At 42.9% G+C, this 115,343-nt stretch carries 108 protein-coding genes (2 of these 108 cut by a window edge); 45 read left to right on the top strand and 63 right to left on the bottom strand.

The annotated features are described in order from the left end of the window. The 12 genes from arcA to ACHUFZ_RS12585 all read left to right on the top strand — a co-directional run. Nucleotides 1-100: the final stretch of an arginine deiminase gene (gene arcA / locus ACHUFZ_RS12640; RefSeq protein WP_004410565.1), read on the top strand. Its footprint begins 1,124 nt before the window's first position; only the last 100 of its 1,224 coding nucleotides appear in the window; its start codon lies off the left edge, out of view; the stop codon is at nucleotides 98-100. Nucleotides 101-160: 60 nt separating this feature from the next. Beyond that, entirely contained in the window at nucleotides 161-1,072 is a 912-nt protein-coding gene (arcC, locus tag ACHUFZ_RS12635; RefSeq protein WP_134834262.1) for a carbamate kinase, read from the top strand. A gap of 104 nt (nucleotides 1,073-1,176) precedes the next feature. Then, nucleotides 1,177-2,187: an ornithine carbamoyltransferase gene (locus ACHUFZ_RS12630; protein WP_005470961.1), complete on the top strand. Its 1,011-nt coding sequence runs from the start codon at nucleotides 1,177-1,179 to the stop codon at nucleotides 2,185-2,187. Nucleotides 2,188-2,734: 547 nt separating this feature from the next. Continuing rightward, the gene (gene pyrB, locus ACHUFZ_RS12625; RefSeq protein ID WP_394127458.1) at nucleotides 2,735-3,664 is read left to right on the top strand and encodes an aspartate carbamoyltransferase; all 930 of its coding nucleotides are present in this window, start codon (nucleotides 2,735-2,737) and stop codon (nucleotides 3,662-3,664) included. 16 nt (nucleotides 3,665-3,680) lie between these two features. Continuing rightward, on the top strand, nucleotides 3,681-4,145 hold the full coding sequence (gene pyrI, locus ACHUFZ_RS12620; RefSeq protein ID WP_053438801.1) for an aspartate carbamoyltransferase regulatory subunit: 465 nt from the start codon (nucleotides 3,681-3,683) through the stop codon (nucleotides 4,143-4,145). Between the two features lie 292 nt (nucleotides 4,146-4,437). Further along, nucleotides 4,438-4,926 (top strand): arginine repressor, encoded by a 489-nt coding sequence (locus ACHUFZ_RS12615; protein ID WP_134834260.1) that lies wholly within the window; start codon nucleotides 4,438-4,440, stop codon nucleotides 4,924-4,926. A 147-nt stretch (nucleotides 4,927-5,073) separates the two neighbouring features. After that, the gene (locus ACHUFZ_RS12610) at nucleotides 5,074-6,867 is read left to right on the top strand and encodes a protein-disulfide reductase DsbD (RefSeq protein ID WP_394127457.1); all 1,794 of its coding nucleotides are present in this window, start codon (nucleotides 5,074-5,076) and stop codon (nucleotides 6,865-6,867) included. 238 nt (nucleotides 6,868-7,105) lie between these two features. Then, the gene (locus ACHUFZ_RS12605; RefSeq protein WP_394127456.1) at nucleotides 7,106-7,741 is read left to right on the top strand and encodes a response regulator transcription factor; all 636 of its coding nucleotides are present in this window, start codon (nucleotides 7,106-7,108) and stop codon (nucleotides 7,739-7,741) included. A 103-nt stretch (nucleotides 7,742-7,844) separates the two neighbouring features. Next, entirely contained in the window at nucleotides 7,845-8,471 is a 627-nt protein-coding gene (locus ACHUFZ_RS12600; RefSeq protein WP_394127455.1) for a MarC family protein, read from the top strand. Nucleotides 8,472-8,693: 222 nt separating this feature from the next. Beyond that, nucleotides 8,694-8,957 carry a DUF4212 domain-containing protein gene (locus ACHUFZ_RS12595; protein WP_004410602.1) on the top strand — a complete coding sequence of 88 codons (264 nt, stop codon included), beginning with the start codon at nucleotides 8,694-8,696 and terminating at the stop codon, nucleotides 8,955-8,957. A 12-nt stretch (nucleotides 8,958-8,969) separates the two neighbouring features. After that, nucleotides 8,970-10,697: a sodium:solute symporter family protein gene (locus ACHUFZ_RS12590; RefSeq protein WP_394127454.1), complete on the top strand. Its 1,728-nt coding sequence runs from the start codon at nucleotides 8,970-8,972 to the stop codon at nucleotides 10,695-10,697. 260 nt (nucleotides 10,698-10,957) lie between these two features. Beyond that, nucleotides 10,958-11,440 (top strand): hypothetical protein, encoded by a 483-nt coding sequence (locus tag ACHUFZ_RS12585; RefSeq protein ID WP_134834256.1) that lies wholly within the window; start codon nucleotides 10,958-10,960, stop codon nucleotides 11,438-11,440. A gap of 192 nt (nucleotides 11,441-11,632) precedes the next feature. Here the strand turns inward: ACHUFZ_RS12585 and ACHUFZ_RS12580 are convergent, their stop codons facing one another. Both ACHUFZ_RS12580 and ACHUFZ_RS12575 read right to left on the bottom strand, forming a co-directional pair. Then, nucleotides 11,633-15,061 (bottom strand): PAS domain-containing hybrid sensor histidine kinase/response regulator, encoded by a 3,429-nt coding sequence (locus tag ACHUFZ_RS12580; RefSeq protein WP_394127453.1) that lies wholly within the window; start codon nucleotides 15,059-15,061, stop codon nucleotides 11,633-11,635. Between the two features lie 106 nt (nucleotides 15,062-15,167). Beyond that, entirely contained in the window at nucleotides 15,168-16,352 is a 1,185-nt protein-coding gene (locus ACHUFZ_RS12575) for a 3-phenylpropionate MFS transporter (RefSeq protein ID WP_394127506.1), read from the bottom strand. A 232-nt stretch (nucleotides 16,353-16,584) separates the two neighbouring features. Between ACHUFZ_RS12575 and ACHUFZ_RS12570 the strand changes: the two genes are divergently transcribed. From ACHUFZ_RS12570 to ACHUFZ_RS12490, 17 genes are all read left to right on the top strand, one after another. Next, entirely contained in the window at nucleotides 16,585-18,411 is a 1,827-nt protein-coding gene (locus ACHUFZ_RS12570) for a DUF294 nucleotidyltransferase-like domain-containing protein (protein ID WP_394127452.1), read from the top strand. A gap of 10 nt (nucleotides 18,412-18,421) precedes the next feature. Next, nucleotides 18,422-19,054: a 3'-5' exonuclease gene (locus ACHUFZ_RS12565; RefSeq protein WP_394127451.1), complete on the top strand. Its 633-nt coding sequence runs from the start codon at nucleotides 18,422-18,424 to the stop codon at nucleotides 19,052-19,054. 211 nt (nucleotides 19,055-19,265) lie between these two features. Further along, nucleotides 19,266-21,215 carry an acetate--CoA ligase gene (gene acs, locus ACHUFZ_RS12560; RefSeq protein WP_134834252.1) on the top strand — a complete coding sequence of 650 codons (1,950 nt, stop codon included), beginning with the start codon at nucleotides 19,266-19,268 and terminating at the stop codon, nucleotides 21,213-21,215. A gap of 305 nt (nucleotides 21,216-21,520) precedes the next feature. Then, nucleotides 21,521-21,970 carry a type II 3-dehydroquinate dehydratase gene (gene aroQ / locus ACHUFZ_RS12555; RefSeq protein ID WP_053438789.1) on the top strand — a complete coding sequence of 150 codons (450 nt, stop codon included), beginning with the start codon at nucleotides 21,521-21,523 and terminating at the stop codon, nucleotides 21,968-21,970. Between the two features lie 79 nt (nucleotides 21,971-22,049). Then, on the top strand, nucleotides 22,050-22,502 hold the full coding sequence (accB, locus tag ACHUFZ_RS12550; RefSeq protein ID WP_134834251.1) for an acetyl-CoA carboxylase biotin carboxyl carrier protein: 453 nt from the start codon (nucleotides 22,050-22,052) through the stop codon (nucleotides 22,500-22,502). Nucleotides 22,503-22,517: 15 nt separating this feature from the next. Next, nucleotides 22,518-23,861, top strand: coding sequence for an acetyl-CoA carboxylase biotin carboxylase subunit (accC, locus tag ACHUFZ_RS12545; protein ID WP_134834250.1), 1,344 nt, complete (start codon nucleotides 22,518-22,520; stop codon nucleotides 23,859-23,861). Between the two features lie 187 nt (nucleotides 23,862-24,048). Then, nucleotides 24,049-24,936 carry a 50S ribosomal protein L11 methyltransferase gene (gene prmA, locus ACHUFZ_RS12540; RefSeq protein ID WP_394127450.1) on the top strand — a complete coding sequence of 296 codons (888 nt, stop codon included), beginning with the start codon at nucleotides 24,049-24,051 and terminating at the stop codon, nucleotides 24,934-24,936. 139 nt (nucleotides 24,937-25,075) lie between these two features. After that, nucleotides 25,076-26,038, top strand: a complete 963-nt coding sequence (gene dusB / locus ACHUFZ_RS12535) for a tRNA dihydrouridine synthase DusB (RefSeq protein ID WP_394127449.1) — start codon at nucleotides 25,076-25,078, stop codon at nucleotides 26,036-26,038. Between the two features lie 72 nt (nucleotides 26,039-26,110). Then, on the top strand, nucleotides 26,111-26,407 hold the full coding sequence (gene fis / locus ACHUFZ_RS12530) for a DNA-binding transcriptional regulator Fis (protein WP_000462885.1): 297 nt from the start codon (nucleotides 26,111-26,113) through the stop codon (nucleotides 26,405-26,407). Nucleotides 26,408-26,516: 109 nt separating this feature from the next. Continuing rightward, nucleotides 26,517-27,317, top strand: a complete 801-nt coding sequence (locus ACHUFZ_RS12525; protein WP_394127448.1) for a DUF6387 family protein — start codon at nucleotides 26,517-26,519, stop codon at nucleotides 27,315-27,317. Between the two features lie 104 nt (nucleotides 27,318-27,421). Beyond that, entirely contained in the window at nucleotides 27,422-27,622 is a 201-nt protein-coding gene (locus ACHUFZ_RS12520) for an AlpA family phage regulatory protein (protein ID WP_021457416.1), read from the top strand. After that, nucleotides 27,623-27,826, top strand: coding sequence for a helix-turn-helix transcriptional regulator (locus tag ACHUFZ_RS12515; protein WP_021457415.1), 204 nt, complete (start codon nucleotides 27,623-27,625; stop codon nucleotides 27,824-27,826). Nucleotides 27,827-27,874: 48 nt separating this feature from the next. After that, complete coding sequence (locus tag ACHUFZ_RS12510) at nucleotides 27,875-28,579, top strand: YagK/YfjJ domain-containing protein (protein WP_394127447.1); 705 nt, start codon at nucleotides 27,875-27,877, stop codon at nucleotides 28,577-28,579. Between the two features lie 291 nt (nucleotides 28,580-28,870). Then, the gene (locus ACHUFZ_RS12505) at nucleotides 28,871-30,442 is read left to right on the top strand and encodes a type I restriction-modification system subunit M (RefSeq protein ID WP_394127446.1); all 1,572 of its coding nucleotides are present in this window, start codon (nucleotides 28,871-28,873) and stop codon (nucleotides 30,440-30,442) included. Beyond that, nucleotides 30,439-31,623, top strand: a complete 1,185-nt coding sequence (locus ACHUFZ_RS12500; RefSeq protein ID WP_394127445.1) for a restriction endonuclease subunit S — start codon at nucleotides 30,439-30,441, stop codon at nucleotides 31,621-31,623. Before ACHUFZ_RS12505 ends, ACHUFZ_RS12500 begins: the two co-directional genes overlap by 4 nt. A gap of 65 nt (nucleotides 31,624-31,688) precedes the next feature. After that, a complete protein-coding gene (locus ACHUFZ_RS12495; protein ID WP_394127444.1) occupies nucleotides 31,689-34,577 on the top strand; it encodes a type I restriction endonuclease subunit R in 2,889 nt (962 codons plus the stop codon). Nucleotides 34,578-34,690: 113 nt separating this feature from the next. Then, the gene (locus ACHUFZ_RS12490; protein WP_394127443.1) at nucleotides 34,691-36,181 is read left to right on the top strand and encodes an anti-phage dCTP deaminase; all 1,491 of its coding nucleotides are present in this window, start codon (nucleotides 34,691-34,693) and stop codon (nucleotides 36,179-36,181) included. Between the two features lie 303 nt (nucleotides 36,182-36,484). Here the strand turns inward: ACHUFZ_RS12490 and ACHUFZ_RS12485 are convergent, their stop codons facing one another. Next, a complete protein-coding gene (locus ACHUFZ_RS12485; protein WP_394127442.1) occupies nucleotides 36,485-37,702 on the bottom strand; it encodes a tyrosine-type recombinase/integrase in 1,218 nt (405 codons plus the stop codon). 385 nt (nucleotides 37,703-38,087) lie between these two features. Here ACHUFZ_RS12485 and ACHUFZ_RS12480 point away from each other — a divergent pair, with 385 nt between their 5' ends. Beyond that, nucleotides 38,088-39,065: a GGDEF domain-containing protein gene (locus ACHUFZ_RS12480; RefSeq protein ID WP_394127441.1), complete on the top strand. Its 978-nt coding sequence runs from the start codon at nucleotides 38,088-38,090 to the stop codon at nucleotides 39,063-39,065. Nucleotides 39,066-39,204: 139 nt separating this feature from the next. On the opposite strand, the gene ACHUFZ_RS12475 is transcribed toward ACHUFZ_RS12480, so the two are convergent. The 4 genes from ACHUFZ_RS12475 to zntR all read right to left on the bottom strand — a co-directional run bounded on the left by ACHUFZ_RS12475 (nucleotide 39,205) and on the right by zntR (nucleotide 45,503). Beyond that, complete coding sequence (locus ACHUFZ_RS12475) at nucleotides 39,205-41,340, bottom strand: lysine decarboxylase CadA (protein WP_394127440.1); 2,136 nt, start codon at nucleotides 41,338-41,340, stop codon at nucleotides 39,205-39,207. A gap of 112 nt (nucleotides 41,341-41,452) precedes the next feature. Next, nucleotides 41,453-42,796, bottom strand: coding sequence for a cadaverine/lysine antiporter (cadB, locus tag ACHUFZ_RS12470; protein ID WP_394127439.1), 1,344 nt, complete (start codon nucleotides 42,794-42,796; stop codon nucleotides 41,453-41,455). Nucleotides 42,797-43,289: 493 nt separating this feature from the next. Further along, nucleotides 43,290-44,837 (bottom strand): lysine decarboxylation/transport transcriptional activator CadC, encoded by a 1,548-nt coding sequence (cadC, locus tag ACHUFZ_RS12465; RefSeq protein ID WP_394127438.1) that lies wholly within the window; start codon nucleotides 44,835-44,837, stop codon nucleotides 43,290-43,292. Between the two features lie 237 nt (nucleotides 44,838-45,074). Then, entirely contained in the window at nucleotides 45,075-45,503 is a 429-nt protein-coding gene (gene zntR / locus ACHUFZ_RS12460) for a Zn(2+)-responsive transcriptional regulator (protein WP_394127437.1), read from the bottom strand. Between the two features lie 284 nt (nucleotides 45,504-45,787). Between zntR and purH the strand changes: the two genes are divergently transcribed. Together purH and purD are read left to right on the top strand one after the other, a co-directional pair. Next, a complete protein-coding gene (gene purH, locus ACHUFZ_RS12455; protein WP_394127436.1) occupies nucleotides 45,788-47,380 on the top strand; it encodes a bifunctional phosphoribosylaminoimidazolecarboxamide formyltransferase/IMP cyclohydrolase in 1,593 nt (530 codons plus the stop codon). A gap of 93 nt (nucleotides 47,381-47,473) precedes the next feature. Next, complete coding sequence (gene purD / locus ACHUFZ_RS12450; RefSeq protein ID WP_394127435.1) at nucleotides 47,474-48,763, top strand: phosphoribosylamine--glycine ligase; 1,290 nt, start codon at nucleotides 47,474-47,476, stop codon at nucleotides 48,761-48,763. An 82-nt stretch (nucleotides 48,764-48,845) separates the two neighbouring features. Here the strand turns inward: purD and ACHUFZ_RS12445 are convergent, their stop codons facing one another. Next, a complete protein-coding gene (locus ACHUFZ_RS12445; protein WP_394127434.1) occupies nucleotides 48,846-49,538 on the bottom strand; it encodes a DUF1481 domain-containing protein in 693 nt (230 codons plus the stop codon). Nucleotides 49,539-49,629: 91 nt separating this feature from the next. After that, complete coding sequence (gene hupA / locus ACHUFZ_RS12440) at nucleotides 49,630-49,902, bottom strand: nucleoid-associated protein HU-alpha (RefSeq protein ID WP_004410720.1); 273 nt, start codon at nucleotides 49,900-49,902, stop codon at nucleotides 49,630-49,632. A 330-nt stretch (nucleotides 49,903-50,232) separates the two neighbouring features. Here hupA and ACHUFZ_RS12435 point away from each other — a divergent pair, with 330 nt between their 5' ends. Continuing rightward, on the top strand, nucleotides 50,233-51,327 hold the full coding sequence (locus ACHUFZ_RS12435) for a CNNM domain-containing protein (protein ID WP_394127433.1): 1,095 nt from the start codon (nucleotides 50,233-50,235) through the stop codon (nucleotides 51,325-51,327). Nucleotides 51,328-51,471: 144 nt separating this feature from the next. On the opposite strand, the gene ACHUFZ_RS12430 is transcribed toward ACHUFZ_RS12435, so the two are convergent. Then, a complete protein-coding gene (locus ACHUFZ_RS12430; protein ID WP_394127505.1) occupies nucleotides 51,472-52,059 on the bottom strand; it encodes a YjaG family protein in 588 nt (195 codons plus the stop codon). 84 nt (nucleotides 52,060-52,143) lie between these two features. On the opposite strand from ACHUFZ_RS12430, the gene ACHUFZ_RS12425 reads away from it, so the two are divergent. Both ACHUFZ_RS12425 and ACHUFZ_RS12420 read left to right on the top strand, forming a co-directional pair. Beyond that, nucleotides 52,144-53,070 carry a D-2-hydroxyacid dehydrogenase gene (locus tag ACHUFZ_RS12425; protein ID WP_394127432.1) on the top strand — a complete coding sequence of 309 codons (927 nt, stop codon included), beginning with the start codon at nucleotides 52,144-52,146 and terminating at the stop codon, nucleotides 53,068-53,070. A gap of 15 nt (nucleotides 53,071-53,085) precedes the next feature. Continuing rightward, nucleotides 53,086-53,661, top strand: coding sequence for a uracil-DNA glycosylase family protein (locus ACHUFZ_RS12420; protein ID WP_394127431.1), 576 nt, complete (start codon nucleotides 53,086-53,088; stop codon nucleotides 53,659-53,661). Between the two features lie 68 nt (nucleotides 53,662-53,729). Here the strand turns inward: ACHUFZ_RS12420 and groL are convergent, their stop codons facing one another. The 5 genes from groL to ACHUFZ_RS12395 all read right to left on the bottom strand — a co-directional run bounded on the left by groL (nucleotide 53,730) and on the right by ACHUFZ_RS12395 (nucleotide 57,686). Beyond that, a complete protein-coding gene (gene groL / locus ACHUFZ_RS12415) occupies nucleotides 53,730-55,376 on the bottom strand; it encodes a chaperonin GroEL (protein ID WP_394127430.1) in 1,647 nt (548 codons plus the stop codon). Between the two features lie 239 nt (nucleotides 55,377-55,615). Further along, on the bottom strand, nucleotides 55,616-55,906 hold the full coding sequence (locus tag ACHUFZ_RS12410) for a co-chaperone GroES (RefSeq protein ID WP_004410737.1): 291 nt from the start codon (nucleotides 55,904-55,906) through the stop codon (nucleotides 55,616-55,618). Nucleotides 55,907-56,111: 205 nt separating this feature from the next. Beyond that, the gene (locus tag ACHUFZ_RS12405; RefSeq protein ID WP_394127429.1) at nucleotides 56,112-56,447 is read right to left on the bottom strand and encodes a DUF3135 domain-containing protein; all 336 of its coding nucleotides are present in this window, start codon (nucleotides 56,445-56,447) and stop codon (nucleotides 56,112-56,114) included. Nucleotides 56,448-56,573: 126 nt separating this feature from the next. Then, complete coding sequence (locus tag ACHUFZ_RS12400) at nucleotides 56,574-57,194, bottom strand: helix-turn-helix transcriptional regulator (protein WP_394127428.1); 621 nt, start codon at nucleotides 57,192-57,194, stop codon at nucleotides 56,574-56,576. A gap of 57 nt (nucleotides 57,195-57,251) precedes the next feature. Then, nucleotides 57,252-57,686, bottom strand: coding sequence for a GNAT family N-acetyltransferase (locus ACHUFZ_RS12395; RefSeq protein ID WP_394127427.1), 435 nt, complete (start codon nucleotides 57,684-57,686; stop codon nucleotides 57,252-57,254). A 67-nt stretch (nucleotides 57,687-57,753) separates the two neighbouring features. Here ACHUFZ_RS12395 and murB point away from each other — a divergent pair, with 67 nt between their 5' ends. The 4 genes from murB (at nucleotide 57,754) to ACHUFZ_RS12375 (ending at nucleotide 62,521) form a co-directional block, all read left to right on the top strand. Beyond that, nucleotides 57,754-58,800, top strand: coding sequence for a UDP-N-acetylmuramate dehydrogenase (murB, locus tag ACHUFZ_RS12390; RefSeq protein WP_394127426.1), 1,047 nt, complete (start codon nucleotides 57,754-57,756; stop codon nucleotides 58,798-58,800). Then, on the top strand, nucleotides 58,797-59,768 hold the full coding sequence (gene birA / locus ACHUFZ_RS12385) for a bifunctional biotin--[acetyl-CoA-carboxylase] ligase/biotin operon repressor BirA (protein WP_394127425.1): 972 nt from the start codon (nucleotides 58,797-58,799) through the stop codon (nucleotides 59,766-59,768). Before murB ends, birA begins: the two co-directional genes overlap by 4 nt. A 69-nt stretch (nucleotides 59,769-59,837) precedes the next feature. Continuing rightward, the gene (gene pssA / locus ACHUFZ_RS12380) at nucleotides 59,838-61,178 is read left to right on the top strand and encodes a CDP-diacylglycerol--serine O-phosphatidyltransferase (RefSeq protein ID WP_394127424.1); all 1,341 of its coding nucleotides are present in this window, start codon (nucleotides 59,838-59,840) and stop codon (nucleotides 61,176-61,178) included. A 116-nt stretch (nucleotides 61,179-61,294) separates the two neighbouring features. Further along, nucleotides 61,295-62,521 (top strand): sugar transferase, encoded by a 1,227-nt coding sequence (locus ACHUFZ_RS12375; protein WP_394127423.1) that lies wholly within the window; start codon nucleotides 61,295-61,297, stop codon nucleotides 62,519-62,521. Between the two features lies 1 nt (nucleotide 62,522). Here ACHUFZ_RS12375 and ACHUFZ_RS12370 read toward each other — a convergent pair whose 3' ends face one another. Genes ACHUFZ_RS12370 through galU form a run of 7 tightly spaced genes read right to left on the bottom strand, consistent with a single transcriptional unit; the run spans nucleotide 62,523 to nucleotide 69,528 of the window. Beyond that, nucleotides 62,523-63,551, bottom strand: a complete 1,029-nt coding sequence (locus ACHUFZ_RS12370) for a glycosyltransferase (RefSeq protein WP_394127422.1) — start codon at nucleotides 63,549-63,551, stop codon at nucleotides 62,523-62,525. Beyond that, nucleotides 63,517-64,641, bottom strand: a complete 1,125-nt coding sequence (locus tag ACHUFZ_RS12365; RefSeq protein WP_394127421.1) for a glycosyltransferase — start codon at nucleotides 64,639-64,641, stop codon at nucleotides 63,517-63,519. The genes ACHUFZ_RS12370 and ACHUFZ_RS12365 overlap by 35 nt, the downstream gene beginning before the upstream one ends. After that, on the bottom strand, nucleotides 64,638-65,798 hold the full coding sequence (locus ACHUFZ_RS12360) for a CDP-glycerol glycerophosphotransferase family protein (protein ID WP_394127420.1): 1,161 nt from the start codon (nucleotides 65,796-65,798) through the stop codon (nucleotides 64,638-64,640). The genes ACHUFZ_RS12365 and ACHUFZ_RS12360 overlap by 4 nt, the downstream gene beginning before the upstream one ends. Next, nucleotides 65,791-67,017, bottom strand: coding sequence for an oligosaccharide flippase family protein (locus ACHUFZ_RS12355; protein ID WP_394127419.1), 1,227 nt, complete (start codon nucleotides 67,015-67,017; stop codon nucleotides 65,791-65,793). Before ACHUFZ_RS12355 ends, ACHUFZ_RS12360 begins: the two co-directional genes overlap by 8 nt. Before the next feature lie 52 nt (nucleotides 67,018-67,069). Continuing rightward, nucleotides 67,070-67,618, bottom strand: coding sequence for a sugar transferase (locus ACHUFZ_RS12350; RefSeq protein ID WP_394127504.1), 549 nt, complete (start codon nucleotides 67,616-67,618; stop codon nucleotides 67,070-67,072). Nucleotides 67,619-67,661: 43 nt separating this feature from the next. Continuing rightward, nucleotides 67,662-68,606 carry a UDP-glucose 4-epimerase family protein gene (locus tag ACHUFZ_RS12345; protein ID WP_394127418.1) on the bottom strand — a complete coding sequence of 315 codons (945 nt, stop codon included), beginning with the start codon at nucleotides 68,604-68,606 and terminating at the stop codon, nucleotides 67,662-67,664. A gap of 55 nt (nucleotides 68,607-68,661) precedes the next feature. Continuing rightward, nucleotides 68,662-69,528 (bottom strand): UTP--glucose-1-phosphate uridylyltransferase GalU, encoded by an 867-nt coding sequence (gene galU, locus ACHUFZ_RS12340; protein ID WP_394127417.1) that lies wholly within the window; start codon nucleotides 69,526-69,528, stop codon nucleotides 68,662-68,664. Between the two features lie 178 nt (nucleotides 69,529-69,706). Between galU and ACHUFZ_RS12335 the strand changes: the two genes are divergently transcribed. Then, the gene (locus tag ACHUFZ_RS12335) at nucleotides 69,707-71,572 is read left to right on the top strand and encodes a polysaccharide biosynthesis protein (protein ID WP_394127416.1); all 1,866 of its coding nucleotides are present in this window, start codon (nucleotides 69,707-69,709) and stop codon (nucleotides 71,570-71,572) included. Here the strand turns inward: ACHUFZ_RS12335 and ACHUFZ_RS12330 are convergent. The 20 genes from ACHUFZ_RS12330 to cysD all read right to left on the bottom strand — a co-directional run bounded on the left by ACHUFZ_RS12330 (nucleotide 71,547) and on the right by cysD (nucleotide 92,926). Then, nucleotides 71,547-72,314, bottom strand: a complete 768-nt coding sequence (locus ACHUFZ_RS12330; protein ID WP_394127503.1) for a glycosyltransferase family 2 protein — start codon at nucleotides 72,312-72,314, stop codon at nucleotides 71,547-71,549. The two genes, ACHUFZ_RS12335 and ACHUFZ_RS12330, sit on opposite strands and share 26 nt — an antisense overlap. A gap of 5 nt (nucleotides 72,315-72,319) precedes the next feature. Continuing rightward, complete coding sequence (manA, locus tag ACHUFZ_RS12325; protein ID WP_394127415.1) at nucleotides 72,320-73,510, bottom strand: mannose-6-phosphate isomerase, class I; 1,191 nt, start codon at nucleotides 73,508-73,510, stop codon at nucleotides 72,320-72,322. Nucleotides 73,511-73,595: 85 nt separating this feature from the next. Further along, entirely contained in the window at nucleotides 73,596-75,023 is a 1,428-nt protein-coding gene (locus tag ACHUFZ_RS12320) for a phosphomannomutase (RefSeq protein WP_394127414.1), read from the bottom strand. A 22-nt stretch (nucleotides 75,024-75,045) separates the two neighbouring features. Next, nucleotides 75,046-76,488 (bottom strand): mannose-1-phosphate guanylyltransferase/mannose-6-phosphate isomerase, encoded by a 1,443-nt coding sequence (locus tag ACHUFZ_RS12315; RefSeq protein ID WP_394127413.1) that lies wholly within the window; start codon nucleotides 76,486-76,488, stop codon nucleotides 75,046-75,048. A 37-nt stretch (nucleotides 76,489-76,525) separates the two neighbouring features. Beyond that, a complete protein-coding gene (locus ACHUFZ_RS12310; protein WP_394127412.1) occupies nucleotides 76,526-76,981 on the bottom strand; it encodes a GDP-mannose mannosyl hydrolase in 456 nt (151 codons plus the stop codon). Nucleotides 76,982-77,023: 42 nt separating this feature from the next. Then, nucleotides 77,024-77,983, bottom strand: coding sequence for a GDP-L-fucose synthase (fcl, locus tag ACHUFZ_RS12305; RefSeq protein WP_394127411.1), 960 nt, complete (start codon nucleotides 77,981-77,983; stop codon nucleotides 77,024-77,026). Between the two features lie 83 nt (nucleotides 77,984-78,066). Beyond that, on the bottom strand, nucleotides 78,067-79,176 hold the full coding sequence (gmd, locus tag ACHUFZ_RS12300; protein WP_394127410.1) for a GDP-mannose 4,6-dehydratase: 1,110 nt from the start codon (nucleotides 79,174-79,176) through the stop codon (nucleotides 78,067-78,069). Continuing rightward, nucleotides 79,173-80,210 (bottom strand): glycosyltransferase family 4 protein, encoded by a 1,038-nt coding sequence (locus ACHUFZ_RS12295; protein WP_394127409.1) that lies wholly within the window; start codon nucleotides 80,208-80,210, stop codon nucleotides 79,173-79,175. Before ACHUFZ_RS12295 ends, gmd begins: the two co-directional genes overlap by 4 nt. A 4-nt stretch (nucleotides 80,211-80,214) precedes the next feature. Next, nucleotides 80,215-81,432, bottom strand: a complete 1,218-nt coding sequence (locus ACHUFZ_RS12290) for a hypothetical protein (protein WP_394127408.1) — start codon at nucleotides 81,430-81,432, stop codon at nucleotides 80,215-80,217. Next, nucleotides 81,419-82,663 (bottom strand): glycosyltransferase, encoded by a 1,245-nt coding sequence (locus ACHUFZ_RS12285; RefSeq protein ID WP_394127407.1) that lies wholly within the window; start codon nucleotides 82,661-82,663, stop codon nucleotides 81,419-81,421. Before ACHUFZ_RS12285 ends, ACHUFZ_RS12290 begins: the two co-directional genes overlap by 14 nt. Beyond that, entirely contained in the window at nucleotides 82,660-83,472 is an 813-nt protein-coding gene (locus ACHUFZ_RS12280; protein WP_394127406.1) for a glycosyltransferase family 2 protein, read from the bottom strand. The genes ACHUFZ_RS12285 and ACHUFZ_RS12280 overlap by 4 nt, the downstream gene beginning before the upstream one ends. Next, the gene (locus ACHUFZ_RS12275; protein ID WP_394127405.1) at nucleotides 83,472-84,575 is read right to left on the bottom strand and encodes a polysaccharide pyruvyl transferase family protein; all 1,104 of its coding nucleotides are present in this window, start codon (nucleotides 84,573-84,575) and stop codon (nucleotides 83,472-83,474) included. Before ACHUFZ_RS12275 ends, ACHUFZ_RS12280 begins: the two co-directional genes overlap by 1 nt. Nucleotides 84,576-84,603: 28 nt before the next feature. Next, nucleotides 84,604-85,764, bottom strand: coding sequence for a polysaccharide pyruvyl transferase family protein (locus ACHUFZ_RS12270; protein ID WP_394127404.1), 1,161 nt, complete (start codon nucleotides 85,762-85,764; stop codon nucleotides 84,604-84,606). Nucleotides 85,765-85,807: 43 nt separating this feature from the next. Further along, entirely contained in the window at nucleotides 85,808-86,434 is a 627-nt protein-coding gene (locus ACHUFZ_RS12265; RefSeq protein ID WP_394127403.1) for an ABC transporter ATP-binding protein, read from the bottom strand. Then, nucleotides 86,431-87,153 (bottom strand): ABC transporter permease, encoded by a 723-nt coding sequence (locus ACHUFZ_RS12260; protein WP_394127402.1) that lies wholly within the window; start codon nucleotides 87,151-87,153, stop codon nucleotides 86,431-86,433. Before ACHUFZ_RS12260 ends, ACHUFZ_RS12265 begins: the two co-directional genes overlap by 4 nt. Nucleotides 87,154-87,244: 91 nt before the next feature. Beyond that, on the bottom strand, nucleotides 87,245-88,657 hold the full coding sequence (gene cysN / locus ACHUFZ_RS12255; RefSeq protein WP_394127401.1) for a sulfate adenylyltransferase subunit CysN: 1,413 nt from the start codon (nucleotides 88,655-88,657) through the stop codon (nucleotides 87,245-87,247). A 9-nt stretch (nucleotides 88,658-88,666) separates the two neighbouring features. Continuing rightward, nucleotides 88,667-89,632 carry a DHH family phosphoesterase gene (locus ACHUFZ_RS12250; RefSeq protein ID WP_394127400.1) on the bottom strand — a complete coding sequence of 322 codons (966 nt, stop codon included), beginning with the start codon at nucleotides 89,630-89,632 and terminating at the stop codon, nucleotides 88,667-88,669. 1 nt (nucleotide 89,633) lies between these two features. Beyond that, nucleotides 89,634-90,263, bottom strand: coding sequence for an adenylyl-sulfate kinase (cysC, locus tag ACHUFZ_RS12245; RefSeq protein WP_394127502.1), 630 nt, complete (start codon nucleotides 90,261-90,263; stop codon nucleotides 89,634-89,636). Nucleotides 90,264-90,266: 3 nt separating this feature from the next. Next, on the bottom strand, nucleotides 90,267-91,976 hold the full coding sequence (locus ACHUFZ_RS12240) for an SLC13 family permease (RefSeq protein ID WP_394127399.1): 1,710 nt from the start codon (nucleotides 91,974-91,976) through the stop codon (nucleotides 90,267-90,269). A 35-nt stretch (nucleotides 91,977-92,011) separates the two neighbouring features. Beyond that, nucleotides 92,012-92,926, bottom strand: coding sequence for a sulfate adenylyltransferase subunit CysD (cysD, locus tag ACHUFZ_RS12235; RefSeq protein WP_394127398.1), 915 nt, complete (start codon nucleotides 92,924-92,926; stop codon nucleotides 92,012-92,014). A 238-nt stretch (nucleotides 92,927-93,164) separates the two neighbouring features. Between cysD and rfaD the strand changes: the two genes are divergently transcribed. Then, nucleotides 93,165-94,106, top strand: coding sequence for an ADP-glyceromanno-heptose 6-epimerase (gene rfaD / locus ACHUFZ_RS12230; RefSeq protein ID WP_394127397.1), 942 nt, complete (start codon nucleotides 93,165-93,167; stop codon nucleotides 94,104-94,106). A gap of 86 nt (nucleotides 94,107-94,192) precedes the next feature. Continuing rightward, nucleotides 94,193-95,149 (top strand): lauroyl-Kdo(2)-lipid IV(A) myristoyltransferase, encoded by a 957-nt coding sequence (gene lpxM / locus ACHUFZ_RS12225; RefSeq protein ID WP_394127396.1) that lies wholly within the window; start codon nucleotides 94,193-94,195, stop codon nucleotides 95,147-95,149. A 94-nt stretch (nucleotides 95,150-95,243) separates the two neighbouring features. On the opposite strand, the gene ACHUFZ_RS12220 is transcribed toward lpxM, so the two are convergent. Genes ACHUFZ_RS12220 through ACHUFZ_RS12200 form a run of 5 tightly spaced genes read right to left on the bottom strand, consistent with a single transcriptional unit; the run spans nucleotide 95,244 to nucleotide 99,750 of the window. Then, nucleotides 95,244-96,119, bottom strand: a complete 876-nt coding sequence (locus ACHUFZ_RS12220; RefSeq protein ID WP_394127395.1) for a WaaS/CpsH family glycosyltransferase — start codon at nucleotides 96,117-96,119, stop codon at nucleotides 95,244-95,246. After that, nucleotides 96,109-97,077 carry a glycosyltransferase gene (locus ACHUFZ_RS12215; protein ID WP_394127394.1) on the bottom strand — a complete coding sequence of 323 codons (969 nt, stop codon included), beginning with the start codon at nucleotides 97,075-97,077 and terminating at the stop codon, nucleotides 96,109-96,111. The genes ACHUFZ_RS12220 and ACHUFZ_RS12215 overlap by 11 nt, the downstream gene beginning before the upstream one ends. A gap of 13 nt (nucleotides 97,078-97,090) precedes the next feature. After that, the gene (gene coaD, locus ACHUFZ_RS12210) at nucleotides 97,091-97,573 is read right to left on the bottom strand and encodes a pantetheine-phosphate adenylyltransferase (protein ID WP_053438737.1); all 483 of its coding nucleotides are present in this window, start codon (nucleotides 97,571-97,573) and stop codon (nucleotides 97,091-97,093) included. Nucleotides 97,574-97,596: 23 nt separating this feature from the next. After that, nucleotides 97,597-98,652 carry a glycosyltransferase family 9 protein gene (locus ACHUFZ_RS12205; RefSeq protein WP_394127393.1) on the bottom strand — a complete coding sequence of 352 codons (1,056 nt, stop codon included), beginning with the start codon at nucleotides 98,650-98,652 and terminating at the stop codon, nucleotides 97,597-97,599. Beyond that, on the bottom strand, nucleotides 98,653-99,750 hold the full coding sequence (locus ACHUFZ_RS12200; RefSeq protein WP_394127392.1) for a glycosyltransferase family 9 protein: 1,098 nt from the start codon (nucleotides 99,748-99,750) through the stop codon (nucleotides 98,653-98,655). A gap of 69 nt (nucleotides 99,751-99,819) precedes the next feature. On the opposite strand from ACHUFZ_RS12200, the gene ACHUFZ_RS12195 reads away from it, so the two are divergent. After that, on the top strand, nucleotides 99,820-100,548 hold the full coding sequence (locus tag ACHUFZ_RS12195) for a 3-deoxy-D-manno-octulosonic acid kinase (RefSeq protein WP_394127391.1): 729 nt from the start codon (nucleotides 99,820-99,822) through the stop codon (nucleotides 100,546-100,548). 15 nt (nucleotides 100,549-100,563) lie between these two features. On the opposite strand, the gene ACHUFZ_RS12190 is transcribed toward ACHUFZ_RS12195, so the two are convergent. The 16 genes from ACHUFZ_RS12190 to radC all read right to left on the bottom strand — a co-directional run bounded on the left by ACHUFZ_RS12190 (nucleotide 100,564) and on the right by radC (nucleotide 113,758). Beyond that, entirely contained in the window at nucleotides 100,564-101,055 is a 492-nt protein-coding gene (locus ACHUFZ_RS12190; protein WP_394127390.1) for a GNAT family N-acetyltransferase, read from the bottom strand. After that, nucleotides 101,055-102,179, bottom strand: coding sequence for a DegT/DnrJ/EryC1/StrS family aminotransferase (locus ACHUFZ_RS12185; protein WP_394127389.1), 1,125 nt, complete (start codon nucleotides 102,177-102,179; stop codon nucleotides 101,055-101,057). Before ACHUFZ_RS12185 ends, ACHUFZ_RS12190 begins: the two co-directional genes overlap by 1 nt. 14 nt (nucleotides 102,180-102,193) lie before the next feature. Next, the gene (gene rfbC / locus ACHUFZ_RS12180; RefSeq protein WP_394127501.1) at nucleotides 102,194-102,742 is read right to left on the bottom strand and encodes a dTDP-4-dehydrorhamnose 3,5-epimerase; all 549 of its coding nucleotides are present in this window, start codon (nucleotides 102,740-102,742) and stop codon (nucleotides 102,194-102,196) included. After that, entirely contained in the window at nucleotides 102,729-103,604 is an 876-nt protein-coding gene (gene rfbA, locus ACHUFZ_RS12175) for a glucose-1-phosphate thymidylyltransferase RfbA (protein ID WP_394127388.1), read from the bottom strand. Before rfbA ends, rfbC begins: the two co-directional genes overlap by 14 nt. Beyond that, a complete protein-coding gene (rfbB, locus tag ACHUFZ_RS12170) occupies nucleotides 103,604-104,701 on the bottom strand; it encodes a dTDP-glucose 4,6-dehydratase (protein ID WP_394127387.1) in 1,098 nt (365 codons plus the stop codon). The genes rfbA and rfbB overlap by 1 nt, the downstream gene beginning before the upstream one ends. A gap of 119 nt (nucleotides 104,702-104,820) precedes the next feature. Then, nucleotides 104,821-105,690, bottom strand: a complete 870-nt coding sequence (locus ACHUFZ_RS12165) for a glycosyltransferase family protein (RefSeq protein ID WP_394127386.1) — start codon at nucleotides 105,688-105,690, stop codon at nucleotides 104,821-104,823. Then, nucleotides 105,687-106,430: a glycosyltransferase family 25 protein gene (locus tag ACHUFZ_RS12160; RefSeq protein ID WP_394127385.1), complete on the bottom strand. Its 744-nt coding sequence runs from the start codon at nucleotides 106,428-106,430 to the stop codon at nucleotides 105,687-105,689. The genes ACHUFZ_RS12165 and ACHUFZ_RS12160 overlap by 4 nt, the downstream gene beginning before the upstream one ends. After that, nucleotides 106,427-107,725 (bottom strand): lipid IV(A) 3-deoxy-D-manno-octulosonic acid transferase, encoded by a 1,299-nt coding sequence (gene waaA / locus ACHUFZ_RS12155; RefSeq protein WP_394127384.1) that lies wholly within the window; start codon nucleotides 107,723-107,725, stop codon nucleotides 106,427-106,429. Before waaA ends, ACHUFZ_RS12160 begins: the two co-directional genes overlap by 4 nt. Beyond that, nucleotides 107,725-108,777, bottom strand: a complete 1,053-nt coding sequence (waaF, locus tag ACHUFZ_RS12150) for a lipopolysaccharide heptosyltransferase II (protein WP_394127383.1) — start codon at nucleotides 108,775-108,777, stop codon at nucleotides 107,725-107,727. The genes waaA and waaF overlap by 1 nt, the downstream gene beginning before the upstream one ends. Nucleotides 108,778-108,780: 3 nt before the next feature. Continuing rightward, nucleotides 108,781-109,707 carry a glycosyl transferase family 90 gene (locus ACHUFZ_RS12145; protein WP_394127382.1) on the bottom strand — a complete coding sequence of 309 codons (927 nt, stop codon included), beginning with the start codon at nucleotides 109,705-109,707 and terminating at the stop codon, nucleotides 108,781-108,783. Nucleotides 109,708-109,712: 5 nt separating this feature from the next. Beyond that, nucleotides 109,713-110,957: an O-antigen ligase family protein gene (locus tag ACHUFZ_RS12140; protein WP_394127381.1), complete on the bottom strand. Its 1,245-nt coding sequence runs from the start codon at nucleotides 110,955-110,957 to the stop codon at nucleotides 109,713-109,715. Next, nucleotides 110,938-111,744 (bottom strand): bifunctional DNA-formamidopyrimidine glycosylase/DNA-(apurinic or apyrimidinic site) lyase, encoded by an 807-nt coding sequence (mutM, locus tag ACHUFZ_RS12135; RefSeq protein ID WP_394127380.1) that lies wholly within the window; start codon nucleotides 111,742-111,744, stop codon nucleotides 110,938-110,940. Before mutM ends, ACHUFZ_RS12140 begins: the two co-directional genes overlap by 20 nt. Before the next feature lie 20 nt (nucleotides 111,745-111,764). Beyond that, a complete protein-coding gene (locus ACHUFZ_RS12130) occupies nucleotides 111,765-112,247 on the bottom strand; it encodes a hypothetical protein (protein WP_394127379.1) in 483 nt (160 codons plus the stop codon). Nucleotides 112,248-112,392: 145 nt separating this feature from the next. Then, nucleotides 112,393-112,563 (bottom strand): 50S ribosomal protein L33, encoded by a 171-nt coding sequence (rpmG, locus tag ACHUFZ_RS12125; protein ID WP_004410866.1) that lies wholly within the window; start codon nucleotides 112,561-112,563, stop codon nucleotides 112,393-112,395. Between the two features lie 13 nt (nucleotides 112,564-112,576). Next, nucleotides 112,577-112,813, bottom strand: a complete 237-nt coding sequence (gene rpmB, locus ACHUFZ_RS12120; RefSeq protein ID WP_004410867.1) for a 50S ribosomal protein L28 — start codon at nucleotides 112,811-112,813, stop codon at nucleotides 112,577-112,579. A gap of 276 nt (nucleotides 112,814-113,089) precedes the next feature. Continuing rightward, nucleotides 113,090-113,758, bottom strand: a complete 669-nt coding sequence (gene radC, locus ACHUFZ_RS12115) for a RadC family protein (protein WP_394127378.1) — start codon at nucleotides 113,756-113,758, stop codon at nucleotides 113,090-113,092. Between the two features lie 234 nt (nucleotides 113,759-113,992). Here radC and coaBC point away from each other — a divergent pair, with 234 nt between their 5' ends. Next, nucleotides 113,993-115,198 (top strand): bifunctional phosphopantothenoylcysteine decarboxylase/phosphopantothenate--cysteine ligase CoaBC, encoded by a 1,206-nt coding sequence (gene coaBC, locus ACHUFZ_RS12110; protein ID WP_394127377.1) that lies wholly within the window; start codon nucleotides 113,993-113,995, stop codon nucleotides 115,196-115,198. A gap of 115 nt (nucleotides 115,199-115,313) precedes the next feature. Next, nucleotides 115,314-115,343, top strand: the 5' end (the start) of a protein-coding gene (gene slmA / locus ACHUFZ_RS12105) for a nucleoid occlusion factor SlmA (protein ID WP_004410873.1). The gene runs 561 nt beyond the window's last position; 30 of the gene's 591 nt are visible here — the first part of the coding sequence; its start codon is at nucleotides 115,314-115,316; its stop codon lies beyond the right edge, outside the window.

The raw sequence follows: 115,343 nt of genomic DNA, 5'->3' as shown, positions 1-115,343 counted from the left end.
AGCAGGCATCACAGTGCTACCTATCCCAGGTGATGAGCTAGGTCGTGGTCGCGGCGGCGCTCGCTGCATGAGCTGCCCAATCGAACGTGACGGCATTTAAGTAACCAGTTGATTTGGCAGGAGGGAACTTTCTCCTGCCCCCTGCAAAGAGATAACAGCAATGACTAAACAAACTGTAGTTGTAGCACTAGGTGGTAACGCTCTTCTTCGCCGCGGTGAACCGTTAGAAGCAGATGTGCAGCGCCACAATATTGAAATCGCGGTAAAAACCATTTCTGAGATCGCTCAAGAGTACAACGTAGTACTTGTGCACGGTAACGGCCCACAAGTTGGCTTACTAGCCCTGCAAGGCTTGGAATACAAAAAAGTCGCGCCTTACCCACTAGACGTATTGGGCAGTGAAACTCAAGGCATGATCGGCTACATGCTGATGCAAGAATTCAAAAACCAAATGCCTAACATTAACGCTACTTGCATGTTGACCCAAATGACAGTCGATCCAAAAGATCCTGCATTCGCTGACCCAACTAAGCCAATTGGCCCAATTTACGAAGAAGCTGAAGCGCGTGAACTGGCTGAGAAGTACCACTGGACAATCAAGCCAGACGGCCAACACTTCCGCCGCGTGGTACCAAGCCCACAACCAACGGGCATTATCGAGCATGAAGCGATCACTGCACTTATCGAACAAGGTCACTTAGTGATTTGTACTGGCGGTGGCGGTATTCCAGTGAAACGTGAAAACGGCAAGTTAGTCGGTGTTGAAGCGGTTATCGACAAAGATATGTCAGCAGCATTCCTAGCGAAACAGTTAGACGCCGATGCACTGCTTATCCTGACCGATGCCGACGCAGTTTTCCTAGATTGGGGCAAACCAACTCAACATGCACTGCGTAGCACTACCCCAAGCGAACTGGCGAAATACCAATTTGATGCCGGTTCTATGGGGCCAAAAATCGAAGCATCGTGCGAGTTCATTAAGCAAGGCGGCAAAGTGGTGGGTATCGGCTCACTGCAAGATGGCCTGCAAATTCTTCAAGGCACAGCCGGCACTAACATCACTAAAGGCTAGGCCCTAAATAAACATTAGTTATTTAAAACCAATTACCTTGTGCGCTTTCTTACCTCTTTCCCTGCAACCAAGAGAGCGCATACAAAACAAAGAAGGAAAACATCATGGCTTTTAACCTACGTAACCGTAACTTCCTAAAACTATTAGACTTTACTCCACGTGAAATCCAACACTTCTTGGATCTTTCTGCGGAACTGAAAAAAGCAAAATACAACGGCTATGAGCAACCTCGTCTAAAAGGTAAAAACATTGCGCTAATATTCGAGAAAACATCGACTCGTACGCGTTGCGCATTTGAAGTTGCAGCATTTGACCAAGGCGCTCAAGTTTCTTACTTAGGCCCATCTGGTTCTCAAATCGGTCACAAAGAGTCAATGAAAGATACAGCTCGCGTGCTTGGTCGCATGTACGACGGCATCGAGTACCGTGGTTTCGGTCAAGAGATCGTTGAAGAGCTAGGCGCATACGCTGGCGTACCAGTATGGAACGGCCTAACAGACGAATTCCACCCAACTCAAATCCTAGCTGACTTCCTAACCATGATGGAACACGGCCGCGGCAAGCAGCTACACGAAATGAAGTTTGCTTACCTAGGTGATGCACGCAACAACATGGGCAACTCGCTAATGGTTGGCGCAGCGAAAATGGGCATGGACATCCGTCTAGTGGCACCTAAAGCGTTCTGGCCAGAAGAAGAGCTAGTAGCAACATGTCGCGAAATCGCTGAAGAAACAGGTGCGAAAATCACGCTTACTGAAGACGTGCAAGAAGGCGTTCAAGGTTGTGATTACCTATACACTGACGTTTGGGTATCTATGGGTGAAGCGAAAGAAGCTTGGGCTGAGCGCATCAACCTAATGATGCCTTACCAAGTGAACATGGACATGCTAAAAGCAACGGGCAACCCACATGTGAAATTCATGCACTGCCTGCCAGCGTTCCACGGCGAAGATACTACCGTTGGTAAACAACTAGCAGCAGAATACCCTCAACTAAAAGATGGCGTGGAAGTAACCGATGAAGTGGTTGAGTCTAAACACTCTATCGTATTCGATGAAGCTGAAAACCGCATGCACACAATCAAAGCGGTAATGGTTGCGACACTAGGTGATTAATCACCACTAGTCGCAGCTAATACTCAAAATAGTTGGAGCTGTAGCAAGGCAACAAATGAATGAGTCTTCCTGAGTTTAGTCCGCTAAATGATTGGAGCGAATGAATACAGTTAACGCCGCTACAGTTTCAAATATGAAGAGTATTTCTGCAGGGAAATGCGGGTGGCAGGATAAGGGATACATTTCTCTTTGAATAAAGCCCGCATTTTTTTTCATCGATGATTTGGTGATTTAAACACAAAAACGCCCTCAAGCAAGATCCACCAAAGGTTGATTAAAAGTTTCGAAAAGATGCGAAATTCGCATAAAAATCCAATTTTTGGATACTTTTCGCAAACGCTTGCGCGGCGTTTTTTTGTGCGTATAATCCTCCGCAATTTGTCTTTGGAGTGAAAAATGAAACTGCTGACCGCTACTTATCGTTGTACGAGAAAGCGCCCTGAATCAGGGACAGTTGCTGTTTTATTTTTCTCATTCAATCCAATTTAAGCCTCCTATTTTTAGGGGGCTTTTTTTTGTCTGTAAATCACGACTAGGAAACATTGCTATGGCGCATTCGTTATTTAATAAGCACATTATCTCCATCCCTGAGCTCAGCCGTGAAGAGCTAGAGCTTATCGTCGATACGGCAGCAAGATTAAAAGCTGAACCCAATCCGGAACTATTGAAGCACAAAGTAGTGGCAAGCTGCTTCTTTGAGCCATCAACTCGAACTCGCCTTTCATTTGAAACGGCTGTCGAACGTTTGGGTGGCAGCGTGATTGGTTTTGATAACGGTGGTAACACCTCACTGGCGAAAAAAGGCGAAACATTGGCTGACTCAGTACAAGTTATTGCTTCGTATGTGGATGCGTTTGTTATGCGTCACCCACAAGAAGGCGCAGCACGTCTGGCTTCTGAATTCTCTAACGGTGTGCCTATCATCAACGGTGGTGACGGCGCGAACCAACACCCAACACAAACACTACTCGACCTATTCTCGATCTACGAAACTCAAGGCACGTTAGACAACCTTAACGTCGCGTTCGTCGGCGACTTAAAATACGGCCGTACCGTTCATTCACTAACCCAAGCTCTGGCGAAGTTTAACAATGTCCGTTTCTTCTTCATCGCACCAGACGCACTGGCGATGCCGGACTACATCTGTGAAGAGCTTGAAGAGTCTGGCATTACATTCAGCATGCACAGCAATATTGAAGAAGTGGTGCCTGAGCTGGATGTGCTGTACATGACGCGCGTACAGAAAGAGCGTTTTGATGAGTCTGAATATGCTCATATGAAGTCAGCATTCATCTTAACAGCAGCAACGCTAGAGGGCGCACGCGATAATCTAAAAGTGCTTCACCCACTGCCACGTGTTGACGAAATCACAGTAGATGTCGACAAAACCAAACACGCTTACTACTTCGAGCAAGCAGAAAACGGCGTTTACGCTCGTGAAGCGCTACTGGCTCTCGTTCTAAACCAAACCATTTAATTGCAGGAGAGATATCATGGTGAAAGAAACTCAACTTCAGGTAGAAGCGATTCGCAATGGCTCTGTGATCGACCATATCCCTGCCAATATTGGTATTAAGGTGCTTAAGCTGTTCAAAATGCATAAGTCGAATCAGCGCATTACGATTGGTCTTAACCTGCCATCTTCAGCGCTAGGGGCGAAAGATCTGATCAAGATTGAGAATATCTATCTAACTAAAGAGCAAGCTAACCAGTTAGCTCTTTACGCACCGAAAGCAACGGTAAACCAGATTGAAGAGTACAAGGTGGTCAATAAACTCAACTTGGCGCTTCCTGACAGTATTGAAAGTGTTTTTGAATGCCCGAACAGCAACTGTATTTCACATGGTGAACCAGTAGAAAGTCGCTTTAAGGTGCAAGAAAAACATGACAATGTGCAGCTAAAATGTCACTACTGTGAAAAAGTATTCTCTCGTGAAATCATGACAGAAGCTCGCTAACACCACCCCATCTAGGTTGCGATTCCTCGCGATAAAATCATGCGGATATTTATGCCACCCTCGGAATAAATATCCGCAAACAGACAGAATTCACTCCTAATTACAGTTACTTGAATAGTTTTTTATTTGGCGATCCCATTCACAAAGCCGCATATACTTTGGTGGTAGACTAATAATAAAAATTAAGTCACCAAAGAGTGACCGCTCACAGATGGATTGCACTTACATGGATCTGAGTGCCCAAATAGCCACATGGACGATTGATTATTACGTCATGTTTTAAGGAGTTCTCATGAGTGAAACTCTAAACCCTAGTGTCATTGATTACAGCGAAGATAAAACGCTGACAGCTGCCTGCAAACGTTTATTACAGCAACAGAGTTTCACAACCCAAAATGAGTTGCGAGAAGCGTTGGTCAATATTGGTTTCCAAGGTATTAGCCAATCTACAGTATCCAGACTCCTGTCTCAGCTTGGGGTCGTAAAAGTACAAAATGCCTGCGGTAAAAAGGTGTACTGTATTACGGTAGAAACCGCGCCTGTGCGTGTTGAATCCTCTATTTCTTCTCAAATTGAGTTTATTACTCATAACCAAGCTATGGTGGTGGTTAAGACTCACCCTGGTAGTGCCCAGCTTGTTGCCCGCTTAGTGGATATTGACCCTCACACCGAGATCCTAGGCACCGTTGGTGGTAACGATACTGTGCTGGTTATTCCTAAAGATACCGACCATATCGACGCCTGTGAGCGTGTCGTTCGAGCAAGGTTAGGTGTCGCTTAATCTTTTAAGGCGGCAGCCACTCTAGCGCAGTCGCCTTTAGAGCAACCTCTCGAACTACAGAATAATTTTCTTAAGGTGAAACTTATTCCCCCTACCCTCTGTCTTATTGAGTTAAAATGATGAAAATTTAACTCAAGTGACTCTTTTATGCGCTTCGTCTTCTCTCTAATTTTGCTGTCTCTTTCTGTCATTTCCGCACCGGCAATGGCGCTGTTTGGCAATTCAAATTCAGCACCGAGCTTTGGTAATAGCAACAATACCTTTGTCCCTGTAGATGAAGCTTTTCAATTTAACGCTTTTCAGCAAGGCAATCATGTCCTGATTGATTGGCAAGTAAAAGACGATTACTACCTTTACCAACATCGTATTTCGGTCAGCGGCGAGAATGTCACGTTAGGCGATGTTGAGATGCGCGATGGTGAACCCTACAAAGATGAGTTCTTTGGTGAGGTCAACATCTACACCACGCCGCTGTTTGTTGAAGTACCACTGAGCAATTATCAAGAAGGTGCTCGCCTGATTGTTCAATATCAAGGCTGTGCGAAAGCTGGCTTCTGTTACCCACCAGAAACACGAGTTGTCGAGCTAACCAGCTTTGACTACCAGGAGCCAAGTGCTGTAATTCCGAGTCAAAAAGCAGCAGAGCCTCAAGTAACGCCCACTCAAGAAAGCACATCAACGCCTGTATCAAGTGAATCCAATCTAGCTTCAAAGCTTGGTGACAATTGGTGGACCCCACTGCTGTTTTTAGCTTTAGGTGTTGGTCTAGCATTTACACCATGTGTACTGCCGATGTACCCAATCTTAACCAGTATCGTATTGGGCAGCGGTAAACTCAGCCATACTCGCGCATTGGGTCTAGCCTTTATTTATGTCCAAGGCATGGCGCTCACATACACCTTGCTCGGACTGGTGGTGGCATCGGCTGGCATGCAATTCCAAGCAGCCATGCAGCACCCTTATGTTTTGATTGGTCTTAGTGTTCTGTTTGTCGCGTTGGCGCTTTCAATGTTTGGTTTGTATACCATTCAATTGCCAAGCAGTGCACAGACTTGGTTAAACAATCTAAGTAATAAACAGAAAGGCGGCAGCTCACTTGGTGTGTTTGCCATGGGTGCGATTTCTGGTCTGGTTTGCTCACCATGTACCACCGCGCCACTTTCGGGAGCACTGCTTTATGTCGCTCAAAGCGGCGATCTGTTTACTGGTGGTATTGCTTTGTATGCCTTAGCGATGGGAATGGGCATCCCGCTGATGTTAGTGGCCGTATTTGGCAACAAACTGCTGCCAAAAGCTGGTAACTGGATGGATCGTGTGAAGACTTTGTTTGGCTTTATCCTACTTGCAGCGCCTATCTTCCTCCTAGAGCGAATCATGCCTGAGCTATGGGCAACTGTGCTTTGGTCAGGGTTAGGTATCGCTGCCTTTGGCTGGTTATACCATGTTAAAAACTCACTGCCGTTTGGTGGTTGGAAGCAAAGCGTAGTCGGCATCATTGCTGTGCTTGGTCTATTTGCTTCAGCTCAACCAGCGCTGAATTACTACTTTGGTAACAGTGTGGTAGAGCAGAAAAGTCAGATTGAGTTTATCCAAATCAGCAATATTGAAGAGTTAAATCAGCAGTTAGTAAGCGCCAAGCTTGCTGGGAAACCCGTGATGCTCGATTTCTACGCCGATTGGTGTGTGGCTTGTAAAGAGTTTGAGAAGTACACCTTCCACCAGCCAGCGGTGGAAGCTCAGCTGAAAAACTTCGTTTTACTGCAAGCGGATGTCACGCGTAACCAACCGCAAGACATTGAACTACTGAAAGAAATGCGCGTGCTTGGCCTACCGACAATTGAGTTTTGGAATGCCAATGGCGAGCCAATTTCAAACGCTCGCATTACTGGCTTTATGAATGAAGAGACCTTCCTCAAGCATTTGGATAGCCATAACTTTTAAGCAATTCAAACAACGCCAGCGTCTATGCTGGCGTTATTGTATGTGGCAACAAACGAACCTTCGCGATCAAGTACCAACCAAAGTGAGCAAGTACTTATTTATTTTTTAAGGTTGGTATCTATATGCAATTTTGCTAATAAAACCCGATACAGTTCAGACTTTTAGCGGATAAATATTGTCCACAATCGTAAAGATGACAATAATTCCATTAACCAAACACTCATAAGTAGTTAACGTCATGGATTCGACTTACACCATTATCATTGCAGATGATCACCCGCTATTTCGTAATGCACTCTTCCAATCAGTGCACATGGCAGTGAGTGGTGCCAACCTGCTCGAAGCTGACTCTTTAGAGGCACTGCTTTCACTACTTAAAAAAGAAGATGAACCTGATTTATTATTGCTTGATCTGAAAATGCCAGGTGCCAACGGTATGTCAGGCCTAATCCAACTGCGTGCTGAGTACCCCGATTTACCGATTGTTGTCGTTTCTGCCAGTGAAGAACCCGCGGTCGTCACTCAGGTGAAAAGTCATGGTGCGTTTGGCTTTATTCCTAAATCAAGCGATATGCGTGAACTGGTCAGTGCACTCAACCAAGTCCTCAATGGCGACCCCTTCTTCCCAGAAGGCTTAATCACCAACAATGCAGCCTGTAATGATTTAGCTGAAAAAATAGCGACTTTAACACCTCAACAATACAAAGTTCTTGGAATGCTATCTGATGGACTACTCAATAAGCAAATTGCTTATGAGTTAAATGTATCTGAAGCGACTATCAAAGCCCATATGACAGCTATTTTCAGAAAGTTAGGCGTAAAAAATCGAACTCAAGCAGTAATATTGTTGCAACAGCTAGAATCTGAAATTTAAGTTACCAAAAATTACATTATTACTCTCAGAATTCTGTTAATATGAGGGCATCAGGCGACAATCTGATTTACCCCTCTGTTCGTCAACTCTGGGAGTACTTCTCTTGTTAAGCATCTTAATTACACAATTCGTTGTTCTTTGGGCGGTGATCGACCCAATTGGCTCCGTTCCCGTTTACCTATCCCAAACTCAGCATTTGTCCGCTAAACAGCGTCGACTGGTCGCATTAAAAGCGGTCGCTATCGCTACGGGGGTTTTGCTGTTTTTCCTACTCATAGGACAGTTGCTCCTCGAAGCAATGCAAATTCCATTGCCAGCCTTTCAGGCTGCAGGGGGGTTAGTGCTGCTGCTGTTCGCCCTTACGATGATTTTTGGTGAGTCTAAACCAGAACAGGAAACCAAACTGTCGAAAGAAGTTAGCCACTCAGATTTAGCGGACTTGGCAGTCTACCCATTAGCGATTCCATCGATTGCTTCTCCTGGCGCGATGATGGCGATTGTTATGCTGACCGATAACCACCGTTTTTCACTGATCGATCAAAGCATCACTGCCGGCGTCATGGTAGCGGTATTGCTAATTACGCTACTATTACTCCTCGGCGCAACCCATATTCAGAAATGGATTGGTAATGTCGGTGCAGCGATTATCAGTCGCGTCATGGGACTGATTTTGGCAGCGGTTGCAGTAAATAATCTGCTGATGGGGATCAAAGATTTCTACTTAGCCTAATAAAAATTGAGCGATTTAAAGATGAAACGTTAGACTTTAGGCTAATTTAACACAACGTTAACATCACAAAAATCAATACGCCTTTTACTAAGCGCCCGTTATATGGGCGCTTTTTGTTTTTCTCGCCGCGACTAAAGTTGAAAAGAGTTCTTGCCACCCCCTTGCTAATGTAGATGGTGAAACATTTTTTTAACAACCCATATCAATCGTAAGGAGGCGGCAATGGCATTTGAAAGTCAGGATAAAGCCAAAGCCTATTGGGATAAGAACGTAAAACTAATGATCACGTTAATGGTTATCTGGTTTGTCGTTTCTTTCGGCTGCGGCATCTTATTTGTCGATCAACTCAATCAATTTCAACTAGGTGGTTACAAGCTAGGATTCTGGTTTGCTCAACAAGGCTCAATCTATGCCTTCCTAGGTATTATTTTCTACTACGCGTGGAAAATGCGCCAAATCGACCGTGAATTCGGCGTAGATGAGTAAGGAGACACTCAGATGGATTTGAAAACTATCACTTACCTCGTTGTTGGTGCGACCTTTATCCTTTACATCGGTATTGCGATTTGGGCTCGTGCTGGATCAACTAAAGAGTTCTATGTTGCGGGCGGTGGTGTAAACCCAATCGCGAACGGCATGGCAACAGCAGCAGACTGGATGTCAGCAGCATCATTTATCTCTATGGCTGGTCTTATCGCCTTTATGGGTTACGGCGGCTCCGTATTCCTCATGGGTTGGACTGGCGGTTACGTACTTCTAGCACTACTACTTGCACCTTACCTACGTAAGTTCGGCAAGTTCACTGTACCAGAGTTCGTAGGTGAACGTTTCTACTCAAACGCAGCACGTATCGTAGCGGTTGTGTGTCTAATCATCGCATCAGTAACTTACGTTATCGGTCAGATGAAAGGTGTTGGTGTCGCGTTCGGTCGTTTCCTAGAAGTAGACTACTCTACTGGCCTACTGATCGGTATGTGTATCGTATTTATGTACGCGGTTATGGGCGGCATGAAAGGCATCACGTACACGCAGATTGCTCAATATTGCGTACTCATTTTAGCTTACACTATTCCTGCAATCTTTATCTCTCTGCAACTCACTGGTCACCCTCTACCTCAAATTGGTCTAGGGAGTACCATTCAAGGCACCGATGTCTATCTGCTCGATAGGCTCGATCAAGTGGTCACCGAGCTCGGCTTTAGTGAATACACCACCCAAGTCCGTGGCGATACGTTAAACATGTTTGTTTACACAATGTCACTAATGATTGGTACTGCAGGTCTACCACACGTAATCATCCGTTTCTTCACTGTACCGAAAGTACGTGACGCACGTACATCAGCAGGTTGGGCACTACTGTTCATCGCGATCCTATACACAACTGCTCCAGCGGTATCTGCAATGGCTCGCTTAAACCTAATGGATACAGTTAACCCTGCTCCTGGCCAACACCTTGCTTATGATGAGCGTCCTGACTGGTTTAAGAACTGGGAGAAAACAGGTCTACTAGGCTTTGATGATAAGAACGGCGACGGCGTAATCCAATACACATCTAGCGCAGCAACCAACGAGCTTAAAGTTGACCGTGACATCATGGTACTGGCTAACCCTGAAATTGCGAAACTACCTAACTGGGTAATCGCACTTGTGGCAGCGGGCGGTCTAGCAGCGGCACTATCAACGGCGGCAGGTCTATTGTTGGCTATCTCGTCGGCGATATCCCATGACTTAATCAAAGGCGTCATTAATCCAAATATCTCTGAGAAGAAAGAGCTGCTCGCCAGTCGAATCTCCATGGCAGTGGCGATTGCGGTGGCAGGTTATCTCGGCCTCAACCCGCCAGGCTTTGCAGCAGGTACGGTAGCACTGGCCTTCGGTCTCGCCGCATCCTCAATCTTCCCTGCGTTGATGATGGGTATCTTCAGCAAAGGTATTAACAAAGAAGGTGCAATCGCAGGTATGATTGCGGGTATCAGTATCACGCTATTCTACGTATTCCAACACAAAGGCATCCTATTTGTTGCTGACTGGAAATACCTAGAAAGCTGGGGTAGCAACTGGTTCCTAGGCATTGAGCCAAACGCATTTGGTGCAATTGGTGCGGTATTTAACTTCGTGGTAGCGTTCGCTGTATCGAAAGTAACAGCTGAAACTCCGCAAGAAGTTAAAGACTTGGTTGAACACGTACGTGTACCAGCAGGTGCTGGCGGTGCAGTAGACCACTAAAACTATACCTAAACCACAAAAGCCCCTATTGGGGCTTTTTTATTCGCTTAACTTATTCTAATAATTAGAGATTCCCTGAACCGTAGCAAGGAAGCATACGAATGCCATTGATTATATGTTCAGGGATTACGCAGACAAAATCGCTTAGAACAAGGCAAAGATTGCAGCAAGCTAGTTGCTCTACCTTCAAAATCTTTAACGAAGTTTTCAGCGATTTTAGCCAGTAAAAATGAACAGATAATTGATGGAATTAGTATTTTATGTTCAAAAACAAGCACTTTCTGATCGCATTATTGATCGCCCCGATTCTTTCTCTTATTGCCTATTTTGGTACTGACATGGCGCTGAGCGAAAAACCTCATGCCGCTAAAGAAGGGGAAACCTATAAGTTGGCTGCTAAATCAAACTGCCGCTATACCAGTGGTTTGTGCGATATGACTAATGGTGACTTTAAAGTGCAGTTCCGCTCAGAAAAGCTAACCGCGCAAGGGCTAGACTTATCACTAAAAGCGGCCTTCCCTCTTGAAGGCGTCAAACTATCACTGGTAGACAGCCAAGATCAGAGCGCGCAACCTATCGATATGGCATCGACAGATAGCACTGGACAACACTGGGCTGTATCTTTACCAAAACCGACTTCCGCAGAGAGCTGGCTACGCGTGGCCATCCAATCCGAAGGAACGCTTTACTATGGTGAGACGCAAACCGCTTTCGTTAAATACGAAACGCTGTTTACGGAATAGCGAGAAGCGAGAAGCGAGAAAAATATTTAGGGTTGGCGTTTTGCGTCAACCCTTTGTTTTTTTTTAATTAACTGTCATCCCCGAGAACGAGGAACGAGTGAGTTGGGGATCTCTTGAAACAAACAGGAAGCTTTATGAGATTCCCTACTCCTTCCTTCGTCAGTCTATGGAATGACGATAATAGAGCTCCCCCTAAACCCGATTCAACACCGCTCTCAATTTCAGCGGCTTAACAGGCTTAGGAATAAAACTAAAGCCATTCGACTTAATACCATCGAGCATATCATCGGTTCGATCCGCACTGATGATCACCCCTTCAAAGCTATCACCTAGACGCAAACGACATTGCTGCAACACTTCTAAACCCGTGCGGCCATTATCCAGTCGGTAATCAGACAGAATCACATCTGGCACCCAAGTTTCTTCGATGGCCTGGAGTGAATTCACCAAGTCTACCGCAGTGCGAACATCACACCCCCAGCGGCCAAGCAGATTCTCCATCCCAATCAAGATATCGGTTTCATTATCGACACACAGCACTTTAAGATGACTGAGATCTGAGACTGCACTCGCTGGCTCTGCTTTCACAGGGGCAATGACCTGTTCACTACGTGCCAAAGTAATCGAAAAGACACTACCTTCCCCCGGCCAAGAACGCATTGTGATTTGATGCCCCAGCACATGGGCGATCCCTTTGGAAATCGCCAAGCCTAATCCTAGTCCTTGATCTGAACGAACTTGCGTTCCGCGCTTAAACTCTTCAAAGATTTCTTGCTGCTTATCCTCGTCAATGCCCATACCGTTGTCCCACACATCGATACGAGCTTGGCTGCCGACGCGCCTAACACCAAGCACCACTTTCCCTTTCGGGCTGTAACGGAACGCATTGGTTAAGAAGTTTTGCACCACTCGTCGGAGTAATTTGGGGTCTGATGATACCAGCAACTGGCTTGGTATCATCGAAAACTCAATACCTTGCTGTTTAGCAAGGGCACTAAACTCAGCATTGAGGTTAGCAAGTACATCGTTAACCGCAAAACCATGCACATTAATGTCTAATTTTCCTGACTCCAAGCGAGAGATATCCAGTAGGTCACCGATAAGGTCTTCGGCTGCTCCTAAGGCACTTTCGATATGGTGCGAAAGCTGTTTGGTTTCCGCATCTTTGGCGACTTCCGACAATGAAGAAGCAAACAGACGCGCAGCATTGAGTGGCTGCATTAAGTCATGACTAACAGCGGCCAAAAAGCGCGATTTCGATTGAGATTCATGTTCCGAACGCTGGGTTGCACTAACCAACTTCTTATTCAGTTGTTCTAGCTCTTGAGTTCGCTCTTGAACGCGTTCTTCCAACGATTCATTGGCATCTTTCAAGGCTTGTTCCGCATCCCTAAACACCGTGATATCGGTAAAGCTCATTACAAAACCACCACCCGGCATTGGATTGCCCTGCACTTCAATCACTCGACCATCAGGACGAACGCGAGACGAAGTATGACGGGTGCCTTGTTCTAGATGGAACACTCTGCGACGCACATGCTGTTCTGGGTCACCTGGGCCGCATAAACCTTGCTCCGCATTGTGACGAATCACATCCGCAATCGGCCGGCCAACTTGAATCAACCCGGCCGGAAAGGTGAACAACTCCAAATAGCGTTGGTTCCACGCCACCAATCTGAGCTGCTTATCAACTACCGCAATCCCTTGGCCAATATGCTCAATTGCCCCTTGCAGTAATCCGCGGCTAAAGTCGTACAGCTCCGAGGCTTCATCAACGATGGTGGCGACTTCTTCAAGCTGCATATTTCGCCCTTGCAACGCCGAAGTAAGGACTAACTTAGCCGAAGAGGCGCCAAACACACCAGCCAGCACGCGCTCGGTATGACGAATCAAGGTGGAAGGCGCTTGCTGATTGGGCAATAAGGTTTCACGTTGTTGCTGCCAATATTGCCGAAACGCACTGCGAACACGCTGACGACCGACAAAGCGAGAGGCGAGCATTTCTAGCTCGCCGACGGTAACTCGACTCTGATAGAGGCTCATATTTTCGCTTTCTGGCAATGGCGTACCAACAAACGATGCCGACTGTAAGCGCTCACTTAGGCTTGCGCGGGTAAAGAGTGAAATCACCACATAACAAAGGGTATTCAGCGTAACGCTGAGTACGATACCCCAATCTGAATTTTTCACATCCCAGTTTTGCAGCAGCTCTGGCGGAGTAATCAGCCAGAGTAAGAAGTTATTCTCAGCCGACCCCGCCAGCATATCGGTTTGGCTCATCAAGGTAATCAGCCACAAGGTAAAGCCAACGGCTAATCCAACGTAGACCCCTTTTCGATTACCCTGACGCCAGTACATGCCACCAATCAATGCCGGAGCAAACTGAGTAATCGCAGCAAAGGAGAGGAAACCGATCGCAGACAAGGAATGAATACTGCCAAACGCTTGATAGAAGCCCCATGCCCCCAATAGCAAGAGTAAGATTAGTCCGCGACGAATGACCAACAGTAACCCAGAAAAATGACGATGAGTACGCTGTGATAACCGCATTCGGCGCAGCAACAGCGGCATAACCAAGTCATTAGAGACCATGATCGCCAAGGCAATGGTCGAGACGATTACCATACCACTTGCTGCTGACGTACCACCTAAAAACGCCAGTAACGCGACATCTTGAGCACCAACTGCCATCGGTAGGCTAATCACATAGGTATCAGGGCTAGCATCAGTCAACAAACCTTGCCCTACCCAAGCGATCGGCAAGACAAAGATCCCCATCAAAATAAGGTAGACAGGAAACAGCCAACGCGCAGTATGTAGGTCTTGAGCACGCTCATTTTCCACCACCATGGTATGGAACTGACGTGGTAAACAGACAATCGCCAACATAGTTAACACGGTATGAATCAGTAGGGTTGGTACATTAGGCGACTGGTAGGTTTGGCTGGCAATCTCAGCCAATTCAACATCACTGCGACTAAGGGCAAGGAAAAGAATAAAACAACCGACTGCAAGGAAGGCCACCAGCTTAACAATCGACTCAAACGCGATTGCCATCATCATGCCGCGGTGGTGCTCTGTATTATCAATATGACGAGTACCAAACAGCATGGTAAAAATCGCCAGCGCAGCAACTACAAACCAAGAAACATCAAAACTTGACCCTTCTAGATGCACTGGAAGCTCTGGAGCAATAATCTCTAACCCCATGGTGATGCCACGTAGCTGCAGAGCGATATAAGGTAATATGCCAGCGACAGCAATCAAGGTGACCACCACTGCCAGCCCTTGCGACTTGCCGTATCTCGCCGCAATAAAGTCGGCGATTGAGGTAATGTGCTCTCGTTTGGCGGTTATGATCAACCGAGCTAAGATTCGCCAACCAAAGGTAAACACTAAAATTGGCGCGATATAAATAGGTAAGAATGACCAAGGATTATTACTCGCTTGGCCGACCGTGCCGTAGAAAGTCCACGAGGTACAGTAGACGGCAATCGACAAGCTGTAAACCCAAGGACGCCACTTCGCGAGCCAAGTTTGACGTTTGTCGCCGTACCAAGCGATGAGAAACAGCAACCCGAGATAGAGCAGTGAAACCGTAATCACTAACCAACCTTGCATCCGATATCCTTATCTTGTGCGTATTTGTAACCACAAACAAAAAACCTCTCCAACTTGGAGAGGTTTCATTTAACTAAGGATAGCTAGTTAACTCAATCAGATAGGCTTAATTCTGTGCTTTAGACTCGGCTTTGATTGATTGCGTTGCATTGGCTTGTTGTGGGTCGAGCTTAATAAACAGCGCTAATACGCCCATGGCTGCCATCACCCAGAATACATTTGCGCCCCAATGCTCATAACCCCACCCACTTAGCGTCGTCATCAGCGCAATAAAGGCACCGAGTGGAATCGCGTTATACAGCGCCTGAAGCGCGACCATCTTACGCTGCTCACAGTGTTGGATATATTGAATCGCCGCAATATGGGCCATCGCAAATGTCACGCCATGCAATAGCTGGATCAGTACTAACGCCAACAAAGCGGTCGTCGATGCGGTCAATCCCCAGCGAGCAATTACGCCCAATGCGGCAACAACAAACAGTGCTCTTAAACTCCAACCTGCGAACAAACGCTTACTCAGTGCAAACACCGCCACTTCGGCCACGACACCTAGGCTCCACAAGTAGCCAATAATGTCTTCAGAGTAGCCTGCCCCTTTCCAATAAATCGAGCTAAAACTGTAATAGGCGGCGTGACTGCCCTGAATTAAGGCTGCCAAAGCGAGAAACTTAATCACTGGCAGTTCACGTAGTAACTCTGACAATTTTGGACGTTCAGAATCGACTTCTTCAGTCGTGACTGGCATCGGATTAGTGTTACGCATACTCAGGACTAACGCGCCCAACATACCTGCCAACGCGGTATACAGGATCATGTCAGTGCCAAACTTCGCCACTAAGAAGCCAACCACAGTCGAGCCAGCAATAAAGGCAACCGAACCCCACAGGCGAGTACGGCCATAATCGAGCATCTTAAGGCGTGAATAGTAGTTCGCCATCGCATCGGACAGCGGCACGATAGGACCACAGCAGAGGTTAAATAGTACCGTCGCCAGTGCCATCAGCCAAAAGCTTCCGCCAGCAAAGAAGTGGAAACCAACAAACAGCAATGCCGCAAAGCTTAACCAACGCAGTGCTGGCATAAGATGCTCAACCTTATGCAAACGAGGCGTCAAAACCATATTCGCTACACATCGCGTCGCAAAACCGATACCGACTAATACACCGATGTCGGTCGCTGACACGCCTTGCTCTTCAAACCACAGCGCCCAAAACGGCAAGTAAACACCGTAAGCAAAGAAAAAACCGACAAAATACTGGGAGATCCAGCCATATGGAGATGGGGTGAGCATCGCGACCTCTGAATGCTGAGTGAATAGGAACAGAACGGCGCCATTATCCTTACCTTTACTGTGAATAAAAAGGGAATAATCGTCACAAGTGAGTTTCCCTATTCTCACCATTTGCATCATTGGTAATAAATCAAATGAGCTTGTTTGAGCGATAGATTCGACCAAAGTCGTCTGGAAGAAAAATATAAATCACGCACACTTAGCAGATAGAAGATTGCGTGAGTAGGTCAGTATGCCAGACAAATTTAATATGCATTCCCCGCCTTTCGATCGACTTGATGCCCAGCAGCAAAACCGTCTGCGTAGCTCACTCGACGTGGCTTACTTTCGCGCCAAAGAAACCTTATTGCAGGCCGGTGACACTTGCCAACATCTGCATATTATTATCAAAGGCGCGGTTGAAGAGCGCTCTCAGGATGACAGTGAAATCTTCGCCCACTACGCCAACGAAGACTTGTTTGATGTGCGAGCGTTATTTGAAACCTCGGTCAAACATAAGTACATCGCACTCGAAGATACCCTTGCCTACCTGCTGCCTAAATCGATTTTCATTGAGCTGTACAACGAGAATGGCCAGTTCGCAGCTTACTTTGATAATAACCTTGCTCGCCGACAAGAGTTGATTGAAGCCGCTCAACAGCAGCAAAACTTGGCTGAGTTTATTTTGACTAAAGTCGATAGTGAGATTTATCACCCACCGATGGTGCTTGCTCCTGATCAGCCTCTTAATGAAGTGACCCAGACGCTTAAAGATAATGGCATCGATTCAGCATTAGTGCGTCTTCATGATACAGATGTACGACTGATTGACGATTCACACTCACTGCCCTACGGCATTATCACAAGAACCAATATGCTCCATGCGGTGATGCTCGACAATCACCCCCTAGATACCCCCGTTGGCAAAATCGCAACCTTTCCTGTGATTCACGTTGAGGACGGTGAGTTCCTTTTCAACGCCATGATCAAAATGACGCGCCACCGCGTTAAACGTGTCATGGTGGCAGATGGCAAAGACGCGGTCGGCATGCTCGACATGACCCAGATCCTCAGCGCCTTCTCGACCCATTCGCACGTATTAACCCTGAGTATTGCCCGCTCATCGAGTATTGAAGAGCTCGCCTTGGCCTCCAACCGCCAGCGCCAACTAGTTGAAAGCTTACTCAGCAATGGCATTCGCACGCGCTTTATCATGGAGCTGATTTCAGCGGTCAATGAGCAGATTATCGAAAAAGCCTTTGAACTGATTGTTCCCCCCGCCCTTCACGATCACTGCTGTTTGGTCGTTTTAGGCTCAGAAGGGCGTGGTGAACAAATCCTTAAAACCGACCAAGATAATGCGCTGATCATCAAAGATGGACTGCAATGGCACCAGTGCGAGTCCGTCATGGAAACCCTCACCCATACCTTGCAACAACTCGGTTACCCACTCTGCCCTGGCAACGTGATGATCAACAACCCGAAATGGGTCAAAACGCAAAGTGAGTGGAAGAGCACGATTAGCCAATGGTCGAGACCAAACTCCGCTGAGCAGGTGATGGATTTGGCGATCTTTACTGACGCTCACGCTGTTGCGGGAAATAGCAGCTTATTAGAACCGATTGCCGAACATCTTAAGCAAATCATGGAAGGCAACATGCTTGCACTGCAAGATTTCTCTCGCCCAGCGCTACAGTTCTCACTGCCGCTCACTCTGTTTGGCAATGTCAAAAAAGATAAGCAAGGTGTGGATGTCAAAAGCGGCGGCATTTTCCCGATCGTGCATGGCATTCGCACTCTATCGCTCGAATACGGCATCGAAGAAAAGAACACCTTTGAGCGCATAGAAGCCCTGCGCAATAAACGTATCTTGGAGCCAGAGACAGCCGATAACCTCAGTGAAGCGCTAAAATTACTGTTCAAACTGCGCCTCAACCAACAGCTGAGCAATCAGCACAGCCACAATCGTATCGACCTCAAGCAAATTGATCGAACCGAGCGTGATTTACTCAGACACAGCTTGCACGTAGTGAAAAAGTTTAAGCAATTCTTAGGCTATCACTATCAAATCAGAGACTAGAGGCAGCGGTATGAACTGGTTTCGACGACGCTATTGGTATTACAAACTGAAAGGCTCATCCTATCAGCCACTCTTCGCTTGCGTCGCTAAAGGGGAATATGTCTCGCTCGACTGTGAAACCACCAGCTTGGACCCTAATCGAGCCGAGCTAGTCACCATCGCCGCAACCAAAATCATTGATAACCGGATTATTACCAGTAAGCCATTTGAAGTGCGCTTACGTGCCCCGCAGTCGCTCGACTCAGGCTCAGTCAAAATTCATCACATCCGCCATCAAGATCTCGTCGATGGTATTGATGAGAAGCAAGCGCTTATCCAGCTATTAGACTTCATCGGCAATCGACCATTGGTGGGCTACCACATCCGCTATGACAAGAAAATTCTCGACCTCGCTTGTCGCAAGCAACTTGGCTTTCCATTGCCAAATCCACTGATTGAAGTGAGTCAGATCTACCATGACAAGCTGGAAAAGCATTTGCCGAATGCCTATTTCGACCTCAGTTTAGATGCGATCTGTAAACACTTAGATCTGCCATTACAGAACAAACATGACGCTCTGCAAGATGCCATTGCTGCCGCACTTATCTTCGTTCGGCTAACAAAAGGTGATCTGCCTAGCCTAAATCTGCCCTACACGCGCTAGTGTAAGCTTAGATCTAACTCTCAATTTCAAACATAGTTCGTTCATTTTTAAGCAGATTCCTCTCTCTCATCCTAAAGTCTAATTGTCGAATCTTCGCGTGTGATTGAAAGTTAAAGGCACAGGGATTTTACGACGTCAGGGTCAGGTGACCTTATCGTTTTAAACGGACACTTGCTCGATTCGAGTTGGATAGAGCACAAGGAGATAAGCAATGAGTGAAGCCCACATTTATCCGGTAAAAGAGAACATCAAAAAAAATACACACGCGGATAACGATACTTACCAAGCCATGTACCAACAATCTGTGACGGATCCTGTTGGCTTCTGGAGTGAACACGGCAAGATTGTCGATTGGATTAAGCCTTTCACTCAAGTTAAGAACACTTCTTTCGATACTGGCCACGTGGATATTCGTTGGTTTGAAGATGGTACGCTCAACGTATCTGCAAACTGTATCGACCGTCACCTAGCAGAGCGCGGTGATGACGTTGCGATCATTTGGGAAGGTGACGATCCAAATGATGATAAGACACTAACATTTAAAGAGCTGCACAAAGAAGTGTGTGAGTTCTCTAACGCACTGAAAGAGCAAGGCGTTCGCAAAGGCGACGTAGTTTGTTTGTACATGCCGATGGTGACAGAAGCGGCGGTTGCGATGCTGGCTTGTACTCGTATCGGTGCGGTTCACACTGTGGTATTCGGTGGTTTCTCTCCTGAAGCCCTATCTGGTCGTATTATCGATTCAGACGCGAAAGTCGTCATTACCGCTGACGAAGGTGTTCGTGGCGGTCGCGCGGTTCCACTGAAGAAAAACGTCGATGAAGCACTGACCAACCCAGAAGTGAAAACTATCGAGAAAGTGATTGTCATGAAGCGCACTGGTGGTGACGTAGATTGGCATGAGCACCGTGACGTTTGGTGGCATGAAGCAACAGCAAATGTGTCTTCAGATTGTCCACCAGAAGAGATGAAAGCAGAAGACCCGCTATTTATCCTTTACACGTCAGGCTCAACAGGTAAACCAAAAGGCGTACTACACACCACAGGCGGCTACCTAGTTTATGCGGCAATGACGTTTAAATATGTCTTTGATTACCAGCCAGGCGAAACCTTCTGGTGTACGGCTGATGTGGGTTGGATTACTGGCCACACTTACCTAATTTACGGACCACTGGCAAATGGCGCTAAGACAATTCTATTCGAAGGTGTGCCTAACTACCCAAGCACCAACCGTATGAGCCAAGTGGTCGATAAACACCAAGTCAACATCCTTTACACAGCACCAACTGCTATTCGTGCACTAATGGCGAAAGGCAATGAAGCGGTTGAAGGCACGTCGCGTAGCAGCCTACGTATTATGGGCTCAGTGGGTGAACCAATTAACCCAGAAGCTTGGGAGTGGTACTACAAAACTATCGGTAACGAAAACTCACCAATCGTTGATACATGGTGGCAAACTGAAACTGGCGGTATCTTGATTGCGCCACTTCCAGGTGCGACCGACCTTAAACCAGGTTCAGCAACACGTCCATTCTTCGGTGTTCAGCCTGCTCTTGTTGATAACATGGGTAACATCATTGAAGGCGCGACTGACGGTAACCTTGTCATCCTAGATTCATGGCCAGGTCAGATGCGTACCGTTTACGGTGACCATGAGCGTTTCGAACAGACTTACTTCTCTACCTTTAAAGGCATGTACTTCACCAGTGATGGTGCTCGCCGTGATGAAGATGGTTACTACTGGATCACTGGTCGTGTGGATGACGTGCTAAACGTATCTGGCCACCGTATGGGTACAGCAGAGATCGAATCAGCACTGGTTGCTCACGATAAGATTGCAGAAGCTGCGATTGTTGGTATTCCACACGATATTAAAGGTCAGGCAATCTACGCTTACATCACACTAAATGATGGTGAGTTCCCAAGTGCTGAACTACACGCAGAAGTGAAGAACTGGGTACGTAAAGAGATTGGCCCAATCGCAACTCCAGACGTACTGCACTGGACTGACTCTCTGCCGAAAACTCGTTCAGGTAAGATCATGCGTCGTATCCTACGTAAGATTGCAACCGGTGATACCAGCAACTTAGGTGATACATCAACGCTAGCGGATCCAAGTGTGGTTGATAAGTTGATTGCGGAAAAAGCTGAACTGGCTTAACTCACCGTTTAAAACAGCCTAATTGCAGCAAAGCCGTCACTCTTGTGGCGGCTTTTTTGATTGTTAGAGCACAAAACCGCCCCTTCAAATGGCTCGAAAGTGACCAGTTTTGTTACCTTGGTAGCAAAATCGCTCCCCTCTCCTGGGTGATTAGACCAGTAAATTGCTGCTAAATGCGCTGAATTAGCTATAATCTGGGTCTATTTCAAAGATCCAGACCAATTTCTTACAAAGAAATCATGCTGAATCCGCGATAATATGGGAATATCTAAGTTCGTCTCATGTATTAGGAAGATAGCGACACAATGGCAGCAAAATCACGCATTCTTGTCTTAAACGGTCCAAATCTGAACTTGTTGGGGCTACGTGAACCGGCACATTACGGTTCTCAAACGCTTGCACAAATCATCGATTCACTGACCAAACAAGCAGAACTTGCAGATGTAGAACTGGAACATCTACAGTCAAATCGCGAGTACGAACTGATTGAACGAATCCACGCAGCTTATGGCAACGTGGATTTTATCATTATCAACCCAGCAGCTTTCACACATACCAGTGTGGCACTGCGAGACGCCCTACTTGGCGTTGCGATCCCATTTATCGAAGTGCACTTATCTAATGTGCATGCCCGAGAGTCTTTCCGTCATCACTCTTACCTGTCTGATAAAGCAGAAGGTGTGATTTGTGGTTTAGGCGCTCAAGGCTACGAATTCGCTCTGTCTGCAGCAATTAAACAATTGCAGGCAAAGTAACTTAATTACTTTACAAGTAAACAAACACTCTGCAGCTCTACGGAGCTGTCTTATTCACAAGATAAAAGAGAAAGAAAAAATGGATATCCGTAAAATCAAGAAGCTTATCGAGTTAGTAGAAGAATCTGGCATTGCTGAGCTAGAGATCTCTGAAGGTGAAGAGTCGGTACGCATCAGCCGTAACGGTACAGCGGCACCAGCACCTGTACACTACGCAGCACCTGCGCCTGTAGCAGCACCTGCTCCAGCGGCGGCACCTGCTCCAGCAGCAGAAGCGGCAGCACCAGCAGTTCCTGCGGGCCACCAAGTTCTTTCTCCAATGGTAGGTACTTTCTACCGTTCTCCAAGCCCAGACGCGAAATCATTCGTAGAAGTTGGCCAAAGCGTTAGCGCTGGCGACACGCTATGTATCGTTGAAGCAATGAAGATGATGAACCAAATCGAAGCTGACAAGTCTGGCGTTGTAACTGCAATCCTAGTTGAAGACGGCCAACCAGTTGAATTCGACCAACCACTTGTTGTTATCGAATAATAGAGGCTCTCTCTTATGCTAGATAAATTAGTCATCGCGAACCGAGGTGAAATTGCACTTCGTATCCTTCGCGCATGTAAAGAATTAGGCATCAAAACAGTTGCGGTTCACTCAACTGCTGACCGTGACCTAAAACACGTACTGCTTGCAGACGAAGCCATTTGTATCGGTCCTGCTCGTGGTATCGACAGCTACCTAAACATCCCTCGCATTATTTCTGCGGCGGAAGTAACAGGTGCAGTTGCGATCCACCCAGGCTACGGTTTCCTATCTGAGAACGCAGACTTCGCAGAGCAAGTAGAGCGCAGCGGCTTTATCTTTGTTGGTCCAAAAGCGGAAACAATCCGCATCATGGGTGACAAAGTTTCTGCTATCACAGCAATGAAAAAAGCTGGCGTACCTTGTGTACCGGGTTCTGATGGTCCTTTGGATGATGATGAACAGGCAAACAGAGCGCACGCGAAACGCATCGGCTACCCAGTAATCATCAAAGCATCTGGTGGTGGCGGTGGTCGTGGTATGCGTGTTGTTCGCTCAGAGAAAGAACTAACAGAAGCAATCGCAATGACACGTGCAGAAGCAAAATCATGCTTCAACAACGACATGGTTTACATGGAGAAGTTCCTAGAAAACCCACGTCACGTTGAAGTGCAGGTTATTGCTGATGGCCAAGGCGGTGCTATCCACTTAGGTGAACGTGACTGTTCAATGCAGCGTCGTCACCAGAAGGTTGTTGAAGAAGCTCCAGCTCCAGGTATTACTGAAGAGATGCGTAAATACATCGGTGAACGTTGTACTCGTGCATGTCTAGAGATCGGTTACCGCGGCGCAGGTACGTTTGAGTTCCTATACGAAAACGGCGAATTCTACTTCATTGAGATGAACACGCGTATTCAGGTTGAGCACCCAGTAACTGAAATGGTGACTGGCGTTGATCTAATTAAAGAACAGCTACGTGTTGCAGCAGGTCAGCCACTGTCATTCACTCAGGATGACATTAAGATCCGCGGCCATGCTATCGAGTGTCGTATCAATGCTGAAGACCCAGAGCGCTTCCTACCTTCTCCAGGTAAGATTGAACGCTTCCACGCTCCTGGCGGTATGGGTGTTCGTTGGGAATCGCACATCTACACGGGTTACACAGTACCTCCTCACTACGATTCAATGATCGGTAAGCTGATCACGTTCGGTGAGAACCGTGATGTGGCAATTGCTCGCATGAAGAATGCACTAGGTGAAATGATTGTAGAAGGTATTAAAGTAAACGTATCGCTACAAGAATCGATCATGAATGATGAGAACTTCCAACACGGCGGTGCGAACATTCATTACCTAGAGAAGAAACTAGGCCTTCAGTAAGTGTAAAGTTACGAGAATACATTCTCTCTAGCAACTAGCAACTAGCAACTAGCAACTCTGATTCTATTTTAAAATGCTCACTTCGGTGGGCATTTTTGTTTTAGGGCATTTATTAACCTATAAAAACGCCCGTTTTCTGCTAAACTCTGCGCCAAATCACATCAATCAATGTAAAGAGCTCATACTCATGCCTTGGATTCAAATCAAACTCAATGCGACCAATGAAAACGCTGAACAGATCGGCGATATGCTTATGGAAGAGACTGGTGCGCTGTCTGTCACCTTTCTAGACGCGCAAGATACGCCTGTATTCGAGCCTCTACCGGGTGAAACTCGTCTTTGGGGTGATACGGATATCCTAGCGCTGTATGACGCTGAGGCGGACACTCAGTTCATTCTTGAGCAAACCAAGCTAAGTGGCCTACTAGCGGAAGGTTTTGCTTACAAAGTAGAGCAGCTTGAAGATAAAGATTGGGAACGTGAATGGATGGATAACTTCCACCCAATGAAGTTTGGTGAGCGTCTATGGATTTGCCCAAGCTGGCGTGAAATCCCAGAGCCTGACGCGGTCAACGTGATGCTAGACCCTGGCCTGGCTTTTGGTACCGGCACCCACCCAACAACAGCTCTGTGCCTAGAGTGGCTAGAAGGTTTAGACCTTAAAGGCAAAACTGTTATCGACTTTGGCTGTGGCTCTGGCATCTTGGCGATCGCCGCGATCAAACTGGGCGCTGAAAAAGTTATCGGGATCGACATTGATCCTCAAGCACTACTAGCATCAAAAGACAATGCCGAGCGTAACGGTGTTGCTGACCAACTTGAAGTATTCCTACCTCAAGACCAACCTGAAGGTCTGATTGCTGACGTTGTGGTAGCCAACATTCTGGCTGGCCCTCTACGCGATCTTTCATCGATTATTAAGTCTCTGGTGAAGCCAAATGGTGAGCTTGCGATGTCTGGTGTACTGGATACACAAGCTGAAGATGTTGCCAACTACTACCGTGACGAGCTTCACATTGATCCTATAAAAGAGCAAAGTGAATGGTGTCGCATCTCTGGTCGCAAGCAAGGCTAGATAAGACTTTGCGAGCTAATTGACTGATTTTTGGGCATTTTACGAAAACAATTTGTAAATGCTCAAATATTAGTCTTTTCACAGCGCAAAAAAATGCGTAAAATGCGCGCCCTTGCTGGTACTAAGCTGTGAAGACGTTTTGAAAATCGGAAACCACCAACTTAAGAACAATCTCATCGTTGCCCCAATGGCTGGCGTGACGGATAGACCATTCCGCGAGTTGTGCCTCCGCTATGGTGCTGGGATGGCCGTCAGTGAAATGATGTCGTCAAACCCAAAGCTATGGAAAACGTCAAAGTCGAAGCAACGCATGGTGCATGAAGGCGAATCGGGCATTCGCTCTGTACAGATTGCGGGAGCCGATCCACAACTTATGGCCGACGCTGCTCAGTTTAGTGTTGAAAACGGTGCGCAAATCATCGACATCAACATGGGCTGTCCAGCAAAGAAAGTGAATAAGAAGCTAGCCGGCTCAGCGCTGCTACAGTATCCAGATATCATTAAAGATATTCTGCAAGCTGTAGTGAACGCCGTGGATGTCCCTGTGACATTGAAAACCCGTACTGGCTGGGACACAGACAATAAAAACTGCGTCCAAATCGCTAAATTAGCCGAAGACTGCGGCATACAAGCTTTGGCCCTTCATGGGCGTACTAAAGCGTGTATGTACAAAGGTGAGGCCGAATACGACAGCATTAAAGCGGTAAAACAAGCGATCTCTATTCCGGTTATTGCTAACGGTGATATCGATAGCCCAGAGAAAGCTAAATTTGTCCTAGAGTACACTGGGGCAGACGCTTTGATGATTGGACGCCCTGCCCAAGGTCGTCCGTGGATTTTCCAGGAAATCCAACACTTTTTGGAAAACGGCACCACGATGCCTGATCTTCCGTATTCGGAAGTGAAAGACATCCTGCTTGGTCATGTGAATGCCCTACATAGTTTCTATGGAGAGTATTTAGGTCCACGTATCGCGCGTAAGCACGTTGGTTGGTACCTAAAAGAACATGAGCAAGCAAGTGAGTTTCGCCGTACCTTCAACGCCATCGACGCAGCAGAGCTGCAACTTGAAGCGTTAGAAGAGTATTTTGATAAAGCCTGAATAGTTGAAGCTACGGCTTCAAATATGACGGGTAAACGTTGCATCATAATTAAGAGAAGAGCTAGACCGAATATGTTCGAACAAAATCTGACTTCAGAAGCATTAACAGTAACTACAGTAACGTCACAAGACCAGATTACTCAAAAGCCTTTGCGTGACTCTGTTAAAGCATCTCTTAAAAACTACTTGGCTCAACTAAACGGCCAAGAAGTAACAGAACTATACGAATTAGTTCTAGCTGAAGTTGAACAGCCACTACTAGATACTATCATGCAGTACACTCGCGGTAACCAAACTCGCGCAGCAACTATGATGGGTATCAACCGCGGTACTCTTCGCAAGAAACTTAAGAAATACGGCATGAACTAAAGAAAAGTTCATAAGTATATCTTTTGAAAAGGGTTTTCCTTATTTAGGAAAGCCCTTTTCTATTTTATGTACCCTCATGTGTACCCTTGAGTAAATCCTTAACCTATTTATGAGCAATAAACCGATTATAGTTAGCAACTCGCAGTCACCCTATTGGCCTCACTGGTTCTTATTGGACAACTACCAAAGTTTGGAAGAATTGACTGTCACCGATTTTATTAATGAACTAGATTATCGACTGTTGTTATACCGGCAACCCACAAGAGAAAATGGACAAAAGCTCTGTGATAACCAAAGCCTTGAAGCTATCACCGCTGGAAACCCAATCTTAAACGACTTCTCCACCTCAGAAAGAAATGCTCGCCAATGCGAATCAGTCATAGCCCTCAATGACATCGACATCCTAACAATTTGCCAAGACTATCAATGCTCTCCCTCCCCAGCATCTCCAAGCTACCTACTGCCCCATCATTCTCAAAAAAAGCAAATGCTCCTGAGCATTGACCTTAGCAACGCAACAGATGAGTCCATTCTTAACTCAGCAGCTTCCATCATCGCCCAACAAAGAGTTCTTCAAAACATTCCTGAGCCTTGCTCCAAGATTAACAATCAAGCTTCAATTGGTGCTTTCAAGAAGCTCCTATCTTACAAAGCAATCCCCTATCTCGATCTACTTCTACATGCACGTGCACATAAATCACAGGGGACACAGGAATGGCGACCTATACACTATCCACAAGGCTCATTGACTGAGTTATTGTTTGGATACACGAAAACAACAGAGCAATTTAAAGACTCAGTAAAGCCGTTTTACCAAAAGACGCTCTTTTGTCAGCACACATTCTCAAAACTCAAATCAAACCTCCTAGCTGACCGAGAGTTAAGTCAAAGGAAACTGAAGCACCTATAGCTCATCTAAAAGGGGGGAAATTAAAATAAATTTCTCCCCCGACAAGCTCTGCCCAAGCAGTCATCATCAATCCAACTTAAATGAAGACAAACAGAGACTCTAAAATGTTGCTTAATTCATCGATTCAAGACCGTATCATTCGAGAAAAAGAGCGTCTGCGTATTACCAGTATTTCTCGCTCGCAAGCTTACCAACTAGAAAAACAAGGTCGCTTTCCTAAGAGAATGATTCTGGGTAGTCGTTCTGTTGGATGGAGGCTATCTGAGATTATGACTTGGGTTGATCAGCGAGCAATGGGGGTATAAATGAGCCCTATATGCAAGCTTGTTGCAAAAGCCTATCCAGTGACTGACTTGATTCGCCCCATAGAAATGCGGCGCAGACTGAAAGTAAGTCGCTCAACACTCTATCGTTGGACCAAAAGTGGAGCGTTTCCGCCTCCAATTGTTATAAACAAACGAACCGTTGGCTGGAGTGAAAAAGACTATTCCAACTGGCTGAACCGCTAACATCACAAAGAATTAGGCAGGGTAAACCTGCCTATTTTTCACTCATTGATGACACAAGATGAAACGCAAATGAAGGTTTTCAGCGGCTTTACTGATAATGACTCTAACCTTCAGCCCTTTAGTTATGCGTATCCGCAGCAGTCCGCACCAAATATGAGTGCAGGATATTTATATTATTTACCACCTAATAAACGCACAGAGCCCTTCATCTTTAATGAACAGATTTGGCAAGTTATGAGATTCAATGAAGGAGTGAGCAACAAAATAATGCGCAAAATAATGGAGCAGCTAAACGCACTGTTCAGTCACTACTCAAGGCTATTGATTGTTCGTATCGACTTCAGAAGCTACTTGTCTACGCCAAACAACAAAGCTATGTCTTCACTAATAGCCAAGCTAACTTCAAGGCTAAAAAGGCGCTACCGCTGTAACGTTGGCTTCGTTTGGGTAAGAGAACAAACGGAAGGCAACCCACACTACCATGCTGCGCTGATACTTAATGGTCACAAAGTAAATCACTCAGCCAGAGTTGTAAGGCTTGTAGAGGAGCTTTTAGAACACGATACAACAATGGGCTTCTATCTACCGAAGAACTGCTATTACCTAATCCACAGAAACTGTACTGAAAGCCAACAAGCCGCTATATACCGGCTAAGCTACCTTGCAAAAAATGCAACTAAGGGGAGCAGACCAAAGCACACAAAAGACTACTCAACAAGCAGGCTTGCTCACGCCAAAGTGAAATTAAACTGATCGCTCGAACAAAATTTCTCTATCAGCAATATCGGTTAACATAAAAGCAACAAACCAAATAATCCATAACAAACAAAATATTAGAGCCCTGTCTTTTTAAAACGATCGATCGGTAGCATTCTTAAAACCGATCGTTTTTTGAAACAAAGTATGGTTAGCATTTCATTAACAACGATTAAAGGGGGTGCATTACTGTCTCACTATTTGTCTTCAAACCTTATTATTTATGCCATCACCTGCATTAGCTCTGATAAACTACCGCCCATCACTTTTATGGGTTAAAGCACTACCATGGTCGAACAACATCAACAAGAGCTTAAGAAGCAGCTTTGGAACATCGCTAACACACTTCGTGGCAATATGGATGCGGATGATTTCCGTGACTACATCTTAGGGCTCATCTTCTACAAATACCTTTCAGATAAACTTAACCAATACGCTGAAGGGCTATTGTCCGAAGACGGTATCAAGTTTGCTGGTATTGACGAAAAGACCGAAGAAGGCAAAGAAGTATTAGACGCGATTCGTGAAGAAGCGATTGATAAGTTAGGCTATTTCTTTAACCCGTCAGAGCTATTCCATGTTGTCGCACAAGCAGGTGAGAACGGTGAGTTTATTCTTGATGATGTACGTGATGTATTAACGGACATCGAACAAAGCACCATGAGCTCTGATAGTGCTGATGACTTTGATGGCCTATTTGCCGAGCTAGATTTGCAGTCTAATAAGCTAGGTAAAACGCCAGACGCACGAAATAAGTTAATTGCTCAGGTACTCGTCCATCTTGATAACATCGACTTCCACCTACAAAACAGTGAAATCGATGTCCTAGGAGACGCCTACGAATATCTAATTGGTATGTTCGCTAGCGGCGCAGGTAAAAAGGCAGGTGAGTTCTACACTCCACAAATGGTTTCAAAACTACTCGCTAAACTGGTAACACTTGATAATCCTGTCGTGAAGTCAGTCTACGACCCAACTTGTGGCTCTGGCTCTTTACTATTGCGCGTAGCAAAAGAAGCGCAAAACCAAGACATCAAATACTATGGTCAAGAACGTAACCCAAGTACCTATAACTTGGCACGCATGAACATGATCATGCATGACGTCCACTACAAACGTTTCGATATCCAGAACGATGACACGCTAGAAACGCCAATGCACTTCGATGAACGCTTTGATGCTGTGGTTGCTAACCCGCCCTTCTCTGCACAGTGGTCAGCCAATCCGTTGCACCTTAACAATGACCGTTTCTCGGACTACGGCAAACTTGCACCAAAATCAAAAGCGGACTTTGCGTTTGTTCAGCACATGATCCACCAGCTCAACGACACAGGTACCATGGCAGTGGTACTGCCGCATGGGGTGCTATTCCGTGGTGCGGCTGAAGGGCATATTCGCCAACATCTACTCAAAGAGAAAAACTACCTTGATATCGTGATCGGTCTACCTGCTAATATCTTCTTCGGCACTTCAATCCCGACTTGTGTCTTGGTGTTTAAGAAAAACCGCCAAGTTAATGACAACGTACTCTTTATTGATGCCAGTCAGCATTTTGAGAAAGGCGCCAATAACAACTACATGCGTGAAGAAGATTTACAGCGTATTCTCAATGCTGTGACTAAACGTGAAAATATCGATAAATTTGCCTTTGTTGCGACCCAAGCTGACCTTGCTAAAAACGACTATAACCTCAATATTCCGCGCTATGTTGATACCTTTGAAGAGGATGAGCTTGTTGATTTATCCGCTGTAGCTAAACTGCTAGTAAAAAATGACAATGCGATGCTAGAAACCGATCTGACAATTGCAGGTTTCTGCTCCGAATTGGAGATTGATGCGCCGTTTGAGGAGCAAAAATGAACAATGCTCCAAAACTAAAATTCAAATCTTTTACCACACCATGGTTTCGTACCCAGCTCGGAGACATAACTTCTTTTAAGTCCGGAAATACTCCATCTAAAAATAATTCAAACTTTTGGAGAGGCGAGTATCCATGGATAAGTGCATCTTCAATGTACGGTCATTCATTTGGGAGTTCCGAGCACACTCTAACAAAAGAAGGTTTAAAGGCAGCTAAAGTTGCGGAAAAGGGAACTTTGCTATTACTTGTTCGTGGAAGCATGCTTTTCAACAAAGTTCCTGTCGGCATTGCAAGTCGCAAAGTAGCTTTCAACCAAGATGTAAAAGCTATCAATACACATGAGGTGACATCAAGCCGCTTCCTTCTATTGTGGTTTCTTGCGCAAGAAAACAGACTACTAAACATGGTTACTGGTACGGGGATTGGGGCTGGAAAACTAGATACTGACGAACTCAAGGGGTTATCTTTTGTATATCCCAAAGATAGGAAAGAGCAACAAAGAATCGTTGACTTCCTCACAACAATCGATATAAAAACCAGCCAACTAACAGAAAAGCACCGCCTACTCAAAGAATACAAAAAAGGCGTGATGCAGCAGGTTTTCAGCCAGCAGATCCGCTTTAAGGATGATGGTAAAGCGTATCCTGATTGGAAAACAGAAGCTCTCGGCAAGTACTTGGAACCCTATAAAGAGCTAGTACCAGCCAACACAGATTTACCAATTTTAACTTCTTCGAGAACAGGGCTTTATTTACAAGAAAGGTCTGTTATTAATGAAGGAGAGTATGGCGTTCTCCCCTTAGGTTATTTTACCTATCGTCATATGAGTGATGATTTAATTTTCAAGTTCAATGTAAACAGAGATTATGAGCGCGGAGCTGTCAGTAAAGAGTACCCTGTATTTAAGACTGTAGAAATGGACACATACTTTCTTGAGACAAAGCTCAATGAAGGCCATGAATTTAAACGCTTCGCTATTCAACAAAAGCAAGGCGGAACAAGGACCCGACTGTACTTTAAAAACTTAAAAGAACTAAAGTTGTCTTTGCCTTGTTTAGCTGAACAACAAAAAATAGCTCAATTCCTGCAATCCATCGATAGTAAAATCGATTTAGTTGCAGAACAAATCGAGCAGACAAAGCAGTTTAAAAAAGGCTTGCTCCAACAGATGTTTGTGTAATTCCTGCCATTGCGCCCATACGCTGGGGCGCTATGCAGTAGCAATCTAGGGTCCTAATACGTCATATGGCTTATCAATCAGAACAACAATTAGAAGATAACTTAATTACTCAGCTCAACACTCAGAGCTTTGAGGTCGTTCGGCTAAAAGACAACGCCGCACTCGAAGCTAATTTGAAACTTCAACTTGAGAGAGTTAACCACTGCACTCTAACTGATTCCGAGTTTCGTCAAGTATTGGGCAAGTTGGAACAAGGAAATATCTTCACTAAAGCCAAAACCTTGCGTGATCGCATCGCAGTGACACTTGATAATGGAGACTCTCTCCACCTCACATTGTTGTTTGATAAGGCAGAACAAAACCACTTCCAAATAGCGCAGCAAATAACAGTAAAAGGGACCTACACTAATCGTTATGATGTGACTATCTTGGTCAATGGCCTGCCACTGATTCAATTGGAGCTTAAGAGACGAGGTATTGAGTTAAAAGAAGCCTTTAACCAAGTAAAGCGTTATCAGAAGCACTCTTACAACGCCAATCATCGACTGTTCAACTACATCCAACTCTTTGTCATTTCAAATGGCGTTAACACTCACTACTTTGCCAACAATAGTGAGCTTTCAGCAAAACAAACCTTTGACTGGACGGACGTAAACAATATTAGAATTAGCAAGCTACATGACTTTGCGAGTGCTTTTTTAACACCTAAGCACATCACATCAATGCTAACGAAGTACATTGTGCTCAATGAGACGTTGAAGTGCTTAATGGTGTTACGCCCTTATCAGTTCTATGCAGTTGAAGCGATCATCAACCAAGTTAAGACTTCAAGTAAGAACGGCTACATTTGGCATACTACTGGCTCAGGAAAAACTCTCACGTCCTTTAAAGCCGCTCAGCTAATGACCGCTCTTAATGACGTTGATAAGGTAGTATTTGTTGTAGACAGAAAAGACCTTGATTACCAAACAGCCGAAGAATTTAATGCTTTTTCAAAAGGGTGTATTGATACAACAAGCAATACCCGCATTCTTTTCCACCAGCTACTTGATAAGCCCATCAAAGGCAGAGAAATCAACGAAAAGCGCAATACGAAGCTGGTGGTGACTACACTCCAAAAGCTAAACAATGTTGTTACCAAGAAGCGCTATCTAAAAGAGATGGCGTCTCTACAAGATAAACGCATTGTCTTTATTTTTGACGAATGCCATCGCAGTCAATTTGGAGATACACACCAGAATATTGTGAGCTTCTTTAATCGAGCACAACTGTTTGGCTTTACTGGAACTCCAATTTTTGCTGATAACGCTGTGGCAAAGAACTCGGTTAAAAGAACTACTCGTGACCTATTTGGAGATTGTTTACATCCGTATGTCATTGTCGATGCCATACGTGACAACAACGTACTCAAATTCGCTATTGAATACGTGGGTCGCTATCAATACAAAGACGGCTCCAACAACAACCTTGATATTGAAGTAGAAGATATCGATACCAAAGAGCTCCTCTGCTCCCCTACTCGATTAGAAAAAATAACCGACTACATCATTGCTCACCACAAACGTAAAACACACAGTGGTGAGTTCAATGCCATGTTCTGTGTTGCTGGTGTTCCTGAGCTCATTGCCTACTACGAGTTATTCGCTAAAAAGAAAACCGAGGGCAAACACAAGCTCAAGATTGCTACCATTTTTAGCTATGAAGCAAACGAGGAAGAAGAATTTGAGCTAGGTAACAGCGATGACAAACAAGTAAAAGAAGTTGCCGCCAAATACCTCAATCAAGGGGATAAGATAAAGCTCCACAGCAGAGAAAAGCTAGATGGGTTTATTAATGATTACAATCAGATGTTTGGGACGAGCTACAGCACAAAAGATAGTGACTCCTTTTACGACTACTACAAAAACATTTCAAAGCGTGTAAAGGCCAAAGAGATTGATATTTTGCTGGTGGTGAATATGTTCCTTACAGGATTTGACGCTAAGACCCTTAACACCATCTATGTAGATAAAAACCTAAAGCATCACGGTCTAATTCAGGCTTTCTCGCGCACCAATCGCATTCTGAACGAAACAAAGTCTCACGGGAATGTCGTATGCTTCCGTAATCTAAAGAAAGCCGCTGACGAAGCATTCACGCTGTTTTCCAATAAACGGCCGAAAGAAGTAATTGAAACACCTTCGTTTGATGAACTGATGGCAGATTTCAATAAAGCGTGCGAAGCCCTAAAAGCTATTACGCCAAATATAGACGCCGTTGACACCCTACCAGATGAAGAAGCGCAAAAGCTATTTGTCTTGCAGTTCCGCAAGCTAATACAACTTAAGAACATGCTAAGTAATTTTGCAGATTTCGATATGTCTTTAGCCGATATGGATGAACAGGAGTTCCAAGACTTCACAAGCAAATACGCAGACTTGAGTCGTCAAATCCGAGAATCCACCAGCAAAGAAAAAGTCTCTATCTTAGAAGATGTCGATTTTGAGCTGGAGCTACTGCACCGTGATGAAGTGAATGTTAGCTATATCTTGCACCTACTACGTGAACTGCACGAAGAAGAGAGCCAAGAAAGCAGAGAGAATAAGCGTCAAGTCATAGCCAATATCATTAGCTCTGATCCTGCACTACTCAGCAAGAAAGAGCTTATCGAGAAGTTTATGAATGAACACCTTGATGGCATTCCTGCTCACACTGACGTAGAGGAAGAATTTGAGTACTTCTGGGAACGTGAAAAACGTAAAGCTTTGGAAGTGATGGCTGAAGAAGAAAAGTTAAACACCGACAAACTACAGATCCTAGTGAATCGATACGAACTAAGTGAAGAAATGCCGCTGCGCGATGACTTTGCTGAGACTTTAGAAACCAAACCAACCATTCTACAACGCAAGAAAATTGTCGGCCGCTTAGCAGACCGATTTAAAGGGTTCGTGGATACGTTTATTGGTGGATTTTGAGAGTCTTACAACACAATCGTATATATATTGCCCCAATCAATATGAAATTGGTCACTGAACATATGCTACTTTTTTATTATATTAATCCAATATATTAGAATGAGAGTTTATATATGGATTATGCAGGATACAGGGATTCAGAGCTAGTCATAGGCTTGGTTGGTGCTGTTGGCGTCCAGCTCGATGAAGTATCAAAGTTAATAAGCGAAAGGCTGAGTCATTTTAACTATGACTGCAAAAACGTAAAAGTATCAAAAGATGTTATCGAGGAATTAGCTAGCAAAGATGACTCTACCACTCCCTACGATAGAATAGACAAGCTAATGACTGCGGGTAACTCTCTCAGGCAGCAGTATGGAGATAAATCGATTCTAGCAAAAGGGATCGCAGCTAAAATCAATCACATTCGGTCTCAAGAAGGCTTGAAAGACAGCCCCCTACCTCGCAAAGCCTTTATAATATCGTCTTTAAAAACTCCAGAAGAAGTTAAAGAGCTTCGGAAAATATACGCTAATGGCTTTTTTCTTATCGGTGTTTACTCATCAAAAGAAAGAAGACTTTCGTACCTGCAAAAAAACAAAAACATCTCTCCAGAACGAGCAAAAACGTTAATGTCGAGAGACAAAGACGAGTCAGACCAATTTGGTCAAAAAACTAGAGATACTTATCACCTGTCCGATTTTTTTATCAATCAGGATGGTGATAACGACAAACTTCAAAATGATATTTGGAGAATATTAGATCTAACATTTGGCCATCCGTTCATTACACCTACATTCGACGAGTATGCGATGTTCATGGCTTTTTCATCTTCTCTTAGATCAGCCGACTTATCTCGACAAGTTGGAGCCGTAGTAGCCAAAGACGAACAAATCATCGCAACAGGTGCTAATGATGTACCTCGGGCTGGTGGTGGCCTATATTGGCCAAAACTTGATGTGAAAGAAAAAGCGATTGTTGATGAAGCATCTGGTAGAGACTACAAAAGAGGTTTTGATTCTAACAAGAATGAGCAGACTGCAATCATCGAAGACATAATGAGTCGCCTGACAAAGTCAAAAGACACTAAGCTAAGCAGAAAACAGTTAGAGAACATTAAGGAAGTAATAAAAGTTAGTAAAGTTAAAGACATCACTGAATACGGTAGAATCGTTCATGCGGAAATGGAGGCAATATTATCTTGTGCTAGGCACTACATTAGCACGAAAGAGACCACTCTTTATTGCACTACCTTTCCATGTCATAACTGCGCTAAGCATATTGTCGCCTCTGGGGTCTCTAGAGTGGTATACGTTGAACCATACCCCAAGAGTAAAGCTACTAACTTCCACTCTGATTCAATCTCTTTTTATGAGAGAGAAGATGAAGGAAATAGCGTTATATTCGAGCCTTTCGTTGGTGTAGGACCTCGCTCATTCTTTAAACTTTTCTCTTTGAGCTTAGGTAGCGGGGATGTGCTCAAGCGCAAAGATAAAGAAGGCAACGCTACAACATTTGAAGCGGGTAATGCTACACTTAGGATGCAGATGCTTCCCTCTTCCTATATTGAGAGAGAAAGGTTCGCAGCATCTATAATTGAAGAAAAACTAGAGGAAAGCAGATGAAAACTCAGCAAAGTTCTACATTCAGGCAGCACCTTCGAGAGTCAAAAGACATCGTAACTAGCTGGCCAAATTGGAAAAAAGAGAGCTCACCTAGCAAAGTACCTTCTAAGTATTCTACTTTTTCTGAAAAAAAGCATGTCCAGCATGCAATCTAGCCGTTAGGTGGATAAAACTACCGACATAACAATAAGGCCGCTAAATAGTGGCCTTATTTGATCGAGGAAATTACAACTCAGTGGCTAAGTGCCTCTTCAACGCTACAGTAGCTGCAAGTGAATCCCCAATAACCATCTCATATAAACGTTAAGCTCTAATAGGAATAACATTCTCATTTGCCATGGACAGCATATCCAGATGCTCTAACCACATATCCAGAGCAGCCCTCTTTTCGGGTATATACTGACTACGATTATAAATAGCCATTACCCCTCCAAGACTGTGCCCCAATAGCTGCTCTACAATATGCGGCGCAACACTTAAATCATTCAACCGAGTAGCAAATGTTCTCCGTAAATCATGTAAAGTCCATTTTTCAGAATGCCCAAGCTGCTTCCAGAGCAAGCGCCCCTTTTGACTTACAGCTTCAGGCTGTTTTTCTTCTCCCAATATATACTCTTCATCAACACTAGCGACTTTAAGCTCTTTTAACCAAGGGACTAAAGATTCAGGAATAGGCCGTACAATCCGCTCACCTGTTTTACTGTTAGCTTGAGGAACAGTCCAGAGCATTGCCTCTAAGTCCCATTCAGACCATGTTGACAATCTAATTTCCTGACTGCGAGCACCAAATATCATCAACAATCGAACCAGCTTAGCGTAATATGGAAGCAGTTTGGTTCCTTCAGTAAAACACCACACATCAACCATCTCAGGAATAGATAAAACTCTATCTTTCTTTCGTTGTTTATTACCAACATCGGAAATATTTAAATCATCTAGAACACGGCTGGTGGCATAGCGACGGACTCTACAAAATCTCAAGGCTTGTTTAGCATTTTGGAGCACATATCCAGCGGCAACAGGTGCTGGACGTTGTTTACCTTGGATTCCTCTTTTAACTCGGTCAAAGCACTCCAGCCAGTGTCGCGTTTCCGTCTGCTCTAATGGTAAGTGTCCAATGTATGGATACAAATGACGTTCAAATTGCGCTCTGTGTTTACCAGCATTAGCCCTATTATCCTCGGCATACTCCACTAACCAGTACTCTAAGGCTTCTTTGACAGTAATTGGCTTAAGAGTTGCCGAGCGTTCTAGCTCGCGCTTGAGCTTAGGATCATGGCCATTGGCAAGCCACTCTCGACATTGTTTAGTTATATCTCTCGCTTTCAAAATTGAAAGGTCCGGATAATCCCCTAAATCTATTCTTTTATTTTTTCCTTCGACTTTATAACGGAACTGCCAGCGAACTTTGCCTTGTGGCGAAACTCTAGCACCCAAGCCGTTCCCATCTGAGTAGACGAGCGTTTTCTCTTGGGCTTTGTTTAGAAGGGATTTCAGTTGTTTATCGTACAGCTTTGCCATGTTTTCCTCTTTGGGTACAAAACCACTTAATATGTACCCCTATATGTACACAGAGTTAACCACAAAAATGAAAACAAACCAATACAAACAAATACAACAAAACCAACCAAACCCTTATACTAAAAGGATTTTGCGCATCACGTTAATACAAAGCAAAACCAACCAAAACAATAGATTTGATAATACGGCATGAACTAATCGTTCATTCGAATTCTTGATTTCCAAAGCCGGGCTCACATTTGTGAGCCCGGCTTTTTGTTGTCTGATATATTGTTACCAACAATGTCAGGTGAGCAAATATTCACCATTCTGTGATCCATTGCGATTGCACACCGCCAATGTAGCGATATAATAATCAATTACGTTTCGGTCTGGGCTCATCTACATGGTTGATATGCAAAGAGAAGAATGGCTTGGCTTGCTACTCAAAGAGCTGCCAGATCGTCTGATCGTTATCAACGAGCAAGGCTATGTCGTTGATAGCTTTAGTGAAGATAGCCAAAGCTGTATTCCCTACCAGACATGCCAACCACAACCTTTCTCTGAGCTTGCGCCTAGCGTTATCGCCCACCAGCTAACCAACAGTTTCGAGTTTGCTTTAGCAAAAGGACAACGCTGTAGCTTCCGCTATTCACTCAACCCAAGCCAACTGCTGCAACTGTCGATTGAGGCTTTACAGCAATGGGGAGAGGTCGAAGAACGCTGGTTTGAAGCGACGTTTAAACCAATCACGCTTTCCAATGGCAAGCGCTATGTGCTGTGGCAAGATCGCGAGATAACACAGTCTCACTTGCATGAAACAGAGCTAAAACGACTGGCCGAGACCGATGAACTGACCGGTATTTTAAACCGCCGCGCCTTTATTCATGGCCTAGAATGTGAGTTTAATAAGCCTGCCCCGTCTCTGTTATCCTGTTTAATGCTCGATATTGACCACTTTAAAGAGATCAACGACCAAGTCGGCCACCTTTCAGGTGATGAGGTGATCACTCAAGTTGCTCACATCTGCCAAGATTTAATTCGTTGCAGTGACTTTATTGGTCGTTTAGGTGGAGAAGAGTTCGGTATTGTATTGAGCCGTACCAACGCCATTCAGGCATACGACATTGCAGAGCGAATTCGCCAATCGATTGAAGCGACGCCGTGTCATGTTGATGGACATATTATCTATCCAACGGTAAGCATCGGTATTGCAGAGCTCAATAGCCAAGTCTCTTCGGTTAAGGAGCTTTTGGTTCAAGCAGATAAAGCAATGTACTACTCCAAGCAAACAGGCCGCAATCAGGTGACGATTTATTATCACAACCTGCCAGAAATCCAACCGAGTACCGAGATTAAGGCCAACATCCGCCGCGCTTCTTAACCGTCACTCTGTCAGTCCAAAAGCGACCTTTTTAACCAATAGATATGAAAAAAAGATAAGGACAGAGTCCTTATCTTTTGTCCGACTTATGCTTGAGGGGATTGAGCTGTCGAATTAGGTTGCAAGTTGGCTAGCGAAATTAATCTTTAAGTACTTTCACTGTGTAGCTGCCATCACGCTGGCGGTATAGGCCATGGATATCGGTTTCAAAACCTGGGTAATGAGCGCCAATCTCACACAGCATCTCTAAGAAATCCAATACTGGGCGTGAGCTATCCGTCACCATTTCACCTGGTAGCACCAAAGGCACACCTGGAGGGTATGGCAAAATCATATTGGCACTAGTGCGGCCAACCATATCATTCAGTTGGATCTCTTCCACATTGCCACTTAGCTCTTGTTGCCACGCTTTGTGAGGTGTCACTTTCATTTCAGGTAGTACATCGAAAGCTTTGAACATCAATTCAGGTAAGCGATATTTCTTAGTTAAATCATGAATACCTTGAGCTAGCTCTTGCACGCGCATACCTTCGTAGAAATGAGGGTCCTCTTGGTAGAGTGACGGCAACATATTACGTACAGTCAGGTTCAAATCGTAGCCGCGTTTGAACTCAGTTAATCCACGTAGCAATTGCATCGCTTTAGACTTGTCGATACCAATCGAGAATAGGAACAGTAAGTTATATGGGCCCGTCTTCTCAACCACGATGCCACGCTCATCCAAGAACTTAGCCACTAGTGTCGCAGGAATACCACTTTGCTCTAGCTCCCCCTCTTCACTCATCCCAGGAGTCAGTAGCGTAATCTTGATCGGATCAAGGTACATGTGGTCACTGTCGATATCTTTGAAGCCGTGCCATGTCTCTTTCGGGTCAAGCATCCAACACTCAGTAGTGTCGATATTGTCCGGCTGCCAAACATCAAAGAACCAGCTATCACTTTCTGCTTTAAGGCGTTTGATCTCTTTACGGAAGCGTACTGCGCGATCAATCGAGCTTTGCATCAAGCGACGTCCAGTGTTGCCACGCATCATCGCCGCTGCCGTCTCAGTCGATGCGACAATGCCGTATTGTGGCGACGTTGAGGTGTGCATCATAAAGGCTTCATTAAACGATTCCTTGTCGAAGTCACCTTTAATATGAATCATTGATGCCTGAGAGAATGCCGCCAGCAGCTTATGAGTCGATTGAGTTTCATAGAACACTTTACCCGGCATCGCGTCACCACTCATACCACACTTACCTTGGTAAATTGGGTTGAAGTTAGTGTATGGCACCCATGCGCTATCAAAGTGGATATGCTTACAATCTAACGATTCTTTAATGAACTGAGTGTTGTAGAGCAAACCATCATAGGTTGAGTTGGTAATCACCGCGTAGCTTGGCGCAGATGCTCCCGGAGTCGTCGCCACTTTGTCAGCAATCACTTCACGGCTAAATTCACTTTGTGGAATGCCACCCAAAATCCCGTAAGCGTTACGCGTCGGACGGAAGTAAATAGGCGTCACATCGCACATCATCATTAAATGAGTCAGTGACTTATGACAGTTACGGTCAACCAACACGGTACTGCCCGCGGGCGCTGAGTACATACCAACAATCTTGTTTGAAGTCGAAGTACCATTAGTCACGATGTAGGAGCTATCGGCATTGAAGGTATGGGCAATATACTCTTCAGCCTGTTTGTGTGGACCGGAGTGATCGAGCAATGAACCTAATTCAGGCATCGAGATAGAAACGTCCGCCTTGAAGGTATTTGGCCCGTAGAAATCGTAGAAGATGCTACCCGCAGGGCTTTTTTGGAACGCAGTGCCACCCATATGGCCAGGCGTACAGAAGGTGTACTTACCTTCATCCACATACTTAAATAGCGCTTTGGTAAATGGCGGCATGATCGCCGATTTGTACTCTTCGGTCGCTTGATTAATCTTAATCGCAATATCGTCAGCCATGCCTAGCGCATACTCGAAGAAATGTACGTTAAGACGTAAGTCGGTCAAGCTAATATCTAAGGTGGATTGGTCGTTGGCAAAAGCGTAAACCGGCAACTTCTCATTAAGCTGATTGATTTCACGACATAGGTCGAGTGAGTACTTGTCCCAGTCAAATAGCACACCACAAATACGTGGGTTCATTTCCAGCATTTTAATCAAGTCTTTATCATCGACAGGATAAACAACTTGGTAGCCAGATTGCTCTAGTACTTGATGAAGTTGGCGTACAGGCTCTTCTTTAAAGAACACGCCCATGTGATTCAAGATGGCAAATATATTCATTTGGAAATCTCCAAGACGAAAAAAGGCGCTCTTTGTCAATTAAGACAATGAGTAAGATGAGCGCCGTTAGGGGTATTAGGGTTGTCAGTTCAGTAGCGACTGACGCGATAAATTAATGGCTTGCAGGAGCCGTTGAGTCATTGGCATGCAGCTCGACATATTGAGTCAGGCCTGCTTTTTTGCTGTAGAACATCAAGATGACCAAAGACATGATGAAAGTCGCGGTTAATGTCGTGCCTTCTGCGCCAGCAAGAGCAATCATGCAGAACACACACGCGATACCAGAGAAGAACATCACAAAGCCGTTACGCGTTGTCATTCCTTCAAAGCGGATTAAGTTAATGCTTGAGTAGAAGTAAGGCAGCATGGTCAGTAGCACTGCATCAGTGGTTAACTGATTGAACAGGTCTGCCGTATGAGCGGTTTTAGAGCTAAATACAGTCAAAACCACCATTAGTACTGTCATTTTTAGTGAAGCGAGAATAAGGCCTTTTTTAGGCACACCATTTTTGTCTGCTTCACCATAGATTTTCGGGAAGTTGCCATCATTAGCAGCACGTTTACCCGCTTCGCCAACCAGCATCATCCATGAACCTAGAGAAGTGAAACATGCCAGAGCAGTGAACGCTGCAACAAACGGTGCCGTCCAGCTACCAAACAGCTCTGTGGTGGCCAATGCGAACGGAGCACCAGACGCAGCAACTTCAGATGCTGGGAACATGCCGCTGATCATCTGGGTTGAGATAATGTAAATCACCCCGGCAATACCAGTACCTAGCATGGTAGCTAAAGGTACCGTGCGTTTAGGGTTCTCAACCATACCTGACGATACCGCTGCCGATTCAACGCCAACAAATGACCACAGACAAATCAGCACAGCGGTAATAATCGCGTGGCTATCTGTCCCAGCCGAAACGTTCCAGTTTTGTTGATACAAGGCTGGGTCAAAGTGAGTCCAACCGAAGAAAGCAGTCCCTAACACAGGGATAAGAATCAGCGCTAGACCAAGGGTACATAGACGACTAACCCAGCTACCACCAAGTAAGTTGACCAAAGTAAACACCCAAACCGCAGCTATGGTTGCGATGCCCGCTGGAATAGGATTGTTCAACACTGGGAAGAAGACCGATAGATAAGAAACACCGGTAATGGCAATCGCGAGGTTACCAATCCAGTTAGCGTGGTAATAAAGTACACCGGTTTGGAAACCAAACACCGGAGAGACTTCACCCGCGTATGCAATCGGCCCACCCTCTTGTGGGTTTTTGGTTGCCAGTCTGGCGAAGACGAACGCTAAGCTCAGTGCACCAGTAATACAAATCATCCAACTAAATAGTGAAATAGAGCCCACCGTAGCTAGGCTAGATGGCAACAGAGCAATACCACTGCCCATCATGTTGCCGGCGACAACGCCCGTACAGGCAATCACACCGATTTTCTTTGTCGTTGATGACATAACGTCTCCAAGTTTTTCTACGAGCTCAAACGCTCAATCTGCGACTTAGTGAGATGTCATCACAAGCTTGCCTGTAATATCTCACTCGATTTGCCGTGCAGATTACGCTCAAAAAACCTAAAAGAAATAATGGTGAGGTTATTAATAAAATGATGATGAAATCATCATAAGCTTGATATAAACCTGACGATAAATTCAGTAAAAACTCTTTATTTACAATACATTACTAGAGAGCCCTAAATCCTCTCAGAAGTACGTTATAAAAAAATCAACTTATCAATCGGTGCTCGGCAATTGGATAACGGCCCCTCATTCGCTTCTCAATCCTTCCTTACTGATAATGTCATGGCGGCTTTTAGCTTCATCATTACAACTCGCTAACCGTTCGAGTCATTGATGCATTTATGGAAAGGATGGCGGCAACACCAATTGGGCTAGGTGAGACAAAAAAGCCCCCGCAGAGTGCGAGGGCTTGATTTAAAGTACTGTCTGTCTAGAGCAAATGAACCACTGACGGATGAACCGCACGGTAGAGGGCGTAATCCAATGACTTCAAGTTAGTGTAAAAGATCAGGTTCTCACACAACATATAAGTCTCAATAGCAGTGTCGATATAGAAAGCTTCACTGTAAGCTTCACTGGCTTGGTCCAAATCCCCCATCAACTCTGCATGTTTGCCAAGCAAGATATATGACAAGGTCGAGTCTCTCGTCGCTAACGCCTGATCTAAATAACGCTTAGCAAGATCCATATGATTACTTAAAGTTGCATCCAGCGCCAAAGCCTCATAGATTCTCGGCTGCACTGGCGAGGCTAATCTAGAGCGACTTGCTTGCAAGTTTTGACTCAGGGCATTAATCCGTGACTGATTCAATTGCTGCTCAGGTTCAAGCGCTTGTGCGACAAAGTAGGAAATGTAGAGTTCCGCTTGAACATACAAATTGTCAGGCTCGATTTGCACCACTTGTTCTAACAGATCCACGCCATGCTTGAACTGTTTCACATCCGATTGATTTAAATAGTGATTGGCTTGAATCAACAATCGCAACGCTTGTGCATCGTTAGGCAATCCAGTGACTAGCACTGTAGATTTCTGTTCTGGCTGAGGGATTTTCATCGCCTTCATTAGGTCCACTGCCACCTGACGTAAAATCACCTTCAAATGCTGGCTCGCAAGTGGGTACTGGCGACTAAAGATCACCTTCTCTGAAGAGTTGTTGCGGTATTCGACGACTAAAAACTCGCTACCGTTTTCATCCTCAACTCGCACAGAGATGGTTTTGCCCGGCAAGATGCCTGAAGTAAAGTCAGCTTTATCCAACTGCACCCGATAGGAACTCACTTGAGTGATATCCGACATCAGCTTTTGCGTAATCCCATCCGCCAGCTCGTGGTTCAACTGGCTATTGTTAAAGCCTTCCTGATATTGAAATTCAACCAGATGAGCATCAATTGCCTGAGTAATCTTCACCCCGGTTTGATGGTAGGTAAAAGTCGCAATGAACGCGATCAGTAGACTAATCCACAGGGCATTAAGAGCATTGTGTTTACCACGAGAGTTCAGGGTGAAATAGCCAGTGCGACGCTTTTGACATACCGCTCGCGTCAATGGCCCTGCCGGAAATGTCATCTCTGGCGAACCAATACCATGCACTGGTTCGTCATAGTCGGTAGTGTGCATCACATCTGATGCTTTCCCTTTGCCCAGCGGCAAACGCTCGAGAGACTCAACATTCGCCACTAGCTTGTAGCCACGTTTGGGTACTGTCACCACATAGTGAGTGTTATCTTCACGGCCATCTTTGAGTAATTTTCTCAATTCAAAGATAGACTGAGTGACGACTTGGTCCGTCACAATCGCTCCAGACCAGACATGCTCAATTAGCTCTTCGCGACAAAATACTTCGCCAACATGCTGAGCTAAAAACAGCAATAAGTTAATTAATCTTGGTTCAACCGAAACTTCCCTATCTTGGCGATATAGCTTATTTTCATCAACGCTTAGGACCCAATCGTTGATTTGAAAGTACATTCCGACCATTTGAAACTCTCAGCTCGTAAATTAAAAATGCGTTGCTGCGAATATGCAGCCGTTGGATTTTTATGCTGTCGACCAAAGGAAGGGATTATAGGCACGGGTATAAGTAAAACCTAATCAAGCCTAGCGGTAATAATGCAATCTTAGATTGTCATAGGCGGGAGTGGCTGCAAGAAATATGCAGCCAATGTCTAAAATATCGTCACCACTCAGTGATAAATCGCTCAGTGATATACTCAATTAACGATGGGGTTTGCACGAACTACGCTCACTCTCTAGTGCTGCCAAAATGGAGCAATGGCTTGCATCATCGTTGTCATGGCCACAGCAAGCGTCATTGATTTTCTTTAGCGCGGTACGTATTCGGGTCAGCTCGTTAATTTTTTCATCTATGACGCCAAGCTTGGCACTGGTAATCGCCTTCACCTCAGCGCAGCTATGCTCGGTCGCTTCGAGCTTGATACTCAATAGTTCACGAATCTCATCGAGGCTCAGCCCAAGGTCTTTTGCTTTGAGAATAAAGCTGACTTGTTTTTGGTTGTCTTCATTATAAAGACGATAACCTGACTCACTGCGACCTGCTGGCTTGATTAACTGGTTTTTCTCGTAAAATCGCAGTGTATCTGCGGTCACATTACAGCGTTTTGCCAGTTCTCCAATCTGAAACATAACTTTTCCTATTAACTGTTTCGTTACTTTTTACCGATAAAGACAAGCTTTTTGCAATTAATTTTGCGATGCCAAACGATTGCGCGAGCTTTTTTGTAATAAATTAGTTAGAATGTGCGCCATCAAACTCAGAGACTATTCTATCACCAGTATTTACTGGAAAGGTCTTTACCAAAACTGGCCAATATTCTGCTCAGCTAAACATAGCAATAGTAGAAACAAGTTCATTTTTGGCAAATATCTTTATCTTTCATATTAACTCTGTGACTTTGAGGAATTGAAGCATGACTAACGCTCGTCCTATTCGCCGCGCTCTAATCAGCGTATCAGACAAAACTGGTATTGTTGAGTTTGCACAAGCTCTAGCTAACCGTGGCGTTGATATTCTATCAACTGGTGGTACGGCTCGCCTACTGGCAGAAAAAGGCATCTCTGTAACGGAAGTATCAGACTACACTGGTTTCCCTGAAATGATGGACGGTCGTGTTAAGACTCTTCACCCTAAAGTACACGGTGGTGTACTTGGTCGTCGTGGTCAAGATGATGAAGTAATGGAAACGCACGGCATCAACCCAATCGATATGGTTGTTGTAAACCTATACCCATTCGCAGAAACCGTTGCTAAAGAAGGCTGTACGCTTGCTGATGCAGTTGAGAACATCGACATCGGTGGTCCAACAATGGTTCGTTCTGCAGCGAAAAACCACAAAGATGTGACTATCGTGGTTAATGCACACGACTACGACCGTGTTATCGCTGAAATGGATGCGAACGACAAATCTCTTACTCTAGACACTCGCTTTGACCTAGCTATCGCAGCATTTGAGCACACAGCCTCGTACGATGGCATGATCGCTAACTACTTCGGCACTATGGTTCCTTCTTACGGAGAGAACAAAGAGGGTGACGAAGAGAGCAAGTTCCCTCGCACCTTCAACCTGCAGTTCGAGAAAAAGCAGGACATGCGCTACGGTGAAAACAGCCACCAAGCAGCCGCTTTCTACGTTGAAGCAAACCCTGAAGAAGCATCGGTTTCGACTGCTCGCCAAATCCAAGGCAAAGCACTTTCTTACAACAATATCGCTGACACTGACGCAGCACTTGAGTGTGTAAAAGAGTTCGACGAGCCAGCTTGTGTGATCGTTAAGCACGCGAACCCATGTGGCGTAGCACTAGGTAGCAACATCCTAGAAGCTTACGACCGTGCATACAAAACAGACCCAACATCAGCTTTCGGCGGCATCATCGCCTTCAACCAAGAACTAGACGCTGAAACAGCAACCGCTATCGTTGAGCGCCAATTCGTTGAAGTCATCATCGCCCCTTCTGTATCAGCTGAAGCAATTGAAGTGGTTGCAGCTAAGAAGAACGTTCGCCTACTAGAATGCGGCGAGTGGACAACTAAGACAACTGGCTTTGACGTGAAACGCGTTAACGGTGGCCTGCTAGTTCAAGACCGCGACCAAGGCATGGTGTCTGAAGAGGACCTTAAAGTTGTATCTAAGCGTCAACCAACGACTGAAGAGCTGAAAGATGCTCTATTCTGCTGGAAAGTAGCGAAATACGTGAAATCAAACGCGATTGTTTACTCGAAAGGCGACATGACTATCGGTGTAGGCGCTGGCCAAATGAGCCGTGTTTACTCAGCGAAAATCGCAGGTATCAAAGCTGCAGACGAAGGTCTACAGGTTGAAGGCTGTGTAATGGCATCTGATGCGTTCTTCCCATTCCGTGACGGTATCGACGCGGCTGCAGAAGCAGGCATTAAGTGTGTAATTCAACCGGGCGGTTCTATGCGTGATGATGAAGTTATCGCTGCTGCAGATGAACATGGTATGGCGATGATCTTTACCGGAATGCGTCACTTCCGTCATTAGAGAGATACGAGAGCAACGAGTACGGTCAACAGCAATCACTCGAAGCTCTCTACTCGATACTCGAAGCTAAGCAATTTGATTGAAGGATTTAAAATGAACGTACTTATCATCGGTGCTGGCGGTCGTGAGCATGCACTAGGCTGGAAAGCAGCACAAAACCCAAATGTTGAGACAGTATTCGTTGCACCTGGTAACGCAGGTACAGCGCTTGAGCCAAAACTAGAGAACGTAAACATCGGCGTTGAAGCAATCTCTGAGCTGGTTGCTTTCGCTCAAGAGAAGAAAATCGAGCTAACGATTGTTGGCCCTGAAGCGCCGCTAGTTATCGGTGTGGTTGACGCTTTCCGCGAAGCAGGTCTGCCAATCTTCGGCCCAACTGAAGCGGCTGCGCAGCTAGAAGGCTCAAAAGCATTCACCAAAGACTTCCTAGCGCGCCACAAGATCCCAACAGGCGCTTACGCAAACTTCACTGAAATTGAGCCAGCTCTAGCTTACGTCCGCGAGCAAGGTGCTCCTATCGTAGTGAAAGCTGACGGTCTTGCTGCAGGTAAAGGGGTTATCGTTGCGATGACTCTAGAGGAAGCAGAAGAGGCAATCAAAGACATGCTGGCTGGCAATGCATTCGGTGAAGCCGGTAGCCGCGTGGTTATCGAAGAATTCCTTGAAGGTGAAGAAGCGAGCTTCATCGTGATGGTTGACGGTCAAAGCGTTCTACCAATGGCCACCAGCCAAGACCATAAACGTGTCGGCGATAAAGATACAGGCCCTAACACTGGCGGTATGGGTGCTTACTCTCCTGCTCCTGTTGTTACACCTGAAATCCATGAGCGTATTCTTGAAGAAGTTATCTACCCTACCGTGCGCGGTATGGACGCAGAAGGTCACCCATACACAGGTTTCCTATACGCAGGTCTAATGATCGACAAAGACGGCACACCGAAAGTTATCGAGTACAACTGCCGCTTCGGTGACCCAGAAACACAACCTATTATGATGCGTATGGAGTCTGACCTTGTTGAGCTATGCCTAATGGCGATCGACGAGAAGTTAGATGAAGCAGAGTCTAAATGGGATCCTCGCGCATCTATCGGCGTAGTCCTAGCGGCTGGTGGTTACCCTGCTGACTACGCGAAAGGCGATGTAATTTCACTACCAACTGAGCAAGCTGACGATCAGAAGATATTCCACGCCGGTACCGCAAATAACGCTGCGGGTGAAGTTGTGACGAATGGTGGTCGCGTACTGTGTGCAACAGCACTAGGTAATAGCGTTTCAGAAGCGCAAGAGAAAGCGTACGCACTGGCTAAGCAGGTGAGCTGGAATGGTATGTTCCACCGCAACGACATCGGCTACCGCGCGATTGCACGTGAGCAAGAGAAATAAATAACAATTTCAGTTTGGCTAACTGACTAGAAGTTAAAAGGCGCTCAATGAGCGCCTTTTGTTTATCTATTAAAGCCTAAACTTATTCTTCAATTAAGCTTGGACGCTCAATACAATCATGACTGTCGTCAGACAACATGAGCAGCTCATTCACAACCACTTTATTACTGCGTGTTGAACCAATAAACGCCGCATAGCTGTCAACCGATGATAAGCGGTTCACGACAAAGCTTGGCAAGGTTTCATTAAACTCCACCTGATCATAGCTCTTGCCATTACAAGCGTCAAAGCTGGTTCCATCCCAATAGCCTTGGATCAGTCTCATGCCATTGCTGCTTTGCTGCTTGGCAACATCCGCAATGTTGAGCGCTTCTTGCTTCAACCAAGCAATTTTATCCACCTTAAGCGGCAACACTCGCCCATCTAGCCTGTGTTGCTGATAGATAGCATCACCGTCTTTGTTAAAGCGCACATGAATACGATATGGCACTAGCTCTGCGTCTTTAAGCTGTTCACCTTCACGAATCAGTTCTCTCAGCTCACCCTCATCCCAGCGGTAGTCGGTTTTATACCAACCATAATCGCCAGCCGCGACATAATCGGCAGCGGTATGAGGGAAGGTTAAGCGCTCCGTGTACCAATATAAACTGGTCGCATCGCCCATCGTCTGTCCACCAGTATAATTGGAGAACTGATCAAGATTTGGCGTCGGTACACTCGATGAGCAACCGATAAGCAAAGAAGCGATTAGTGAAGGAAGAAGTATTTTTTTCATAGTCATAAAACAAATATACGCCAAGATAGGAAAGACTACCTTGGCGTATTATATACAATCTAGAGTGTAAAACTCTGAAATCAGTATTTAATTATTTTACTGCGTCTTTCAGTGCTTTACCTGCTACGAAAGCAGGAACGTTCGCTGCAGCGATTTGGATCTCGTCACCAGTTTTAGGGTTACGGCCAGTACGTGCTGCACGGTGGTTAACTTTGAATGTACCAAAACCAATTAGTTGAACCTGGTCACCCTCTTTAAGTGCGCCAGTCACACCTTCAAGAGTAGCTTCAAGAGCAGCTTTAGCTTGTGCTTTAGATAGGTCTGCTTTCTCTGCGATAAAGTCGATTAATTGGGTCTTGTTCATTAGGTTTCCCTTCTCATATGTTATCGAATTCAACTCACTCTAAATCATAAATGCCCTATCTGGCAAAGGTTTGTAAGCGATCTTTCGCTTTCATGACGTACTTTTAACCGTATTCTGAGTATTAACTCACAATTTGTTACTCTGGGAGGATCAGTTAATACTTGTTTTTAACCTCATTTGGCCTTATTTATACATCAGCAAAAGTCCGTAAAGCCTGATAGTGCGGGGCTTAAAGCGAATACAAAATGTCCACTGTAATCATGCACAGGTTCGAAAAGTCAGACTTTTCATGCAACGTTTATGGTGGAGATAAACCTACATAGGACACTTATGTTGTTGCTAACTATATACGTCTCTGTTGCGATTGGCGTATCGTTTATCTGCTCCGTCTTAGAAGCGGTTCTTCTGAGTATCTCACCAAGTTATATCGCTCAATTGCGTCAGCAAGGTCACCCTGCAGCGGACGCTTTGGCAAAGTTAAAAACAGATATCGACCGACCTCTGGCTTCGATCCTTACCCTTAACACCATCGCTCACACCATTGGTGCAGCTATTGCTGGTGCGCAAGCGTCTGTCGTATTTGGCAGTCAGTGGTTAGGGGTGTTCTCTGCGGTACTCACTTTTGCCGTTCTGCTGTTTTCTGAAATTGTGCCGAAAACCATCGGTGCAACATATTGGCGCCAGCTTGCGCCGATGGCTGCAACCACATTACGTTGGATGGTATGGGCATTAACGCCATTTGTGTGGTTCTCAGAACAAATCACTAAACGTCTAGCAAGCGGTCATGAAGCACCAAAAATGCGCGATGAATTGTCTGCAATGGCGCTACTAGCAAAAGAGAGCGGTGAATTTGCCGAAGGTGAATCGAAGATCCTCACCAACTTATTAGGGATTCAAGATGTACCTGTTACCCAAGTAATGACGCCACGTCCGGTAGTATTTCGCGTCGATGCAGAGATGACGATTAACGAGTTTCTGGATAAGCATAAAGAGACGCCGTTTTCGCGCCCACTGGTTTACAGCCAATCAACAGACAACATCATTGGTTTTGTCCACCGCTTAGAGCTATTTAAGATTCAGCAAGCAGGTTGTGGTGAGAAGCAACTTGGTGCTGTGATGCGCCCAGTGCACGTGCTATTCAATACGATCGCGCTACCAAAAGCGTTTGAGCAGATGATGGCTAACCGCCTACAACTAGCCATGGTGGTCGACGAGTACGGTACGATTCAAGGTATTTTGACTCTAGAGGACGTATTTGAACACCTAGTTGGTGAAGAGATTGTCGACGAAGCTGACCGCACCACAGACATGCAAGAGCTCGCTTTTGACCGCTGGGAAAAGTGGAAAGAAAAACACGGCGTTATCGAAAATCGCGATGACGACGATGAAGAGCCAATAGTACCTGATGCAAAAAAAGAGGAATAGGCTACGAGCTACGAGCTACGAGCTACGAGCTAATAATCGCTTCTCTGTAAGCTTTTAATCAAACAAAAAGAGTATCGAATTTGGCAACTCGATACTCTTTTTTAAAACTAGTGGCTAAAAACTTTGAACTAGCAGCGTAGCGTTCTAGAGTTGAACCCCGATATTACTTACGCCTTCATCACGCAACTCTGCTCGTAAGTCTTTAATCAGGTCGATATCACGCTCTTCGGCTTCACGCAGCGGACGGAAGATCGCCCATTGTACGTCCCACTCGCCACAAACCGCTTCATTCTGCTTCTGGTTCTCGTTAGTGATCTCTTCACCCGTTTGAGCCCCTTCAAGCTGAGCAACCGTCATCACCGACTGCTGACTTACCTTGTGCATATTCTCAAACAAGTAGTCTCGGTCTAGCAAGCCGTGAAGTAGGTGCGACAGCGAGACACACGCATCAATCGCTGGGTAAACACCGTAAAAGTCAAAGTCTTCAGAACTTGGAATGATCTCTTCAAGCTTTTCGAGTTGACGTTCAAAGTTCACTTTGGCCGTTTTAACAGTAAGCTGCTCCCAGATGCTATCCAACACATCGCGGTAAACACGCGCCTGCGCAAACTCTGTGCTATCACAAAACATCGCATAGTTTGGGTACATACGTTCACACAGGCTCGCCATAAAGGTAATCTGTTTCCATGGTTCTAACTTCTCAAGACGAAGCTGAAGAGGATTCTGTAGCATAGAGACTCTTAGGGTCTGTTGACCTAGTTGCTGAATTAGACAGCGAAAGTGTACTTGATAACCAGCAGGGAAAAAAGCAAGGCGATGAACAATTTCACTCATAAGTTATATCTACTAACTGAAGATAATCCATATTACCTCGCGCTATTAGATCAATTGACGCTACCTGATATAGAAATCACCTCTGATAAGGAACAAGCAACGATTCTTTTAGCTTCCCCACCCTTAGCGGCAAAGTGCTTTGACGAGTTTCCTAATGTCGAGTGGGTGCAATCTATCTACGCTGGCGTCGACGCGCTTGTTCCATGTCTAGAGAGCTTTTCTGGTGAGTTGACCAATGTAAAAGGGATCTTCGGCCAACAAATCTCAGAATACGTACTGGGCTATACCATTGAGCACTACCGCCACTTTACTTATTACCACCAGCAACAAACACAAAAGTCTTGGTCACCAAAGCCTTATCAATCACTAACAGGTAAAAAGATGGTGATTCTAGGTACAGGATCAATAGGAGCTTATCTCGCCAATGCAGCTAAAGCGTTTTCCATTGTGCCAATTGGCATAAACCGTAGTGGTATTCCAAGTAAAGGTTCGCCATTTGAGGCGACTTACCACATTCAGGAGTTAGCCACCGCTTTGGAACAAGCGGATATTGTCGTCAATACACTACCCAACACGCCTGAAACCCAACATATTCTAAATAGTGACAGCTTATCGCACTGTAAAGCTGCGCTACTGTTCAACGTTGGTCGCGGCGGCGCAATTGAGCAGCAAGGGCTACTAGAGTCACTGGAATCCGGCTCTATTAGCCACGCTTTCCTCGATGTGTTTGAGCAAGAGCCATTAGATAATTCACATCCTTATTGGCAACACCCGAATATCACCATCACACCGCACATCGCCGCTCTCAGCTTTCCTGAGCGGGTGATGGATATCTTTGCGGAAAACTACCAACGCTGGCGAGATGGGTTTGGTTTAATTAACACTGTGGATTTGGATAAAGGCTACTAGTGCCGAGAAAGATATATGTTGGATGATTTACTGCAGCAAGTAAGAGCTTGCCGATTGTGTGAAGAGAACTTGCCCCTTGGCGCTAACCCGGTCATACAAGCTTCTGAATCTGCAAAGTTATTGATTATCGGCCAAGCTCCTGGAACTCGTGTCCATGAAACCTCAATCCCTTGGAATGACCAAAGCGGTAGCAGGTTAAGAGAGTGGCTAGAGCTCGATAAAGAGACCTTTTACGACTCCAGTCAGGTAGCTATTATGCCGATGGGATTATGCTATCCGGGTAAAGGTAAAAGTGGAGACTTACCGCCAAGAAAAGAATGCGCCCCTAAGTGGCACCAAGCGGTATTAGATCAGCTACCCAATGTCGGCATGACGTTACTGATTGGCCAGTACGCACAAAACTACTATCTAAACGATAAGCCCAAGACTCTGACGGAAACCGTGCAGCAATGGCAGCGCTGGGCACCGACTTATTTACCACTGCCCCACCCTTCACCAAGAAACACATTATGGTTAAAGAAGAATCCATGGTTTGAAGCGGAAGTGGTGCCGTTTATTCGAGGCTACGTGCATCAGCACCTACGGAGCTAACTAACAGATATAAAAAACGGAGACCGAAGTCTCCGTTTTCAATTTAACTATAGATAGCGAGGGGATGATTACATCATACCGCCCATGCCACCCATACCGCCCATGCCACCCATATCAGGCATTGCAGGAGCGTCTTTAGCTGGAAGGTCAGTAACCATAGCTTCAGTTGTGATCATAAGACCTGCTACTGATGCTGCAAATTGAAGAGCTGAGCGAGTTACTTTAGTTGGATCTAGGATACCCATCTCGATCATGTCACCGTATTCGCCCGTTGCCGCGTTGTAACCGTAGTTACCTTCGCCTGCGCGAACGTTGTTAGCAACAACAGACTCTTCATCACCTGCGTTCTTAGTGATTTGACGGATTGGCGCTTCCATTGCACGTAGTGCTACACGGATACCAACGTTTTGCTCTTCGTTGTCACCTTCAAGGTTAGCAACTTTAGATGCTGCGCGAATAAGAGCTACACCACCACCAGCAACCACACCTTCTTCAACCGCTGCGCGAGTTGCATGAAGTGCGTCTTCTACGCGGTCTTTCTTCTCTTTCATTTCAACTTCAGTTGCTGCGCCAACTTTGATTACTGCAACACCGCCAGCTAGCTTAGCTACGCGCTCTTGTAGTTTCTCTTTGTCGTAATCTGAAGTTGCGTCTTCGATTTGCTGACGGATTTGAGCAACACGACCTTGGATCATTGCTTCTTCACCCGCACCATCGATGATGGTTGAGTTTTCTTTCGTAATCGTTACGCGCTTAGCTTGACCTAGATCTTCAAGAACAACTTTCTCTAGCTCTAGACCGATCTCTTCAGAAATCACTGTACCGCCAGTTAGGATAGCGATGTCTTGTAGCATTGCTTTACGACGGTCACCAAAACCAGGAGCTTTAACAGCGGCTACTTTCACGATACCACGCATGTTGTTCACAACTAGAGTCGCTAGCGCTTCACCTTCTACATCTTCAGCGATGATTAGAAGTGGACGAGATGCTTTCGCTACCGCTTCCAGAGTAGGAAGAAGTTCGCGGATGTTCGATACTTTCTTATCGATTAGTAGAATGAACGGGCTTTCTAGATCAACAGAACCAGCTTCTTGGTTGTTGATGAAGTAAGGAGATAGGTAACCGCGATCGAACTGCATACCTTCTACTACGTCTAGCTCATCTTGTAGAGCCTGACCTTCTTCAACAGTGATAACGCCATCACGACCCACTTTTTCCATCGCTTCAGCAATAATGTTACCTACTGTTGCGTCAGAGTTCGCAGAGATAGTGCCCACCTGTGCGATCGCTTTTGTATCAGCACATGGTACAGATAGCGCTTTTAGCTCTTCAACAGCTGCAACTACCGCTTTGTCGATGCCGCGCTTAAGATCCATTGGGTTCATGCCTGCAGCTACTGCTTTAAGGCCTTCGTTAACGATAGCTTGAGCAAGTACTGTTGCTGTCGTTGTACCGTCACCCGCAGCGTCGTTTGCTTGAGACGCTACTTCTTTAACCATTTGTGCGCCCATGTTTTGGAACTTGTCTTCAAGTTCGATTTCGCGCGCTACAGATACACCATCTTTAGTAATCGTTGGTGCACCGAAAGATTTGTCTAGAACTACGTTACGGCCTTTAGGACCTAGTGTTACTTTTACTGCGTCAGCCAGAACGTTTACACCCTCTAGCATTTTAATACGTGCGTCGTTACCAAATTTAACGTCTTTAGCAGCCATCTTTTATTTCCTTTAAATTCTTTGTTTAATGATGCCAATATCATCCATTCTATAATCGTTCTTGCTTGCTAAAATCCTCTATAACTGCGTTAAGAATTTCGCAATTAGACCCACTAGTAGACTTCAATTCTTGCCTTGTTCTAGTGGATTTTTTCAGCGCAATTTTCCGTTTCTCGAATGAATGGTATTTGCATAGGCTAATATTTGAATCTGAGCAAAAAACTACTCAATGATTGCTATTACTCAACGATCGCCATGATGTCGTTTTCAGACATAACTAGCACTTCTTTACCGTCGATTTTTTCAGTCTTAGTACCGTAACCTTCAGCGAAGATAACCGTGTCGCCAACTTTTACGTCCAACGGCAGCACTGTACCGTTTTCTAGAATGCGGCCTTTACCTACAGCTAGAACTACGCCGCGAGTCGATTTCTCTGCAGCAGAACCAGTTAGAACGATGCCACCAGCTGACTTAGATTCAACTTCTTGGCGCTCAACGATAACTCGGTCGTGTAATGGACGAATATTCATCGGGTGTCTCTCCTGAAAATTTCCATGTTTGATTTGATAAATGGCTTTCAAAGCCTTGTGGTAACTATATGAGGGACAGATTAAGTAAACCCAAGGGGAGATAGAATTTTTTTTGTGATCGAGTTCAGAGATGGGGTAAATGGGTAGTCATATCGACTAAGTAGAAAATAACCAACAATTTAAGAAGAAAGAATTAAGTGGCAACTCAGCGCCACTCATCCAATAAGATAACATCAGCTAACGGCTGCTTGTCTGATTCAACAACATCGCCATCTAACACGTCTTGAAATTTAGTCATTTGAGAAACCAACTCACGCATTAAGACCATATTAGCGTGGTTAGGGTTTTTGCAGGTGCTGACGACACGATCGATATGGCTTTGCTGCGCCCACAGCCTATCTTGCATCTCTACCGAAGCGGAGAGGATCATCTCTTCACACATGTCTTGCTTGAGTTGAGAGAAGGCATCGGGGTTATTTTGTGCAAGCTCCATCAACTCATCAAAAGAAGGTAATGTTTGATTGATTAATGGTGTTCTCATAATGCCTCCTAATACACTGATTGAAGTATCAGCAACTCATTTAAGGATAGGTGATCATGAAAACAATGGAAGATGGGATTATTCAGAGTCTCAAAAGTAAGAACGCTTAAGGCGGTGTAGGTTTAATCAGTCCTCAAGCGAAATCCGGTAAGCACAGCGCCTTTCACCTTGAACTATATGCTCTGTTCGTTCTATCAAGCAGTCAGCACCAAGTAGCTTCTTAAATACATTTAACTCTGACTGGCAAAGAGACGGGCAACGCGTCGCAGCTTTGCAGATCGGACAGTGGTTTTCAATCATAGTGTATCCAGACTCCGTCTTCTCTAACTCAGCCATATAGCCTTCTTGCTGGCGCAACTCAACTAGCTTAAGTAAACGAGCTTCCAGTTCAGAATACTCGCTTAACTGATTTAGGTAATTATGAAAGGTTTGCTTTTCCCTTTCATCGGCGACCTTTTGCAGCCCTTCTTTACCAAACAAGCTCTCAACCGCGTCTATGACTTGAATTGTGAGTTCACCGTGACGATCAGCAAATTCTTTGTGTCCCTCAGAAGTAAGCGACCAATGTCTGGTTGGTCGGCCAACTTTTACTTTACGGTCTTCAAAGGTAAGCACGCCTTGGGACTCAAGAGCTTGTAGGTGCTGACGAGCCCCCATTGTCGTCATAGATAACTCTTGCGCCAATTGTTTTACCGTAACCGCACCATTGGTTTTGATTAACTGTAAAATTTTATCCGTGCTTTTCATATTTACTTCCTCAATTACTAGGTAATTATGAGGGAAGCCATTTATAAAGCAAACGCTTTACATGTCTAAGGATGAGTCTGATACAAAGTACTTCATCGGAACCAGCGTTTTAGTTCGAGTATAGCGTTGGTATAAAACTTTCAACGAGTTAGGCAGCTCCTGGCAATCAATCGTCTTAAAGCCATGCCGTGCATAAAAGCCTTCAAGATGCTGATAGGCAAAGCAATAATCACCCTCAGCTAGCACATGCTGCAAGCAATAACACATCAATTCATGCCCGAGTCCCTGCCCCCTAAAATCAGGAACAACAAGCATCCCCGTCAGCAATCGATATTGTTCAATAGTTCGAAAGCGGACAACAGCAGCCATTTGGTTTGCCATGTAGCCGACCAAAGTTAGCTCATCCTTTTTGGCCTTGCCGGATGGATAAAAGGATTTGTATAGCCTCGCGACTAAAGGCAGCTTCATCGGGTCCAGTTGCTCAATCTGCATTGCACTCATTATCACCAATCTCGATTTGAGGTAGAATGAGCGCAGTTTAGATTACTCGATAAAACCAATGCAAATTACAGCTAACGCCGACCTACGCCCTTATCATACTTTTTCTGTTTCTCAGCAGTGTGCCTTTCTTGTTGAGATCAACTCGATAGATGAGCTAAAACAGGTCTACCTGAATGCGGAATGGAGCGCTTTACCTAAGCTCGTACTGGGTAAAGGCAGCAATATGCTCTTTACTGAAAAGTATCAAGGCATGGTGATCATCAATTCATTACTTGGCAAAGAAGTCACTGAATCTGATACTCACTGGCATTTGCATATATCTGGTGGTGAAGATTGGCCTTCTCTTGTCCAGTGGACGGTTGAAAGTGGTTATCCAGGTTTAGAAAACTTAGCTCTTATCCCGGGTTGTGCCGGCAGTGCACCGATCCAGAACATTGGTGCTTATGGTGTTGAACTAAAAGATATTTGTGAGTATGTCGATATTCTCTGTCTGGAGACCTTCACAGTTAAGCGCTTGAGCGCTTCGGAGTGTCAATTTGGTTACCGCGACTCTATTTTTAAACACTCGCTATATCAAAAGGCGGTGATCATTGCGGTTGGCCTTATACTCGCTAAAGATTGGCAACCAAATATCGAGTATGGACCTCTTAAATCTTTGGCTTCAACAGACCTTACCGCCCAACAGATATTTGATCGCGTACGCCAAATTCGTATGGAGAAACTCCCAGATCCAGCTGTAACAGGCAATGCTGGTAGTTTTTTCAAAAACCCGGTCATTTCTAAAGACCACTTTGAGCAATTAAAGAATCAATTTCCCGATATTGTTGCCTACCCTGCTGATAACGGAATGAAAGTCGCAGCTGGCTGGTTGATCGATCAATGTCAGCTAAAAGGCACGTCAGTTGGTGGCGCTCAAGTCCACCCAATGCAAGCGCTAGTGCTGATCAACCAGAACCACGCAACAGCGGAAGACATCATTCAACTTGCCGCTAAGGTTCGAACTGCGGTGTTAAATCGCTATCAAATCGAGCTTGAACATGAAGTTCGCTTTATGGGCGCGAAACAAGAAACCTACTTACAAGACATCTTGGAGAAGCAGTCATGAAGGACCACTCTGCAAAATTATCGATATTAAAAGCGCTTTCCAAAGGTGGCTTTCACTCAGGAGAAGAGCTTGGTGATCAACTTGGTGTTTCTCGCGCTGCCGTGAGTAAACATATCAAAGGCATTCAAGAGTGGGGCGTCGATATCTTTCGCGTACAGGGCAAAGGCTACCAACTTGCGAAACCAATGCAGTTGCTTGACCAAGAAGTATTAAACCAAGCCCTAGAGACTCCCGTAGAGCTTATTCCTATTATAGACTCGACCAACCAATACTTACTTGAGCGAGCAGACAGCTTAGAATCGGGGTCGGTATGTTTAGCTGAATATCAGGCTAAAGGACGCGGACGCCGTGGCCGAGAATGGGTTTCCCCTTTTGGTTCTAATCTATACCTATCGATGTTTTGGCGCTTAGATGCGGGTATGGCAGCGGCAATGGGACTAAGCTTAGTGGTTGGCGTTGCCATCGTTGAAGCACTAGAAGAGATTGGTTTAGAGGGCGTAAAGCTTAAGTGGCCTAATGATCTTTATTATCAAGATAAAAAGCTCGCCGGCATTTTAGTTGAGATGTCAGGTCAAGCAGGAGCTGCCGCAAACCTTGTTATCGGCATGGGTATGAACTTGATGATGTCTGATAAAACGGAAGGGATTACTCAACCGTGGTCAAGCCTGTCTGAAGTGGCTGAGAGTCAAAATATCGACCGCAACCAACTGGCTATCACTATGATTAAAACCTTGAATAAGTCGCTCGCTGATTATGAACTACAAGGAATGTCAGGCTTTGTTGAAAGATGGAATCGACTCGATAACTTCTTAGGACGCCCGATTCAACTTATCATGGGGCCAAGAGAGATTTCGGGCATTTCAAAAGGCATCAATGAGCAAGGCGCGGTTCTTTTAGAGACCGAGCAAGGAATCGAAAGCTATATTGGTGGGGAGATAAGTCTTAGAGCTTCAAGTAGCGAGTCTTAGGTCACTCGCAACTTTTTCGTTCTTTTGCTAATATCCCTGTCCACTTTAAGTAAAGGTTACCCATCCAACATGATGACTCATAGGAATTTATTCGAACAACTTCCTACTTTGGCGCAAGATCCCGCTCAATTCGAGACTTTATACGCAGCCAAAGACTTTCGAACTCGCTTAATTGAAGCGATTCGTCAGGCAAGTAAACGAATCTACCTTGTGGCTCTTTACTTAGAAGATGATGAGGCTGGTCGAGAAATTTTGACCGAGCTTTATCAAGCTAAGCAGCGCAATCCAGGCCTAGATATTAATGTCTGTGTCGACTGGCACCGTGCTCAACGTGGCTTAATTGGTGCTGACCCTGGCGAAACCAATGCTGCAATGTATAAGTCATTTGCCGAGAACTACGAACATAAGATCCCAGTTTACGGGATTCCAGTTCGTGGCCGCGAAGTATTTGGCGTACTGCACCTCAAAGGCTTTATTGTTGATGATCAAGTCATCTACAGTGGCGCAAGCTTAAACAATATCTACCTCAACTATAAAGACCGTTACCGTTTTGACCGCTACCATATGCTAAGCAACAAAGCACTGGCAGACAGTATGGTCGAGTTCATTCAGTCTGAGATGATTGAACACCCAGCTGTGAATGACTTAGCGTGTCCAAGTAAACCTGAAACCAAAGAGATCAAAGCACAAATTCGCCAACTACGCGCATCATTAGCTAAGTCGAGCTACCAATTTGAGTCGCAAGAAGTTTCAGCTGAACAAGTTGCTGTCACTCCTATCGTAGGTGTCGGTAAAAAGCGTAACAAGCTTAACCAAGGTATCAACCAACTACTTGCTCAAGCAAAAGATGAGATCTTCATCTGCACGCCTTACTTTAACTTCCCACGAAGCGTGGCAAAAGAAGTGAAGAAGGCGATCAAACGTGGTGTAAAAGTCACGATTGTTGTTGGTGATAAGACGGCTAATGACTTCTACATCTCACCAGAAGAAGATTTCCGTACCATTGGTGGCTTACCTTACCTATATGAGCGTAACTTACGCCAATTTGCAAAAGCGAACGAAGCGAATATTGCCAGCCGTAAACTCTCTATCCACCTTTGGAAGCACGAAGAAAACAGCTTCCACTTAAAAGGCATTTGGGTCGATAAGCGTTATATGCTGATTACGGGCAATAACCTTAACCCACGAGCTTGGAAGCTAGATTTAGAAAACGCTATCTTCATTCAAGATAACTATCATCATTTAACACCTCAGTTTGAAAAAGAGGTGGAAAATATTCTTCAACACACTGACCTAATCTGCACGTACAGACAATTAGAGAAGTTTGAAGATTACCCAGATGCGGTCCAGAAGCTGATGCGTAAGATTACGCGAGTGAAAGCGGATCGGGTTTTAAAGCAGATTTTGTAGCCAATATAAGGTTAGCTTGATATCACCATATATCGAGCTAACTCACTTCTGCAAAAGAGCCATTGTCTACATGTATATGCTAATATCTACCCAAGACTAATTAGAATAAGCTACTCATGGAAAAGCGTCACTGCATTTTTTACCACTGCTGTTACTTCTTTTGTATGCTTAGTTTTTTACTAGCGTGGACATATATTAGCTACCCGACCTTTCCGACAACTATTCTCTCTAGTCTACTTATTGTTAGTGGTGTCTTCTTCTTCAATTCCATAGTACTTCCCCCTCCGACATGCTCTATTTTACAATCACAAGTTAGCCGCATTATTCCGACGCTCTTAACAGGGTTTGGGATCGCATTTTTTGCTCTACTGCTGTTTAGAATCGACTATTCGCGACCAATATTGTTAATGGGGGGGATGCTAAGCTGTATTTGGTACATCAGTTTTTATACCCGTCAAGAAGCAAAGTGGAAAGCAACCCTATATTTAGTCGGTGATTTCCAACAATCACACGATAGACTAGCCAAGAAACTCACCTTAAAACCTTATGTTCACACGATGGATTTATCACGGTTAAAAGGAGGTATTCTCGTTGATATACAAACACCTTTTACAGAAAAGGAAGAGGGTATTATCGCCGATTGCTCCATCGCACAAATCCCTGTATACCATATCAGCCAACTTCAAGAGCGCTTAGATCATAAAGTATCTAGTATGTATTTATCTGATAGTACAATACGCGCATTACAGCCTTACTCGGGGTACTTTCGGATAAAATCAGTACTAGATTTTGTAATAGCTATACTCGCTATTATCATCACCTCTCCTCTCATGGCGATTATCTGCTTATTGATTAAGAGCCAGGGAAGTGGCTCAGTCTTCTTTAAACAAACGCGGGTTGGCCAAAACAACCAGGCATTCACACTATATAAATTTAGAACGATGCGTACTGAAACAAGGAGTGACACCGCTAAGTTTGCTTCAGAAGAACCAGAGCGTATTTCTAAACTAGGCCGAATTTTGCGTCACAGCCGCCTAGATGAACTACCGCAATTTTGGAATGTATTGAAAGGTGACATGTCAATTATAGGCCCAAGGCCGGAGCAACCCATTTTTGCAAAACAATTTGCTAAAGAGATTCCCTTTTATGACTACAGGCATATTGTAAAACCCGGTATCACTGGCTGGGCACAAGTAACGCAGGGCTATACTGACAATACGGAAAGCACCAAAGAAAAGCTCGCGTACGACTTCTACTATTTAAAGTATTTAAGCTGGCAACTAGATTTCGAGATTTATCTCAAAACACTTCGGGTGATGTGGATAGGTAAAGGAGCAGCCTAGCCTACTCCAATATCGAAAAATATTCTGACTTATAGCGATAGATATTGAACTTTTCTGAGACATCATTCGCTGCAGTTTTATATCGAGAGTAATTCAGCTTGAGCTCCATCAGCGCTCGACGAACATCCTCAATATTATTTTCAACGAGAAGGCCATTAGGGTTGCTAAGCTCAATCAACTCACTGCACCCTCCAACATCGCTTAAAATCAAAGGGATATTTGCGCTACCAGCTTCAATTGCAGACATGGGTAAACCTTCACTATCTGACAGCAATACAAAAGCATCAAATTCAGCATAATCTCGAAAGTTCTCAATTTCTCCAACCAACTCAACATTGGGCGAGCACCATGTCGATAATTCGTTAAAGTCAGGGCCATTCCCTACAATCGTCAGCTCAATATCTGCTAGGTCGTGAATTGCATCCATCAACAATTCAAACCTTTTGGGCTGGCATAATCGCCCAACACTCACAACTCGTAGTGATCTTCCTTTCTCCAAGCAAGTTGCCTTATTCACCATAGATGGGAAAGTAGCGTTTTGAGCTAATTTCAGCTTCCTTTCTGGGACCTTTATAACATCTTTAGCCCTAACATAATCACTATGAGAAACACACCAGACAATATCGGACAGCTTAGCCAATAGACGTTCTAAGGTAATATATACCGACTTAAGTGCTCCCCCGTTATATATGCATGACCAACCATGAGAGACATATACACATTTAAACGTGTACTTGAGAGAGATCAAACGAGCATATACACCTGCATTTGCTGAACTGGCAACAACGGTATCGACCTGATTGTGCGTCAGAAGTTGCGATATCTTACAAAGAGCTTTTATCGATAAACCTTGCTCTATTTCAGAGACAAAGTAACAAGGTATGTTAGGCAATGTTTTTGATAACCAACCGGGCTGGTTAGTAATGATGATAGGCTGAATTTCTCCATCTAGGAGAGCAATGAGTTGCGCCACCCACGTTTGAGCGCCACCCACTTCAGACTTTGTGATTAGAAATGCAACTTTTTTCATCTGTCCCTGCATAAATTTCCAACCACTGCGTTGAAACTGATTGAATCGAGTATTTATCTATTATATATCGTCGTGCTTCAGCACCATTAAAGTCATGTAATCGCTGAATAGCCACTCGTATTTTATCAGCTATTTCTAACGCATATGCAGATGGCGCAACTTCACCAAATAACTCAATATCTCCTTTTACCCCTATATTATTAGTCGTTACAACCATTCGCTCAGAAGCCAACGCTTCCAATGCCACTAATCCAAACCCTTCGTATAAAGAGGGAAGCACGAAAACATCACTAGCAGAAAACCAGTTCTCTACATCCTTTTTGGCTCCAACGAAGAATATCTTGTCGTTCAAATGACGCTCATCAACAAGGTTTTTCAAACCCTCAGACATTGTGCCTTGACCTACAATAAATAGTTTCAGTTTTCTTGAAAACTCTTCTTGCTGAGAAACTAACTCAAACGCTCGTATCAGCTCCGGATAGTTTTTCTCATCTTCCAAACGCCCAACCGCCAAAAGAAAAATATCGTTGCTCGCAATTTTCAACTCATCTCTAAATTTTTGGCGAGCATTGTCACGAAACTTAAACCTGTCGGTATCAATACCATTTCTGACCACGACTAGGCGCTCTTCTGTCATTGCCCCTGACTCTATAAAAGCACGCTGAGCATATTCACTTACAACGGTATTTATTGATGCTAATCTATCAGTAGCACGATATAGGAGTACTCGAAACTTTCCTCCTTCATATGAGCTATGTACTGTACAAATTAGCCGAGGCATACGAGCAATACTTCTTAGAATACGAGAAAAAATATTCGCATGATACATATGGCTATGGACAATATCGGGCCTAAATTCTTTCAATAGATTTCGAGCCCGATATAAAGCCACTAATAATCCCGACAACGTTTTATCCATCGAAAGTGAAAATATTTTTACTTGGCTAGAATTGGGAGCTACTTCCTTACGAAGGTTAAGCGACATAATTTGAACAATGTGTCCCTTTCTTACAAACTCATCTGCTAAGTCACAGACCTGCCTTTCTGCTCCGCCTAAGCCCAGCCCGGTGGTAACCAGTAAGATTTTCATCTGGTCCACCTAGCTAAGTCACTAATAACCTCGGTTATGCGTTTGCAGTTTGAGCCATCTTCAAAACTATGAAACATTCTTTTGACGCTAGAATAGTTTGGGTGAACATAGTCCGAGTCGAGGTTTTGTTCAATGGACTGCAGCAAACCAGTAACATCCTCAACAATTTCTCCTGGAAAGAGCTCATCTGTATCAAAAAGAAAACCGCGATAGTCTTGATAGCTCGATTTGTCATATTGAAAACTAATTACTGGCTTTCCCCTCAAGAGGAAGTCAATCCATACGCTGGAGTAATCTGTAATAAGCAAATCAGCTTTTAGTAGCAACGATTGGATATCATTAAAGTATCTGTTGAAATCGATAATACTGTGCGAGTCGGGCACACACCTTTTCTCCAAATATGGGTGTCCTGCGTAGAACAAAATTGCGTTGTGTTTATCTAGAAGTGCAGTAAGAGCTTTCAGCTCCCCCCTAGAGAATTCATAACTACCACTCTTCCTCCAAGTTGGTGCATACGCTATGATTTTTTTGTTTTGTGACATATCAACTAACTGTGCGACGTCTCGCCTCAACCCACTCGGCCAGCCGTAATTATCCTCTTGAAAAAATAAATCATTTCGAGGAATTCCAGTGACGAACACATCTCGTAAATTAGTGTGATAGTAAGTGCAGCAAGACAAGGCATCTACATGTGACGATACAGCATGATAAGGAGTGAACCATTTTGTTTTCACTATAGAGAATAGTCCTCTATGCACACTTTTATTGTCTAATGCGAGTTCTACTTTTTTATAATGAATCCCATGGTTGATATGAAAGCCTATTCGCCTCCAAGGAAAAATGGGGATTCTACCCGCTAAAGGGCCATGGTGATAAATCACAACACCAGAGGTAAACAAACTCATTAGCCCTCGGAAGGAATAGAGCGTTTGAACATTCCTACAGGCATCATCGTCATTATGCAGTTTGGATCTTCGGCTAGTAAGAACCACTATTTCAATACCATACTCACTTTGATGTTTGAGAAGGTACTTGTATAGAAAGGCGCAATTTCCTTGCCATTCATCATCATTAATACATGGAATAGCTACTCTCTTTTTATTCCTGAGAAACAGCAAATCTACCAATGCTAATATCATTCGAAGTGCTTTAAACATGAGCTTTCTTCCTTAGTACAAAAAAGCCGAACACTCGAAAGCACATAATGACTATTTCAACCGCCAACACTGAAAGAGCGACATTAATTGCATTAAGTGCGCTATAACCAAACAATGCACCTAACACTGTCAACTGAAGAGCACCTCCAATTAGGACACTTTTGTTTACTACGTCTAAACGGTTGATAGTCGAATAGGCAGGGTAACCGAAATTGATTCCGATAAAGCTAATAACGGCCGTAATGGCAAAAACCTTCAATAAAGCTGAAGCTTGTGCAAATTCAGCCCCATAGAGAAGCATGACGATCTCTTCAGAAAAATATGCAACCCCAAAGGCGACACCAATTACCACAGGTAATGTGTACGCGAGAAAAATCATCAGAAGATCATCCTTTCGAGCCCGCGCTAGATGCGGATAGAGGGCTTGACTTATTGGAGCTGTCGCAGCGATAAGAGCCTGATATAGTTTCTCTGCACAAGAGTATAGTGCTGCTTGATGGTAACCAGATACGCTTCCCACAACAAAGGTACTCGCACTAGTGTAGATGCTTACCGCAGTTCGAGAAGCAAAAAACGGTGCTGACGCCTTAAAGATACGTGAAACGTCATTAGCACTTGGCTTCGAAAACCTATAGCCTTCTCGATAAACTAGGCATAGGCTAATACATAAAGTAACCAAGTGACTAAAAGCGAAGAAAAGCAAAACTTTACCTTCATCACCTGGTTGGCGTACAAATAGAACCACCAAACTCAAATAAATCAATTTTGCTAACCCTACACTCAATACTATATTGCGCATTCTCTCAATGCCTTGGAAAAACCATTGAAGCTGGAAAGACTGGAAAAAAATAGATAAGACCACTGCGCCAAAAACTAATGGATGCTGAAATGCAACATCAGTAAAAACAGCACCGGTAAACACAATGACTAGAAGTAATACTACAGCTAGTAGTAACTTAATTGAGAACGCTGCTCCTAAATAATGAGAGAGCCAACCATTCAACTGCTTGTTTTGCGCAATGAGAGCAGGAGAAACAACAGAGAAACCGAAATCCGTTACGATAAATGCGAGGGCACAGACAGACAGCGCCACAGATACAATCCCAACTCCTTCAGTACCCAGAGTACGGGCTAGCAATGGCAAAACAATTAAAGGGACTAGATATTGAGTAATTTGCACTACGAACAAATAACCCACATTACTCTTAATTTGCTCCATGTAGTTACAATATTACTCCTTCATCTATGATGCTGCTAAATCTGCTCGCAAACTATACGCGGTCCCCTGCCCCTTTCCCCAACACAGTTTGAACAATGTAGATGAAATAACGTTTTATCGTCATCGATTCAATCATTCTTTGGTCCCATTCAGCCAATTTTTTAGGCGTCGACATATCAATCTCATTGACCTGCGCTAGACCTGTAATGCCAGGGCGAACACTAAAAACACTTCTCTCTTCGCGCTCTTGGATCAACTCTTCTTGGTTGAACAAACATGGACGAGGACCGACTAAACTCATTTCCCCTTTCAACACATTCCATAACTGAGGTAGTTCATCCAGCTTTGTTTTGCGAAGGAACGCGCCAAGCTTTGTCACTGAACTAGCACCAACTAAGTGAGTCGCTACCGATTTAGTTTCGACTGGCATAGTACGAAATTTCACCAAAATAAACGGCTGCTGGCTTCTGCCGACTCGAGTCTGCTGAAAGACAGGAGCGCCTGTATCGAAATAACCCAAGACACATATTACAATCAAGACAGGCCACAGAAACAGAAGACCGAAAAAAGCGAATAAAAAATCTAAAGTGCGGATCAAAATCATCTCCGTTTTAAAAACAACCAGGTATACGTAAATGGAAGAGCTATTTAGATTCTAAGTAGGTATCAACTGTTCTTTGAATGCCCTCTTCAAATGAAATAGGGGCAGACCACCCAAGTAGCGCCTTAGCCTTACTGCTATCAACTTGAAGGTTACCACATAGTCTTTGTGAAAGTTGTGGCTTACCAATAAGCTTGGCTGAAAAGTCGATGAATGACATCGGAATAGGTAGCAAACGAGAACTTTTATTCATTCCGCTAGCAACAGCATTTAGCAGTTGAGTTGTCGAGACATCTTCTCCATCTGAGACTAAAAATGTTTCGCCAGCCGCTTTAGGGTGAATACAACAAGTCAGCATAAAGTCTACCAGATTATCTAGGTAAACTAAGCTACGTCGATTATCTATTGCACCCAACGGCAATGGAATACCTTTCTCCACCCAGCGTATCATAGAAAGGAAGTTAGCTTTTACGCCAGGACCGTAAACCAAAGGAGGACGAATAATCACCACCTCAAGGCCCGTTTCTTTAGCTAATTGCTGAAGTTGAACCTCTGCTTCATATTTACTTAAACCATATGGGTCGTCTGGCGCATGGGTTAAATCGGGAGTGAATGGTTGATTTGGCTTGGTAAACTCACCATTAACCTTAATGGAACTAACAAAAACAAAACGCTTTACACCAGCTTGAGCTGCTTGCCTAGCAAGATTGAGCGTCCCTTCAGTGTTGGTTTCTCTATAGGCCTTTATCGCATCCGCTTTGGACTCTTTCATTTGGTGAACACGTGCGGCGCAGTGGACGACACAGTCAATACCTTCGAATGCACCAGACCAGTTAGTATTAGAGTCGATAGAAGGAGCAATATAATCTGAGTTGAGACTCAACTTTGAACTGCGTATAACACTAGTGACTGTCCACTCTTGACGCTTAATTTCTTTAAGTAACGCTGCTCCTACGAACCCCGTACTACCAGTGACTAAAAGGTTCATATACTCCTCAACTCAGACTATCATCATCTTATACACACATATATTTAATGACTGTCTAAGCCTTAACAGTGCGCTCTTTACCAATTTCTTGCGCAGGTTTATCAAGGTATTGTGTTTGATAACAGTAATTAGTAGCGTCAATAAACCCTTCTACACTGCCGCAATCGAATCGCTTACCTTTAAACTTATAAGCAATAACACAGCCTGATTTTGCTTGTGCTAGAAGTGCATCTGTAATTTGAATCTCACCGCCCTTGCCAGGCTTGGTATTTTCGATAATGTCAAAAATATCTGGCGTTAGAATATAGCGACCGATAATGGCCAAATTGCTTGGTGCTGTTCCTTGCTCTGGCTTTTCTACCATGTCTTCAACACGATAGATATCATCGCTAATTTTGCTACCAGCAATTACGCCATACTTGTGCGTTTCTGACTCTGGCACTTCTTCTACAGCTACGATCGAGCAACGAAACTGCTTAAACAGTTCAACCATTTGCTGTAGAACACCTTTATCTTCGTTAACACACAAGTCATCAGCTAAAACAACAGCGAATGGCTCGTCACCAATCAGCTCCTTACCAGTAAGAATCGCGTGGCCAAGCCCTTTCATTTCACGCTGGCGAACAAATGTAAAACTTGCTGCGTCGATGATTTGGCGGATATCTTCAAGTAAGTTTTCTTTATTGGTACCCTTAATTTGGTGCTCTAACTCATAATTTTTATCAAAGTGGTCCATCAATGAGTGTTTACCACGACCAGTCACAATACACATGTCTTCCATACCAGCTTGAATAGCCTCATCCACACCATACTCAATAAGGGGCTTATTCACTATTGGCATCATCTCCTTTGGCATAGACTTAGTTGCAGGAAGAAAGCGCGTACCGTAACCTGCAGCAGGGAAGAGGCATTTATTAATCATTGGTAAAACTTTCCATATCAATTGAGTTGGGCTAATTGTAAACGAGAAGCCTATTATATTGAAGGCTCTAGATTGCCGCAGTTATCAAAATTAAACTAGCCTAGACACTATCAGATGATTAAAATAGTCGAGTATAAAGAACAGCCTAGAACCTACTTTTATCAAACTGAAGAATATAATGATAACGCCGATCCAATCGTTACTAAACGCTAGCAGAAAAAACAAACGCTTTATCAGTATTGGCTATGATATCTTGGCCATTATCCTATCACTCTATTTAGCAATCGCGCTTAGACTTGGTTCTGCAACTTTTGCCATAGGCTTAGATGAGTTAGCAAGCTTAATGGCAACCCTGTTTGTTACAATCTATAGTTTTGTTCGTCTTGGCATGTATCGAGCTGTATTGCGTTACATGATGCTACCTGCTGTAGGGCACATATTTTTAGGTGTATTCTTATCAGCACTAACACTTGCTCTAAGTGGATTCTTTTTTCATTCGTTCATTCCGAGAAGCGTACCATTTATCTATGCTGGGTTAGCAATTTTAACCTTAGGTGGACCTAGAATCTTAGTTCGTACTATTTACTATCAATACTACAAACGCCAAAAACCTAACGTCTTTATTTATGGTGCAGGGGCGACGGGGCGAGACTTAGCTTACGCTCTCATACAAGGGGACGAATACCACCCTGTAGCTCTCTTGGATGATAACCCAAGTAAAGCAGGCCAAATAATGTTTGGTATTCGCGTTTATCACCCAGATGAATTCGAACACCTTCAGTCTCTATATCAGCCAGTGAAGTTATTACTCGCAATTAATAATATTAATAAAGGCAAACGCCTTAGATTAGTCGAAAAGCTATCAAATCTACCTATTGAGGTGCAATCAGTGCCATCTGTGGAAGATATTGCTGCTGGTAAAGCTACCGCAACTGATGTAAAAGATCTCGATGTTGCGGACTTACTGGGCAGAGCTCCCGTCGACCCTAATATAGAACTTCTCTCCCGAAATATTAGTGGCAAAAATGTTATGGTAACAGGAGCAGGAGGCTCAATTGGTTCAGAATTATGCCGCCAGATAATCACCCAAAGACCCAAGGTATTAGTTTTATTTGAATTAAATGAATTCAACCTATATAGCATTGATCAAGAATTAACAAATATTAAAACGAACTTAAACTTGGACACAAAGATTGTGTCTGCACTTGGCTCTGTGCAAAAAGAAAACCGCCTCGCGAAGCTTATGCAAGCGCATGGTGTCAATACTGTGTATCACGCAGCTGCCTATAAGCATGTACCGCTAGTCGAAGACAACGTTATCGAAGGTATCCGAAACAACGTTTTCGGCACTCTAGCTTGCGCTAATGCTGCGATAAATTCGGGTGTATCCGATTTTACCCTAATATCAACCGATAAAGCAGTTCGCCCAACCAACGTGATGGGTGCAAGTAAGCGTATGGCTGAATTGGTCCTTCAAGCACTTGCAGATAAACAAAACCGCACCACTTTTACTATGGTCCGTTTTGGTAACGTCCTAGGCTCCTCTGGTTCTGTGGTACCACTATTTAAGAAGCAAATACGCCAAGGAGGCCCAGTAACGGTTACTCACCCAGATATTATCCGCTACTTCATGCTTATACCTGAAGCTGCACAGCTAGTCATCCAAGCGGGGGCTATGGGAAACAATGGTCAAGTGTTTGTATTGGACATGGGTGAACCTGTAAAGATACATGACTTAGCTAAACGCATGATCCATTTAATGGGAATGAAGGAGTTTACACAAGGTTCAAATGAAGAGGGTGATATCGAGATTAAATTTACTGGTTTAAGACCGGGTGAAAAACTATATGAAGAACTCCTAATTGGTGAAAATGTAGAAGGTACTGGCCATCAAAAAATCATGACCGCTAAAGAGCATAAGCTCGGTTGGGATGAAATGGAGCCTTTACTGACAGAACTAGATACATGTTGCCATGACTTTAACGTTGAATGCATTAAACGTATTTTATTAGATGCTCCTACTGGGTATAAACCCGAAGTTTAGCTTTTAGCACTCCCCATAGCTTCATAGGATACTTTGACACAATCCATAGCCAGTTAGACTTTATTCCATTTTTATGCAAAGAGTATAATATTTCTTTATTAAGCAATAAGTTTGCTCTAAAACCTGAAGTACTCACCCCCCCTTCTCGCATTTTTACTAATGGTTGGGCGAGGTATTTAAGCTGATATTTTTCTTTTGAGAACAAACGAGCAATGAAATCAAAGTCGGCTGCAATCTTATAATCTAATGAATAAACACCCAGTTCAGTAAAACATTTTCTCCTCAAATACAATGAAGGATGCGCTGGCATAATACCCCGCTTAAGATTGCCATAGTTCGCAGATCTTGATGAGTAAAACCTAGTAATTGAGTTTAAGTCACCTTGTTTACAAAAAACAACATCGCCATAGACACCATCAATATTGGGTGAAAAAGCTTTAACTATATTATCGATAGTAGACTCATTCATTAATACATCATCTGAATTTAGAATACCTATAACGTCTCCAGTTGCTAATTCAATACCCTTATTCATTGCATCATATAAACCATTATCACGTTCAGAAATGTGAGCTTTTATCGTTGACCTATAATCCTCGATGATTTTATTAGTCTTATCCATTGAACCACCATCTATAACAATATGTTCAATATCAGTGTAAGACTGGTTGGCGATAGACTCTAATGTATCTCTAATCGTATTTTCAGAGTTAAAGCAAACTGTAACAATGGAAACTTTCATAGTTTTCAACAGTAAACCCTTGCAATCGAGCCCTTTCCTACAATTCGATATTCACTCAATAATGCAGGAATAACTACAGACTCCCCCTTACATAAATCTCTTTTCTCCGTATCAGAAATGATTGTGACCTGCTCAGATAAGCAGAGTAATATCTCAGGAGATGATGTAGTAAAAGTCATTGTTTTTCTAGGATTCAATACATCAAATTTAAAATCTTCTACTGGGATTGGGTAAACTTCGTGTCCCGATTGACTATTAATCGGTTTCATAAGCAAGCTTTCAAAAGCAATCGGATGAAATCTTGTATTTTTCACTAGCTCTTTAACATCAATATATTTAGGCGTTAAGCCTGCTCTTAAAACATTGTCTGAGTTAGCCATGACTTCCACCCCCAATCCATGGATATAGGCATGAGGGGTTTCAGCATATAAGAACATAGCCTCACCTGGTTGCAACTCAATAACATTTAAAAATAACGGAGCAAACAAGCCAACGTCTTCAGGGTAAAGATGAGAAAGGCGAGAGATAAGCAATGAAGCTTGGTATGCAAAATTGTCTTTATCTATTGTTTTTAACGAGTTAAGCAGCTGACTAATAGCCTGTACTTTAAACTCTCCCTCTAACCCAAGAATAGCTGCAAAAAAATCAGCAAGAGACGATGGGGTTGGGTCTTGTTTAAAGGGAAGAAAAAAAGCTTCTATTGCCGGAAGGTCAATAGCATCAAAGTTTGCCACGATCTGCTTAAACTCTCGAAAACCATTCATCGCCAGATAAGGAGTGAGAGCATAAACAAGTTCAGGTTTATGATTCGGATCCTTATAATTACGATTTGGGGCATCTAATGGAATACCTAATTCATTCTCGGATGCAAAGCCTATTTCGGCGGCGGCTTTCGATGGATGAACTTGTATGGATAACGGCTCTTCTGCCGCTAGAATTTTCATAAGAAAAGGAAGCGATGAGAAATTCTCCTTAGTTCCCTTCCCTAGCCAATAGTCTGGGTTATTAGAAATGGCATCACACAAAAAAACATCAACACCAGCTTGAGAAATACTGGAACTAGCGGAGGGATGAGCTCCCATCCAAATTTCAGCTTGGTGCTCAAAATTTGAATTATCAATAACGAAGTAGTCTCGAATCGCAGTACGACTTCCCCAAGGGAAGTTCTTAATTGGGTTCATTAATTTATAAATCATTAAAACTGACGCTCAGAAGTATAGAGCTATGCTTTAGCGCATAGCTCAATCTTTGGTTATGTGTTGATGCAAAAACGCTCAAAAGCTAAATTAACCTGATATTTCCTAACACTTTCTCAACCAAAGCAATAGCATCTTCCATTCGTTCAGCTTCCGCATAACAACGAAGTTCAGGAGCATTACCTGACGGACGTAAATGGATGATTGTTGCATTAGATAGCTCTAATCTTAATCCGTCAGTGTTATCAATACTAACAGCATTAACCTCTGACAACCCCAGGGAATCTAATAGCTGTTTAGTGTTTTGACGACCATTTTCCAATATCGATAAACTCTTTTCAGTCGCGAAGTTTTGAATACGGTCACTATGCGTGAAGCGCTGTGGTAGATTGTTTACTAGGCTTTCTATCGATGATTTTTTTGCTAAAGAAAGCAACATTAGCGCAGGTAAAACGGCATCTCGGGTTGGCAATGCTTTTAGTGGCTTCCCACTCACCGATATGTCACTTCCTAGCAAATATCCTCCATTAGCTTCAAAACCTGCAATTCTTTTATAAATTTTTGCTAATTCGGAAAATTCAGCGATGACATAAGGCGAGCCAATTCGTGTTTTAGACACAGCTTCGAATTCATGAGATTCAGCAATAATAGTGTTGCAGCTAACAGGAACTGCCAATGCTTCAATTTGAAGCGCTTGCGAACAAAGTAGGCCTAGGATATCACCTCTCAACCATTCACCGTTCTCGTCGGCAACTAAAGGACGATCACCGTCTCCATCGGTCGAAAAAATAAAATCTAAATTATATTGTTTCGACCAACTACGTGCTTTTTCCTTATCAGATTCAGCCACAGCTTCGGTATCAATTGGAACAAACTCATCAGTACGCTCCAATGAAATGACTTCAGCTCCAAGTGATTCAAAAAGTCCTTGGTAAATATCTCTCCCGGCACTTGAATGCTCATAAATACCAACACGCTTTCCTACCAGTAAATCTGCATCAAACAAATCAGTATAACGCGTTCGGTAAAGCTCAGCTGCTCGGAGGTCAATCGTTAACTCAGGTAGGTCATTGATGGCACTAAAGGGTACCTCCTCGGTTAAGATTGCCTGTTCATCTACCTTAGTGATCTCTCCGTCTGGGCGGTAAAACTTAATTCCATTGCGATCAAATGGGATATGAGAGCCAGTCACCATTATACAAGGCATATTATCTTGCATTGCGGTAAATGCGAGAGCTGGGGTAGGCACAACACCATAGTAAATGGCATCTACACCTGCATCGCTCAGAGCTTGAATGACTGCTTGCGCCATTGCAGGGCTGCTCGGGCGGTTGTCAATTGCCACAGCCATTTGATTGAAAGTAAAATTGTTACGCATTGAAGCGACAAATGCGTGAGTAAATGCAGCACAAACGTCCAAGGTAAACTGACTGACGAGTCCCCGCGCACCACTAGTACCAAATTGGATACCTGAAGCCTCAAGCACTTCACTACTGATTAATTTTGTTGCCATAATTTCCTATCTCAATAAGTAGTTAGTAATCGCCACCAAACTTAGATGTCTGCTCGTCAAAGCGAACAATATCATCTTCTTTCAAGTACGATCCGGAACGAACTTCTATAAGCTCTAAAGGCACTTGTCCTGGATTTTCTACGGAGTGCGGAGTCCCTACTGGAATATAAGTTGACTGATTTTCAGTAAGAAGGAAAGTTTCATCACCTTTTGTCACTTTAGCCGTACCTGACACGACAACCCAATGCTCAGCTCTATGGTGATGCATCTGCAGAGCTGTTTTCTCTTTTGGTTTAACTAACACTTGCTTCACATGGTAACGCTCACCTTCAGATACGGTCTCATGGGAACCCCATGGGCGATATACCTCTTGATGCTGCTGACACTCTGCTCGGTTTTGTTGTTTTAGATGATTTACAATCGACTTTACATCTTGAACCTTGTCTTTATCCGCAACTAGCACTGCATCTTTTGTCTCTACAACGATCAGGTTTTCGACACCAACGGTAGCAACAAGTTTATCTTGTGAATAAATATAACTATTCTGAGTCTGCTCAGTTAACACATCACCACGAGTTGCATTGCCCAGTTCATCTTTATCATTCACATCCCAGAGTGCAGACCAAGAGCCAACATCACTCCAATTAGCGTCCATTGGAACGACAACAGCTTTTTCTGTTTTCTCCATTACAGCAAAATCTATTGATTCGTCTGGGATCTGTGAGAACAGTTCTGATGACATACGAATAAAGTCTAGGTCATCAAAGTGGCTATCAAATGCACTTTCACATGCTTTCAAGATATCTGGTCGAAACTTTGCCAACTCTTCAAGATAAGTAGATGCTTTGAATAAAAACATGCCACTGTTCCACAAGTAACTACCATCCGCTAGATATTGCTTTGCCGTTTCAAGATCTGGCTTTTCGACAAAACTATCGACACTAAAGCCTCGGCTTTCATTCGCAGCAGTAACCGTAGCACCGGTTTTAATGTAGCCATAACCTGTTTCTGGTGCATTCGCTTTGATACCGAAAGTGACCATATCACCACGTTGTGCGTACGGAATTGCAGCTAATACCGATTGATGGAAAGATTGGGTATCTTTAATTACATGATCAGCAGCGAGAACCAACATCAATGCATCTTCACCTGAAGCTTGTTGTTCAGATAGGGAAAATTTGGCAGCTAGGGCGATAGCAGGGGCAGTATTACGCCCTACTGGCTCTAGTAGTATTCCACTATGATGACAATCAATACAGCGAAGTTGCTCAGCAACTAGGAATCGATGTTCTTCATTGCAGATAATAAACGGCGCTTTGTGCTCTAGACTCTCCATGCGACTTAGTGTTTGTTGAAGCATTGTTTGCTCACCAGTTACCGCTAGAAATTGTTTTGGGTACTTGGCGCGAGATAGAGGCCATAAACGACTACCTGAGCCGCCGGCCATAATTACAGGAATAAGCATAATCAACTCGTTGTTTTTAAGTAGGTGATGATTTGAGCTATTTTTGAAAATACCATTTAGTATGGATATGTACTTTATCGCTAGTCAATAGTTCATCTTTGTGACTCCAACAATAGCGAGAATGTTGTACACCCATGGGTAAATCCAATTCCGAGCGAGTGACAACGAGTTTATAAGCAATGGCGATATAATGAGTCGTAAACTCATTGCCAAATACATTGTCATCATATAGGTGTGTATAAGGCCCGAACAGTGTAGCTTGAGAGAGCTTAAACTCATGCCCAAGCTCCTCTAAAGTTAAACGAGCAAAGGCATCTTCCAGCTTTTCATCCTTAAGAACACGCCCACCGGGAACAAACCAGAAACCCTTAGCTGGTCGATTTAAACGCTCTCCAAGTAAGATTTGACCACTTTCGTCCTCAATAATTAAGTCAACTGAAACTAATGGCGTACTTTCAATCACTTGAGAAAAACGTTGTTTGCTTAAAAACATATGCTTTGTTTAAATCCTTATACTAGTTCTACCCTCGGTACTTTAGCCGCGATAATTTTCTTGATTCTCTAGGAACCACTGGTAAGTCATAGTTAAACCATCCTCTAGACTCGTCTTCGCTTCCCAGCCAAGGCTCTTTAACCGTGAAACATCCATTAACTTACGAGGAGTGCCGTCTGGTTTCGTTGTATCAAATTCAATTTCGCCTTCAAAACCCACCACTTTTGCCACAGTCTCAACGAGCTCGCGAATCGTACAGTCTACACCAGTACCTACATTTATGTGACTAAGCATTTCTTGCGTATTTTCTAGATACACCTCTTGGGCAAGATTCATCACATAAATCGAGGCTGCGGCCATATCGTCCACATGCAAAAACTCTCGCATTGGTTTACCGCTACCCCACGCAACGACTTTGCTGTCGCCATTCAATTTTGCTTCATGGAAACGACGTAACAACGCAGGAATAACGTGAGAATTTTGAGGATGAAAGTTATCATTTTCACCATACAAATTAGTTGGCATTACTGATCGATAGTTGCGACCATATTGGCGATTATAGGACTCGCACATTTTGATGCCTGCAATCTTAGCAATTGCGTAAGGCTCATTGGTTTCTTCCAAAGTTCCAGTCAATAAAGAGTCTTCGCGCATCGGTTGTTGTGCAAACTTTGGATAAATACAAGACGACCCCAAGAATAGTAAATCTTGAACACCATGCAGATGTGAAGAGTGAATAATGTTGTTTTGAATCGTCAAATTTTGGTAAATAAACTCAGCAGGGTACGTATTGTTAGCAACAATCCCACCGACTTTCGCGGCCGCAAGATAAACTTGATCAATATGGTGAGCCGCAAAAAACGCCTCGACGGCTAGTGGGTCTAACAGGTTAAGCTCATTACGATCTTTAGTAATAACTTCTACTGAAGAATCTTTAGATAGTTGACGAACAATAGCTGAGCCAACCATACCTTTATGACCAGCAACAAATACTCTTTTCATACTAGTTCCGATAATATAAATAGAAAAAGCAGAGCCCAAAATGAGGAGCTCTGCAATATAAACGAATCAGTAATACTGATTAATTAGCTTTCTAGTGAGATCGCAACATCAAATCCGTGTTCTTTTAGAACTGCGTGTTGTTTTGCCTTATCGATATCAGACGCAACCATTTCTGCACACATTTCTTCCACAGTGATCTCTGGAGTCCAACCAAGTTTGGCTTTCGCTTTACTTGGGTCACCTAGCAATGTCTCAACTTCTGCGGGACGGAAGAAGCGAGGGTTTACTTTTACAATGACATCACCAACTTTCACTTTTGGTGCTTTTTCTTCATTAATAGCAACCACAGTGGCAATCTCATCAACACCTTCGCTAGAAAACTCAAGTTCGATCCCCGCTTCCCTTGCTGACAAGCGAACAAACTCGCGTACAGAGATCTGCTTACCAGTGGCAATAACAAAATCTTCAGCTTGCTCTTGTTGAAGCATCATCCATTGCATTCGAACGTAATCTTTAGCATGCCCCCAGTCACGCAGCGCATCCATGTTACCAAGCTCTAAGCAAGATTCCAGACCTTGAGAGATGTTAGCGATAGCTCGAGTAATCTTGCGAGTTACAAAGGTTTCACCACGGCGTGGTGACTCGTGGTTAAACAAAATACCATTACATGCGTACATACCGTAAGACTCACGATAGTTAACCACAATCCAGTATGCGTACATTTTAGCTACAGCGTACGGAGAACGTGGATAAAAAGGAGTTGTCTCACGCTGAGGAATTTCACGGACCTCACCGTAAAGCTCAGAAGTCGACGCTTGATAAAAGCGAGTTTTCTTTTCCAAACCATTGATACGGATCGCCTCTAGAATACGGAGAGTACCCATACCATCGACATCGGCGACATACTCTGGAGACTCAAAAGAAACCGCAACATGTGACATTGCGCCTAGATTATAGATCTCATCAGGTTGAATCTCTTTAACCAATCGAATTAGATTTGAAGAATCTGTTAGGTCACCATAATGTAATTTAACATTAGATCCTGCGTTTACCAACGCATCAATACGCTCAGTATTGTATGATGATGCTCGGCGAATAAGCCCATGAACTTCATAGCCTTTTTCAACTAAAAGCTCTGCCAAGTAAGAGCCATCTTGGCCTGTTATACCAGTAATAAAAGCAATTTTTTTCATTTACCTAATATCTCTATAATTCGATTAGTATAATTGTCGATTGAATACTCTTCAGCTTTCTCAAAATTACTACTCTTTAAATAGCTGAGTTGCTGCTTTGAAGTTAATGAATCAAGTATTTTTCTTGCAAGATCCTTGGATGATTTTTTCTTGGTAGATTGTTTTATTGAATCAGCCAACACTTCTTCTATATTATTATGCCTAAATGTGAACGGTACACAACTCGCATTCATAGCCTCAAGAAGTACTAACGGAGAAGCTTCCGTTTCATAACATGAGGGAAACAAAAGTATATCAGAATCTCGATAAAATCTAAATACATCATCGGGGTTTACTCTTTCAACGTATCCAATGTTTCTATTTTCTATGAGAGTACGGAATTTTTTTTCCAACTCAACAGGTAACATCATTGAGCCTACGATAGTTAATTCGACGTCGACTATCTCACGCCTTATGATGTCAAATATATCGAGCACATGAAAAATACCTTTTTCAACCATAATATTTGACAAATATAGCATCTGATTTTTATAGCTAGCATCAACTTTTGAGAATGAAGACATATGAAAGTTAGGAACTAAATGAAATGGTACGCCGCTAATAATTCCGTCAAATTGCTTAGACATAAATAAATTAGGAATTAATATACCTTTAGCTTTCATCAATATAAGCCTAACAACATACCTTTCGAAGCTAAAAAGAGAACTGTAAAACTTATCAAAATCATTCCCATGAAGGTGAATGTAGGTATTTTTCCTTAGTAAAAAGCAAATAACAAAGAATGGCATGTCTTTAATAAAACCAATTCTAGTCCTAGAAATTGAAATGAGCACTGACTGAATAGAACCATAGTTAAATGCCATAAAATAAATTAACTTTATTATTCCAGTTAACATGATAAGAATTTTTGTCAGTAGTTTCAGTCCTTCACCGCCACTAGAAATACAAATGAATTCAAGTCGATTTTTAAACACCTCAAAACAACGACTTTGCCCTGTCTTTATACCATTGCCTGGTCCTATACATATAAACATTAAATTATCTTCTCAATATATGTTTATAGAATGAATGAGGTAATACATTTGCCTTATCGCAGTAACGTTTCATCAGCAGAGAGGTATAATCCCCACCGTTGGAGGACAAATAAGAAGAAAGCGTAACATCTTTTTCCAACATTGCCCTAACATCAAAAAATGGGTTAGGCTTGAAAAATTTCTCTTCACCAAAATTAATATAATGACTGACAGCTTTGAATCTGGATGAAAAACAAAAACCGACTTGCTTCTCGTAATATGACTGGCAAAATAGAGACGAAAAATAAATCTTAACAAGCGTCTTTCCGACTCTTTTATCAACTGGGAAACAATTGATTAACGACTCAAATAAAGAGCAATTATCCTTATAGTCATTTATTGCAAAAAAAAGCTCTTCATCGTAGTCTAACTCTTGTTCCAAATTAACTAACTTACCCTCTATAGATGAAAGCTCTGCTCTAAGAGCCACATTGTGCTCTAAAGATTCTTTATAAAGTAGTTGGAATTTTGACGCATACTTCTTTAGTTGATAGAAAGAGTTAAATGAAACCTGTTTGTCTAGAACAACAAAATCGTTTTCTGAACGTTTTCGATCTTCAAACGAATACTCTCCTAAAGCAATATCATCTTTAAATTTCTCATAAACAATAGAGCACAAATCATCGTTGTAATAATAACTATAATGAAGGTGCCTCGTCTTATTAATAGACTTTAGCTCTACTTTAATATCAAAATCTTTCTCTAAAAAAGCCAAATCCGTTTCAAAATCCTCCATTTTAATAACTTTAGAAACTATACAGTTTCCGTTTTCGTCATAAGCAAAATTACTAATTGTAAATTTACTTAAATCCTTGTACCTTAACCAGTCAGAGAAAGGCATTAAGTCTTTAGGTGGAATGAAAAAACTTGGGTCTTCGATATCTTGAGAAACCAAATCCCAATGCCTTTCCCACCAATACTTTCCAGAAGAGTCTGGCATAGAATAAATGTATAACGAGACAAGCATATCCCATGGATTTCTAACCGAAACAAATGAGAAGTATTGAGCCCAACAATCATCCCCCAAATATTCTTTTAACTCAAGCGCCGTACAGTGGTGATAATATGGATAATTCTGACTACTATATATAGACGCATATGGATCAAGGAGATCTCTAACAGCTTCACTTCCACATTTCCATTTACTAATAAAAATTATTTTCTTTTCTTCACATATCCGCATTATTCAATAACTCTTCATATAACTCGATATAGTATCTTGCTATTTTCTCTTCGGTAAATCTTTCATCCACCTTAATATCAAAATCAAAGACACTCTTATTTTCGAGAGCATTAATAATATTCAAAGATAATTGTTCAACATCATATGGTTCAATTAAGTGCCCTGTCACACCATCGATTACCATATCAGATACACCGCCAATATCGAAAGCAATAACAGGAGTATGACACGCTTGAGATTCAAGAATCGTATTTGGCAAATTATCTTGCATTGAAGGTGCTACAAATAAATCAACAGCATTATAGATAACAGACAATGATATTTCATCAGCAAACTTACCAATATAATTCGCTTTAATTTTGCCAAAGTGTTCACTCGGTTGCTGATCTGAACCGTAAATGACAAACTCTATATCAGCAGCCATATCGTTTAAGTTTAATTCATCAATCGCAGCTCTAATAAACCTAAAGCCTTTTCGAGGGTCATCTTTACTATTAAAAGCACCGAATAAAACTAGCTTTTTATCTAAAGGCAGCCCTAGCAATTCTCGGCAATACGTCTTATTCAAAGGTTTGAATATGTTGCGATCCAAAGTGTTTGGTATTACCGTATGATGGTTGTTTTTAAGTAATTCACTGTTTGATGCACACTCTTGCATCCAATTAGATGGGGATACAATATGCATGCTTTCAGGATATGATTTTTTCTTACGCTTAAATAAAGATAGATCAAAATCTTTTCCTGCATAGTGCTTAGGTCTGTTGTCTGAGTTGTAGCCTTGAATATAGCGCTCTGGATATTCTAAGTCATCATAATGCTCGGCCCCACTGAACGGCCACATATCATGTAATGTCCAGACAATAGGCTTATTTATTTTTGCTATGTCTTCAATGCGCATAAATTCAGCATTTATCCAATGCAAATTAACGACATCACAATCAGAAGAGTTGATTACATGATATAGTTTTGAGGGAAAAATATTTAAAGAGTGTAAAATAGGATTCGTTGATTTCCTTTGTATTTTTGCTATTTTTTGTCCTAACATATTAGCAAACATGTTATAGACCTTACGCTTTAAACTCACATCTCTGACAAAAGTCTTAGAGCTTCCTTTGGAATTAACAAGCATAGTCGCATCAATTCCCGCATTCCGTTGAGCTTCACAAATCCGACGAGCTGCTATATGAGCTCCACCACTACAATCTTGATAGCTTACATGTAATACCTTCATCGAAAAGCTTTCCTAATTAGTGTTTTCAACATGGCTCTTTTATTTCCTTTCACAAAAAACGTATATAAAATAACGACTAGCTTAGATAAAAGTGGGGTCGTCCTAAAAATTTCTTTTATAAAAAACTCACCATAATACTCTGTATTTTTAAACTCAATCTTTCTAAAGTTCATCAAATGAGCGTGTACAGACTCTAAACATGAATGAAAAGGAGATGTCACAGATATACCATCAAGACTATGTCTAGCGATTTTTGTCTTTAGTTTGTGGAAAGTGGCGCTTCGTTTATGTGCTCGCAGGAAGAAATCGTAGTCTGAAGAAATTCGATAGAATTCATTGTATAAAATTTCTTCATGTAAAATTCGTTTAATAACAGCCGACTGATGATTAAATGGCATTTTTGACATTAACAATGAAGAATCAGCGTGATGAGTATACTCAAAATCTGATTTAGTATAGATGGCATCAGAATAGTAAATATCAAATCCAGGATTTTCTGTCATTTCTTTTTCTATCTCAGAAAATGTATTTTCATCTATAAACGTATCACCAGCATTCATAAATATAATATAATCACCTTTAGCAAAACCTATACCTTTGTTCATAGCATTGTAAATACCGGAATCAGGCTCACTGACAAACTTAGTTACTATTTCTTCATATTCATTAACAACACTTACACTATTATCACTAGAGCCGCCATCAATAATAACCAACTCAAATTTGATATTGATTTGTTCCTTCAAATTATTAAGAGTGACATTGAGACTTTCTGAGTTATTATAATTAACAGTTATAACAGATATCATTACCCACCCTTATACATTGTTTCAAAGTCACTGCAAATATCCAAGTTATTGGATAATAGTAATTCAATAAACTTCTTGTGAGACTCTTTCCTTTGATTAGAAAACAATTCCATTCCATCAATATTTTTTTGCAAAACAGTCTTCACGAGAGCAGAACTTCTAATCTTACTAAACTCGTCTACAGTAATACTAGGAATTCCCATGACATCTGCTAAACCTTTAGTTCTAATATCATGCTTAATTAATAGAGCAGGCCTTGCGGCTTGTAATGGAATCATATTTCCGTGAATTCTCATCCCAAAAGAGAAATCACATGTCCGACAAAACTCAAGCCATTCTAAGAAATGTATAAAGTAACGAGATTTATTCTTTATCAAGTCTTGATAACCTTTGGGATATGCTCCTGAAAACGCCCCTCTATCCCTTAAAAAAGGAATTAATTCAGGACTTTGTAGTATGTAAAAGGATGGGTATTTCTTCAAGTAAGCCATCATTTTGTTCAAAGCTTTAGAGTGTTCATCAATTGACGAGCATTCAGTAATATGAGCTCTCAGAGTTGATAGTTTGTTTTCATTTAAAAGATACTTTGAGTGTCTGTATATATGTTCTGGTAATTGAGAATCAATGTTAATAAAGTTAGAAGGGCAGCCTGTAACCTCTGTGTTATAAATACCTATATCAGCAAGAGCCTTCTGTGTGAACCCATCTCTAAGGCTGAGCAAATTACCTCTCTTAGAGAGTAAATGTAGGAGGCGCTTAGTACTCTCACCCAGTCTCATTTTTCCATTTGAATGCTTAGTTTGAATCCCTAAACCAAATGAGAATACGGGGCAGTCGTATTTTTCAAGAAACTCATAACGTCGCCGATTTTTTTCTTCATCAACAGCACTTTCACTGACCCAATTCGCGCATGATAATATTATTTTCTCAACCTTCGTTCCTTTTTCCACATCTAAATCACAATTCCCTACAATTGCGTCATCTAAAGGAGTCATGTTTGCCAAGCCAAACCTGAAGGCAAAGTTTCCAAAGTTAAACCCACAGTGCTTCATTAAGTGAGGAGTTTGAAGTTGGTATGAGTTAGGAATACTATCATGAGACATTAAGTCCAAATACAATGTCGACATAGCTTTAAATTTGTCCATCAATCAAACAAGTGTACTCAAGATGATTTGAGTCAAAAAAATGTTTAAACTCTTTACTTAGCTTTTCTCTGTTTTCATCATATCCTTCCAGTTTTATAACTATTTTTTCTAAAAGGTTAGAATTTATTTTTTTGTAATTCAACTTTGAAAACTCTTTCGCACTAATGGTAGGAATGCACATTGTATCAGAAAGACCAGCAGTTCTTGTGTCATGAGTAACGACAATAGAAGGCACACCTGCTTGCAAAGGAATCATATTTCCATGAATTCTCATACCAAATGAAATGTCACAAGTCCTAGAGAAATCCAGCCATGGTTCAATCCCTGAAAAGTGTTGAGTTCTCATATTCAAAAGATCTTTGACTTGTGGTTTTATATTCAATAACCCTGGTATTTTATATGATAGGGGTATATCTCTAGTCTCTTTTAATAAAAATGGAAGCAACTCAGGGCTTTGAATAACGTACTGCCCTGATGATTTCGCTAGTATTTTTAGAATCTTTGCCAATACTAAAGAAGAAACCGCATTTCCTGCACTATACTCGCTAATATGATAACGTGTATCTTTCACATTAATACCGGACTCTAATAAATTCAGCGCCTTTTTCTTCACTCTATACCCGAGCTTATCGTCACCGTTAATAAAATTTGAAGGGCACCCTGTTACAACTACATTATTAATTCCATATTTTTCAAGGACTTGTCTGGTAAACTCATCTCTAACACTAATTTTTTCACTACGTTCAGAAAGAAGTGATATCAAGTTTTTAGTGTTTTTTCCTAATGAAAATTCATCTATTGAACCATGCGATTGTGCTCCGATAGCAACAGGAATTGTTGGGCAGTCCATTTTCTTAATAAGCTCATACCTTGTGCCATTAGCTTTTTCTTCATGCTCTGAAGTCCCTATCCAGTTCGCACATGACAATAATAGCTCACTAGGGTTTCCATTTTCTTCCAAAAACTTACGACAACCTCTCCAATTAATACGCTTATGATCTTTCACATTTACCATTTTTGAAAGGCCGTATCGGAATGCGTAGTTTCCTAAGTTAAACCCGCTATAGTACATTAAGCCATCCGTGTTTTCTTTATAAGACTCTTTAATACCATTTACATAAAGAAGATCCATATGGAGTTTATACATTCTTATCTCTAACCTTTTTCAATTTAATTTTATGAATAATTATTTACAGCTCAATTACTCTATCACACAATCTTTCCACTTGTTTTTCATTGTGAGAGACAAACAAAACTGTTTGATTACCTTTCAGTTTTTCAATCATTGCGTTTTCTGCTTTTTGTCTAAAACTAATATCACCAACACTTAATACCTCATCAATCATAAGTATATCTACTTCAGTAATTAGGCCTATCGAAAAGCCTAACCTTGACTTCATTCCTGATGAGTAAGTTTTAACTGGCTGATCAAAAAAAGCTCCTAACTCGGAAAACCCCTTAATCTCAAATAACGCCGCACGTGCTTCTTTCTTAGTAAGGCCATTTAGCATACAACTTATTATTGCATTATCTCGCCCACTAAGGTCTTGGCTAAAGCCTAGCCCAAGAGACAATAGTGACTTTGTCGTACCCTCTGGTGTAATTACCTTTCCTGAATTTGGTTGAAGGACCCCCGATGCCACTTTTAATAATGTTGACTTCCCAGCTCCATTTTTACCCGTAATACCAACTACTTCTCCTTTAGCTACTTTAAAAGATACGTCATCAAGCGCCCTATGAGTGAAACTTTTAAACAATCCTGTTCTGCTCTTATATTCAAGAACTACATTTTCAAATTCTAAAATAGTATCTCTCATGAAAAAATAAACCTAGTTAACCCATTATTGAAAACACGAAATATTATTAGAGATAACAGCGTAAACACAGATGAATATATCATTACCGGAAGAAACATTGATAAGTCAATAAATTTTGACTCAAGAAAAACCTCTCTATACATATATATAATCGATGCAAGCGGGTTTAAGTCTAATACCAATGTTTTAAGCGAATCATCCTGTATTGAATTTACATCCCAAAAAATTCCAGAAGCAAACATCAAGCCTAACATCCCCATATTTATTAGATTTGTAAAATCTCTTGCAACCGAAACCAAAATAGAAGAAAAAAGAGAAATACTGACTATGAATATATAAGTAAGTAGAACAAGAGGTATCAGTTGTAACCAAAATATTGTTGGTAAAATACCATTAAAAACCAAAATCACACAGAGTAAAGAGAATGAAATAAGTGACTTATATGCGCATTCCTGAACACTAGACATTGGAAAAACCCATTTAGGTATTGCTCTTTGAGATAGAATTCCCTTATTTGCCACTAACGATGTTGAAGCCGTTGTTACACTTTTTGAAAACCAAAGATATACTATCTTCCCTACAATCATAAATGAGAAGTAGTCATCCCCCCCACGATGAAGAATAAATTCGAACAATACGTAAAACAGAGACACGAATAGTAATGGTTCGATTATCCACCATAGGTAGCTTAGTGCAAGCTTGTTTGCTTGAGATTTCATTCTCATCCTTGCTAGCGTATCAGACAAAGATAAACACTTCTTAAATTCAATTATTTTTTTCATATTATATTAGTATGGGGCTTCTGGTTTATTAAATGTTCTTACATTCCCACTCTGGAAATTGCTGGCGAATTAATTTGTTTAGAGCTTTTTCTGATTCAGTATAAACCCGTTCATCACTATTGCCCTTTTCATCATATACCTTGCTGATTATACCCGCACCAACGGTCACATTGTTAATGCGGTCAATCACAATAAATGCGCCGGTTTGTGGTAATTGCCTGTACTCATCCATCGCTACGTTGTCAGTAAGCTTGATGTTAGTTAGCGCAATCTCGTTAAGCTCTAAACTTTCAGCATCTTCAGCATGTTTCTCTAGCGTGTTTACATCCACTTTATGGGCAATGCTTGCAACCTTGCCTGAACAGCTCTTAGTTGCAAATTTAAACAGGTATTCTTTGTGCGTCAGCATTGGCTGTTCACCCATCCAAACAAGATGAGCTTCGCACTGATTGGTCACTTTAGGTTCATGGCCGGTATGAACAATCATATCGCCACGAGAGATATCAATCTCATCTTCAAGTGTGATAGTAATCGCTTGACCTGGCTGTGCCATTTCTAGCTCGCCGTCGTGCGTAAGCACCGATTTCACTTTAGATGACTTGCCTGATGGCAGCGCTGTAACGTCATCGCCTACCTGAACTAGGCCTGACGCTAAAGAGCCACAGAAGCCACGAAAATCTAGGTTTGGTCGGTTCACGTATTGCACAGGGAAGCGCATTTGTTCTAGGTTTTTGTCCTTATCAACTTTAACCGTTTCTAGCAACTTCATTAATGTCGCGCCCGGGTACCAATCCATTTTTTCACTTGGTGTTACTACGTTATCACCTTTAAGAGCCGAAATTGGCACAAAACGAATATCATCAATATTGAAGTTCTTTGCCATTTCACGATAGTCAGCTTTAATTTGCTGGTATACCTCTTGGCTATACTCCATCAAATCCATTTTGTTGATCGCGACAATAATGTGTTTGATACCCAATAGAGAGCAAATATAGCTATGGCGACGTGTCTGCGTTTGAATACCGCGGCGAGCATCAACCATCACAATCGCTAAATCACAGGTCGAAGCACCGGTCGCCATATTTCGTGTGTACTGCTCATGCCCAGGAGTATCAGCAATAATGAACTTACGCTTATCAGTAGAGAAGTAGCGGTAAGCAACGTCGATAGTAATACCTTGCTCACGTTCTGATTGAAGACCATCCACAAGAAGCGCTAAGTCGAATGCTTCATCAGTTGTATTAAACTTCTGGGAGTCTTTCTCAATCGCGGCCATTTGATCTTCATAGATCAGCTTTGAATCATAAAGTAGGCGACCAATGAGTGTTGATTTACCATCATCCACATTACCACACGTTAGAAAACGCAATAGATCCTTGTTTTCATGTACTTTTAGATATGCTTCGATATCTTTAGCAATAAGCTCTGAAGAGTGTGACATGTCCTATTCCTACTTCTTATAAAATTCATTTAAAACCTGAACGAAGCTTTCCACTTCAGGTTTTGGTAATTGGTTAATACCTGCAGCGGCTTTTCGGCCCCCACCAGTTGCAAATTGACTGCACACTTCATCGGCACCCGTTCTATTTTCTAAAGGAGCTCTTACACTGACGGTATAGTCTTCTACGCTTGCGTTCAGGGTTAAAACTGCATGTGCTTTACTTGGTGATTGGTTGGCCAACTGATTACCAAATACGCCGCTAATTCTTCTAGCCCAAGCTTCACAAGGCAATACATACACTTCCGCTGACAGAGTGGTAAAGCTTGCTTCTAGCTTTTCTAGATTGGTTGCATCACTTTCATATCCTTGTTTCAACAAGTAATATGGAGAAGTTGTGTCTGCTAACAGGTCAAATGGTGACTCATACTGCATAAGTTGAACAAACAGTTCTGCTGGTTCAATGTGCAAGTCAGATAAGCTTGAGCCGTAACCATTGTAATTGATTAACACACCGAGTTCTTTTAAAAACTCAGTTTGTTCAACTTGCAGCTCACAATCCTGAGCCAACTTTTCTGCCTGAGCATTTAGGTTATCACCAAAAGCGCCTGCAATAGCCCAATGTACGTAACGACCACCGATATGTTTATTGATCAATAAACTGGTACAGATCTGGGCATCGAGATTAATCAAAGCGGTAAAGTTATCAGCTTGAGGCACTTCCCCTGTACGGTGGTGATCACAATAGAAAACCGGTATTTCTCTATCTAGCAGTTCATGAAGGGCATCTAGGTTCTTTTCCATTGAAATATCTAAGGCCGTCACACCGCTTACATTTTCCTCGCTAGCGACCTTTTGCAATAGTTTGATATCTCTCTTAACCCCGGTGATTAGAGTAGAGCTCCTCGGCTCATACTTACGCAGTTGAAGAAGAGATAAGATGCCATCTGCATCACCATTAAAAACATCGTAATGCATATTAAATATATTCTTTTTCAGTCAGTGTATCGATAATCTGCTGTGCACACGCTTCTATCGTTGCGTCCGCTGTTTTGACATGTATTTCAGCAGAAGTTGGCGCTTCGTATTCAGAATCTATACCTGTAAAGTGTTTAATTTCACCCGCGCGCGCTTTTTTATATAAGCCTTTAGGATCGCGCTGCTCGCAGATCTCTAATGGCGTATCAATAAACACTTCCAAAAACTGCCCGTCATCTAACAGATCTCGTACTTGAGTTCGGTCTGAGATAAATGGAGAAATAAATGCAGTCAGCACAATCGCACCGGAATCAACAAACAATTTGGCCACTTCACCAATGCGGCGGATGTTCTCGACTCGATCTTCATCACTAAAGCCCAAATCTTTGTTGAGCCCGTGGCGTACATTATCACCATCAAGTAGGTAGCTATGTTTGCCTAACTCAAGCAATTTTTTCTCAACCGCATTAGCAACCGTTGACTTACCAGAGCCACTTAACCCAGTGAACCAAAGCACGACAGGTTGCTGTTGCTTTAATGTTGAACGCTCTTGAGGAGATACTGTCGCATTGTGCCAAACAATATCATCACTCACTGACTCATTTTGCTTTTTTTTGTATGGACTCATAATTCATTAAAAGGGAAATATTAGTGGAATAGCAATAAGTGCTACGACGATATAGCTCAACGAGACTTTCCAACCTACTCGGATAAAATCTTTAAAGCTATATCCCCCTACATTCATTACCATCAAATTTGTTTGATAGCCATAAGGGCTAATAAAACACGCACTTGCCGCATAAGCGACCGCCATAATAAAAGGCATTGTGCTCACTTGATAAACATTCGCTAATGCCACCCCAATCGGCAACATAATCGCGGCGGCGGCGGTGTTAGTAATCACTTCCGTCATTGCCACTGTGACGATAAAAAGAACTGCCAGCGCCACGTAAGGTGAGCTCGTTCCTAGTGAGTGATAAAGAATTTCAGTTACCGAGTTTGCCAAACCAGAGTCACTAAATGATTGTGCGATTGAGAGTGCACAGACTAAAATAAGCCACAGCTCAAAAGGGAAACGACGGCGAATGGTAGTGCCATCAATCACTTTCATCCCTATCATGGCAATAATGTATGCACCAATCGCCTCCACCAAACTGATTGATGTTAAGGCGGAAGTAAAAACTGCTGCAACAAAACCACCAATGGCGAAAAAGCTTTGCTTCACTGTCAGTGTGTTATTGAGTTCAATACCACTGAGTATAAAAAAGTTACGTGTGAGGTTTTGGCGTTTATTGAAATCTTGCCCAACGGCTAATACCAATTTATCGCCAGATTGAATAACTTGCTCACCTAATTTACCAGATAAGCGTTGCCCCTCTCGGTTTATTGCTACGACCGCAGCATCAAAGCGAGAACGGAAGTCACTACTTTTCAGTGTTTTTCCAATCAATACCGATTCTGGACTCACAATCACTTCAGTCAAGTTACTGCTCAACAATTGGCTATTGTCAGCAAAAATTTCTACTCCATCGAGCAATTTAAGCTGCTTAATATTGCCAACATCCCCCGTAAATACGAGCTTATCCTTTGCTTCAATGATTGTTTCAGGGGTCACTGGAGAAATAAGCTGTTTGCCTCTCACAATTTCTGCTAAAAACAACCCTTCGAGGGAGCGCAGCTGATTTTCTCTTACCGTTTTACCTACTAATTTGCTTGATTCACTTACCTCGGCATCGATGAAGTAGCCCGGAGCTTGTGCTGAGTGTGTCGAGGTAGAACGAAGGCGTGAACAGCTAATGGCAATGATAAATCCAACTGAAAGTAACAGAGTCAAGCCAACAGGAAGAAAGTCAAAAAAGCCTAATTCAGGTTGCCCCATCTCAACTAATAGTGCATTGACGACTAAATTAGTTGCCGTACCAATGAGTGTGAGGGTTCCCCCTAATATGGCGAAGTAGGATAGTGGTATAAGTAATCGGTTTGGCGCATGTTCTTGGTTTCGTTGAACCCCCGCCATTAGCGTCGCGACCACTGCGGTGTTATTAAGAAAAGCAGAACTTAGCGCTGTTGAAATCGCTAAATTAAACAGTGTTTTCGGATAACTAACATGGAACACCTTACTTGACAGCCATGGCAGTAAGTAGCTTTTCTCTAAAGCGAGAGACGCTATCATCAAACCAATTAAGGTCAATACTGCGCTATTCGTTACATTGGATAAAAGTTCGCCTTGTTCTATTAGCCCAAACAAATACAACACTATCGTAGCGGCAACAAAAAGCGACACTGCCCGATATTGAGTAAATATCAGGCAGAGTAATAAACCAACAATAACTAGAGCGGTCACAAACACAACTTACAATCTTTAATATCGCGGGTTAGTTAGAAGTAACCTTCACGCTTTTTCTTCTCCATCGAGCCAGAGCTATCGTGATCAATCGCTCGACCTTGGCGTTCTGAAGTCGTGGTTAGGAGCATTTCTTGAATAATTTCAGGGAGTGTGGCAGCTTCTGATTCCACAGCACCTGTCAGCGGGTAGCAACCAAGGGTGCGGAAGCGAACCATTTTCTCTTCTACTACTTCACCTTCTTTAAGCTCCATGCGCTCATCATCAACCATAATAAGCATGCCATCACGCTCAACGACAGGGCGCTTCTTCGCTAGATAAAGACTTGGAATCTCAATGTTCTCTAGGTAGATGTATTGCCAGATATCAAGCTCTGTCCAGTTAGACAGAGGGAACACACGAATGCTCTCACCTTGATTTACTTTACCGTTGTAAATGTTCCAAAGTTCTGGACGTTGATTCTTAGGATCCCAGCGGTGGTGTTCATCTCGGAAAGAATAAACACGTTCTTTAGCACGAGACTTTTCTTCATCACGACGTGCACCACCAAATGCAGCATCAAAACCATGCTTGTCTAGTGCTTGTTTTAGGCCCTGTGTTTTCATGATATCAGTATGCTTTGAACTGCCGTGTACAAACGGGCTAATGTTCATCGCTAAACCTTCAGGATTTTGATGAACAATCAGCTTCACACCAAGTTTCTCAGCCATGTAATCACGGAATTGAATCATTTCCTTGAATTTCCATGTTGTGTCAACATGCATTAAAGGGAATGGGGGAATGCCTGGCGCAAACGCTTTTTTTGCAAGATGGAGCATAACTGAAGAGTCTTTGCCGACAGAGTAAAGCATAACTGGGTTATCAAACTCAGCCGCAACTTCGCGCATAATATGAATAGACTCAGCTTCTAGCTGCTTAAGATGGGTCATGCGCTCTGTCGTGATAGTCATAATACTCTTTCTTCCTTACCTTCTGCCTTTTTGGTCTACTAGCAATTAAAACTCAAACCAAAAATATAAAAGCCTTTGACTTTTATTCGGCTGTATAATTTAACTTACACAATAATACTACATACAACATTCATAAGCGACTATCCCAAACAATAACCCTATTTCAAACGCTATATACGACTTATCTCGTTGGCATGGTATACTCAAGTCAGTTTCATTATTGAGTTGGGATTTATATATGATCATCGTAACAGGCGGTGCTGGCATGATTGGCAGCAACATCGTTAAAGCACTGAATGAAAAAGGCATTAACGACATTTTGGTAGTCGACAACCTTAAGAACGGTAAAAAGTTCCAGAACTTGGTTGATTTAGACATCACAGACTACATGGACCGTGACGATTTTCTAACTCAAGTTATGGCCGGTGATGACTTTGGGCCTATCGAAGCAATCTTCCATGAAGGTGCTTGTTCTGCTACGACTGAATGGGATGGCAAGTACATGATGCTCAACAACTATGAGTATTCAAAGGAGCTGCTACATTTCTGTTTAGAGCGTGAAATTCCTTTCCTGTATGCCTCTTCAGCGGCAACTTACGGTGAAACTGACACTTTCATTGAAGAGAAAGAGTACGAAGGCGCATTAAACGTATACGGCTACTCAAAGCAACAGTTTGATAACTACGTACGCCGCATTTGGCAAGATGCTGAAGAGCATGGTGAACAACTGTCTCAAATTACTGGTTTCCGTTACTTCAACGTTTATGGTCCGCGTGAGCAACACAAAGGCTCAATGGCATCTGTTGCCTTCCACCTAAACAACCAGATGAACGCAGGCGAAAATCCAAAGCTATTTGCAGGCAGCGAAACTCTCAAGCGTGACTTTGTTTACGTTGGCGATGTTGCAGCAGTAAACCTATCGTTTTTGGAAAGCGGCCAGTCAGGTATCTTTAACCTAGGTACAGGCAATGCGGAATCTTTCGAAGAAGTGGCTAAAGCTGTGATTAAGTTTCATGGTAAAGGTGAAGTAGAAACTATCCCATTCCCTGAACACCTTAAAGGCGCATACCAAGAATTTACTCAAGCAGACCTAACGAAACTTCGCGCTGCAGGCTACAATCACCAGTTCAAAACAGTCGCCGAAGGCGTTGCTGAATATATGAGCTTGATTAACAGCTGATCGAACTATTTGCTGATTGAAAGCCAAGACGTTATCTTAGCAATAACTCTTGGCTTTTTTCTTTTCTTGTCAGATAAAGGTTTTTCGTGACTACAGATCGCAACGACTACGACCCTAAAGCATATAACCCAACATTCCAGAAAGCGTTCCTTGCTCCCAAGCATTGGGGTACATGGCTTGGGCTATTGATTGGGTTACCTATTTCTTTACTCCCTAACTCCGTTAGGGCTTCAGTGGCATCCTTTGTCGCAAAGAAACTATGTCAGAAGAAAAAAGGCTCTATTCAAAAAGCTCGTATTAACTTATCGCTTTGCTTCCCAGAAAAGTCAGAGCAAGAACGTGAAGCTATCCTAGAAAAATGCTTAACGACAGCCGGAGCATTTCTACTCGGTTTTCCAGCTATCACTCTTAGAAGCAAAACATGGCTTGAAAAGCATTCCGAGATAAAAGGAATTGAACACCTACACACACTAAGAGACAACAATCAGAGTGCTATTTTGCTCGTACCACATTCTTGGTGTATTGATATTCCAGCAATCTTACTAGCATCACGTGGATTGCCAGTGTCTGCGATGGCCAATAGCCAGAAAAACCCTTTAACTGATTGGCTGATGCATAAACAGCGAGTCCAATATGGTGGCCGAGTTTATGACCGAAGTGGCGGTATCAAACCGTTCATTAAATCGGTAAAAGATGGCTATTTGGGTTACTACCTACCGGACCAAGACCACGGCCCCGAACAAAGCGTTTTCGTTGATTTTTTCGCGACAGAAAAAGCCACACTACCGGGGCTAGGTAAGCTGGCTAAAGTGAGCCGCGCCAAGATTGTTCCAACTTTTGCCAGCTACAATATCGAAACTGGTAAATATGAAATTGAGATAAAAGCGCCAATTGAGGACTTATCAGGCGATGAGCATAAAGACGCTCGAGTCATGAATGAAGTGGTCGAACAATTTGTCAATCCGCGTCCAGAGCAATATATGTGGATACTTAAATTACTGAAAACAAGACGTCATGGTATTGACCCATATATTGGTTATTAATACTCTTCAGAGTCAAGCCAGTTGCTAAGAAAAGAGCTACTGGCTTACTCGGGATAAGTCGTAGGGTTATGGAAGAATAAATAGAGCCGCTGATTTACTCTGCTATCAATCTTTCATATACGTTATCGACAGAATACTGGGCTATTTTCTCCACCACACTATCGTCAAAAGGGATACCTAAAAAGGGCCTCAACCTACATTCAAGATCATCCAAGTCTTTATATATCAGAAAGTTGGATTCAGTGTAAAGAGGGTGATGATAGAGGCTAACGTTACTTGAAACTATCTTTCTTTTTGAAAACAATGCTTCTTTCACCCTCATCGTATCTCCCACCTGCCCATCAATCGGCACTTCCAAAACACAAGTCGCATCCAATAATTCAGATAAATACTCTCTATAGGTCAATCTAGGTTTATTAGGAAACACCAAAAAATGACAACTATAATCCTCAAGCTTACTTTTAATTGAATTGATGTAGTCTGCCCTTCCTTTATCAACTCCGACAAAAGAGATATCATACCTAGGAGGCTTGGGAGCTACCCCTATATTACTTAACAGAGGCAATGGAGCCTTAGTCAATTTAAAACCATATCTCTCAGCATCATTACTATCAAATGTAAAAACATCAAAATCATCTAAGTGCTTATTCAAACTTCCATCTGTCACGTTCCTAAACACTAGAACCTTCCTTATACTTAAGGGGGATATAGCTTTAATATCTCTTAATGAGTCCGTCGAAAAGATAATATCTAGATCTTTAATACCCCTTAACTTATTCCTAATCAAGTAGCCATAAATCGCATGGTACACATTCTTATTAGAACAAGATAAAAAAGATATAAGCTTCACTAACCATCTACTTAATTTAACATGATGTGTAACCTGCTTCTCGGCAAGTACCGATATCTCATCCTGCTCATATTTTTCTTTATAGCCTACAAAAGCCATTGTCATCTTTTTATTTTTCATAAGACAGCCTTTTAAAAGAAGGGAGTACATTTCCTAACTTAGGGTTTAAGGTAGCTCCTGATACAGCTTTGTCATAATAAGCAACATACGCTTTCGCCATTACATCCGCGTTGAACAAGTCTTGTGCATATTCATGGCAAGTAGTCGGAGCAAAGTTTGAAGAGCGACCGACTGCTTCAATAAGCTCTGACTGCTTATCAGATAAAAAACCGACATCACGACTCACGAGTTCAGGAAGTGAGCCATAAGGAGTACCAAACACAGGGCAACCAAAGTAGAGACTTTCTGTAATTGCTAGTCCAAAGGGTTCATGCCAAGTTACAGGAAAGATTAACCCCTTAGATTTGGTCATCACTTGCGACTTAGTCGTATCATCAACCATCCCCAAGAAACGGACATGACGGTCTAGTGTCAAACGAAAGCCCATCTTGAAATTGAGACGATGGCCACCCAGAACATCAAGTTGCTCACCAGCGCGCTTGGTTATATCAATCGCCCCTTGAACATTCTTAACTCTCCATGCCGCCTTGCCTAAAAAGTGAAAGCGCTGTCGGTCAGCGTTTAAATCTGGCTTGAGGTAGTTATCCCAGTTCAGACCGTTATGTACGTATGCTTGCGCTCCATGATTACGAGCGTGCTGTAAAGAAACAAAAATTGTATTTGGATCGATAGGTCCGTTTGAATTACCGTGTTGAGTCATCACGTAAGGACGCGAAATAGGCTCAAAATTACCATGAAAATGCACGACATCAACATCATTAGGAATTTGATTTTCAAGTGGCATCTCTGAGTTATACTCGATTAACCTAGCCCAATCACAAACGGTTCCTTTTCCAGCAAGAAGCGTAACCTTATGACCTTGCAGATGAAGCGCATAGACAAGATCCCATATTACACGCTCAGTGCCACCGTAATTCACTACAGGTAAAGTCGCATGAGTATAAATCAGTATGTTCATTGGACTCTCTTTACTATTTAGCCGCTAACTTTTTGGTAATCGCACGATGAACGCACTTGGGAACAAATTGCTCTACTTCACCGCCATGAATCGCGACTTCACGAACAAGAGTAGAAGAAAGAAACGCATACTCTTCAGCAGGTGTTAGAAACAAGCTTTCAAGTTCTGGCTTAAGACGGCGATACATGGTCGTTAAACCAAACTCATACTCAAAGTCCATTGTTGTTCTCAAGCCGCGAACCAATATCGTCGCTTTTTTTTCTGTTGCAAAATCAACCAGTAAACCACTAAAACCATCTACTGACACATTGTTGAGTTCTGAACAAGTTTCTCTCAGCAGTGCTACTCGCTCCTCAAGAGAGAACAACGTATTCTTACTCGGGCTTTCTGCAACACCAATCACGAGGTGATCGAACATACTCGCTGCTCGTTTTACTAAGTCGTAATGACCATTGGTCACTGGATCGAAAGTTCCTGGGTAGATGGCGATACGCATAACTATCCTATATATTCCGTTTCTTATTGCACCGCTGACTTTTCAGCTTGTGGTGCAGTCAATACTTTATCTAATTGCTGCTCGACTAACTCAACAGAGATGTTCGACATTAAGTCAGCCCCTTTTACCCTCGCACCCCAAGGTAAATCAGAGACAGCTTTACCATATTGTGCTTCTGCAACTTGATCATAAACAGAAGCCACATATGGAAAACTATTATAAGGTCCTGTTCGGCGAGGATTACTATGAGCATAGATACCAATAACAGGTGTACCTTGCGTCGTCGCAATATGGGCGGGGCCTGAATCTGGAGCAATCACCACTTCTGATTTAGAGAGTACCGCGGTTAATTGCTTTAAGTTGGTCTGTCCAACAAGATTATGAATCGATGTCTTTGCAAAACCTATGATGCTATCAGCTAAACGATGCTCTCTATCAGTGGGAGCACCACAAAGCACTACTTGATAACCTTTTCCAGCCGCATAATCTGCAATACTCGCATAACGATCGGGAAGCCAATTACGCTCATCTTTGCTCGCTGCTGGGCTAATCACAATATAGGGCTTACCACCAAGTTGAGCCAGCGTTGAATAATCGCTCTCGGAAAGAGGGATATTCCATTTGGGCTCTTGGGCCGGGCAATCCAAGTAAAGGGCAAACTGAGCGAAATTGTCGAGGACATGGGGTGCATCTGTTGCAGGCAGCTTAACATTAGTAAATAACCACTGACCTTCTTTTGCTCTATTCCAGCTAAATCCAACTCGCTTTCTTGCTTTTATCCCAAGCGTTAACAGACTTGCTCTCAGTGCGACCTGCATATGTAGTAGGTAATCAAAGCGCTGCCCTTTAAGCTGCTGCCATACCTCTTGCATTCCTTTAAAACCGCGCTTTTTATCGAAGACAACAACGTTAATGCCTTCAAGATCACCTAATAACTGCGCCTCAATTTTTCCCATTATCCAAGTAATATTACAACTCGGATAGCGTTGTTGAATCTGCTGCACGACAGAAAGCGCATGACAAACGTCACCAATCGCAGAGAGCCTCAATACACAGATACTTTGTGGTTCAGGAATCATTTACTTGCTCTCTTGCAAAGGAATCATTGTTCTAACAGCGTCGAGGACGGCATCAGGGGTAATATCTTGTAGGCATGGAGAATATAAATCATCACTGATCTTACATTTATTGCCATAACAAGGTACACATTCTCGCTGTGACTGAACCAAACGAATATTGCCTACAGTTTGAGAAGGCGTGCCATTAGTATAAAGATTCTTGTCCACATCGACAGACAAGGCGTATGGCCAAGGTGACCACATGCTCGCAGGCGCAACACTGATAATCGAAACAATTGGGATGGGATAGCCTGATGCCATATGCCCAGGCCCGCTGTCAGGACCAACAAAGCCTTGGCTCATTTTTAACAAGCTTGATGTTTGAGCAAGAGTTAATTGCCCAAGAACACTCACTAGATTTGGTGATTCAGGTAAAGCGGCAAGAATCTCTTCCACGACCATTCTATCGCGTGGAATATCAGCCCCAGTCAACACTATCTTATATCCATCCTCTAAGAGCGCTGTTATCACCTCTAGCCAATAGTTAACTGGCCATTGCTTAATTTCATTGGATGATGGCGCATGGACCACAATGAAAGAGTCGGGTAGTTTCTTCATTACCTCATTAGGTAACGCTTCTTCTGGAGAAATCAGTCGAGGTTCGATCTCAACCCCTATCAATTTCAGCATCCGCGCTGCGCGGCTCATTTTATGTTCAAAACGATGTTGCTCAACAATATGATGATTAAAGATAAACTTCTTTAACCAAGCCCCCCCAAGAGACTCATCCACAGCTCCTAAGCGCTTTTTACCAAACACAAAGCTGTAGATAGCAGTGCGATCATTGATCATTTCATTGACGACAAGATCATAACGCCCACGCTGACGAAGAATGCGCAAGTAATCTTTGACCTTTGGCCGAGGTGGAATTTCAACCAGTTCATTAATATCAGGGTTAGTACCAAACACCATCTCACCTCTCGCATTCACCAGAACGTCGATTTGAGCGTTTGGGTACGCCGCTCGAAGGCTACGAGTAAAGGTTGTAATCAACAAACTGTCTCCAATGCAGTGTGTTGCGATGACAAGAATCTTTCGATAATTATTTGAGAGGCTCATTTGTGGCAAGTGTTTGATATAATCATCCGTCTAGTATGCCACAAACTAACCAAGTCGAGACAGAGATAGATGTTCGAGCAAACACAAATCAATAACACCACATACTGGCATGACCCTTTGCTTTTGCCAGAAAATGTTGAACAGGCTTTCTCTATCGAATATTGGCAAGAGAACAAGGCTGTGACCGGCAGCGCTCAAGGACGTGGCACAACTTGGTTCGTACAAGGGGAACAAGGTGAGTTTGCACTAAGGCATTACCGCAGAGGTGGGCTATTTGGCAAGCTCATCAAAGATCGCTATTGGTTTACCTCACTCGAAGATACGCGAGCCTATCAAGAGCTAAAGCTATTACGCCAGCTTATCGAGTGTAATGTAAACGTGCCAGCCCCTATTGCCGCACGAATTACGAAAAACGGTCTAACCTATCAAGCGGATATTATTGTTCAACGAATCAGTAATGCTAATGACCTTGTCGGATTACTATCTCAACAAGTGCTATCTAAAGAGCTCTTTAAGAAAGTCGGTTGGGAAATAAAGAAAATGCATGATGCTAGCGTCAATCACACCGACCTTAATATTCACAATATTCTGATCGACCAAAGCAACCAGGCTTGGATTATCGACTTTGATAAGTGTAAAGCCGAAGAGAAAGATAATGGCTGGAAGCAGAGCAACCTAGAACGCCTCAAACGTTCTTTTGACAAAGAAGTTCGGCTCGGTAAAATCCAGCTCCCAGATTATGCTTGGCCAAGCCTAGAAGAAGGCTATAGCACTCGTATAAGTGGAAACTCAAAATAGATTCAAATACATAGGTTAGTTATTGCAGGCTAACCTCATTTGAATAAGTCCATCAATAACTGTAACGGCTTTGAATCCTAGCTTTTTATACAGTGCTATAGCACGTTCATTGTCTTCATAGACTTCAAGAAAAATCTCTTTTAGCTCAAAGGTTGTTGCAATAAACTCAAGAAATACTTGAAGACTTAACTTCATCAGCCCTTTGCCACTCATATCAGGTGAAGAAATAAAGCGTCCTACTTCTGCCTTATTACTTTCAATCTGATAGACAGCAAGCTGACCAACTACACTACCGCTAACCTCAGAGATGAATACGTAATCATCTGACTTCTTTTTGTATGACTCAAACCATGCCTTATGAGATTCAAAGTCTATTTCAGCAGAGCTTTTAAACCACTTTCTTACATTCGCATTATTACGCCATGATAATGTTAGAGGAAGATCTCTTTCCTCTAACATTCTTAGCGTAATATCGCCAGAAATATATGGTGATACTACGTTTTTCATTATCTTGAGTATTCTTTCACAAGGTTACAAATTTTCACAACGTCTTGCTGAGTAACGCCCATATGCATCGGAAGTGAAATGATCTCATCACTTGCGCGCAACGCTTCTGGACAACGACCACAGCTCTTGTACATTTCATATTCTGAGTTATCCGTATAATGAACTCCTGGATAAACTCCATTTTCATTCAACTTCACTAGTAACTCATCGCGATTCGCAACTCTAATTTGTAAAAGGTGGGTTGAAGACTCACACCCTGGAGCAATTGGAACCACCGTAATATATTCTTCTGATTCAAGCTCATCTCGGTACCATTTCGCTAGTTGACGACGATAAGAGTTATCGTTATCTAGGTATTTCAAAGAGACTAGAGCAAGACCAGCCATAATTGAGTTACCATGATACTTGAAGCCCAAGTCTTCAACGTCATACTTCCATTTGTACGCACCTTGAGCTGCAGTACGAGCAAAAGTATCTTTATTGATGCCAAGCCAAGTTAGTTTTCTAGCGAGCAGATCGTCAGCTTCATCAGAAAAACAAATCATACCAGAGTCTGCAGTAGGCATATTTTTCACTGCTTGGTAGCTGAATACAGTAACATCAACATTATGACCTACATGCTTACCATGCAGTCTTGAACCAGCCATATGGGCTGCGTCAAGAATTAATGATAGCCCTTTCTCTTTACACAGCTTAGCAACTGCTTCTAACTGCCCGGTATTCCCACCCAAGCCAACAAAAACAACAGCTTTCGTTTTCTCTGTTATTTTTTCTTCGATACTTTTAGGGTCAAGACATAAGTATTGATCTATGTCTGCAAATACAGGCTCTAAGCCAGCATATTTTATTGCATGGTTAGTTGATACAAAAGTCAATGAAGCAGAGATTACCTCACTACCGTCTTCCCATCCGTGTTTACGTTTTAGAGCTTCAAAGGCTAAATGAAGGCCCGCTGTCGCAGAACTTAGAAAATGAGCATTAGGTAGGCCTGTATAGCGCTTCCACTCATCTTCAATTTCAACAGTTTTAAAGCCCATTCCAGTCCAACCTTTTTCAAGGCACTCTCTTACGTGCTCTAGACACTCTTCTACACGGAATTTTGGTACGAATAGTTGTGTAGTCATTGCTATACCCTAAGTTAAATAAAAAATTGAGTGTCTTTAAGCAAGACACCGTTTTTATCTTTGTCAGAAATGGTTAGTTCGCCTTCTGGCATTTGCCAATCAATAGATAGTTCTGGATCATTCCAAGCAAGCGCAACTTCATGTTCAGGAGAATAGTAATCCGTTGTCTTGTAGAGAAATTCAACTTCATCTGTCAAAGTCAAGAAGCCATGAGCAAAACCTTCTGGAATCCACAATTGGAGCTTATTGCTATCGCTTAATTCGAACGTTTGCCATTGCTTAAAGGTAGGGGAATTTACCCTCAAATCCACTGCAACGTCTAGAACTTTTCCTCGTACGACTCGAACTAATTTACCTTGTGTATGTTGTGTCTGATAATGCAAACCTCTAAGGACACCTTTACCGGACTTGGAGTGGTTATCTTGTACAAAATCGACCTTTTTCCCTATAGACTCCTCAAATTCTCTCTGATTGAAACTTTCCATAAAAAAGCCTCTATCATCCTCAAATACACGAGGGTCAATAAGAAACACACCTCTCAGTTTCGTCTCAATTAGCTTCATCATTCACCAACTTATGTAAATATTGGCCATACTCATTTTTAAGCATTGGCTTTGCTAGTCGTTCAATATCAGAGCTTGATAGCCAGCCTTGCCGCCATGCAATTTCTTCAAGGCACGCAACTTTCAAACCTTGAACATGTTCAATAGTTTGAACAAATGAAGAAGCTTGGTGCAAGCTTTCGTGAGTCCCCGTGTCAAGCCACGCAAAACCACGACCAAGTAGCTCTACATTTAGTGAATCATTATTGAGATACATTTCATTGATTGACGTAATTTCCAACTCGCCGCGCACAGATGGTCTGACTTGTTTTGCAAACTCCACAACACGGTTATCATAGAAATATAAACCCGTCACTGCATATTTTGATTTGGGGTTAGTAGGTTTTTCCTCAATAGAGACTACTTTCATATCAGCGTCAAATTCGACAACACCAAAGCGCTCAGGATCCTTAACTTGATACCCAAATACCGTTGCACCGCTCTCTCGTTCTGTTGCATTCTTCAGAGTTTTACTAAACGATTGACCATAAAATATATTATCGCCTAGCACCAAACAAACACTGTCGCCACCTATAAACTCTTCACCAATAATAAAAGCTTGTGCTAATCCATCAGGACTTGGTTGAATGGCGTACTCTAGATTAATGCCAAAATCAGAGCCATCACCTAACAAGCGTTTAAATCCATCGCTATCTTCTGGTGTAGTGATGATCAAGATGTCTTTAATACCCGCTAACATGAGAGTTGAGATCGGGTAAAATACCATTGGTTTATCGTAAATAGGCAAAAGTTGCTTGGACACACCTCGAGTCAGAGGATACAAACGAGTACCTGAACCACCAGCTAAAACAATACCTTTCATTACGTATTTTCCTGTGAATATCCTGAGTCCACTCCTAAACGTTCACGCTGGTAACTACCATCTTGAACATTTTGACACCACTTTAAGTTATTCAAATACCACTGAACGGTCTTTCTCAAGCCAGTATCAAACGTTTCAACAGGTGACCAACCAAGCTCTTTTTGCATCTTTGAAGAGTCAATTGCATAGCGGCGATCATGACCAGGACGGTCTTGAACATAAGTAATCTGCTCTGCATAGGGCTCATCCTTAGGCACTAAAGCATCCAATATAGAACAAATGGTTTGTACCACTTCAAGGTTTTGTTTTTCATTGTGGCCGCCAATATTATAGGTTTCCCCAATTTTGCCTTCGGTCACTACTTTGTATAGTGCACGCGCATGATCTTCTACAAATAACCAATCACGGATTTGATCACCTTGACCGTATATTGGTAACTCCTTGCCCTCTAAAGCATTAAGGATTACAAGTGGAATCAACTTTTCAGGGAAGTGGTATGGCCCATAGTTATTTGAGCAGTTAGTAACAATTGTAGGTAAACCATAAGTACGCAGCCACGCTCTAACTAAGTGGTCACTAGAAGCTTTTGACGCTGAGTAAGGGCTCGATGGCATATAAGGAGTCGTTTCCATAAACATCGGTAGGTCAGCGTCAGCTTCTACTTCATCAGGATGAGGAAGGTCACCATAGACCTCATCAGTGGAAATATGATGAAAACGAAACATTTGTTTGTTTTGGCTGTCTAACTTACTCCAATAGGCTCGTGCTGCTTCTAATAGGGTATAAGTCCCAACGATATTGGTTTCAATGAAAGCTGCAGGGCCCGAAATTGAACGATCAACATGTGATTCTGCAGCTAAGTGCATCACAGCATCAGGCTTATGCAGAGAAAACACACGATCAAGTTCTACTCTATCGCATATGTTTACTTGCTCAAAAGAGTAGCGTTTGCTGTTTTCAATAGATACTAACGATTCTAAATTACCTGCATATGTCAAACAGTCTACGTTAACAATACTATCCGTAGTGTTTGCAATAATATGACGAACAACAGCAGAGCCAATAAAACCAGCCCCACCAGTTACTAAAATTTTCATTGTTTAGCCTACTTTCAATCTAATAAATCGTAGCTATTTACCAGCCCCCACCGAAAATCAAATGTTACCTAGGGGACTTGAATTTTTTGTACTACCTTTCTTTTGACAATGCTACCAATTTACTCTTCTTTTAAGCCAAAAAGCTTACGCAGCTTTTTTTTCTTCTTGTATATATGCCCACGAATCACTTCCGACAATGGCCTTTTAAAGCTTATTTCTTTAGCCAATTGAACCTGTGTCTCAAAAGGCTTGTCGCCATTTTCATCAAAGAACTGCTGTAGAACAATACGAGCCCAGTTCTTTTGACCACTCGTAGAATAATCATTTACGTACTCTCTTGCTGGTGAAAGTTCAAAGTCTTTCGCCAAAGCTTCAGATAAAGCGAATTGCTCGATAGTATGAGCCTGACAGTCTAGATGCATCATACCTAGAATAAGATCATCGGCATAATCTACATTGTTCATCATCGACCTTGTGACGCCAATAACTCCTGAATTCCACATCGTTGAGGAAGGGGAAACTTCATAATTACTGCAATCTGTAATAGAAATCTTTTTCCCTTTCAGCTTCCCATATTCTGACTTTGTACTTACATTATATATGTTCGTCTCTGGATAGAAGAGAACAGCCTTCTTATCGTCAATCAGTTCAAAGAGCTCGACTGAATTTGACTTAAAGTGAGTGTCAGCATCAAAGAACAATAACTTATCCACCTCACTTGGAATAAGATCAATAATATACCTTAATCCACGATTTTTAATTCTAAAGTGATACTTGCCACCACATGTCCACTCTGCCTTTTGCTCTGGAGAGATGGGGTAGACCGTAAAAGGTAAATCTGAGAAAAACTCAGGTTTCTCTGTCAAAATAAAAACCTTTGGCCAGTTTTCTTTAGGGGTATTCGACAAAAAGGAAATGAGACTAAACTTCGCTCCATTATAGTATGTAAGATCGTCACCATATACGATAGATACTATTGCATTTCTCATTTTTTCCCCTCAGGAATCTCAAACAATCTTTTTTGTTTTTGACTTAAGTGACTTCGAATATCTCGTCGATAAAAATCTTTTACTGCACTTCTAATCGACGCATATACACCTGATTTAGCCCCATTAAGCTCACTAGAAAAAAGTCCACTTTTGCTACCTTGAGCTACGAGCGGTGGTTGGCACCAGTATATAGAGTAACCTAACTTATCATTTTCGTTACCAATAAAGCCATCTATAGGCGCATCAACTGGGCTTGACTCAATGTAAGAAACCAACGTTTTAGCAAAATCATAATCGTATACAAGACCACCCGTCAGCTTGTTAGTTTTACATAAATATAGTTGTTGATCTTTATTTCTTACTGATATCGGCACGGCACTCGCTGCATCCTCAATATTGATTACGTAGTTTTTTTTACCATCAATTTCCAACAAAACTGAGCGTAACTTATCTAAGAACCCATCTACGAGCAACGCATCATCTTCAAGAACCAACACTTGCGGAATACGTTCTTCCACAACTCGCTTCATAACTAAATAATGTTTATAGAAACAAGACTTTTCTGGCAAACGCAATGAGTCAGTAAAGAATTCATTACGTACGGCATCACTAAGATCATCGATATCACCTCGAAGCATATACTCATACTCATTGATACCTCGAGAAGGAAGATGTGTATCAATATGCTTACGTCGTTCTTCATAGCCTTTGCTGACGTGAATGATGAATGTTTTGATCACTTAGAACTCTCTATAACTCTGTTGATAATATCGATACTACGCTGAAGCGCACCTTGGTTTTTTTCTACAACGGACAAAGCCACTCTACCACCTAGCTCTAACTTTTTAGGTGACGATAAGCACTCAATAACCTTGTTGGATAATTGCTCTTCATCCTCGACGACTTCTAGAGCACCTGCTGCAATAAGCTGCTGACCAAGATCAGCAAAGTTATAATAACTTGGCCCGGTAATAATCAGCTTAGAGAGCGTAGCGGGCTCGATAAAGTTATGCCCACCCACCTTATCTCCGAGAAGGCTCCCCCCCATGAAAACAAGGTCACTAGCTGCAAGAAACTTGATCATTTCCCCCATAGTATCACCCAAATAGACATCTGTACCTTCAGGTAACCTATCTAAACTTCCGCGACTTCGCCTAACCAAAGACAGCTGCTGACTTTTTATAAGTTCAGCCACAGAGTCAAAACGCTCAGGATGGCGTGGAACCAGTACAAGTAGTAATTCTGGATGTTCCAATTTTGCAGATTTAAAAGCAGAAAGGATTTGTTCGTCTTCACCCAGATGCGTGCTTGCTGCAACCAAGACCTTGCGGTTATCACCAAATTGAAGCTTTAGCTCTTGGCCTTGGTGGTATGCCTCTTCGTCAGCTTTGACATCATACTTTATCGAACCAGTAGCAATAACCTTTTTACTACTGATTCCTAATTGTCGAAAGCGCTCAGCATCATCACCGTGAACGGTCATTATTTTCGACAGTTTCTGCAGTATTGGTGATATCAGTAAGCTAAGCTTCCGATAATTTAAAAATGACTTCTGAGAAAGACGCCCATTCACAAGCACTATAGGTACATTGTACGAAGCGACAGTATGTATAGTGTTAGGCCATAACTCAGTTTCAATAATGAGCATTACTTCAGGCTTAATAGCGTTAAGAAACTTACGTACACACCAAGAGAAGTCGATTGGCATATATCGATGGGAAACATGATTACCCAATTTAGAAACTTGCTCAGCGCCAGTACTGGTTGTCGTAGTAACAAGTAGCTGCTTGTCCGGGTATTGCTCGGCCAAACAACTCACTAGCCCCTTACTTGCCAGTACCTCCCCGACAGAAACAGCATGAACCCAAATGACACCTTTGCTAGGAGTATCTAGTTCGGGTGTAAAGCCAAAATGCTCTTTCCATCGCTGCCCGAACTTGGGTTTATTCGGTTTTGAACGATACAGCCCCCAAAGTAGCAAGGGGCTAACACACGCTAGTAACAAGGTATAAGCTAAGCGAACCAATACAGCCATTAACCTACTACCAAAGCATCGAGTTTAGTGATTGCCTCAACAACCCTCTCTGGCATAAGTTCTTGTAAGCATTTAAGGTGCTGCTTGGGGCAAGTACGTTCAAAACAAGGGCGACAGTCGATATCTGTATTTAGAATAGCCAGTTTGTCAGTGAGTGGTGGGGTGTATTTCGGAGAGCTTGAACCATATACCGCAACTACATTACAGCCAACCGCAGCGGCGACATGCATTAGCCCTGAGTCATTACTCACAACCGTTTTACATGCACCAATCAAGTCGACAGCTTGAACTAAAGAAGTACTACCCGCTAGGTTGTAGCAATGTTGCTGATTCTCAGAAGCGACCTGTTCTATAATCGCAGAAGTCACTTCACGATCCTTTGCTGATCCAAATAGCCAGACTTGGTAGCCCTTACTAATCATCTCTGAAGCCACGCGAGCAAAGTGCCCCTCAGGCCAACGCTTAGCTGGCCCAAACTCAGCTCCTGGACATAAACCAAGAATCGGACGCTCTTCAGTAAGCTCAAACTGCTTCATTGCTGCTTGCTGAGTTTCTGCCTGTAAACTTAAAGCTGGATACGGCAAATCTTTCAACTCACCTAAGCACCCACTGCCTGTCATCGCAGATTTTGAATGAGCTAAAGCAACATAGCGCTCTAGCATATACTGGAACGACTTTTTATTGGTGCGAATATCATTGATAAGGCCAAAGCGCATTTCCCCTTTCCAACCAACTCGTTGAGGTATTTTGGCGAAAAATGGAATCAGTGCTGACTTAGCAGAATTAGGTAAGACATAAGCTTGGGTGTAGTTTGAACTTCTTAATCGCTTACCCATTTGGTAACGAGTTTTGAGATCAAACTGTCCATGACCAAGCGGCATCTCTAGCGCTTGGTCAACTTCAGGCATTCTCTCAAGGATAGCTTTACACCATGCTGGAGCTAGCACGTCGATATGAGATTCGGGATACTGTTTTTTAAGCTCAATATACAAACCCTGAGACATGACCATATCACCAACCCAAGAAGGGCCTACGATTAGAATTTTTTCCATTGCTTACTTTTTCTCTAACTGCCCAGATAGCTCGAAGTATCGTTCTAATGTCTTAATGCATACTAATTGCTCTAGCTTCTCATCTTTAAATGGAGCGATATAATCATGAGCATTTCTGACGATTCTTTCAGCTTCTAGTGGATTATCGATGTAATACTGAATCTTTTCTTCAAAATCAGACCAATCATCTTTCACTTCAATATAATGAACACCTGCTTGAAGAGTTCCTTCCATAAACCAAGTTTCAAACTTCATTTTGGGTGTAACCACTACTGAATTTGAAGACATTGCCCACTTTAAATTGGAAGCAACATCATTTCCTTCTAAACAAATCAGGAACTTATATTGAAGCTGCTCTTCAACAGACATAAATGGCTTTTGCCACTCAGGGTGTTTATCTGACTTGTTTGACTGACCAGCATCAACTAAGGGGTGGTCAAACATTTCCTGCATAAATCGAATACGATGTGGCTGAGTAACCGCACCTCGAAATACTGCTGCATCTTTTTTGTCAGTAAAGCTAAGTTCATCCTCTACAAAACGGAAGTGCCTGCGTTTATCTAGCTTGAATAGCACTGAATTGGAGTTATCGCCTTCAATTGGCCTAGCTTTGAAAAGGGTAGGAACAGGCTCTACATGAGTTTCATCACCAAAATAGTAGTTAAATCGATATGATTTAGGGAAGTAGTGCAGAAACTCTTTAAGATCGAAGTAGTAAGATGTATAGCCTTTGCGCTTATAAGACTTTATAGGAGTCTTGAAGCTTGACGGTAGTAGGCCTGAATCAAGTTTACAGTAGTAACTGACTCTTATCTGAATATCATCCTTCTTATCTGCATACCTGCTTTCTAGTGCTTTTCTATATCGCATAAAAAAGAAAGAAGGCATCAACCCCAAGCCGAAGTGTTTAAAGTAATAGAATATTTTCATAACTGCTAAGCCTTGACGCCTAATTTATTGTTTTTATCGCTAATCATTTGAATAGTTAGGCCCATTGCAATCAAGTACAAAACTGTGGTGTCCCCGTTTCTAAAAGGGCTATCAAATAAGCTCATAATCATAAAGTAAACCGAAGGAAGCACTAATACTCCAAAATACCTTTTATACTGAGTAGCTGCGAGATATGGAGGATAAAGTAATAAAAACATTAAAATAATAACTCCAACAACCCCAGATTTAACTAACTTATCAATATAATTATTATGAAAGTGCCCTTTCATATACCCATAAGCTTCACTACTGTATCCAGGAGCATTCTTCGCTGCATATTCTGAAGAAATTTCGCCATGCCCCAAGATAGGCTTCTGAAGAAACAAGTCAAAGCCAGCTAAGTACATTTGAACTCTAAGGCCAATTGATGAGTTCAAGTTCCCATGTTTAATCTTGTCGATTTCAGCCGAAGTATCAGAGACTCGAGACACAATCGGATCTTTTGCCATAAAGGTTATTGCTAATGTAGCCAATAGAATCATCAAAATGTAGCTAGTACCAATTTTCTTTTGATATATTAGTACAACCACGAACAACAAACTCAAAAATATAATACCTAGTATTGGACCTCGTGATTCTGTCAATAAAATTGAAAAACCACTTAGCACCATGGCAGCAACAAGCAGCCATATTTTTTTATTACTGCTATTTATAAGAAGTAAAGCTGCCGCTAGCAAATAAATTAGCCCTTGGTGTATTGCCAGTGGAACTGGGTTACTTGGCCAAAAGATCCTATCCGTTGGTTCGATAAAATAAAACCAAGTAGATAAGATAAATGAAGATAATGAAGCTAAAAAAATAAGCAGTTGCGCTTTATTCAGATTGATAAACGATGTAGGCAATACTGATAAATAAAACAATGCGATTAATAATCCTCTTAGCTCTTGGCTACTGGCACCATGAGTAATATAAGATACGCTTACAAATACTGAAGACAGGCATATACCTACAAGCCAATAATTATCTGTAAAATTCCTTTTTATCTCTTGAAATCCATGAATTGAAACATAGAGTAGAACAATAGGTAGAACGATCGCCACCATAGGTTTACTACCTTGAGGCAGCCAGATAATCCCAACCGCTAGCCACACAAGAGGGAGATAAAGAAGGGTTCTAGAAATCGATTTAAGCATCTTTAGTACTGCGTTAGTTTTCATTGCTAGTAAGGTATTATATTTGGCAGTTTTCACAAAAGAATGAGTTTCTCTGCCCTATTTTCTGTTCTGATATAACTTCGTTACACCTTATACAAGACGCCCCTGCGCGCCCATATACTAACAATTCCTGAGCAAAATAGCCCGGCTTTCCATCGGCTTGAGCAAAATCTTTGAGGGTTGTACCACCCTGTTTGATGGCAGTATCTAGGACTTGCTTAATCTCACTGACCAGTAACACCCATTCTTTGCTGGTGATCTTGCCTGCTGGGCGAGTTGGATGAATTCTGGCGCCAAATAAAGACTCATTGGCGTAGATGTTCCCTACACCGACAACCACTTTGTTATCCATAATGAATTGCTTCACCGCGACACGCTTCCCTTTGGCTTTTTCAGCTATATAGTCAGCATTAAATTCATCAGTCAAAGGCTCAGGGCCCATTGTACCTAACGCTGTATGATTGCCATCTTCCGTCCACAACCAAGCGCCAAAACGTCTTGGGTCGTTGTAGCGCAGCACTTTTCCATTGGTAAGCTTGAGATCGACGTGATCATGTTTGGCAGGCGCTATTTCAGCATCCAGTACTCTCAGTGAACCAGACATGCCTAAATGGACAATTGCACAGCCAACATCAGTTTCAATCAGCAAGTATTTAGCTCGACGAGAGATGTTACGAATCACCTGCCCTTCCATCTGCTTTAATTCTTGGGGAATATCCCAACGCAGCTTTGGAGTGCGAAACGTCAGTTTGGCGACGGTTTCTCCAATCAAATGCGGAGAAATTCCCATCCGGCTGACTTCAACTTCAGGTAGTTCAGGCATGACAAGGTCCTATGATGTGGTTATTGAGGCATAAGATAACGAGGTTCGACCGAGATTGCTATCCACTTACCTTGCCAATTTTTCAGCAGCCAAAACTGTGGAGTTTGGTAAAAAGTGATCCTTTGCGGCTCTTCTTGATCGAAATACCACACCTCGATAGTTTCAGGTGAACCTAATTGAGGCTTCAAATCTTCAAAGCTTTGTTGATTTACCTCTGTACCAACCAGCTCTTGCCAGCGTTTTACGAGGTCAGCTTCTGGAATCGCACTAGGACTAGAGCTTCGCCAACGGCCTTGGTTATTTTCTAGTGACCAATTCGAAAAATGCAGCGCTTGAAGATCTTGAGTTGGATTGAGTAGATACGGGTGTTGACCGACAACCGCTGGCTCATCAATTAAGTAGGTTTTGATTAACGTTGGCAGATTCAGTAAACCAATAAAGGCAATAATGCCCAGAATCAGGATGTTGTTCCAACGTCGGCGACGGGCAGGTGACACTCGCATATCATTTCCTTGGCAGGCACTAGCGCCGCTTAAGTATTTGAATTAGATACACTGAGTATAAATTGCAGGTAATAAAAAACCCAACCATATTGCTATGATTGGGTTTCAATTCACGCTTCCCGAAGGAAGTTCAAAGAAGAATCAATTACTTGATTTTAGCTTCTTTGTACATAACGTGCTGGCGAACTACTGGATCAAATTTCTTGATCTCAAATTTGCCTGGCATGTTACGCTTGTTCTTATCAGTCGTGTAGAAGTGACCAGTACCTGCAGAAGATACTAGACGGATTTTCTCACGTACGCCTTTCTTTGCCATTGTCTATTTCCTCTTAAACGTTTTCGCCGTTTGCACGGATATCAACAAGAACAGCATCGATGCCTTTCTTGTCGATGATACGCATACCTTTAGCAGATAGACGTAGTTTAACAAAACGTTTTTCGCTCTCTACCCAGAAACGATGAGTTTGTAGGTTCGGCAGAAAACGACGCTTAGTAGCATTGCGTGCGTGTGAACGGTTGTTACCCGTTACTGGACGCTTACCAGTTACTTGGCATACTCGTGACATGAATGTCTTCTCCAAAATCGTTTCAGCTCGATATCAACCTTGGTGGCCGAACCTCTCAGTTTCTAAATTAGAAGTTTGAGGTCTTATACCGCTATGGAAACCCATACAAGGCTATCAAAGGTCGCGCATTATACTAACTTGAGTAGCATTGCTCAAGACCCGAACAGATCCTTTTTACAGGTTTTCCTGATCTTTTTTAGGCAGAGCTGATTTATGTGCTAAAAAATGTCGGGGGATTGTAGCAGAAATCAGCGAACTCACAACTAAAAATGTGATTTAAATCCAACCACGTTCTGCGAAGGAAACAATTTCACCATCTCCAACCACAAAATGGTCTAAAACTCGAATGTCGACTAAAGCCAAGGCATCTATGATACGCCGAGTAATTCTACGGTCGCTCTGGCTAGGCTCTGCAACGCCTGAGGGGTGATTGTGAGCAAGAATTAAAGCTGCCGCATTGTGCTCTAATGAGCGCTTCACTACCTCTCTAGGATAAACAGAAGCTGCATCTATCGTGCCTTGAAATAGTGGCTCGCCAGATATCACTCGGTGTTGGTTGTCTAAAAATAGTACATAAAACTCTTCGCGCTGCTTATCTCTGAGCAATCCAGATAAATAGAGCTTGGTCTGTTCTGGGCTCGTCAGCGCTTCACCACGCTTTAGAGTTTCAGCCAAATAGCGCTGAGTCATCTCTAATGTCGCCTGCAATTGAACAAACTTAGCCACACCTAAACCCTTATGATGACAAAATTCATCAAGATCGGCTGAAAACAACGCTCTTAGCGAGCCAAACTCTTTAATAAGGTGGTCTGATAAGGCTAGTACGTTCATTCCCTGCGTTCCGGTGCGCAGAAATATAGCTAATAGCTCTGCATCGGTGAGCGAATGTGGACCATGTGAGAGTAACTTCTCTCGCGGCATGGATTCTTTGGGTAGCGCATTCATTTATAGGCTCTCTGACTAATTGATAACCAAGAGAGTACTTAAGCAACCACGAGCAGCTGAAAGTTAACCACTAGAACACGAGCAAACTCGGCGCATTCAAAGTACCAATTGCAATCAAAGTAGGCCGTTTAGCGTGTTGGCTCATATTTCAACTTCAATATCTCAGATACCGAAACTAGGCACGTAAATAGTAGCCATGGTATCTTACGGGCAGAATTTTTAAGGAAGATCATCATGCAAACACTCGCTGGCAAAAAGATCCTTTTAGGCATTAGTGGTGGCATTGCCGCATATAAATGTGCCGAACTGACACGCCGCCTTATTGAACGTGGCGCTGAAGTTCAGGTTGTCATGACTAAGGCTGCAAAAGAGTTCATTACTCCGTTAACCATGCAGGCCGTCTCTGGCAGGCCAGTATCAGATAGTTTATTAGATCCTGCTGCTGAAGCCTCTATGGGGCATATTGAGTTGGCGAAGTGGGCTGATTTAGTATTACTTGCACCCGCTACTGCTGATCTTATCGCGCGAATGAGTGCAGGCATGGGTAATGACTTGCTTACCACACTAGTTCTAGCAACAGACTCCCCTATTGCCGTTTCTCCAGCGATGAATCAACAGATGTATCGTAATCTCGCGACTCAAGAGAATATCGCTACACTTGAGCGTCGAGGCATGCACATTTGGGGACCAGCTGCAGGTGAACAAGCTTGTGGTGATGTCGGTCCTGGCCGAATGTTAGAGCCAATGCAGCTTGTTGAGCGCTGTGAACAGTTCTTTGGTGATAAACCTCTACAAGGTAAGTCAGTACTTATTACCGCCGGTCCAACCCGTGAAGCGATTGACCCTGTGCGTTATATCTCGAACCATAGTTCAGGCAAGATGGGCTTCTCATTAGCACAAGCGGCAACTCAGCTCGGTGCAAAAGTTACTTTGGTCTCAGGCCCTGTGTCACTGGCAACCCCAACTAACGTTGAGCGTATTAATGTCGATAGTGCTCAAAGCATGTTTGATAACGTGATGGATAACGCGACAAAGCACGATATCTTTATCGCTTGCGCCGCCGTGGCCGATTATCGCCCGCAAACCATCGCTGAGCAGAAAATCAAAAAGACCGATGATAGTGACCAAATGACTATTACTATGGTCAAGAATCCCGATATCGTTGCTTCTGTAGCTAAGCTTAGCGAATCAAGACCGTTTACTGTTGGCTTTGCAGCAGAGACTCAAGACGTCGAACACTACGCACGCACCAAGCTTGCAAAGAAGAACCTCGACATGATTTGTGCTAACGATGTCTCAGTAGAAGGACAAGGATTCAACAGTGACGACAATGCCATCACCATGTACTGGAAAGATGGTAAGCAATCACTTACTCTAGCGTCCAAGCAACAGATTGCATCACAAATCATCCTTACTATCGCAGAGCGACTAGAAGCCTAAACGGCCATTACTCTCATTGAGTAATCCTCAGCGATAAGTAATAGAGCTTATACTATTTGGCTCCGAGATTAACGGAGCCTTTTAATTCAGAATGGTAACAGAAGGAAAACAGTTCATGGCCGGAACAAGAAAATCCAACCGCCGA

The organism is Vibrio hepatarius (genome assembly GCF_043642085.1).
Lineage (GTDB): Bacteria > Pseudomonadota > Gammaproteobacteria > Enterobacterales > Vibrionaceae > Vibrio > Vibrio hepatarius_C.
This window is presented reverse-complemented; position numbering and strand designations above follow the sequence as displayed.

Bases quoted from the DNA above. Each gene is read 5' to 3' on its own strand.
- arcC (WP_134834262.1), top strand. From the start codon at position 161: ATGACTAAACAAACTGTAGTTGTAGCACTAGGTGGTAACGCTCTTCTT.
- ACHUFZ_RS12630 (WP_005470961.1), top strand. From the start codon at position 1,177: ATGGCTTTTAACCTACGTAACCGTAACTTCCTAAAACTATTAGACTTT.
- pyrB (WP_394127458.1), top strand. From the start codon at position 2,735: ATGGCGCATTCGTTATTTAATAAGCACATTATCTCCATCCCTGAGCTC.
- pyrI (WP_053438801.1), top strand. From the start codon at position 3,681: ATGGTGAAAGAAACTCAACTTCAGGTAGAAGCGATTCGCAATGGCTCT.
- ACHUFZ_RS12615 (WP_134834260.1), top strand. From the start codon at position 4,438: ATGAGTGAAACTCTAAACCCTAGTGTCATTGATTACAGCGAAGATAAA.
- ACHUFZ_RS12610 (WP_394127457.1), top strand. From the start codon at position 5,074: ATGCGCTTCGTCTTCTCTCTAATTTTGCTGTCTCTTTCTGTCATTTCC.
- ACHUFZ_RS12605 (WP_394127456.1), top strand. From the start codon at position 7,106: ATGGATTCGACTTACACCATTATCATTGCAGATGATCACCCGCTATTT.
- ACHUFZ_RS12595 (WP_004410602.1), top strand. From the start codon at position 8,694: ATGGCATTTGAAAGTCAGGATAAAGCCAAAGCCTATTGGGATAAGAAC.
- ACHUFZ_RS12590 (WP_394127454.1), top strand. From the start codon at position 8,970: ATGGATTTGAAAACTATCACTTACCTCGTTGTTGGTGCGACCTTTATC.
- ACHUFZ_RS12585 (WP_134834256.1), top strand. From the start codon at position 10,958: ATGTTCAAAAACAAGCACTTTCTGATCGCATTATTGATCGCCCCGATT.
- ACHUFZ_RS12580 (WP_394127453.1), bottom strand. From the start codon at position 15,061: ATGCAAGGTTGGTTAGTGATTACGGTTTCACTGCTCTATCTCGGGTTG.
- ACHUFZ_RS12575 (WP_394127506.1), bottom strand. From the start codon at position 16,352: ATGCTCACCCCATCTCCATATGGCTGGATCTCCCAGTATTTTGTCGGT.
- ACHUFZ_RS12570 (WP_394127452.1), top strand. From the start codon at position 16,585: ATGCCAGACAAATTTAATATGCATTCCCCGCCTTTCGATCGACTTGAT.
- ACHUFZ_RS12565 (WP_394127451.1), top strand. From the start codon at position 18,422: ATGAACTGGTTTCGACGACGCTATTGGTATTACAAACTGAAAGGCTCA.
- acs (WP_134834252.1), top strand. From the start codon at position 19,266: ATGAGTGAAGCCCACATTTATCCGGTAAAAGAGAACATCAAAAAAAAT.
- aroQ (WP_053438789.1), top strand. From the start codon at position 21,521: ATGGCAGCAAAATCACGCATTCTTGTCTTAAACGGTCCAAATCTGAAC.
- accB (WP_134834251.1), top strand. From the start codon at position 22,050: ATGGATATCCGTAAAATCAAGAAGCTTATCGAGTTAGTAGAAGAATCT.
- accC (WP_134834250.1), top strand. From the start codon at position 22,518: ATGCTAGATAAATTAGTCATCGCGAACCGAGGTGAAATTGCACTTCGT.
- prmA (WP_394127450.1), top strand. From the start codon at position 24,049: ATGCCTTGGATTCAAATCAAACTCAATGCGACCAATGAAAACGCTGAA.
- fis (WP_000462885.1), top strand. From the start codon at position 26,111: ATGTTCGAACAAAATCTGACTTCAGAAGCATTAACAGTAACTACAGTA.
- ACHUFZ_RS12525 (WP_394127448.1), top strand. From the start codon at position 26,517: ATGAGCAATAAACCGATTATAGTTAGCAACTCGCAGTCACCCTATTGG.
- ACHUFZ_RS12520 (WP_021457416.1), top strand. From the start codon at position 27,422: ATGTTGCTTAATTCATCGATTCAAGACCGTATCATTCGAGAAAAAGAG.
- ACHUFZ_RS12515 (WP_021457415.1), top strand. From the start codon at position 27,623: ATGAGCCCTATATGCAAGCTTGTTGCAAAAGCCTATCCAGTGACTGAC.
- ACHUFZ_RS12510 (WP_394127447.1), top strand. From the start codon at position 27,875: ATGACACAAGATGAAACGCAAATGAAGGTTTTCAGCGGCTTTACTGAT.
- ACHUFZ_RS12505 (WP_394127446.1), top strand. From the start codon at position 28,871: ATGGTCGAACAACATCAACAAGAGCTTAAGAAGCAGCTTTGGAACATC.
- ACHUFZ_RS12500 (WP_394127445.1), top strand. From the start codon at position 30,439: ATGAACAATGCTCCAAAACTAAAATTCAAATCTTTTACCACACCATGG.
- ACHUFZ_RS12495 (WP_394127444.1), top strand. From the start codon at position 31,689: ATGGCTTATCAATCAGAACAACAATTAGAAGATAACTTAATTACTCAG.
- ACHUFZ_RS12490 (WP_394127443.1), top strand. From the start codon at position 34,691: ATGGATTATGCAGGATACAGGGATTCAGAGCTAGTCATAGGCTTGGTT.
- ACHUFZ_RS12485 (WP_394127442.1), bottom strand. From the start codon at position 37,702: ATGGCAAAGCTGTACGATAAACAACTGAAATCCCTTCTAAACAAAGCC.
- ACHUFZ_RS12480 (WP_394127441.1), top strand. From the start codon at position 38,088: ATGGTTGATATGCAAAGAGAAGAATGGCTTGGCTTGCTACTCAAAGAG.
- ACHUFZ_RS12475 (WP_394127440.1), bottom strand. From the start codon at position 41,340: ATGAATATATTTGCCATCTTGAATCACATGGGCGTGTTCTTTAAAGAA.
- cadB (WP_394127439.1), bottom strand. From the start codon at position 42,796: ATGTCATCAACGACAAAGAAAATCGGTGTGATTGCCTGTACGGGCGTT.
- cadC (WP_394127438.1), bottom strand. From the start codon at position 44,837: ATGGTCGGAATGTACTTTCAAATCAACGATTGGGTCCTAAGCGTTGAT.
- zntR (WP_394127437.1), bottom strand. From the start codon at position 45,503: ATGTTTCAGATTGGAGAACTGGCAAAACGCTGTAATGTGACCGCAGAT.
- purH (WP_394127436.1), top strand. From the start codon at position 45,788: ATGACTAACGCTCGTCCTATTCGCCGCGCTCTAATCAGCGTATCAGAC.
- purD (WP_394127435.1), top strand. From the start codon at position 47,474: ATGAACGTACTTATCATCGGTGCTGGCGGTCGTGAGCATGCACTAGGC.
- ACHUFZ_RS12445 (WP_394127434.1), bottom strand. From the start codon at position 49,538: ATGAAAAAAATACTTCTTCCTTCACTAATCGCTTCTTTGCTTATCGGT.
- hupA (WP_004410720.1), bottom strand. From the start codon at position 49,902: ATGAACAAGACCCAATTAATCGACTTTATCGCAGAGAAAGCAGACCTA.
- ACHUFZ_RS12435 (WP_394127433.1), top strand. From the start codon at position 50,233: ATGTTGTTGCTAACTATATACGTCTCTGTTGCGATTGGCGTATCGTTT.
- ACHUFZ_RS12430 (WP_394127505.1), bottom strand. From the start codon at position 52,059: ATGCTACAGAATCCTCTTCAGCTTCGTCTTGAGAAGTTAGAACCATGG.
- ACHUFZ_RS12425 (WP_394127432.1), top strand. From the start codon at position 52,144: ATGAACAATTTCACTCATAAGTTATATCTACTAACTGAAGATAATCCA.
- ACHUFZ_RS12420 (WP_394127431.1), top strand. From the start codon at position 53,086: ATGTTGGATGATTTACTGCAGCAAGTAAGAGCTTGCCGATTGTGTGAA.
- groL (WP_394127430.1), bottom strand. From the start codon at position 55,376: ATGGCTGCTAAAGACGTTAAATTTGGTAACGACGCACGTATTAAAATG.
- ACHUFZ_RS12410 (WP_004410737.1), bottom strand. From the start codon at position 55,906: ATGAATATTCGTCCATTACACGACCGAGTTATCGTTGAGCGCCAAGAA.
- ACHUFZ_RS12405 (WP_394127429.1), bottom strand. From the start codon at position 56,447: ATGAGAACACCATTAATCAATCAAACATTACCTTCTTTTGATGAGTTG.
- ACHUFZ_RS12400 (WP_394127428.1), bottom strand. From the start codon at position 57,194: ATGAAAAGCACGGATAAAATTTTACAGTTAATCAAAACCAATGGTGCG.
- ACHUFZ_RS12395 (WP_394127427.1), bottom strand. From the start codon at position 57,686: ATGCAGATTGAGCAACTGGACCCGATGAAGCTGCCTTTAGTCGCGAGG.
- murB (WP_394127426.1), top strand. From the start codon at position 57,754: ATGCAAATTACAGCTAACGCCGACCTACGCCCTTATCATACTTTTTCT.
- birA (WP_394127425.1), top strand. From the start codon at position 58,797: ATGAAGGACCACTCTGCAAAATTATCGATATTAAAAGCGCTTTCCAAA.
- pssA (WP_394127424.1), top strand. From the start codon at position 59,838: ATGATGACTCATAGGAATTTATTCGAACAACTTCCTACTTTGGCGCAA.
- ACHUFZ_RS12375 (WP_394127423.1), top strand. From the start codon at position 61,295: ATGGAAAAGCGTCACTGCATTTTTTACCACTGCTGTTACTTCTTTTGT.
- ACHUFZ_RS12370 (WP_394127422.1), bottom strand. From the start codon at position 63,551: ATGAAAAAAGTTGCATTTCTAATCACAAAGTCTGAAGTGGGTGGCGCT.
- ACHUFZ_RS12365 (WP_394127421.1), bottom strand. From the start codon at position 64,641: ATGAAAATCTTACTGGTTACCACCGGGCTGGGCTTAGGCGGAGCAGAA.
- ACHUFZ_RS12360 (WP_394127420.1), bottom strand. From the start codon at position 65,798: ATGTTTAAAGCACTTCGAATGATATTAGCATTGGTAGATTTGCTGTTT.
- ACHUFZ_RS12355 (WP_394127419.1), bottom strand. From the start codon at position 67,017: ATGGAGCAAATTAAGAGTAATGTGGGTTATTTGTTCGTAGTGCAAATT.
- ACHUFZ_RS12345 (WP_394127418.1), bottom strand. From the start codon at position 68,606: ATGAACCTTTTAGTCACTGGTAGTACGGGGTTCGTAGGAGCAGCGTTA.
- galU (WP_394127417.1), bottom strand. From the start codon at position 69,528: ATGATTAATAAATGCCTCTTCCCTGCTGCAGGTTACGGTACGCGCTTT.
- ACHUFZ_RS12335 (WP_394127416.1), top strand. From the start codon at position 69,707: ATGATAACGCCGATCCAATCGTTACTAAACGCTAGCAGAAAAAACAAA.
- ACHUFZ_RS12330 (WP_394127503.1), bottom strand. From the start codon at position 72,314: ATGAAAGTTTCCATTGTTACAGTTTGCTTTAACTCTGAAAATACGATT.
- manA (WP_394127415.1), bottom strand. From the start codon at position 73,510: ATGATTTATAAATTAATGAACCCAATTAAGAACTTCCCTTGGGGAAGT.
- ACHUFZ_RS12320 (WP_394127414.1), bottom strand. From the start codon at position 75,023: ATGGCAACAAAATTAATCAGTAGTGAAGTGCTTGAGGCTTCAGGTATC.
- ACHUFZ_RS12315 (WP_394127413.1), bottom strand. From the start codon at position 76,488: ATGCTTATTCCTGTAATTATGGCCGGCGGCTCAGGTAGTCGTTTATGG.
- ACHUFZ_RS12310 (WP_394127412.1), bottom strand. From the start codon at position 76,981: ATGTTTTTAAGCAAACAACGTTTTTCTCAAGTGATTGAAAGTACGCCA.
- fcl (WP_394127411.1), bottom strand. From the start codon at position 77,983: ATGAAAAGAGTATTTGTTGCTGGTCATAAAGGTATGGTTGGCTCAGCT.
- gmd (WP_394127410.1), bottom strand. From the start codon at position 79,176: ATGAAAAAAATTGCTTTTATTACTGGTATAACAGGCCAAGATGGCTCT.
- ACHUFZ_RS12295 (WP_394127409.1), bottom strand. From the start codon at position 80,210: ATGTTTATATGTATAGGACCAGGCAATGGTATAAAGACAGGGCAAAGT.
- ACHUFZ_RS12290 (WP_394127408.1), bottom strand. From the start codon at position 81,432: ATGCGGATATGTGAAGAAAAGAAAATAATTTTTATTAGTAAATGGAAA.
- ACHUFZ_RS12285 (WP_394127407.1), bottom strand. From the start codon at position 82,663: ATGAAGGTATTACATGTAAGCTATCAAGATTGTAGTGGTGGAGCTCAT.
- ACHUFZ_RS12280 (WP_394127406.1), bottom strand. From the start codon at position 83,472: ATGATATCTGTTATAACTGTTAATTATAATAACTCAGAAAGTCTCAAT.
- ACHUFZ_RS12275 (WP_394127405.1), bottom strand. From the start codon at position 84,575: ATGTCTCATGATAGTATTCCTAACTCATACCAACTTCAAACTCCTCAC.
- ACHUFZ_RS12270 (WP_394127404.1), bottom strand. From the start codon at position 85,764: ATGTATAAACTCCATATGGATCTTCTTTATGTAAATGGTATTAAAGAG.
- ACHUFZ_RS12265 (WP_394127403.1), bottom strand. From the start codon at position 86,434: ATGAGAGATACTATTTTAGAATTTGAAAATGTAGTTCTTGAATATAAG.
- ACHUFZ_RS12260 (WP_394127402.1), bottom strand. From the start codon at position 87,153: ATGAAATCTCAAGCAAACAAGCTTGCACTAAGCTACCTATGGTGGATA.
- cysN (WP_394127401.1), bottom strand. From the start codon at position 88,657: ATGTCACACTCTTCAGAGCTTATTGCTAAAGATATCGAAGCATATCTA.
- ACHUFZ_RS12250 (WP_394127400.1), bottom strand. From the start codon at position 89,632: ATGCATTACGATGTTTTTAATGGTGATGCAGATGGCATCTTATCTCTT.
- cysD (WP_394127398.1), bottom strand. From the start codon at position 92,926: ATGACTATCACGACAGAGCGCATGACCCATCTTAAGCAGCTAGAAGCT.
- rfaD (WP_394127397.1), top strand. From the start codon at position 93,165: ATGATCATCGTAACAGGCGGTGCTGGCATGATTGGCAGCAACATCGTT.
- ACHUFZ_RS12220 (WP_394127395.1), bottom strand. From the start codon at position 96,119: ATGAAAAATAAAAAGATGACAATGGCTTTTGTAGGCTATAAAGAAAAA.
- ACHUFZ_RS12215 (WP_394127394.1), bottom strand. From the start codon at position 97,077: ATGAACATACTGATTTATACTCATGCGACTTTACCTGTAGTGAATTAC.
- coaD (WP_053438737.1), bottom strand. From the start codon at position 97,573: ATGCGTATCGCCATCTACCCAGGAACTTTCGATCCAGTGACCAATGGT.
- ACHUFZ_RS12205 (WP_394127393.1), bottom strand. From the start codon at position 98,652: ATGATTCCTGAACCACAAAGTATCTGTGTATTGAGGCTCTCTGCGATT.
- ACHUFZ_RS12200 (WP_394127392.1), bottom strand. From the start codon at position 99,750: ATGAGCCTCTCAAATAATTATCGAAAGATTCTTGTCATCGCAACACAC.
- ACHUFZ_RS12195 (WP_394127391.1), top strand. From the start codon at position 99,820: ATGTTCGAGCAAACACAAATCAATAACACCACATACTGGCATGACCCT.
- ACHUFZ_RS12190 (WP_394127390.1), bottom strand. From the start codon at position 101,055: ATGAAAAACGTAGTATCACCATATATTTCTGGCGATATTACGCTAAGA.
- ACHUFZ_RS12185 (WP_394127389.1), bottom strand. From the start codon at position 102,179: ATGACTACACAACTATTCGTACCAAAATTCCGTGTAGAAGAGTGTCTA.
- rfbC (WP_394127501.1), bottom strand. From the start codon at position 102,742: ATGAAGCTAATTGAGACGAAACTGAGAGGTGTGTTTCTTATTGACCCT.
- rfbA (WP_394127388.1), bottom strand. From the start codon at position 103,604: ATGAAAGGTATTGTTTTAGCTGGTGGTTCAGGTACTCGTTTGTATCCT.
- rfbB (WP_394127387.1), bottom strand. From the start codon at position 104,701: ATGAAAATTTTAGTAACTGGTGGGGCTGGTTTTATTGGCTCTGCTGTT.
- ACHUFZ_RS12165 (WP_394127386.1), bottom strand. From the start codon at position 105,690: ATGAGAAATGCAATAGTATCTATCGTATATGGTGACGATCTTACATAC.
- waaA (WP_394127384.1), bottom strand. From the start codon at position 107,725: ATGGCTGTATTGGTTCGCTTAGCTTATACCTTGTTACTAGCGTGTGTT.
- waaF (WP_394127383.1), bottom strand. From the start codon at position 108,777: ATGGAAAAAATTCTAATCGTAGGCCCTTCTTGGGTTGGTGATATGGTC.
- ACHUFZ_RS12145 (WP_394127382.1), bottom strand. From the start codon at position 109,707: ATGAAAATATTCTATTACTTTAAACACTTCGGCTTGGGGTTGATGCCT.
- mutM (WP_394127380.1), bottom strand. From the start codon at position 111,744: ATGCCTGAACTACCTGAAGTTGAAGTCAGCCGGATGGGAATTTCTCCG.
- ACHUFZ_RS12130 (WP_394127379.1), bottom strand. From the start codon at position 112,247: ATGCGAGTGTCACCTGCCCGTCGCCGACGTTGGAACAACATCCTGATT.
- rpmG (WP_004410866.1), bottom strand. From the start codon at position 112,563: ATGGCAAAGAAAGGCGTACGTGAGAAAATCCGTCTAGTATCTTCTGCA.
- rpmB (WP_004410867.1), bottom strand. From the start codon at position 112,813: ATGTCACGAGTATGCCAAGTAACTGGTAAGCGTCCAGTAACGGGTAAC.
- radC (WP_394127378.1), bottom strand. From the start codon at position 113,758: ATGAATGCGCTACCCAAAGAATCCATGCCGCGAGAGAAGTTACTCTCA.
- coaBC (WP_394127377.1), top strand. From the start codon at position 113,993: ATGCAAACACTCGCTGGCAAAAAGATCCTTTTAGGCATTAGTGGTGGC.